The sequence below is a fragment of the Bacteroidia bacterium genome (assembly GCA_023228875.1).
Taxonomy (GTDB): domain Bacteria; phylum Bacteroidota; class Bacteroidia; order NS11-12g; family UBA955; genus JALOAG01.
In genome coordinates, this window is the sequence record JALOAG010000001.1 from 173,014 (window position 1) to 288,356 (window position 115,343).

Annotated in this window: 100 protein-coding genes and 1 tRNA gene (1 of these 101 running past the window's edge); 64 read left to right on the plus strand and 37 right to left on the minus strand. The window is 36.2% G+C overall.

The window, feature by feature from the left end; all coding sequences use genetic code 11:
* The first annotated feature begins 63 nt into the window (after positions 1-63).
* A complete protein-coding gene (locus M0R38_00800; GenBank protein ID MCK9480282.1) occupies positions 64-1,761 on the plus strand; it encodes a SulP family inorganic anion transporter in 1,698 nt (565 codons plus the stop codon).
* Between the two features lie 141 nt (positions 1,762-1,902).
* On the plus strand, positions 1,903-2,553 hold the full coding sequence (locus M0R38_00805; GenBank protein ID MCK9480283.1) for a carbonic anhydrase: 651 nt from the start codon (positions 1,903-1,905) through the stop codon (positions 2,551-2,553).
* 70 nt (positions 2,554-2,623) lie between these two features.
* On the opposite strand, the gene M0R38_00810 is transcribed toward M0R38_00805, so the two are convergent.
* A complete protein-coding gene (locus tag M0R38_00810; GenBank protein ID MCK9480284.1) occupies positions 2,624-4,033 on the minus strand; it encodes a glycosyltransferase family 39 protein in 1,410 nt (469 codons plus the stop codon).
* Between the two features lie 132 nt (positions 4,034-4,165).
* Here M0R38_00810 and M0R38_00815 point away from each other — a divergent pair, with 132 nt between their 5' ends.
* The 11 genes from M0R38_00815 (at position 4,166) to M0R38_00865 (ending at position 14,533) form a co-directional block, all read left to right on the plus strand.
* Complete coding sequence (locus M0R38_00815) at positions 4,166-6,415, plus strand: T9SS type A sorting domain-containing protein (protein ID MCK9480285.1); 2,250 nt, start codon at positions 4,166-4,168, stop codon at positions 6,413-6,415.
* Position 6,416: 1 nt separating this feature from the next.
* Positions 6,417-6,743: a multidrug efflux SMR transporter gene (locus tag M0R38_00820; GenBank protein MCK9480286.1), complete on the plus strand. Its 327-nt coding sequence runs from the start codon at positions 6,417-6,419 to the stop codon at positions 6,741-6,743.
* Positions 6,744-6,774: 31 nt separating this feature from the next.
* Positions 6,775-7,524 (plus strand): 23S rRNA (guanosine(2251)-2'-O)-methyltransferase RlmB, encoded by a 750-nt coding sequence (gene rlmB, locus M0R38_00825; GenBank protein MCK9480287.1) that lies wholly within the window; start codon positions 6,775-6,777, stop codon positions 7,522-7,524.
* The gene (locus M0R38_00830) at positions 7,525-8,484 is read left to right on the plus strand and encodes a glycosyltransferase (protein MCK9480288.1); all 960 of its coding nucleotides are present in this window, start codon (positions 7,525-7,527) and stop codon (positions 8,482-8,484) included.
* A gap of 107 nt (positions 8,485-8,591) precedes the next feature.
* Positions 8,592-9,380, plus strand: a complete 789-nt coding sequence (locus M0R38_00835) for a hypothetical protein (GenBank protein ID MCK9480289.1) — start codon at positions 8,592-8,594, stop codon at positions 9,378-9,380.
* Between the two features lies 1 nt (position 9,381).
* Positions 9,382-10,596 (plus strand): 3-deoxy-D-manno-octulosonic acid transferase, encoded by a 1,215-nt coding sequence (locus M0R38_00840; GenBank protein ID MCK9480290.1) that lies wholly within the window; start codon positions 9,382-9,384, stop codon positions 10,594-10,596.
* 85 nt (positions 10,597-10,681) lie between these two features.
* The gene (locus M0R38_00845) at positions 10,682-11,095 is read left to right on the plus strand and encodes a DUF3127 domain-containing protein (GenBank protein ID MCK9480291.1); all 414 of its coding nucleotides are present in this window, start codon (positions 10,682-10,684) and stop codon (positions 11,093-11,095) included.
* 163 nt (positions 11,096-11,258) lie between these two features.
* Positions 11,259-11,687: a lipocalin family protein gene (locus M0R38_00850; GenBank protein ID MCK9480292.1), complete on the plus strand. Its 429-nt coding sequence runs from the start codon at positions 11,259-11,261 to the stop codon at positions 11,685-11,687.
* A gap of 62 nt (positions 11,688-11,749) precedes the next feature.
* Positions 11,750-12,265, plus strand: coding sequence for a DUF488 domain-containing protein (locus M0R38_00855; protein MCK9480293.1), 516 nt, complete (start codon positions 11,750-11,752; stop codon positions 12,263-12,265).
* Between the two features lie 55 nt (positions 12,266-12,320).
* Positions 12,321-13,232 (plus strand): ATP-binding cassette domain-containing protein, encoded by a 912-nt coding sequence (locus M0R38_00860; protein MCK9480294.1) that lies wholly within the window; start codon positions 12,321-12,323, stop codon positions 13,230-13,232.
* Positions 13,229-14,533 (plus strand): ABC transporter permease, encoded by a 1,305-nt coding sequence (locus M0R38_00865; protein ID MCK9480295.1) that lies wholly within the window; start codon positions 13,229-13,231, stop codon positions 14,531-14,533. Before M0R38_00860 ends, M0R38_00865 begins: the two co-directional genes overlap by 4 nt.
* A gap of 22 nt (positions 14,534-14,555) precedes the next feature.
* Here M0R38_00865 and meaB read toward each other — a convergent pair whose 3' ends face one another.
* Entirely contained in the window at positions 14,556-15,473 is a 918-nt protein-coding gene (meaB, locus tag M0R38_00870) for a methylmalonyl Co-A mutase-associated GTPase MeaB (protein ID MCK9480296.1), read from the minus strand.
* A gap of 123 nt (positions 15,474-15,596) precedes the next feature.
* Between meaB and M0R38_00875 the strand changes: the two genes are divergently transcribed.
* On the plus strand, positions 15,597-18,851 hold the full coding sequence (locus M0R38_00875; protein MCK9480297.1) for a DUF2723 domain-containing protein: 3,255 nt from the start codon (positions 15,597-15,599) through the stop codon (positions 18,849-18,851).
* A 64-nt stretch (positions 18,852-18,915) separates the two neighbouring features.
* On the opposite strand, the gene radC is transcribed toward M0R38_00875, so the two are convergent.
* Positions 18,916-19,596, minus strand: a complete 681-nt coding sequence (radC, locus tag M0R38_00880; protein ID MCK9480298.1) for a DNA repair protein RadC — start codon at positions 19,594-19,596, stop codon at positions 18,916-18,918.
* 114 nt (positions 19,597-19,710) lie between these two features.
* Between radC and M0R38_00885 the strand changes: the two genes are divergently transcribed.
* Positions 19,711-20,316 (plus strand): superoxide dismutase, encoded by a 606-nt coding sequence (locus M0R38_00885; GenBank protein ID MCK9480299.1) that lies wholly within the window; start codon positions 19,711-19,713, stop codon positions 20,314-20,316.
* A 223-nt stretch (positions 20,317-20,539) separates the two neighbouring features.
* On the opposite strand, the gene M0R38_00890 is transcribed toward M0R38_00885, so the two are convergent.
* Positions 20,540-20,758, minus strand: a complete 219-nt coding sequence (locus M0R38_00890) for a hypothetical protein (protein ID MCK9480300.1) — start codon at positions 20,756-20,758, stop codon at positions 20,540-20,542.
* A 499-nt stretch (positions 20,759-21,257) separates the two neighbouring features.
* On the opposite strand from M0R38_00890, the gene M0R38_00895 reads away from it, so the two are divergent.
* The 24 genes from M0R38_00895 to M0R38_01010 all read left to right on the plus strand — a co-directional run bounded on the left by M0R38_00895 (position 21,258) and on the right by M0R38_01010 (position 50,689).
* Positions 21,258-21,536 (plus strand): hypothetical protein, encoded by a 279-nt coding sequence (locus tag M0R38_00895; protein MCK9480301.1) that lies wholly within the window; start codon positions 21,258-21,260, stop codon positions 21,534-21,536.
* A complete protein-coding gene (locus tag M0R38_00900; protein ID MCK9480302.1) occupies positions 21,533-22,021 on the plus strand; it encodes a hypothetical protein in 489 nt (162 codons plus the stop codon). The genes M0R38_00895 and M0R38_00900 overlap by 4 nt, the downstream gene beginning before the upstream one ends.
* Before the next feature lie 29 nt (positions 22,022-22,050).
* Positions 22,051-22,233 carry a DDE-type integrase/transposase/recombinase gene (locus tag M0R38_00905; protein MCK9480303.1) on the plus strand — a complete coding sequence of 61 codons (183 nt, stop codon included), beginning with the start codon at positions 22,051-22,053 and terminating at the stop codon, positions 22,231-22,233.
* A gap of 497 nt (positions 22,234-22,730) precedes the next feature.
* Positions 22,731-22,940 carry a helix-turn-helix transcriptional regulator gene (locus M0R38_00910; protein MCK9480304.1) on the plus strand — a complete coding sequence of 70 codons (210 nt, stop codon included), beginning with the start codon at positions 22,731-22,733 and terminating at the stop codon, positions 22,938-22,940.
* A gap of 6 nt (positions 22,941-22,946) precedes the next feature.
* Positions 22,947-24,218: a site-specific DNA-methyltransferase gene (locus tag M0R38_00915; GenBank protein ID MCK9480305.1), complete on the plus strand. Its 1,272-nt coding sequence runs from the start codon at positions 22,947-22,949 to the stop codon at positions 24,216-24,218.
* Position 24,219: 1 nt separating this feature from the next.
* Positions 24,220-26,691 (plus strand): ATP-binding protein, encoded by a 2,472-nt coding sequence (locus M0R38_00920; protein MCK9480306.1) that lies wholly within the window; start codon positions 24,220-24,222, stop codon positions 26,689-26,691.
* An 8-nt stretch (positions 26,692-26,699) separates the two neighbouring features.
* Entirely contained in the window at positions 26,700-28,283 is a 1,584-nt protein-coding gene (locus M0R38_00925; protein ID MCK9480307.1) for a site-specific DNA-methyltransferase, read from the plus strand.
* 3 nt (positions 28,284-28,286) lie between these two features.
* The gene (locus M0R38_00930; GenBank protein ID MCK9480308.1) at positions 28,287-29,069 is read left to right on the plus strand and encodes a Fic family protein; all 783 of its coding nucleotides are present in this window, start codon (positions 28,287-28,289) and stop codon (positions 29,067-29,069) included.
* 3 nt (positions 29,070-29,072) lie between these two features.
* Positions 29,073-31,688 (plus strand): DEAD/DEAH box helicase family protein, encoded by a 2,616-nt coding sequence (locus M0R38_00935; GenBank protein ID MCK9480309.1) that lies wholly within the window; start codon positions 29,073-29,075, stop codon positions 31,686-31,688.
* A 1,178-nt stretch (positions 31,689-32,866) separates the two neighbouring features.
* Positions 32,867-34,129 (plus strand): OprO/OprP family phosphate-selective porin, encoded by a 1,263-nt coding sequence (locus tag M0R38_00940; GenBank protein ID MCK9480310.1) that lies wholly within the window; start codon positions 32,867-32,869, stop codon positions 34,127-34,129.
* Between the two features lie 82 nt (positions 34,130-34,211).
* Positions 34,212-35,069: a PstS family phosphate ABC transporter substrate-binding protein gene (locus M0R38_00945; protein MCK9480311.1), complete on the plus strand. Its 858-nt coding sequence runs from the start codon at positions 34,212-34,214 to the stop codon at positions 35,067-35,069.
* A gap of 16 nt (positions 35,070-35,085) precedes the next feature.
* Positions 35,086-36,297, plus strand: coding sequence for a phosphate ABC transporter permease subunit PstC (gene pstC, locus M0R38_00950; protein ID MCK9480312.1), 1,212 nt, complete (start codon positions 35,086-35,088; stop codon positions 36,295-36,297).
* Positions 36,298-36,300: 3 nt separating this feature from the next.
* A complete protein-coding gene (gene pstA, locus M0R38_00955; protein MCK9480313.1) occupies positions 36,301-37,155 on the plus strand; it encodes a phosphate ABC transporter permease PstA in 855 nt (284 codons plus the stop codon).
* A 5-nt stretch (positions 37,156-37,160) separates the two neighbouring features.
* Positions 37,161-37,907 carry a phosphate ABC transporter ATP-binding protein PstB gene (gene pstB, locus M0R38_00960; GenBank protein MCK9480314.1) on the plus strand — a complete coding sequence of 249 codons (747 nt, stop codon included), beginning with the start codon at positions 37,161-37,163 and terminating at the stop codon, positions 37,905-37,907.
* Positions 37,908-37,937: 30 nt separating this feature from the next.
* Positions 37,938-38,411 carry a methylglyoxal synthase gene (locus tag M0R38_00965; protein MCK9480315.1) on the plus strand — a complete coding sequence of 158 codons (474 nt, stop codon included), beginning with the start codon at positions 37,938-37,940 and terminating at the stop codon, positions 38,409-38,411.
* Positions 38,408-39,076, plus strand: coding sequence for a phosphate signaling complex protein PhoU (gene phoU / locus M0R38_00970; GenBank protein ID MCK9480316.1), 669 nt, complete (start codon positions 38,408-38,410; stop codon positions 39,074-39,076). The genes M0R38_00965 and phoU overlap by 4 nt, the downstream gene beginning before the upstream one ends.
* A 42-nt stretch (positions 39,077-39,118) precedes the next feature.
* Entirely contained in the window at positions 39,119-39,808 is a 690-nt protein-coding gene (locus tag M0R38_00975; protein ID MCK9480317.1) for a response regulator transcription factor, read from the plus strand.
* On the plus strand, positions 39,805-41,511 hold the full coding sequence (locus M0R38_00980; protein MCK9480318.1) for an ATP-binding protein: 1,707 nt from the start codon (positions 39,805-39,807) through the stop codon (positions 41,509-41,511). Before M0R38_00975 ends, M0R38_00980 begins: the two co-directional genes overlap by 4 nt.
* 422 nt (positions 41,512-41,933) lie before the next feature.
* Positions 41,934-43,484, plus strand: coding sequence for a SulP family inorganic anion transporter (locus tag M0R38_00985; GenBank protein ID MCK9480319.1), 1,551 nt, complete (start codon positions 41,934-41,936; stop codon positions 43,482-43,484).
* A 505-nt stretch (positions 43,485-43,989) separates the two neighbouring features.
* Positions 43,990-44,421: a T9SS type A sorting domain-containing protein gene (locus M0R38_00990; protein MCK9480320.1), complete on the plus strand. Its 432-nt coding sequence runs from the start codon at positions 43,990-43,992 to the stop codon at positions 44,419-44,421.
* A gap of 949 nt (positions 44,422-45,370) precedes the next feature.
* The gene (locus M0R38_00995) at positions 45,371-46,819 is read left to right on the plus strand and encodes a GDSL-type esterase/lipase family protein (protein MCK9480321.1); all 1,449 of its coding nucleotides are present in this window, start codon (positions 45,371-45,373) and stop codon (positions 46,817-46,819) included.
* Complete coding sequence (locus M0R38_01000; GenBank protein MCK9480322.1) at positions 46,812-48,074, plus strand: GDSL-type esterase/lipase family protein; 1,263 nt, start codon at positions 46,812-46,814, stop codon at positions 48,072-48,074. The genes M0R38_00995 and M0R38_01000 overlap by 8 nt, the downstream gene beginning before the upstream one ends.
* Positions 48,067-49,737, plus strand: coding sequence for an MBOAT family protein (locus M0R38_01005; protein MCK9480323.1), 1,671 nt, complete (start codon positions 48,067-48,069; stop codon positions 49,735-49,737). Before M0R38_01000 ends, M0R38_01005 begins: the two co-directional genes overlap by 8 nt.
* Positions 49,738-49,822: 85 nt before the next feature.
* Positions 49,823-50,689: a class I SAM-dependent methyltransferase gene (locus tag M0R38_01010; protein ID MCK9480324.1), complete on the plus strand. Its 867-nt coding sequence runs from the start codon at positions 49,823-49,825 to the stop codon at positions 50,687-50,689.
* 6 nt (positions 50,690-50,695) lie between these two features.
* On the opposite strand, the gene M0R38_01015 is transcribed toward M0R38_01010, so the two are convergent.
* Positions 50,696-51,274: a thioredoxin family protein gene (locus tag M0R38_01015; protein ID MCK9480325.1), complete on the minus strand. Its 579-nt coding sequence runs from the start codon at positions 51,272-51,274 to the stop codon at positions 50,696-50,698.
* A 91-nt stretch (positions 51,275-51,365) separates the two neighbouring features.
* Positions 51,366-52,412: a hypothetical protein gene (locus M0R38_01020; GenBank protein ID MCK9480326.1), complete on the minus strand. Its 1,047-nt coding sequence runs from the start codon at positions 52,410-52,412 to the stop codon at positions 51,366-51,368.
* Between the two features lie 86 nt (positions 52,413-52,498).
* On the opposite strand from M0R38_01020, the gene M0R38_01025 reads away from it, so the two are divergent.
* Positions 52,499-52,834, plus strand: coding sequence for an MmcQ/YjbR family DNA-binding protein (locus tag M0R38_01025; GenBank protein ID MCK9480327.1), 336 nt, complete (start codon positions 52,499-52,501; stop codon positions 52,832-52,834).
* An 80-nt stretch (positions 52,835-52,914) separates the two neighbouring features.
* Here the strand turns inward: M0R38_01025 and M0R38_01030 are convergent, their stop codons facing one another.
* The 7 genes from M0R38_01030 to M0R38_01060 form a co-directional block, all read right to left on the minus strand.
* Positions 52,915-53,682: an ABC transporter permease subunit gene (locus M0R38_01030; protein ID MCK9480328.1), complete on the minus strand. Its 768-nt coding sequence runs from the start codon at positions 53,680-53,682 to the stop codon at positions 52,915-52,917.
* A gap of 2 nt (positions 53,683-53,684) precedes the next feature.
* Entirely contained in the window at positions 53,685-54,401 is a 717-nt protein-coding gene (locus M0R38_01035; protein MCK9480329.1) for an ABC transporter ATP-binding protein, read from the minus strand.
* A 7-nt stretch (positions 54,402-54,408) separates the two neighbouring features.
* Entirely contained in the window at positions 54,409-55,650 is a 1,242-nt protein-coding gene (gene nosD / locus M0R38_01040) for a nitrous oxide reductase family maturation protein NosD (protein ID MCK9480330.1), read from the minus strand.
* Positions 55,623-56,060 carry a nitrous oxide reductase accessory protein NosL gene (locus tag M0R38_01045; protein MCK9480331.1) on the minus strand — a complete coding sequence of 146 codons (438 nt, stop codon included), beginning with the start codon at positions 56,058-56,060 and terminating at the stop codon, positions 55,623-55,625. The genes nosD and M0R38_01045 overlap by 28 nt, the downstream gene beginning before the upstream one ends.
* Positions 56,061-56,073: 13 nt before the next feature.
* Entirely contained in the window at positions 56,074-56,658 is a 585-nt protein-coding gene (locus tag M0R38_01050) for a hypothetical protein (GenBank protein MCK9480332.1), read from the minus strand.
* Positions 56,659-56,739: 81 nt separating this feature from the next.
* Positions 56,740-58,725 carry a Sec-dependent nitrous-oxide reductase gene (nosZ, locus tag M0R38_01055; protein MCK9480333.1) on the minus strand — a complete coding sequence of 662 codons (1,986 nt, stop codon included), beginning with the start codon at positions 58,723-58,725 and terminating at the stop codon, positions 56,740-56,742.
* Positions 58,726-58,775: 50 nt separating this feature from the next.
* The gene (locus tag M0R38_01060) at positions 58,776-59,252 is read right to left on the minus strand and encodes a cytochrome c (GenBank protein MCK9480334.1); all 477 of its coding nucleotides are present in this window, start codon (positions 59,250-59,252) and stop codon (positions 58,776-58,778) included.
* 128 nt (positions 59,253-59,380) lie between these two features.
* Here M0R38_01060 and M0R38_01065 point away from each other — a divergent pair, with 128 nt between their 5' ends.
* From M0R38_01065 to M0R38_01095, 7 genes are all read left to right on the plus strand, one after another.
* Positions 59,381-60,616: a hypothetical protein gene (locus tag M0R38_01065; GenBank protein ID MCK9480335.1), complete on the plus strand. Its 1,236-nt coding sequence runs from the start codon at positions 59,381-59,383 to the stop codon at positions 60,614-60,616.
* A gap of 225 nt (positions 60,617-60,841) precedes the next feature.
* A complete protein-coding gene (locus tag M0R38_01070) occupies positions 60,842-61,990 on the plus strand; it encodes a hypothetical protein (protein ID MCK9480336.1) in 1,149 nt (382 codons plus the stop codon).
* Positions 61,991-62,061: 71 nt separating this feature from the next.
* Positions 62,062-63,039 (plus strand): GDP-mannose 4,6-dehydratase, encoded by a 978-nt coding sequence (locus M0R38_01075; GenBank protein MCK9480337.1) that lies wholly within the window; start codon positions 62,062-62,064, stop codon positions 63,037-63,039.
* A complete protein-coding gene (locus M0R38_01080) occupies positions 63,036-63,758 on the plus strand; it encodes a glycosyltransferase (protein MCK9480338.1) in 723 nt (240 codons plus the stop codon). The genes M0R38_01075 and M0R38_01080 overlap by 4 nt, the downstream gene beginning before the upstream one ends.
* A gap of 52 nt (positions 63,759-63,810) precedes the next feature.
* A complete protein-coding gene (locus tag M0R38_01085) occupies positions 63,811-64,302 on the plus strand; it encodes a DUF255 domain-containing protein (protein ID MCK9480339.1) in 492 nt (163 codons plus the stop codon).
* A gap of 98 nt (positions 64,303-64,400) precedes the next feature.
* Positions 64,401-65,420 carry a DUF4340 domain-containing protein gene (locus M0R38_01090; GenBank protein MCK9480340.1) on the plus strand — a complete coding sequence of 340 codons (1,020 nt, stop codon included), beginning with the start codon at positions 64,401-64,403 and terminating at the stop codon, positions 65,418-65,420.
* A 25-nt stretch (positions 65,421-65,445) separates the two neighbouring features.
* Positions 65,446-66,384, plus strand: coding sequence for a DMT family transporter (locus M0R38_01095; GenBank protein ID MCK9480341.1), 939 nt, complete (start codon positions 65,446-65,448; stop codon positions 66,382-66,384).
* A 5-nt stretch (positions 66,385-66,389) separates the two neighbouring features.
* Here M0R38_01095 and M0R38_01100 read toward each other — a convergent pair whose 3' ends face one another.
* From M0R38_01100 to M0R38_01115, 4 genes are all read right to left on the minus strand, one after another.
* Positions 66,390-67,106 carry a LytTR family DNA-binding domain-containing protein gene (locus M0R38_01100; protein MCK9480342.1) on the minus strand — a complete coding sequence of 239 codons (717 nt, stop codon included), beginning with the start codon at positions 67,104-67,106 and terminating at the stop codon, positions 66,390-66,392.
* Complete coding sequence (locus tag M0R38_01105; GenBank protein ID MCK9480343.1) at positions 67,103-67,999, minus strand: histidine kinase; 897 nt, start codon at positions 67,997-67,999, stop codon at positions 67,103-67,105. The genes M0R38_01100 and M0R38_01105 overlap by 4 nt, the downstream gene beginning before the upstream one ends.
* 82 nt (positions 68,000-68,081) lie before the next feature.
* Positions 68,082-68,813, minus strand: a complete 732-nt coding sequence (locus tag M0R38_01110) for a hypothetical protein (protein ID MCK9480344.1) — start codon at positions 68,811-68,813, stop codon at positions 68,082-68,084.
* Between the two features lie 99 nt (positions 68,814-68,912).
* Positions 68,913-69,821, minus strand: coding sequence for a PfkB family carbohydrate kinase (locus M0R38_01115; protein MCK9480345.1), 909 nt, complete (start codon positions 69,819-69,821; stop codon positions 68,913-68,915).
* A gap of 117 nt (positions 69,822-69,938) precedes the next feature.
* Between M0R38_01115 and M0R38_01120 the strand changes: the two genes are divergently transcribed.
* Positions 69,939-70,012: transfer RNA gene (locus M0R38_01120), tRNA-Asn, on the plus strand.
* 146 nt (positions 70,013-70,158) lie between these two features.
* On the opposite strand, the gene M0R38_01125 is transcribed toward M0R38_01120, so the two are convergent.
* Positions 70,159-71,838 carry a DUF6029 family protein gene (locus tag M0R38_01125; protein MCK9480346.1) on the minus strand — a complete coding sequence of 560 codons (1,680 nt, stop codon included), beginning with the start codon at positions 71,836-71,838 and terminating at the stop codon, positions 70,159-70,161.
* A gap of 63 nt (positions 71,839-71,901) precedes the next feature.
* Here M0R38_01125 and pyrF point away from each other — a divergent pair, with 63 nt between their 5' ends.
* Complete coding sequence (pyrF, locus tag M0R38_01130) at positions 71,902-72,717, plus strand: orotidine-5'-phosphate decarboxylase (protein ID MCK9480347.1); 816 nt, start codon at positions 71,902-71,904, stop codon at positions 72,715-72,717.
* Between the two features lie 3 nt (positions 72,718-72,720).
* Here the strand turns inward: pyrF and M0R38_01135 are convergent, their stop codons facing one another.
* The 3 genes from M0R38_01135 to M0R38_01145 all read right to left on the minus strand — a co-directional run bounded on the left by M0R38_01135 (position 72,721) and on the right by M0R38_01145 (position 79,325).
* A complete protein-coding gene (locus M0R38_01135) occupies positions 72,721-74,784 on the minus strand; it encodes a glycosyltransferase family 39 protein (GenBank protein MCK9480348.1) in 2,064 nt (687 codons plus the stop codon).
* 93 nt (positions 74,785-74,877) lie between these two features.
* Entirely contained in the window at positions 74,878-76,851 is a 1,974-nt protein-coding gene (locus M0R38_01140; GenBank protein ID MCK9480349.1) for a ComEC family competence protein, read from the minus strand.
* Between the two features lie 68 nt (positions 76,852-76,919).
* Complete coding sequence (locus M0R38_01145) at positions 76,920-79,325, minus strand: thiamine pyrophosphate-dependent enzyme (GenBank protein MCK9480350.1); 2,406 nt, start codon at positions 79,323-79,325, stop codon at positions 76,920-76,922.
* A 214-nt stretch (positions 79,326-79,539) separates the two neighbouring features.
* Here M0R38_01145 and M0R38_01150 point away from each other — a divergent pair, with 214 nt between their 5' ends.
* Positions 79,540-80,424, plus strand: coding sequence for a YicC family protein (locus tag M0R38_01150; protein MCK9480351.1), 885 nt, complete (start codon positions 79,540-79,542; stop codon positions 80,422-80,424).
* Here M0R38_01150 and rsfS read toward each other — a convergent pair.
* Positions 80,421-80,795: a ribosome silencing factor gene (gene rsfS / locus M0R38_01155; protein ID MCK9480352.1), complete on the minus strand. Its 375-nt coding sequence runs from the start codon at positions 80,793-80,795 to the stop codon at positions 80,421-80,423. The two genes, M0R38_01150 and rsfS, sit on opposite strands and share 4 nt — an antisense overlap.
* Before the next feature lie 40 nt (positions 80,796-80,835).
* Here rsfS and M0R38_01160 point away from each other — a divergent pair, with 40 nt between their 5' ends.
* From M0R38_01160 to M0R38_01185, 6 genes are all read left to right on the plus strand, one after another.
* Positions 80,836-81,615, plus strand: a complete 780-nt coding sequence (locus M0R38_01160; protein MCK9480353.1) for a biotin--[acetyl-CoA-carboxylase] ligase — start codon at positions 80,836-80,838, stop codon at positions 81,613-81,615.
* Positions 81,603-82,319: a type III pantothenate kinase gene (locus M0R38_01165; protein MCK9480354.1), complete on the plus strand. Its 717-nt coding sequence runs from the start codon at positions 81,603-81,605 to the stop codon at positions 82,317-82,319. The genes M0R38_01160 and M0R38_01165 overlap by 13 nt, the downstream gene beginning before the upstream one ends.
* Positions 82,306-83,700: an outer membrane protein transport protein gene (locus tag M0R38_01170; GenBank protein MCK9480355.1), complete on the plus strand. Its 1,395-nt coding sequence runs from the start codon at positions 82,306-82,308 to the stop codon at positions 83,698-83,700. Before M0R38_01165 ends, M0R38_01170 begins: the two co-directional genes overlap by 14 nt.
* 5 nt (positions 83,701-83,705) lie before the next feature.
* Positions 83,706-85,127 carry a hypothetical protein gene (locus M0R38_01175; GenBank protein MCK9480356.1) on the plus strand — a complete coding sequence of 474 codons (1,422 nt, stop codon included), beginning with the start codon at positions 83,706-83,708 and terminating at the stop codon, positions 85,125-85,127.
* A gap of 207 nt (positions 85,128-85,334) precedes the next feature.
* Positions 85,335-86,048 carry a hypothetical protein gene (locus M0R38_01180; GenBank protein MCK9480357.1) on the plus strand — a complete coding sequence of 238 codons (714 nt, stop codon included), beginning with the start codon at positions 85,335-85,337 and terminating at the stop codon, positions 86,046-86,048.
* 10 nt (positions 86,049-86,058) lie between these two features.
* Entirely contained in the window at positions 86,059-86,949 is an 891-nt protein-coding gene (locus tag M0R38_01185) for a metallophosphoesterase (GenBank protein ID MCK9480358.1), read from the plus strand.
* A 10-nt stretch (positions 86,950-86,959) separates the two neighbouring features.
* On the opposite strand, the gene M0R38_01190 is transcribed toward M0R38_01185, so the two are convergent.
* The 5 genes from M0R38_01190 to guaA all read right to left on the minus strand — a co-directional run bounded on the left by M0R38_01190 (position 86,960) and on the right by guaA (position 92,431).
* Positions 86,960-87,145, minus strand: a complete 186-nt coding sequence (locus tag M0R38_01190) for a hypothetical protein (protein MCK9480359.1) — start codon at positions 87,143-87,145, stop codon at positions 86,960-86,962.
* 19 nt (positions 87,146-87,164) lie between these two features.
* Positions 87,165-88,391 (minus strand): diaminopimelate decarboxylase, encoded by a 1,227-nt coding sequence (lysA, locus tag M0R38_01195; protein ID MCK9480360.1) that lies wholly within the window; start codon positions 88,389-88,391, stop codon positions 87,165-87,167.
* Positions 88,392-88,497: 106 nt separating this feature from the next.
* Positions 88,498-89,649: a hypothetical protein gene (locus M0R38_01200; protein ID MCK9480361.1), complete on the minus strand. Its 1,152-nt coding sequence runs from the start codon at positions 89,647-89,649 to the stop codon at positions 88,498-88,500.
* A gap of 3 nt (positions 89,650-89,652) precedes the next feature.
* Positions 89,653-90,948 carry an ABC transporter substrate-binding protein gene (locus M0R38_01205; GenBank protein MCK9480362.1) on the minus strand — a complete coding sequence of 432 codons (1,296 nt, stop codon included), beginning with the start codon at positions 90,946-90,948 and terminating at the stop codon, positions 89,653-89,655.
* Positions 90,905-92,431 (minus strand): glutamine-hydrolyzing GMP synthase, encoded by a 1,527-nt coding sequence (gene guaA, locus M0R38_01210; GenBank protein MCK9480363.1) that lies wholly within the window; start codon positions 92,429-92,431, stop codon positions 90,905-90,907. Before guaA ends, M0R38_01205 begins: the two co-directional genes overlap by 44 nt.
* A gap of 140 nt (positions 92,432-92,571) precedes the next feature.
* Between guaA and M0R38_01215 the strand changes: the two genes are divergently transcribed.
* Positions 92,572-93,243, plus strand: a complete 672-nt coding sequence (locus M0R38_01215) for an MgtC/SapB family protein (GenBank protein MCK9480364.1) — start codon at positions 92,572-92,574, stop codon at positions 93,241-93,243.
* Between the two features lie 5 nt (positions 93,244-93,248).
* On the opposite strand, the gene M0R38_01220 is transcribed toward M0R38_01215, so the two are convergent.
* From M0R38_01220 to M0R38_01230, 3 genes are all read right to left on the minus strand, one after another.
* Positions 93,249-94,943 carry a sodium:solute symporter gene (locus M0R38_01220; GenBank protein MCK9480365.1) on the minus strand — a complete coding sequence of 565 codons (1,695 nt, stop codon included), beginning with the start codon at positions 94,941-94,943 and terminating at the stop codon, positions 93,249-93,251.
* 202 nt (positions 94,944-95,145) lie between these two features.
* A complete protein-coding gene (gene tyrS / locus M0R38_01225) occupies positions 95,146-96,441 on the minus strand; it encodes a tyrosine--tRNA ligase (protein MCK9480366.1) in 1,296 nt (431 codons plus the stop codon).
* A 6-nt stretch (positions 96,442-96,447) separates the two neighbouring features.
* Positions 96,448-97,491, minus strand: coding sequence for a quinone-dependent dihydroorotate dehydrogenase (locus M0R38_01230; protein MCK9480367.1), 1,044 nt, complete (start codon positions 97,489-97,491; stop codon positions 96,448-96,450).
* A 163-nt stretch (positions 97,492-97,654) separates the two neighbouring features.
* Between M0R38_01230 and M0R38_01235 the strand changes: the two genes are divergently transcribed.
* The 7 genes from M0R38_01235 (at position 97,655) to lptC (ending at position 107,250) form a co-directional block, all read left to right on the plus strand.
* Entirely contained in the window at positions 97,655-98,437 is a 783-nt protein-coding gene (locus M0R38_01235) for a succinate dehydrogenase cytochrome b subunit (GenBank protein ID MCK9480368.1), read from the plus strand.
* Between the two features lie 21 nt (positions 98,438-98,458).
* Positions 98,459-100,468, plus strand: a complete 2,010-nt coding sequence (locus M0R38_01240) for a fumarate reductase/succinate dehydrogenase flavoprotein subunit (protein MCK9480369.1) — start codon at positions 98,459-98,461, stop codon at positions 100,466-100,468.
* 6 nt (positions 100,469-100,474) lie between these two features.
* On the plus strand, positions 100,475-101,224 hold the full coding sequence (locus M0R38_01245; GenBank protein MCK9480370.1) for a succinate dehydrogenase/fumarate reductase iron-sulfur subunit: 750 nt from the start codon (positions 100,475-100,477) through the stop codon (positions 101,222-101,224).
* 95 nt (positions 101,225-101,319) lie between these two features.
* Entirely contained in the window at positions 101,320-102,192 is an 873-nt protein-coding gene (locus tag M0R38_01250; protein MCK9480371.1) for a rhomboid family intramembrane serine protease, read from the plus strand.
* A gap of 117 nt (positions 102,193-102,309) precedes the next feature.
* A complete protein-coding gene (locus M0R38_01255; GenBank protein MCK9480372.1) occupies positions 102,310-105,384 on the plus strand; it encodes an OmpA family protein in 3,075 nt (1,024 codons plus the stop codon).
* Between the two features lie 88 nt (positions 105,385-105,472).
* Positions 105,473-106,633: a phosphoribosylformylglycinamidine cyclo-ligase gene (locus tag M0R38_01260; protein MCK9480373.1), complete on the plus strand. Its 1,161-nt coding sequence runs from the start codon at positions 105,473-105,475 to the stop codon at positions 106,631-106,633.
* A 41-nt stretch (positions 106,634-106,674) separates the two neighbouring features.
* Complete coding sequence (lptC, locus tag M0R38_01265) at positions 106,675-107,250, plus strand: LPS export ABC transporter periplasmic protein LptC (GenBank protein MCK9480374.1); 576 nt, start codon at positions 106,675-106,677, stop codon at positions 107,248-107,250.
* A gap of 216 nt (positions 107,251-107,466) precedes the next feature.
* Here lptC and M0R38_01270 read toward each other — a convergent pair whose 3' ends face one another.
* The 7 genes from M0R38_01270 to M0R38_01300 form a co-directional block, all read right to left on the minus strand.
* On the minus strand, positions 107,467-108,609 hold the full coding sequence (locus M0R38_01270) for a DegT/DnrJ/EryC1/StrS family aminotransferase (GenBank protein MCK9480375.1): 1,143 nt from the start codon (positions 108,607-108,609) through the stop codon (positions 107,467-107,469).
* Complete coding sequence (locus M0R38_01275; GenBank protein ID MCK9480376.1) at positions 108,609-109,973, minus strand: O-antigen ligase family protein; 1,365 nt, start codon at positions 109,971-109,973, stop codon at positions 108,609-108,611. The genes M0R38_01270 and M0R38_01275 overlap by 1 nt, the downstream gene beginning before the upstream one ends.
* 40 nt (positions 109,974-110,013) lie before the next feature.
* Entirely contained in the window at positions 110,014-112,545 is a 2,532-nt protein-coding gene (gene bamA, locus M0R38_01280; GenBank protein MCK9480377.1) for an outer membrane protein assembly factor BamA, read from the minus strand.
* The gene (locus M0R38_01285; protein MCK9480378.1) at positions 112,535-113,281 is read right to left on the minus strand and encodes an isoprenyl transferase; all 747 of its coding nucleotides are present in this window, start codon (positions 113,279-113,281) and stop codon (positions 112,535-112,537) included. Before M0R38_01285 ends, bamA begins: the two co-directional genes overlap by 11 nt.
* Positions 113,282-113,308: 27 nt before the next feature.
* Positions 113,309-114,151, minus strand: coding sequence for a DUF6089 family protein (locus M0R38_01290; protein ID MCK9480379.1), 843 nt, complete (start codon positions 114,149-114,151; stop codon positions 113,309-113,311).
* A complete protein-coding gene (locus M0R38_01295) occupies positions 114,148-115,077 on the minus strand; it encodes a DUF6089 family protein (GenBank protein ID MCK9480380.1) in 930 nt (309 codons plus the stop codon). Before M0R38_01295 ends, M0R38_01290 begins: the two co-directional genes overlap by 4 nt.
* A 114-nt stretch (positions 115,078-115,191) precedes the next feature.
* On the minus strand, positions 115,192-115,343 hold the 3' portion of the coding sequence (locus M0R38_01300) for a polyprenyl synthetase family protein (protein ID MCK9480381.1). Its footprint extends 823 nt past the window's final position; only the last 152 of its 975 coding nucleotides appear in the window; its start codon lies off the right edge, out of view; the stop codon is at positions 115,192-115,194.

Below are 115,343 nucleotides of genomic sequence, written 5' to 3' on the forward strand. Positions count from 1 at the left end.
TTTTATATTGAATGGCACTGCATGTCATTTCAGTACTTAGTCGAATGTTATTCAAATTAAATTATGCTTAAAAAAACAAATATATTAAAAAACTTAAAATATGATTTTGCTTCAGGGCTGGTAGTGTTCTTAGTTGCATTACCATTATGCCTTGGCATTGCAATGGCTTCGGGCGCGCCATTGTTTTCAGGAATTATAGCAGGGATAATTGGAGGAGTTGTTGTGGGATTTATTTCAAACTCCCATATAAGCGTTTCGGGTCCTGCTGCAGGACTTACAGCAATTGTGCTTTCTGCAATCATGTCGCTTGGTTCATTTCAGGTTTTCTTGACGGCATTGTTCCTTGCCGGACTCATTCAGTTAGCTTTGGGATTTATGAAAGCCGGAACTATCTCAAATTATTTTCCCAACAATGTGATTATGGGTATGTTAGCAGGGATAGGAATCATTATTTTTTTAAAACAAATTCCAATTGCATTGGGAGCCGATGTAGAGGTGGGCAGCGGATTTGCTATCTTTTCAGATATTGCTGCTTCTTTTACTCAAATAAAGCCGGGAGTGCTCATTATATCTTTAGTGTCATTAGCAATTATATTAGTATGGGACAATGTGTCATATCTAAACAAGTATAAACTAATGCCTAGTGCGTTAGTTGCTGTAGTGATAGGAACAATATTGAATGAGTTATTTATTGCTATGGGAAGTTCTTTAGCCATTACTTCACCAAATTATTTAGTTAACTTACCGGAGGTAAATAGTTTCAAAGATTTTAAGGAGATATTTATCTTTCCAGATTTCTTGGATCTTTCACATGGATTTAACTTTTCAAGTTTTACCAATAAAGAAGTTTGGACGATTGCGGTAACAATTGCTGTCATAGCCTCCATAGAAACTTTATTATGTATTGAGGCATCTGACCGTATGGATCCTCAAAAAAGACTTACTGATACTGATTTGGAATTAAAGGCACAAGGGATAGGAAATGTCATCAGTGCATTGTTGGGAGGTTTGCCGATGACCTCTGTCGTAGTTCGTTCAACTGCCAATGTGAATGCGGGTGCAAAATCTAAGATGTCAGCCATTATTCACGGTTTACTTCTACTCATCAGTGTCATTTCTATACCGTTTTTGTTAAATAAAATACCATTAGCAGTATTAGCATCTGTATTGTTAGTCATTGGATATAAGTTGGCAAAACCGGCTGTTTTTAAGCAGTTATTTAAAAGAGGGAAATATCAATTCAATCCCTTTGTTGTTACTGTTGTAGTTGTAGTGTTTGCCGATTTGCTCACCGGAGTTGCATTGGGTATGTTGCTAAGTATTTTTGCCATTCTAAGAGGAAATATGAAAAGAGCATATTACTTCCGCAAAGAAGAATACAAAGACGGGGATATTATTCATATTCACTTGGCTCAAGAGGTATCTTTTTTAAACAAAGCAGCCATCCTTTTTACTTTAGATGCAATTCCCAATAATTCAAAAGTTATTATCAATGCGTCCGATACAGTATATATTGCACATGATATTTTGGATAGTATCAGAGAGTATCAAGATATACGATCACCTCTCAAAAATGTTGATGTAACACTGATTGGATTTAAAGATGTTTATGATTTGAAAAATACGGAAACCAATGTGCGCAATGTGTCAATTGAACACGACTTAGTTATCAAGTATAGAGGTAAACACAAAACTTCCGGTCAGGTAGTAAAAGAGTTAAGATCCAATAACAATCGTAAACAAATAGGTAGTGTAAATTAAATCAATTTATTTTGAACAGCTCTTATGGCACCCTTTCAAAATTGTATGCAGTAGTTTAAAAAATAGAGGTATTTACTCCAACAAATAGATGTTTTGGAGCCAAGAAGAGTGTTCTGAAAAGAAATTCATTAGAAAAATATTATGACGAAATTATTAAATAAATTAAAAGAGAACAATAGGAAATGGGTGGAAAGTGCTCTTGCTGCAGATCCCGATTTTTTTGCTAAACTTAAAGATGCGCAATCGCCTGAAATTTTATGGATAGGATGTTCTGACAGTAGAGTACCGGCCAATGAAATAATAGGTGCCTTGCCGGGTGAGGTTTTTGTTCATAGAAACATCGCCAACATGGTTATACATTCTGATATGAATATGTTAAGCGTTTTGGATTATGCTGTCAATGTACTCAAAGTAAAACATGTAATTGTTTGTGGACATTATGGTTGCGGAGGGATTAAAGCAGCAATGGGATCTTCTCCTGTCGGACTAATTGATAATTGGATTCGCCATATCAAGGATAGTTATAGGTTCAATAAAGATGAAATTGAAGCGATTAAAGATGAGAAAGTTAAGTTTGATAAGTTTGTGGAACTAAACACGATTCAACAAGCCTTGAATTTAGCTGTAACCTCTATCGTACAACATGCTTGGAACAGAGGACAAGAAGTATCTGTTCATGGTTGGGTCTATGGGTTGGACTCCGGTCTTATTAAGGATTTAGGTGTTACTTTTAGTTCACAAAAAGATATTATGAAAAGTGAGATATATAAATTGAACTTTGGCAAGTTATGAGTTAGGGATTGGTTGTGAAATCTTTTATCCCGCTGTTATCCTGCATAGACTGTAGCTTTAAAGACTTCATTCATTTTTTATCAGTCTTAAAAATCAAAAAATCCGGGTTTTCAAAAACTTGATTTGATGACAATACAGAGCTTTTCAAGTTGGGTGCAACGTGTTTGTCTATTACAATAAATCTGCATCCTTGTGCTATAATAGTGTTGAGAAATACACTGTCGTATAACTGTTCGTTTGTGCAATTCCAGCCTTTTCTGTGTGCAAGATATATCAACTGAGGATTACCGTTACTGTTCATAACAATCAAGTCTTCTTTGGATGAAACCTTGTCCATAATTTGCTCTATACTCATCTTGTATTGCTCAGTTGGCTTCACAAATAAATCATGTTGTTGGTTAGCAATGCCTTCTACTACTCCTGCGGTCAACACTATGGAATAGAGCCATTTGGAGCGCAGAAGTGATATTCCATAGCCTGCAACTAACGCCATTACAGGAACAAACGGAATGATATAATAGCTGTGATGATAAAAAAAGAATCCTGATTTGAAGATATACAACAGAAAAATAAACAGCATCAAAGTAAAAATCACAATCAGTTTCTTTTCTTGTTTTACAAACATCATAACAAAGCCGGCCGCGAAAACTGCCAATGTGGTATAGCTTAGAAAGGAATTGATGAAAAAGTTCTCAAATACTTTGTCTAAATGTCCGGCAATTTCTAAAAACCCTGCGTGTATTGATTTTCCTGAGTTATACCAATTTCCATATTTACTTGAAAGCATATAATTCCACTTAAAATACCAGAGATATGTCAATACCAAAGTAGGGATGGTGGCTAAAGTAAGCATGATTCTCTGTTTTGAAGCAATCCGTTTATTGAGCATATATGGAATGAGCAAAATAAAATAAATGCCTGCTGGAATTTTGGATAGAACCGCCAATGCACACAAAACAGCAAAGAGCAACAGTTGATAAAAACGATTTATAGTCATGTATTTTAAACCATAAAACAGCCCGATAAACATGATGGAAATACAATAGGTGTCAGGCATCATTTTTCTGGAGTACATAAACCAAATAGAAGCACCGAGAAATAAAGTGGATGCAAAGGCTACTTTATCCTTAAAACCGGCAAGCAAGATTAGTTTATAAAAAAAGAGTAAACCTAATGAAGACACTACAAGGTTAATAAGTCTGCCGTACCAATGAGTATATCCAAATAATTTTGCTATACCAAAATAGAGATAGTTCATGGAAGGGAATTCCATGCCTATAATACCAGTTTTCCCTTGATTGTCATCAATGCGAGGATACAGAATGTTGTCATCCACCTCAACAAAGTTTCTTGATACCATCAAACCCGTAATCTGTCGCCAATTCTGCCCTATGTCTAAGGGCGGGTTTGTGATTCCGATTAGCCTGACAAGGAACAATACGAATATCCAAAACTCAATACGTTTAAAGACGTTGTTCATGAAAAGATACGTGCAATATAAGTTCATTTCTGCTGAACATACAATAGAATATTGCTTTAGGCTCACGCTTACATTTTCCTTGTTTTTATAAAATCTGGTTACATTTGTAGCACAGTATTGAAATTCCAAAGAATGAAAAAAGTTACACTGTTAATCTGTCTGTTTTTCTACATTTTCCGGGGATTAGGACAATCGCTCAGTTCTGTGAATGTTCTAGGAAATCGCTTTGTAGCAGACAATAGCACTCATTTATACAAGACACAAGACTCCAAATTCCTTGTCTTTGGTGCTTCTGCAAATTTGGGTGTAATTTATGCAGACTTTGTACAAGGTGCTACCAAGCAACTCTTCTTCCATTCTAATAATCCGGACTTGCCAATCAGTGAATTGCAAGGAGCAGGAGGTGTTGCAGAAGATGATACGACTTTTGTTGTGATAGGGCAATTTGAATATCCTGATGAAAATGCACAATTAGTGGTAGTAAAGGCTACCGAAAGCGGAACGGTGTTGTGGGCAAACAAACTGGCTTCTGCTACAAATGATTTTGCAGACAAGATAATCAAATGCCAAAATGGTGATTATTTAATTTCTCTGTTTGTGGACAGAAGAGCAGACAATTTTGGAAATCAAATTGCAGGCAGTGCTGTTTTAAGAATAGATAAAGATGGAAATCTGTTATGGTATGCGAATGTTGACCAAAGGGCAGAAGCGAACTCACAAGTATTGTCTTTACATGAATTAACAAGTGGCAATATTGTGGTTGTACAAAATTTCTCAGAGCAACTTGCACTTATCAAGTTCAACGCTGATGGAGATAGTCTAAACAGTGTGCTTTCTTCGGATTCACTTTTCCCAACAGCCGCTGCATTGATGCCTGATGGACAAGGTTTATTTGTTACCACTGCTACAACTGCTTTACTTTCTATTGATACATCCTTTAGTGTCAATGCTTTTGTTAAATACAATCATACCAATATCAACGAGTTCTCTTCTGTGCTGAGCGTCAACGACAGTACTTTAGCAATTGGAGGAAAATACCTCAATGAAGTCTGTATTTTGAATGTTAACAATACTTCTTTGTCAGTCAGGAATTTGTATCACCATAGTTTTTTCCCTTATGCAGGTGCAGACCTTCAGGGTATGTTTGTGCTTGAAGACACTTTTTACAGCTTGTTATCCAATGGTTTTGCACTGAGTCGTCATGATGCAGACTTGGGACATGATTGTTTTGATAAGGTTACAGGCAACTTGGTGAGTACTGTTCCTCAATCTCACCCCTCTTTTGGTTTGGGAACCCAATATGAAAGCTCTCATCCTACCTTTGGTCAGCTTTTGGGTATTTATACCAATATGAAACAAGATATACAACCCAGCGCAAACTGTTTGAACTATGATTTGAGCATTCGTACAGAGTATTTGCGATATGAAAATAGTTGTAGAAATATTTTACTCAAATACTATGTGTTCAATCACGGAATTGCACCTATTACAAGTTTTGATATCACTACTTATTTTTCTGATACGACAATCACTAAAAGCTATACACTTTCAAATCCAATTACAGGGAAAACCGGTGTGTATATTGATTATGGAGAATATTATATCGACCCCGGAGATTATAGGTTGAGCTATATAGTGTCTAAACCTAATGGGATGACCGATGAATATTCTTACAATGACTCTTTTTATACTGACTATAAAACCATCCCCAATGTAACCATTGGTATAAATGCTTATGACAGTATTTGTACTAATGCCCTCAATGTGTTTACAACCACTGGTCCCGAGGGTACTTTCTCTTTGCTTCGCAATAACAATATTATTTTGCAAGGTGTAACACATACTTATAGTACAACTGCGGGTGGAGGTTTGTATCAATTTATGTATGTAAATGCCAAAGGATGTCAATTCTATTCCGACAGTTTTTTTGTAAAAGAACTTGCATTGCCTCCTACACCTTCGTTGACAACGAGTCATGACACATTGTTCACAGATGGTGTTCCCTCGCTCTATTGGTATTTTAATAATAATCTGCTGGATTCATTCTCGGCATTTTTCCTTTATCGAGGCACAGGCAATTACAAAGTTGTATCAATCAATCAGTCGGGATGTGCAGCACAAAATGAGTTATTAGATTTAGTGTTGAACACTCAGTTTAACACAGTTCCTGCACCTTTTTATTTTGCAAATAACACATTGTTTTGGCAAAGCAAATCGGATGCAACCGTTGCCCTTTATAGCTTGGATGGCAGAAAATTAGAAGAGTTTAATATTTATGCACAAACACCGAGAGTTACCATACAAAAACCTGTTGGAGTATATTTTCTTGTAATACAATCGGAGAGAAGTTGGTTTACTACAAAGATTTTAGTACAAGAATAACATGAATTGGATACTTATCATCATAGCCGGTTTGTTTGAAGTCGGTTTTGCATCTTGCTTAGGAAAAGCAAAAGAAACTACCGGTATGGAGTCTTTTTGGTGGCACACCGGATTTGTTGTGTCACTTACTATCAGTATGGTGCTATTGGTCAAAGCTACTCAAACATTGCCTATCGGTACAGCGTATGCGGTATGGACAGGTATTGGTGCAGTAGGAACGGTATTGGTCGGGATTTTTGTATTTGATGAACCCACCGACTTTTGGCGATTGTTTTTCTTAGTAACCCTGATAGCTTCTTTAATTGGTTTGAAAATAGTCTCGCACTGAGTATCACAAAACCTCTACATTTGTTGCGCTGATGGCACATCAAAATAAAGACAACTTAGTAATTTATGGCATTCATCCTGTTGAGGAAGCATTAGAAAACCCGGACAATGTCGAGAAGGTTTTTGTGAAAGATGACATTTCCGGACAGGGAATCAAAGAGTTGATTAAAAAAAGTAGAGGATTAAAAATCCCGTGCTTTATTGTCCCTGCTCAAAAACTTGATAGAATAGCCGGAACTCGTAACCATCAAGGTGTGGTAGCCTATATTAGCCCTGTATCTTATGGAGATATAGAAAATTTAATTCCATCAATTATTGAGCAAGGTATTGCACCTAAGATTATGGTTTTGGATAGTGTAACAGATGTTAGAAATTTTGGCGCCATTGCCAGAACTGCCCTTTTCTTAGGGTTTCATGCTTTGGTTATTCCTGCAAGAGGTAATGCAAGATTCAATGACGAAGCGGTAAAAGCATCTGCCGGTGCGCTTTTAAAAATACCCGTTTGTAGAACTCATGTACTCAAACAAGCTGTGTTTTTTATGAAACATTCCGGTTTGAGAATAATTGGAGCCTCAGAAAAAGGAGATAAATTAGCATGGCAATCAGACTTGAGTGCTCCGGTCGCATTGGTAATGGGGGCAGAGGATGAGGGGATTTCTAGCTCCATTCTTAAACTTTGTGATGAACTTGTGCAAATACCAAGGTCGGGTGATTTGGACAGTTTAAATGTCTCTGTTGCTGCCGGAATTTTAGCATACGAAGTATTCAAACAATCTCAATAAATGCAGCAGTCTCCTTTAGTATCGGTGCTCATGCCTGTTTACAATGGGGAAAGGTTTGTTGCTGAAGCCATACAATCTGTGCTCAATCAAACATATCAGAATTTTGAGTTGATGGTTTGTAATGATGGCTCAAATGACGATACTGATAGAGTGATTCAGTCTTTCGTTGACAAGCGTATCCAAACCTTGAATCATTCTCAAAGATTAGGTATTCCTGCTACTCGCAATGAATTACTGAACAAAGCCAAAGGCGAATTTGTGGCTTGGCTTGATGCGGATGATTTTTCTTTGCCTCAACGGTTGCAAAAACAAGTTGAGTTTCTTTCTCACAATGCTGAATTTAGTGCGTGTTTCACGGATGTTAAAATTGTAGATAAGAAAAGCAGTAAGTATATTCAACTGCCCAATCAACCACTTTTGTTTAAGAACTTGTTGTTCTATAAACAGCCATTCTTTTTTAGCTCTTGTATGGCAAGAAGATACGCAGATATCGGCTTTGCCCCCAATTTAAAAAGAACTCAGGATTTTGGTTATATATGGGAACTTGCGCATAAAGGAAGTTTGGGAATTGTGCAACAAACATTAACCGTTCATAAATTGATTGACTCGGATGCCAAGCCTGATTTTGCTAATGGAGAAATTGAGAGTATAGATACCCAAGTAAAAAAGTTGGAAGATATAGGGGTGCAATTTGATAAGGTTCAAGTTGTGGCTCTGAATAAATTTTTAAGAGATATAAGAGCCTGTAATAAGAATGAAGCCAATCTTGCACTTGCTTTAATGCAAAAAGTATATCTGTCCAATGAACTTTTAAAACAAGGATTGAATAAGCAATACCTCAAAGCAATTTATGTATATTATGTGTTGAAGTCGGTGTATTTCCATTCAATAGGGCATCTCTTTAAGCTCAGGTTCGCACCCCTCCAATTAATCATAACATTGATAAGAATGAGGATGTAACAGACTCTTAAAAGGTTTTTTACGTTCACAATTCATATTAGTAAAATGCAACAGTCTCAATATATTTGCCACACTTAAAGATGCATAATTTCTTAAAATCACTTTGTTTGTTATTGTTGTTTTCTTTTGGGGTTCATTCTCTAATATATTCTCAAACACCCGGAGGAAAATCACGCGCACAACAAAAACGATTTACGCAAGAACCGCATTTGCCGGTAGTACAATTAGAGTTCAACTATGCCTACTTTCAACCGTTTGGATTATTAAATCAACGATATGGGTATTTCAGCGGATTTGGTGCAGGAGTAAGTTATCGTTGGGAAAATAAATGGATGGTGGGCTATAATTTTAGTGCAATTTGGGGTGGTGGTGTAAAAGAGAATACAGCTCTGGACTCTATTATAGGTCCTTCGGGAAGTTTGATTGACAACAATGGAAATCTTGCGATTGTCAGACTCTTTTCAAGAGGGTATCATACTGATGCTTATGTGGGCTATTTACTTACCACCAAGAAGAAGAACCCAAACTCAGGTTTCGTTTTTAAAGCAGGTTTTGGATACTTGGAGCATAAAATCAAATACCATCATACCATCAATATAATGCCTCAGTTACAAGATGGAATGTACAAGGGTTATGATAGACTTACCAGTGGGGTTATGCTCACGCAGTTTATAGGATACCAATACAGCTCTTATCTTAAACGGGTTCATTTTTGGGGAGGTTTTGAGTTGACGGAAGGGTTTACCAAGAATCGCAGAAAATTCAATTATGACACCCGGCAATTTGACACCAAACTTCGAATTGATAATATGATTGCATTTAGAATTGGTTTTATGATTCCAATGTTTCAATACGGAAAAGGAGAAAAAGAGGGGTCAGAGATATATTTTGATTAACATGTTTGGGATATTTTATAGAATCGGGATTGAACTGTATTTTTTGCTGGTACGTATCGTTTCGTTTTCTAACAAAAAAGCATCCTTGTTTATCAAAGGCAGGCAATCTATATTCTCTACACTTGCAACCTTAGAACCAAAAACATATCGCAGGATATGGTTTCACTGTGCTTCCTTAGGTGAATTTGAGCAAGCTAAACCGATAATAGAGCAACTCAAAACACAACAGCCTCATATTTTTATTGCAGTTTCTTTTTTCTCTCCGTCCGGTTTTGAACCCTCCAAAAATTATCAGCATGCAGATTGGGTTGGATACATCCCTAAGGATACATCCCGCAATGCCAATAGGATTATTAGCTTGCTGCAACCGGATTGTGTTGTTTTTGTGAAGTATGAAATCTGGTATTTTCTACTCAGAGAACTCCACAAACAAAAGATAGCAACCTATTTAGTTTCTGCAAAATTTAGAAAAGGAGGCTTGCTTAACCCATACATAAAATCCTTTTTCTTGCCTTTGCTCAAGGGTATTAAAAAAATCTATTTACAGGATGTCGGTTCGTACCAAATATTGAAAGATGAAGGATTGAAACAAATTGAAATTTCGGGAGATACCAGAGTGGATAGGGTGATAGCGTTGGCAGCGCAAGAGTTTGATACAACGCAATTTGAAAAATTTGTACAACACTCAAAGGTTTTGATTGGAGGAAGCACCTGGCAACAAGAAGAGGATTTGTTGTTTGAAGCTATGCAAACATTACCGGAGTTCATAAAATTAATTATTGCTCCGCATGATATAAAACGAAGTAAAGATATTGCACACAAGTTTGAAAAATTTGGCGTGGCTTTATTATCACAATGGCAGCCGGATGGTCAAGTCAGAGTAGTCATTGTGGACAGTATTGGGCAGTTGTCAAAGCTGTATAGAATAGCCAATATTGCATTTATAGGCGGGGGATTTAATAATAGCTTGCATAATATTTATGAACCTGCTGTGTATGGTATTCCTGTTTTGTATGGAAATAATACACCCAAATTCCCGGAAGCGGATTTGTTTTATAAGAATGGAATGGGGTTTCCTATAAGAACAGCCGGAGAACTTTACAAGCTCACCTTGTCATTAGATGATTTTTACAAAACAGTAAAAAGCAAGTCCGCTCAATTCTTTGAGAACAATAGGGGAGTCTGCACCACAATCTCTACGGAGTTGTTACAATAAGTATCAGTATAGAAAATATCTAACTATGGTAAAATCATCACATTTGCCTACTTTTGCAAGACGTTATAAATAGCACAAAACAAGTATGGAATTAACAGGTAAAATCATCAAAATACTTCCTATGCAGACAGGTACAGGAAAAAATGGCGAATGGAGAAAACAAGAGTTTGTCATTGAAATACCGGGCACTTATCCTAAAAAAGTTGCATTGTCAGCATGGAACGAGAAAGCACAAGATGTTCAGTCAATTGGATTAGGTCAAGAAATTAAAGCTCAAATAGATATAGAATCAAGAGAGTATAATGAAAGATGGTACACCGATATCAGGGCATGGAAAATTGACAGAGCAAGTGGACAGAATGTAGCTCCTGCTGCAACAAACACCACAACCAATTCCACACCGGCAAATACAAACTCTCCTTTTGATGCAACACCAAGCCAAAATGCAAATCCATTTGGTGATAGTGAACAAAGTCAGGAAGATGACCTGCCTTTCTAAGACATTTATTTAATCTTATTTTCAATAATAGGGAGCATTAAAGCTCCCTTTTTTGTTGTATTGGGAAATATAAAGAAATAGTTCTGTTGACACTGAAAATAAATTAGTTGTCCATAAAGTACCTTATGCTACAATTGCATTATAAATTAAAAAAATACATACTATGAAAAAATTTTATTTTACACAACTGTTTGCAGCAACTTTAATGTTTGTTGCAGTTAACTTTACTTCATGTAAAAAATATGAAGAAGGTCCTTCAATGAGTTTGCGTTCCAAAAAAGCGCGCTTAGCCGGTGAATGGAAATTGGATAAAGTCATTTATAATGGGAAAGATATTACCAGTGAATTTCTGCAATTGATGGGTACGGTTGAACTTAATATTGAGAAAGATGGAACTGCTGAAATGTTTTATGGCACTCAAAGAGATGAAAGTACTTGGGAGTTTAATTCAGGAAAAGACAAAGTAATTTTCACTGATACAAGAGACAAGGAAACAACAACATTGACTATCCTACGCTTGACTAATAGTGAGTTCTTTGCAGAGGAAGTTGACGATAGCGATAAATATCGTTGGGAGTTTAAATCCAAGTAGTATTTCCTTCAGTTGAACAATTCAATGGCGATCTTTCAGGTCGCCATTTTTATTTTTGTACTATGCGAACTATCTATACAGTGGGTCATTCTACACATAGCATAGATGAGTTATTTATTATGTTACAATCTGTTGGTATTGAAACTTTAGTTGATATTAGAAGTCTTCCCGGCTCTAGGAAATTTCCATGGTTTGACAAGGAAAATTTGGAAGTTGTATTACCTCAACATGGTATTGCATATTTGCATTTGTCCGCATTAGGTGGACGAAGAAAAGTCAAAAAGGACTCGCATAATACCCGTTGGCATCATAAAGCTTTTAGAGGTTATGCTGACTATATGGAAACTCCGGAGTTTGTCAATGGAATTCAGGAACTAGAAGAGATTGCCTCTAAGTCAAAAGTGGCTATCATGTGTGCTGAGGCAGTTTGGTGGCGTTGCCACCGCTCAATGGTGTCTGATTATTTAAAAGCAAAAGGATGGGAAGTACTGCATATTATGAATAAAAACAAAGTGCAACAACATACTTTTACCCAACCTGCAAGAGTGGAGGGAAACTCCGTGTTCTATTGTGATTAAGTAGTATCTAAGCGCATCCTAATCTTTATTAATATTGCAATTCTAAATTTTCAATATGGCGAATGAGTTTGTTTTGGATGCAAGAGGCATTACGAAGAGATATGGTAATTTTACTGCACTCAACAAGGTTGACATTCAAGTTCCTGCGGGTACAATTTTTGGATTAATGGGTCCGAATGGAGCAGGCAAAAGCACTTTTATCAGAATTGTAAATAGAATTTTGATGCCGGATGAAGGGCAGATTTTTATTCATAATCAGCCTCTTGCAGAGAAGCATGTGCTCAACATAGGGTATTTGCCTGAAGAGCGTGGTTTATATAAAAAAATGAAAGTGGGGGAGCAGTTACTGTATTTTGCACAATTGCGAGGTTTGCGACCGGAAGAAGCCAAACGTAAGGCTAAAGAAAAACTCAAAGATTTTGAAGCAAAAGACTGGTGGGATAAAAAAGTGGAAGATCTTTCAAAGGGCATGCAACAAAAGGTGCAATTTGTGTCCACCATACTCCATGAGCCGGATTTAATTATTCTGGATGAACCTTTTTCAGGTTTTGACCCGCTTAATGCTGATTTAATTAAGAATGAAATAATAAAATTGAAAAACAAAGGAGCGTCTGTAATCCTTTCTACACACAGAATGGAGTCAGTCGAGGAACTCTGTGAACACATTGTACTCATCAATCAATCAAAAGTTGTTTTGCAGGGAAAAACTATCGAAATCAAACAGCAGTATAGAGAGCATGTATTTACGGTTAATTTTCGTGGAGAATTACAAGCAAACAACAGTTTTGAAATGCTGGATTTGCAACAGGATGAAAGTGTAAATATTGCTACAATCAAAGCCCAATCCGGTGTGAGTAACAAAGAGTTAATTCAACAATTGGTGGCACAAGTAGAGTTAATGGAGTTTAAAGAGCAAATTCCAAGTATGAATCAAATATTCATTCGTTCAGTAAAAGAAACAATATGAGACAAGTATTTATCATTTTAAAAAAAGAATTTATTAGCAGGGTAAAGAAGAAGTCTTTCATTGTTTCAACGTTGTTATTACCTTTTATCATGCCTGCATTTTTATTGCTAATTGGCTATTTAAATTCGAAAGAAAAGAAAGATTCGCAACCTAAGCAGGTATTGGTATTAGACAAAAGCGAACACTTTGTTTTTACTAATTCTGAGGGATATAATTTCGAAAAGACTTATGAAGAGTTTGGAGCAGCCAAAGCTCATTTTGCTGCTTCCGATTATTTTGCCTTTCTCTATATCCCTCAAGAGGGTGCAGAATCCAAAACAGGAGTTACGCTGTTTTCAAAAACAAATTTGAGCCTAGTTGAATCCTCTGCTATCAAGGCTATTATTGAAGGTCAAGTTCGGGAGGGAAAAATTAAACAGTATCAAATTGATAGTGCTGTTTTAGCATTGCTTCAACCAAATGTCAAACTCAATGAAATCAAACTGACAGAAAAGGGTGATGAAAAATTATCTAGTTCTACGCTCTCTTTTGGGATTGGATATGCGCTTAGCATGTTGATTTATATGTTTGTATTGATTTATGGCTCACAAGTGATGCAGTCTGTAATTGAAGAGAAGGCTAGTAAAGTGATCGAAATTATTGTGTCTATTGTCAAACCTATACAATTGATGATGGGGAAGGTTTTTGGCATTGCTTCGGTTGGTCTTTTTCAGTTTATTCTTTGGGTGTTGTTATTTGTGGTCTTTTCAATGGCATTTATGTCCTATTTACCCCAAATAATGGATGCGCAGAATTTGGGGCAAGAACAATCATTGCAACAAGTGGACGTGTCCGGAATGGCGAATTCAACAGATTGGATGCAAGTGTTGTTTGAAGTGCCGTACATGAAAATTATGCTTTTGTTTCTGTTTTATTTTCTTTTTGGTTTTTTGCTTTATGGGGCAATGTTTGCTACTGTAGGTTCGGCAGTGGATACACCGCAAGAAGCACAACAATTTGTTCTGCCAATTACCATTCCCATGCTGATTTCAATCATTGGTTCTATGGGATTCATTCTTCAGAACCCAACCGGAGCGGTGAGTTTTTGGCTGTCTATCATACCTTTTACATCACCTATTTCGATGATGACACGCATTGCATTTGATGTTTCTTGGTGGGAATTGCTGTTGTCTATGGTTTTATTGGTACTGACGACCTTTTTTATGCTTTGGGCTGCCGGTAGAGTATTTAAAGTAGGCATTCTTTCACAGGGGGCTAAGGTGGGATATAAAACCTTGCTAAAGTGGTTTTTAAAAGGTTAATTACAGATTGTTTGCAAAGCGGTTAATACTTCTTTAACAGTGCATACAGGTTAAAATCGCCTTTTTGTAGTTGCGAAGTAATTTCATTTTCTAATCCGGCTCTGGAAACATCTTTCATTCTTTTCTCCGCGATTAATTTCCAAGCCCTTTCGGCAAGCAAGGTTGCCTGTTTTTCTTTTGTTTTTTGTGAAACAATATGTTTGTCAATGGCTATGGATAGTTGTTCTATACCAATGTTTTGTGTAGAAATGGTTTCGATGATAGGAGGATTCCAATCTGATGTTTTTCTGTGATTAAGAGAATTTTGAAGGAACACATGAAACTTGGCAGCACCTTCTCTATCAGCTTTATTCACTACAAAAATATCTGCAATTTCCATGATACCGGATTTAATGGCTTGAATATCATCACCGGCTTCGGGAACTAAGACAAGAACAGTTGTATCGGCTAAGCCCGCAATTTCTATTTCACTTTGCCCGACTCCCACTGTTTCTATAATAATCCTGTCAATATTGGCATTGCGCATTAAATCTGTGGCTTCGACAATCCGACTTGCCAATCCTCCCAATGCACCCCGCGATGCAAAAGAGCGGATAAAGATATTTTTGTTAGTAAATAAACCACTCATGCGCAACCTGTCTCCCAACAATGCGCCTAAATTGAAGGGTGATGAGGGGTCTATTGCCAAGATAGCGACTTTTAAATTCAATGTTTTAGCCCAGTATTCTGCTAAGCAGTTGATTAAAGAGCTTTTTCCGGCACCGGGTGGACCTGTAATTCCAATGACAGGAATGTGAGCATTGGGTTTTAGTTTTTCCAAAACCGTCTCAATTCCCTGATGTTCGTTTTCAATCGCAGTAAGAAGTTTGGCAAGCGCACGAATATTGCCGTTCTGCATGGATTGAAACAGGTTGTCAAAGTCTTGATTGTCCTTGCTCATTGCGTGGCAAAAATAGTCATAAAAGGAGCGGTTTGAAAGATAATGTAGGTGGCAATCTGAAATAATCCTTTAACATTATAAAAAATCTTTATTTTCGCTGCCTTTACTGAGTGAAAATAGATTATGCGAGGCTACAAATTTTATAATAACTTGTTTGGCGCAATTGCCGGACTTATTGCACTGATTACTTATCAGCTTACTATTGAACAGTCAGTTAGTTTGTGGGATTGCGGAGAGTTTATTGCTGCTTCATACAAACTGATGGTAGTTCACCCACCCGGAGCTCCTTTCTTCTTAATGTTAGGAAGGATATTCTCCATGTTTGCACCAAGTCCTGCCGATGTTGGTTATTGGGTTAACACCATGAGCACTATTGCATCAGCCATTGCGGTTTTATTTACTTTTTGGATTGTTACCTATTATGCAAAGAAACTCCTAACCCAAGATGGCTCTGAGTTGACAACAGAGAAGTTAGTCTTGATTTTTGGTGCCGGATTTGTTGGTTCACTCGCCATGACTTTCATGGATTCTTTTTGGTTCTCTGCGGTTGAAGCCGAAGTGTACGCTTTGTCATCTTGCTTTACTATGGTTACATTTTGGGCGGCACTCAAATGGGAAAGCAGTACCAGCAAACATGCTGATAAATGGTTGGTTTTGATTGGATTACTTATCGGATTGTCTATAGGTACCCACTTACTTAGCTTACTTGTTATTCCTGCTGTTGCCTTTATTTATTACTTCAAAAAGACAGAAAACCCTACATGGAAAGGCGGTATTATTGCTTTTGTTATCGGATTTTTGATTTTGACTTTTATCCAAAATTTGATGATTCCGGGTATCCCCAAATTAATGTCTTTGTTTGATTTATTATTTGTAAATACCTTAGGCTTTGGATTTCAAACCGGTAGTGTGGTTGCGATTTTACTCATTGTAGCTGTAGTAATTGCCGGTATTATTATCTCTGCTAAAAAAGGCAAAAGACATTGGAATTTTGCTTTTGTAACTATTGCTTACATCTTGCTTGGATATTCCAGCTATGCTATGGTAGTCATTCGTTCAAGCCAGAATCCTCCTATTGATATGAACAATCCGGCAGATCCTTTTAACTTATTGAGTTATATTAATCGTGAGCAATACGGAGACAGACCACTGTTGTATGGTCCTTATTTTAATGCGGATGTAATTGATGTGGAACAAGGTGCTGCTATTTGGGCAAAGGGAGATAAGAACTATATCAAGGTGGGAAATAAGCAAGATTACAAGTATGAAAAAAACATGCAGACTTTCTTCCCAAGGATGGGCGATATGCAAAAAGATGGTAGCGCGCAAGGATATAGACTTTGGGGTGGAATGGCAGATGTGCAAAACAGAATTGACCAATTAACACAACAACTCAATTCGACCCAAGACCCTAAACAAGCTGAGCAGTTAAGAAATGACTTGGCTCAATATGAAAAGTTGAAACCCTCTTTTTCTAATGACTTATCTTTCTTTATGAACTATCAGCTTGGTTATATGTATTTCAGATACTTTATGTGGAATTTTGTTGGAAGACAGAATGACCAGCAAGGACATTATTTCAATAAAGAATTAGATGGAAACTGGATTAGCGGTATTTCATTCATTGACAATATGAGATTAGGTCCTCAAAGCAATATGCCGGAGGCGATGCAATCAAATTTTGCCAAAAACAAATTCTTCTTCTTGCCTTTGATATTAGGTATTCTCGGAGCTGTTTTTCAATACAAAAACAGCAAAAATGATTTTATTGTTAACCTGATTTTCTTCCTATATACAGGCATATTGATTATTGTATTTTTAAATATGCCTCCTTATGAGCCACGAGAAAGAGATTATGCGGTTGTTGGTTCCTTCCAGGTATTTTGTATTTGGATTGGTTTGGGTGTACTAATGTTATATCAATTGCTTAAAAAGTATATCAGTAACGGCAGAATGGCTGCTATAACCGCTTCAAGCGTTTCAATATTGGCTGCACCGGTATTAATGGGTGCACAAGGTTGGAATGACCATGACCGTTCAGGAAGAAGGTTGGGTATTGATTTCGCAATTGATTATTTAGAGTCTTGTGCCCCCAATGCGATTCTGTTTACTAATGGAGATAACGATACTTATCCTTTGTGGTATGCTCAAAATGTGGAAGGTGTAAGAACTGATATCCGTATTATCAACATGAGTTTACTGCCAACCGACTGGTATTCCTCAATCTTGCTTGATAAAGTGTATCAGTCTGATTCATTGCCTTTGACTTTCTCAAGAGAAGATTTGAGAGCCGGAAATAATGAGTTTGTGAGATACTATCCGGGAAATTATGACCAAGAAAAGTTCTATCCTTTGAGTGATGTAATGCGTTTCATCCGCGACCCTGAACAAAGAGTAACCGATCAAAAAGGTAATAATATCAACTATTTGCCGGTTCAAAATTTCTCTATTAAGGTAGATAAACAAGCTGTGATAGAAAGCAATGTCGTACCTATGGAAGATACAGGAAATATTGTCGAAGAACTTCGCTTTTCGTTTAACAGACAATATATGCACAAAGGGGATATGGTTTTCTTTGATTTGATTTCAAACAATGCCAAAACTGGATGGAAACGCCCGATATACTTCACTACCACAACAGGCAGAGGAGCATATTATGGATTAGAAAAATATTTCCAATTGGAAGGATTGGCATACAGACTTGTGCCTATAGAAAACCGTCCTCAAAGTGGAACTCCTACAAGACTCGCAGAAGAAATTTTATATAAGAACCTGATGGAGAAATTCAAATGGTTTAATATGAAAGAAAAGAAGAACTTCTTTATGGATGAGAAGTCCATTTTGGTTCCTCAAAATCTTCAAAATGTGTTTGTTCAGTTTGCAAGTGATTTGGAACAAAAGAACAGAAATTACAGAACTGAGTTGGGAATGCTTGAAAACCCGGTTGAAGGAATGCCTGCAATTCCTGAAGGAAGACAAGAATGGCTGACAACCAGAGTGAATCGCAATAAAGAGTGGGCGGCTAAGTTATTGGATAAGGTGTTTGATGTAATCCCTGAATCAGTATTGCAAATGCGCAGTCAAACAAAGTACTATGCTGCTCTTACCTATTATGATATAGATGAAAAAGAAAAAGGAGTGCACCACATGACCGAGTTATATAATCGTAACCTGAGCATGGTTAAGTACCTCCATCAATTTGAAGGAAGAACACAGTTTACGCCTTATGCCATGAGTATTTATGCTGAGGCTATTCAGTTTATTGACCTTGCAAAGCAAGCATTTGAGAAATGGGGTATGGAGGATATGAAGAATAAGATTGATGCAGAAAGTGCTCAATATCGTGAGTTGGCAAAACGACTCGGTCTTACTAATTAAAGCGAATTTTTTTGATACAAAGCAGGCTGTCTTCAAAGACAGCCTGCTTTATTTGATAAAGAATCTAAAGCGCTCCCTCATCAGCAAAGCTGTAATAATGCTTGTGACCAATAATAATGTGGTCTAATAAAGTAATTTCTAAGAATATACATGCTTGTTTAATTTTCTGTGTTAAAGCAATGTCTTGTTGGCTGGGAGTAAGATTTCCCGAAGGGTGATTATGACATAGTATTAAACCGGACGCATTGTCTTCCAACGCTTTCCTTAATATCTTTTTAGGGTCAGCAACTGTGGCTGAAAATCCTCCCTCTCCAATGCGAATTTCGCTGATTACTTTGTTTGCTCGATTGAGGGTGATAATCCAGAATTCTTCATAACTTAAATCCTCAACTTTGTTTTTTAGATATGTATAAATGTCTTTGCTGCATGTGATTTTTGCTTTTTGTTTTACCTCTGCAGCTTCGCGCCTGCCGCCCAATTCGAGTGCAGACAAGATGGTTATAGCTTTGACAAAACCTATTCCTTCGGTCTTTTGTAAATCTTTGATAGACAACTTTGCCAATGCATTCAAATCGTCATTCACAAGACTGAGTACTTTGCGTCCGATCTCCACTGCATTTTTTTTCCGAGAGCCTGTCCTGATAAGTATCGCAATCAATTCAGCATTACTCAGAGTGTTCTTTCCGCTGCGCTCAAATTTTTCTCTGGGTTTGTCATCATCTGCCCAGTGTTTGATTGTTGTCATTTTTCAAAAATAATCAATATGTCGAATCTAAAAAGTGATTGATAAAGATAATCTGACATGATATGAAAGTAAGTTGTAAGTTTGTGGAGTTTAAAAAATTAAAAATCAATTATTATGGCATTCGAATTAACAAAACTACCTTACGCGTTTAACGCACTAGAACCACATATTGATGCACGTACAATGGAAATTCACCATGACAAACATCATGCTGCTTATGTAAACAACCTCAATGCTGCCATTGCAGGCACTGATGCAGAATCAAAAACAATTGAACAAATTTTGGCAAATGTGAGCAAATACAGTGCTGCTGTTAGAAACAATGGCGGTGGACACTATAACCATGATTTATTCTGGAAAATTATGACCCCCAATGGAGGCGGGCAACCAACAGGAAAACTGGCTGAGGCTATAAACAATGATCTTGGCGGTTTTGATGCTTTCAAAGAAGCATTTAGCAAAGCTGCTGCAACACGCTTTGGCTCCGGTTGGGCCTGGCTTTGTGTGTCCGGTGGCAAATTAGCAGTTTGCTCTACTCCTAATCAAGATAACCCATTGATGGATATCGCTGAATGTAAAGGAACTCCAATTTTGGGTCTTGATGTTTGGGAACATGCATATTATCTTAACTACCAAAACCGCAGACCTGATTATGTAAGTGCATTTTTTAATGTTATTAATTGGGCAGAAGTAAGCAAACGATACGAAGCTGCACTTTAAATAATGTGTGTTTTTGTTTATAATACAAAAAGCCTCTCGGAAAGTTCCAAGAGGCTTTTTTGTTGTGTGTAACATCAATCAACACTTAAAATATGCCCTTAGAATGAAGCCATGATGTGGGACTTCATCTAAAATCAATTGAGACAGATAATAAATTGTATAAATGTAATTCGTTTCTTTTGTAATGAAAGGAAAATAGGCATTTGCCTTTGATATCTGAGGGTTATTTTTTTTCAGGATTGTCTTTTCCGCAAGTTTCGCCTGGTGCACTGCCACAGAAACTGCAAGTTCCTTCTCCATCATTGAGCAATGGATTGGCAGAAGAACAACTTTTACGCACTTCACCACCCTTTATTAAAATGGCTCTAATGCCGATTCCTGCTGCCGCAAGAATAGAAATTGCAATAGCAAGTATGAGCGTTATCATTAAAGTGTTTGACATAGTGCATACAAAATTACATCATTTTGCATTACATCTGAGCTCAATACACAATCACCGGTAGATTCAAGATAAACAGAAACCAATAAAGAAAAGCCGGCTTGAATAGTTTGCCATTAGAGGAAGGAAAGGTATAGAGTATAGTTAGGTTTATAAAAAAATCAGTGGGCTTAACAAGGCATCAAATTAGCTTCGGTAGCTGCAAAACAACTGATATTTACACCCATGTAAACCTAAAAATCCTTTTAAAACATCAAAAATCCGTTTAATTGTCTAGTCCTAAAATAGGTTTACACCAAAACGTGTAAAAATGGACAAAAAAAGTAAAGTCATTTCAGGACTAAAAACTGGAAAAAGCATCATTCAAAAGCCGAACAAGTATTTTAGTGATTCGGAGAAACATCACATTCTACGAGAATTACTTGAATCGGGTTGTACTAAACGAGAGATTTGGGAAAAATATACCGGACAGGAATAAGAACACGGTCAGCTACTTCGTTGGATGCGAGAATTAGGTTACGATAGTTCTGTTAAAACCAGAAGGCCTAATTTTACAGCCAATAATACTGATATGGTTATGGCTAAAAAAGTAAAAGTGGAAGATAAAGTAATCGAAGCCTTTGAAACGCTTCAGTTGAAAAAAAGAATAGCGGAGTTAGAAAACCGGCTCAAAGATGCTGAGATGAAAGCTATTGCATTTTCTACAATGGTTGATATTGCAGAAAAAGAATTTAATATTCCTATCCGAAAAAAGTACAATACCAAACCATTGAAGAAATGAAAAACAACTTTCAGAATATAGGATTTGCCAAGCTATGTTCTTGGTTTGGTATCACTCGACAGGCATATTATCAAAACTCGTGGAAAGCCATAGATACTACTATTGAAGAAGAATTAATACTGCAACAAGTAAGACAAATAAGGGCAAATCATCCAAGATTAGGAACGAGAAAGCTCTATGACAAACTTCAACCATTTATGCTTGAAAATGGGATTAAAATAGGTAGAGATGCCTTGTTTAATCTACTTGCAGCCAATTATTTATTGATAAGAAAACGAAAGCGTAGAATAACAACCACCAACTCCTATCACTGGCTTAGGAAATATCCTAACCTGATAAAAGGCTTTGTCCCGACAGCACCCAATCAACTTTGGGTAAGCGATATTACTTATTGGAAAATTAATCCTCAAGAACACTTGTATATCAGTTTTATTACTGATGCGTATTCTCATAAAACAGTCGGTTATCAAGTAGCTGAAACATAGAAGCCATTGAGAGTATCCAAGCCCTGCAAATGGCTCTCTCTGCCTTTAGAGGGGCAGAGAGCCATTTGCCACTCACGCATCACAGCGACAGAGGCATACAATATTGCAGCAAAGAGTATGTAAAGCTATTGCAGGATTACAACATACAAATCAGTATGACTGAAAACGGAGATCCTTTAGAATTAAGCGAAGCGAATCACGAATACCATTGAAAAAACAATAAAAACAAAATGAGTAAAATGCCATTGCAGAAAGAGTAAACGGAATCATCAAAGAAGAATATTTAGATGCTTATGAAGTCAATAATATCAAGGAAGCCAGAGAATTATTGGATAGCGTAATAAACCTTTATAATGACGACAGACCTCATATGAGCATCAGTAACCATACACCCAATCAAGTACATCATTCACAAAGCCCACTAAAAACAGAGAAATTATGGAAGAATTATTATCTGAAAAAAACTATATTCGTAAACCAATGTCAGGACTAAAAAACAACTGTAAACTAATAATAGGATTTAACCTGTAACCTGTAAACTTTTTTTAGGACGAGACAGCCCGCATTGGCACATTTGGGGTTTGCTCTACCGCACAACCCGACCCACTGCAAACCCCAAAAGAGCCAATTTTTCCGACCCGCAATAAAGTGGTCTTAATAGATTATTTACCGGCAAAAGTTGATATATTTGCACCAAATGCCGATTGATATGAGCAAAAAAGCAATCAACAGATTAAAAGCAGTTTTAGCAGAGCAGGGTAAGACAAACAAATGGCTTGCTGAAAAGCTCGACAAAAACGAAACGACCATTTCCCGGTGGTGTACCAATGAAACACAACCTTCAATGGATACTTTTATCGAAATAGCCAAACAGCTGAATATAGATGTGAAAGAACTTATTAACTCGACAAAAAAATAAGCAGGTATGCAGAATCAAAAACAAAATATAACTTTTGACAAAATACCTGTTAACCCGGACTGGTGTTTCAAAAATGTTCGCTCTGTTGAACAATGGACACATGGCTACCACAGGTATCCGGCTAAGTTTCTTCCAAACTTAGTTAAAAAGCTAATTGAAGAATATACACAAGAAAACGACTTGGTAGCGGATTTGTTTGCCGGGTGCGGAACTACACTTGTGGAAGCCAAGGTTCACGGAAGAAAATCTATTGGGGTAGATATTAACCCGGTTGCCGAACTCATTACCAAAGCGAAAACAAATCCGATTGAGCCAAATAAATTGGAAAGACGATTCAACTTAATCGTTGAGAGCTTTGATACATTCAGGCTAAAGGATTATACAGACATAGCCGTACACGAACGTATTGATTACTGGTTTAGCAAAGAACACAAAGCAAAAATTGCTTTTTTGTATGACAAAATATTGACAACACGAGACAGAACAGTAAAAGACTTTTTGCTTGTGTCATTGTCGCATATTTTAAAAAATTGTTCAAAGTGGCTGCAATCAAGCACCAAGCCACAGGTTGACCCAAAGAAAAACCCAACCGACCCTTTTACAGCATTTCAGGTTCACACCAGGCAAATGATAAAAAAGAATGCGGAGTTTTATAAACAGCTTTCTGAAAATAAATATTTAAAAACCAAGTGTGAGATAAGACTGGAAGATGCAAGAAAGACATCTATCCGGGCAAACTCGGTAGGAGCTATCATTACCTCACCGCCTTATGTAACCTCTTATGAGTATGCCGACATACATCAACTTACCGCATATTGGTACGAATACATTACCGACCTTTCAGGATTTAGAAAAAATTTCATCGGTACATTTTATTCTTTGAACCAAGAAACCCAAAGTGATTCGGAACTTGCACAAAAAATTATTAACGACCTTCTAAAGAAAGACAAGCGTACCGCTAAAGAAGTTGCCAACTATTTTAAAGATATGCAGGCAGTAGCAAAAGAGATGCACCGTGTTTTAAAGAAGAACGGACACGTTTGTTTAGTGATTGGCAACACCACTTTCAAAAATGTAAAAGTAAAATCAGCAGAAGTTTTTGCAGAAACACTTACTTCCTTGGGGTTTGAAATGGTTGAAATAATTAAGAGAAGTATCCCCTATAAGCTTATCCCTACAATCCGGGATAAAAAATCAGGCAGATTTTCCAAACTCAAAAATAAAGACAGCAAATTGGTGTATCCTGAAGAATACATTTTAATCGCTAAAAAGAAATAACATGACATCTTTAGATAACGTAGGAACAGTAATTGACAGCATACCTGTTGAAATAAGCTATAAAATTATTGAGCTTTTTTCTGCCGGTCTTTATTCAAGCCCGAACAAGGCTTTTGAAGAATTGGTAAGTAATTCTTATGACGCGGGAGCAACAAAGGTATCTGTATATGTTCCGCTTGACAAAACTTTATCTGATTCCATTTTATGGGTGGCCGACAATGGGACTTCGATGGATAAAGATGGGCTAAAACAATTTTGGAAAATTGGTTCGTCAAACAAGAGAGATGCCGAAAATCTGGAACGGCTACCTATTGGAAAATTCGGAATTGGAAAGCTTGCTACATACATTCTCACCAATAAACTAACATTGATTTGTAAAGCTATTGATGGAAAATATTATGCAGTAACAATGAATTATTCTACCATCAATAAGGATTCAACGGAAACCATATCCCTTGATGAAAAAGAGCTAACATTAGATGAGGTTAAAACTATATTGTCCCCATTGATTAAGAAAGGCAGTCAGGATTTATTGACTTTCAAACTATGGGATGATAATTGCGAAAAGACATGGACTTTTGCAATACTATCCGATTTAAAAGCAAAGGCATCTGAAATTAAAGATGGAAGATTAAAGTGGATATTAAGTACGGCATTGCCTTTAAATCCAAACTTCAATCTAAGCTTTAATGGTTCACTTATTCAATCAAGCAAAGAAAATATTACACCGTGGAAAACGTGGGTATTTGGTGAAGATGATGACGTGGCAAAAAATCCGAAATACAATTATGAAGTAGGAGAATATAAGGAGAACCCATGTGTTCACTTACCCAATCTTAGAAATGTAGTTGGAAAAATAGACCTGTATAGAGATTCACTTCTTACCGGAAAATCAGAAGAATTAGGTAGGAGTAACGGTATTTTTCTGACAGTAAGAGATAGGTTGATAAACATAGATGACCCTCTAATTGGAATGGAAGCCCTTTCTCACGGGGTATTTAATCGTGTGCGAATTTCTGTTAATGCCGATGAATTAGACGACTACATTACTTCTACAAGAGAATCAATTAAATCATCATCTGCTCTTGAAGACTTACGGGAGTATATAAAAAGAAAGTTTAGCCAAACTAAGGATTGGTATTTTGCTACCATAGAAGCAGAAGAAAAGCAAAACAGAGCTTCACATAAAATCGCTTATGCTTCTGCAAGCTTGTCAAGAAGACCGTTAATAGTGGTAGCTAAAAAATTTCTTGAGGGAGAATTAACCGATTTAGTGCTGACAGACATACCCAATAACCTTTCAGCACAGGAAAAAACAGATTTAATAACCCGGCTTGAAAATGATTTAACCACCGATAAAGGTATTATCCAGAAAGTTGAATGGGTTACTTTAAATCCGGAAGACCCAATTGCAAAATTTGAGATGATGACAGGTTTTGCAAAGATTAATTTAATGCATCCATTCTTTGCCAATTTTTTAGACGAAGTAAAATCACTTTTGCCATTTCAGCTTATTGCTTTGACAGAAATTCTAACAGAATGTTTTTTGCTTGACAGTGGCATTAGTCAGGATGAAGTAAAAGACATAATGTTTAAGCGTGATGCAATATTGCGTGAACTTACTTTCAGCGATAAGCCTAATGCTCCTTTTGTTGCTTCTTTATTAAATGCATCACTCGGAGATTCTTCCGGTTTAGAAAAATCAGTAGCACAGGCTTTTAATTCTTTAGGCTATGAATGTACGCCAATAGGTGGAAAAGGTACTCCTGATGGTAAAGCAGTTGCATATCTTGGTCCTATAAATTCACCGGAAAACTATTCTATTACATATGATGCCAAGAGCACTGCAAAAGATAAGATAAAAGCAACTACGGCACATATTTCGGGAGTTGACAGACATCGAGATGATTATAAAGCAAACTATGCTTGTGTTGTCGCAATTGATTATGAAGGTGCAAGCGACCCAAATTCAGCAGTAAACAAAGAAGCTAAAAAGCATAAAATAAATCTTATCAAAGCAAGCGACTTAATGGTATTGGTTTTGTTATCCAGTCCGAAACAGGTTGGATTAAAAGAGTTGAAAGATTTTTTTGAAAACTGCCATACCGTTATAGAGACTACGGCATGGATTGAAGCCCTAAAATCAAAACAAGTAACCAGAGGCCCGATAAAAGAGTTACTTGAAGAAGCATTTAGCTATATCAAATCAGATACAGAACAACCAAATCTTTATGCTTTGAGAGAAAGAAATCAAGAATTGAAAAAGCACAGCGTTGACAGTTTAAAAACATTGGTTCAAAGCATTGAAAGACTTGTCCCGAATTATATCAGTATATCACATGACAATATAGTGAATCTAAATGTGCCACCTGATAAAATACTTAATGCAATTAATCAGGCTTTTGCTACTGATGTTCCTGTCGAGTTTCGGGATATATATGTAAATGCTTTTTCATCGAATAAACAGGATTAGACTAACACATGCCAACATTACACTGGATAGGAAAAGATAAGGTAATCAATCATCACATGGATGTTCCTTTTAAAGTATTGGAGCATTCCTACGGCTTTGACAATGGCAAACAAACCACCGAAGAAACCAAAAGCGGAAACAAAATCATACATGGCGACAACTTGGAAGCCTTAAAAGCTCTTCTTCCTGAATACGAAGGAAAGATAAAATGTATTTACATAGACCCGCCTTACAATACAGGAAACGAAAGTTGGGTATATAATGACAATGTGAACGACCCAAAAATTAAAAAGTGGCTTGGGCAAGTTGTTGGCAAAGAAAGTGAAGATTTGAGCCGACATGATAAATGGCTTTGCATGATGTACCCACGTTTAAAATTGCTTCATAAGTTATTGGCGGATGATGGAGCAATTTTTATTTCAATAGACGACAATGAACAAGCTAATCTGAAATTGGTTTGTGATGAAATTTTTGGCGGTGCAAACATAGTTTCAAATATGATTTGGCAGAAGCGGAAAGGTGGCGGGAATGACTCATTTTATGTAGCTGTTGACCATGAATATTTATTATGCTATGTAAAAGATAAATCATTTCAAAAGGAAAAATGGAGAGTTGCTTATGAAGGTGATTATTTGAAAAGATACAAGGAAAGTGATAATGACGGCAGATTTTATTGGGACACATTGTCAAGACCTGGCTTAAATAACCCCATAATTTATGATGTGGTTTGTCCAGATGGTTCAGTCATAAAAGATGGAACTTGGCAAGTTTCAAAAGCTACTTTTGATAGTGAATTAGAAAATGGAAATGTAAGTTTTATCCAAAATAAAAGTGGCGGATATACTGTAGTAAGAAAAGTAAGAATGCCTGAAGGGAAAGTATTTCGTTCAATTATTAATGATACAACAAATAAAGATGCAGCCGATGAAATGGAAATTTTATTAGATAGCAAAAAGGGATTTTCGACTCCAAAACCTACTAAACTTATTGACCATGTGCTACAACTTGTGACAAATGAAAACTCAATCATTCTTGACAGTTTTGCAGGTAGTGGAACAACGGCTCATTCAGTACTACAACTCAATTCAAAAGACAACGGTAATAGAAAATTTATACTCATTCAGGTAGACGAAACTGATAAGAAAGGGCAACCTATTGATATAGCCGAAACAATCACTGCCGAAAGAGTTAAAAGAGTTATCAAAGGTTGTGGAACAATAGAAGGCACAGGCGGTAGTTTTGACTTTTACGAATTAGGGCAACCCATGTTTTTAGAAGATGGTAATTTAAACGAATTGGTAGGCATTGATAAAATACGCAAATATGTGTATTACACCGAAACCAAAACGCCATTAACTGAAACAAAGCACAAAGACAATAAACATTTCTTGGGCAAACATAATGATACAGCGTATTACTTCAACTACGAGCAAGACGAAGTAACCACCTTAGACCACGCTTTTTTAGCCACCATGAAAACCAAAGCAGAGCAATATGTGATTTATGCTGATAATTGTTTGCTTACTAAATCATTCATGACGAAGCATCACATTATTTTCAAAAAAATACCAAGAGACATAACAAGATTTTAAACGATGGAAAAATTAATAAAACCGGAATATTTCAAAACGTGGAAATCTATGTTGGACATAGATATTCAAAAGGAATTTTCCGCTATTGAACAAATAGCCTTAGAGCCTCATAGCTTTACATTCTATACTTCTGTTTCGGTAATGTCTTCTTCAAAAATTGAAGGCGAACAAATGGAAGTGGATAGCTATGTAAAGCACAAAATGCTGAATGTAGAATATTTACCGGAATTGACCGAAAAGCCGAACGATTTGTACAACGCTTATCTGTATGCAAAAGAAAACAAGCTGAATCAAAACAATTTCTTGCAGGCACACGAACTAATTGCTGCCCACCTGTTGCCCGAAAACCAAAGAGGAGCTATCCGAAAAACGGAAATGCTGGTAATGGAACATAAAACAGGAAGAATACAATATGAAGCAGCGCCATTAAGCATGGTAAAAGACAGTTATTCCGCATTGTGGAGCGAAATTGAAGTTCTGCTAAAACAAGAACTGACCATTGAAGAAGTTTTTTATTATGCCTCGTTCATTCATTTGGCATTTGTAAATATTCATCCGTTTGGAGATGGCAACGGAAGAATTTCCCGGTTGCTCGAAAAATGGTTTTTAGTAGAAAAATTAGGCGAAAGAGCATGGTACATACAATCGGAAAAATACTATTACAAAAACGTAAACGATTATTATAAAAACTTGGCAAGATTGGGCTTGTTTTATGAAGCATTGGATTATGAAAAATCAGTACCGTTCTTACTTATGCTTCCTCAATCATTAATTTTTGAAAAATAAACAATGGAATTAAAACCATATCAGCAGCAGGTAATCAATGACCTTTCTTTGTTTTTGGAACACATACAGGAAACCAAAGACACGAAAGATGCATTTTATAATTTTTGGGCAAAGCACCCAAGAACACCTCTTTTCCCTTTTTCAGGAACTGCTATTGAACCATACAAAAACAATGTTCCCCGTGTTCCACACATTTGCGTAAAAGTTCCTACGGCAGGCGGAAAGACATTTATTGCCTGCAATGCCATTAAAACCATTTTTGACGCATTTGATTATGACCGACCTAAAGCGGTGGTTTGGTTAGTTCCTTCCATTACTATTTTAGACCAAACCATCAAAAATCTAAAAGACCCTTCGCATCCTTACCGACAAAAAATCAATTCACATTTCGGCAACAAGGTAGAAGTATTTGACAAAGCTGCCTTATTGCAGGGAAGCGGGTTTAATGCCACTTCGGTAAAAGAGCAGTTAAACATTATGGTGTTTAGCTTCGACAGTTTGAGAGCCAAAAATAAAGAGGACAGAAAAGTATTTCAGGAAAACGGTAATCTGCAATCCTTTGAAAATCTGTTAGGAAAAGACACTGAAATTACGTTGGGGTCGGTAATTAAATACTTAAATCCATTGGTTGTGGTGGACGAAAGCCATAATGCAGAAAGTGATTTGAGTGTGGACATGCTCAAAGAAATAAACCCTTGTTTCATTCTTGACCTTACCGCAACTCCAAGAAACAACAGCAACATTATCAGCTTTATTGATGCCCTGGAATTGAAAAAGGAAAATATGGTAAAGCTTCCTGTCATTGTGTACAACCATCAGGATAAAACAGAAGTAATCAATTCCAGTTTACAACTTCAAAAGCGTTTGGAGCTACAAGCCATTGAAGAAGAAAAGAAAGGCGGTAAATACATTCGTCCAATCGTTTTATTTCAGGCACAGCCCAAAAACGGTAAAGACTTTACAAACGAAGAAGAAGAAAAAACGAATGTTCAGAAACTCAAAGAAAAACTCATTGAGTTAAAAATTCCTGCCGGACAAATAAAAATCAAAACGGCAAACATCAATGAAATAAAGGGTATTGACTTGATGAGCAAAGATTGTGAAGTGCGTTACATCATTACTATAAACGCACTAAAAGAAGGTTGGGACTGTCCGTTTGCTTACATCTTAGCATCATTGGCAGACAAAAGTTCGGCAGTGGATGTTGAACAAATTTTGGGCAGGGTTTTACGCCAACCTTATGTAATGAAACACAACTTTCCACTACTGAATTTGAGTTATGTTTTAACAGCATCTTCAAAATTCCTTGACACATTAGACAACATCGTAAAAGGTTTGAACAAAGCCGGTTTCAGTGAAAAGGATTATAAACTGGCAGACCCTGACATGTTAGAAGAAGCAAAGAAACAAGACCCATTGCAACAATTGACCGCTTTCGCCACAAGTGAAGAAGCTACGGAAGATATTACTTCTGATATTGACACAACAAGAATTTCTGTTCCTTCTGAAACAGCTACGCCAAACACAACAGTTTCAGAAATTGAACAAACAGCGATACAACAAAATGAGGCATTTGAAAAAACGGTTTCAGAAATGGAAGCAACCAACACAACGGCTTTACCAAACGAAATACAACAGCTTGTGAAAACATACAGCATAAAAGATATTTTCAGGAAACAGGCGGAAGAAATAAACTTACCACAGTTTTATCTGAAAGTTCCTGCCAACGATTTATTCGGGCAAAAGGAAGAAGAGTTGCCTTTGGAAAAAGAAAACTTATTAGAAGGGTTTGCATTAAGTAAGGCAGATACAAACATTGCTTTTGACAGCATTACTTCTGAACTCTACAAAGTTGACTTGGACGAAACCAAAAAAGAACATACGCCAACTTTCGTAAGACTTGACGGTGATGTTAAAGAAAATATTATTGCCTACATTTTAGACCCCTCACGAAAAGAAAGCCGGGTAAAGAACTTTACAAAACGTATCATGGATATTATCGGGAATATGTATCCAATTCCCGACAAGGAAATTGAAAAATACATCAACCGGATTTTAGAAGATTTCAAAGACGAACAATTTAACGATTTTGCTAATAACGAATACACCTACACCGACAAGATAAAGCAGAAAATCAAATCGCTTTCAGAAGCATTTGCGGAAAAGAAGTTTAAAGACTTTTTGGATACGGACAAAGTATTTATCAAATCCTCTTTTACCTTACCTGTAAATATTGCACCCGGAGAAGTTGCCAAAGACATGCCTAAAACTCTTTATGAGAAAGAAGGCAAAATGAATGGATTTGAAGAAAGGATAATTAATGAAATTGCGAACTTGAATAACATTGCTTTCTGGACAAGAAACATTGAAAAGAAAGGCTTTAGGATTAACGGATTTGTAAACCATTATCCTGATTTCATCATTCAGACAAAAAGCGGAAAGACTATTTTATTGGAAACAAAAGGCGACCATTTGGACGCAGAACAAAAAATAAGACTTGGCGGACTTTGGGCAAGTAAAGCAGGTAATAATTACCGTTACTTCATGGTTTACGAAAGGCGTACAGTTGACGGAGCATATAAACTGGATGACTTTTTGAATATTATAAAGGACATTTAGCCCATGCACAGGTGTAAGCACATTTGCAAACCGCTACAAGCCAACCCGCAGACCAAAGTTTGCAAAAGAGCTTCCACCTTTACCGCCCAAGAAAAATTATTTTTTAAAATCTCCTTCCCTTCTAAAAATTTTAAAACCGCCACCGCACAGCCGCCACAGACAGACCAAAATACAAACCTGACAATGACAGCGAACAACACGGCAGACAAGGACTTGACAACACGGTGGATAAAACGCCAGCACCTAACAAGGGTAGCTGTTTCACAACTCTCTAAAAAAAGAAAAAAACATCAAAAACGGCTTCATTAGAAGCGTTTTAAGCACACTTGTTTTTTCAACTATGCTTTTTAAGTTGGTTTTTTGGGTGGTTTATATAGGAGTTGTGAGCGTTGTGATGTAGTCAATAAAAAAACGAAAGGTGTTTTGCGCAGTTGCCTCTATTTTTTGCATGGCTCGCGCTATGCTGTATCAAGGGTTTGTGATAATAAGCGATAAAAAATGTCAGTTGGTACCAAGCTGTCAATGCTTACTTGATACAACATTTTTGGTTGAATATCCTTACGTCCCTGCATGCATCAAAGATAAGAAAAGAAATTTTTAAGGCAAAATATACGACACTGACAATCAATTAATTATGCACACTTATTGCACTTTTGTTAATACATGCATAATTGATTTATATTTGCCTAATGAAGTTATGGGTGTGGTTGTGCAACAGGCACACGGGTTGGCGAAATGGCGGGTGATGTGGTTAATTGAACTTTTGTGTTTTCTACTTACATTTGTGCTTGCCGACAGGTTAGTGCTTCTAATGCCCCGCCTGACAGCAAGCCGCGAACCGTTATATGCTATGGGAGAACAACCCAACATCAACAGACAAACCAATAGTCCGACTCAGTAAAAATAAAAAAAGTCCACCGCACAAGAAAGGAAAAATTTTAGTCAATGGTATTGGCACATTTTGATTTGCCCCAACACACAAGCCGACCCTTCGACAAAACAAAAAGAGCCAATCCAGATCAATCAATCTCCCATTATTTAGATATTAGAAGAATAAATGAATAACTAATAGAAATTGAGTGCCGTGAATTAATTTATGTAACCAAATCTTAATTTCTACTCAATAAGCCTGTAATAAGTACTATCTTCTTTTGCATTGAATTTAAAAACAAAATTTAATGAAAAAAAGAATGATTCTATTAGGTTGTGTACTGACATTGACCACAACTATTTACGCACAACAGCAGGAAACTGATTCAATTCAACAATTAAATCAAAGAATGCAATCCTTAGAAAAGGAAATTAAGATCATGAAACAAGTCAAATTTTCAGGCTACATTCAGACACAGTTTCAGTGGGGAGAAAAATTAGCATCATTGAAAGTTGGAAATAGCAATATAGATACCGACCATAATTTCAATCGCATTGGAATCAGACGTGGACGAGTTAAAATGGAATACGAAAAAGGAATAATCTCAGGTATTTTCCAAATAGATTTGACTGAAAAAGGCTTAGGATTGAAAGATGCATATGTATCTATAAAAGACCCTTGGCTTGGAAGTAATTCGTTTAAAGCAGGGATATTCAATCGCCCTTTCGGCTATGAAGTTTCTTATTCATCTTCAAGAAGAGAATCTCCCGAACGAGCAACTGTGATTACAACTCTATTTCCAGAGGAACGAGATTTAGGAGTAATGATAACCTTGCAAGCTCCAAAAGAATCCTCTGTAAATTTCCTGAAATTAGAAACTGCACTAATAGCGGGAAATGGAATCAAATTAGATATGGACAATCGAAAGGATTTTATCGCACATTTATCAGCCAACAAAATCTTTAAAGAAAAAATTAAGTTTGGAGGAGGCATTTCCTACTATTTAGGCAGTACTTACCAAGGCTCTACAAGTATTTTCAAAATGAGCGGTAAGGAATTTATTGAATATAATGATTCTTCTAATTTCGGAGCTTTTGCCAAACGAGAATATTTTGGGCTTGATTTGCAGTTTGAAGCAACTACAAAATTAGGAAAAACAAAATTATTCGGAGAGTATCTTTTCGGAACACAGCCAGGAAATAATAGTAGTTCTAAAAGCCCCAATTACTCGACCTTGCCAACGAGCGACACCTACATCAGAAACTTCAATGGATACTATTTCACATTCGTACAAGACCTAGGAAGTATCCCTTTATCAGTCGTTGCAAAATATGATTTTTATGACCCAAACACCAAAGTCGCTAAAAATGAAATTGGAATGAATAGAACAGGTAAAGGAGATATTGCTTATACAACAATCGGAGGCGGTTTATTGTGGCAGGTAAATGACAACCTGCGATTAACCGCTTACTTTGATTGGATTAATAACGAAAGGTCTTCTAACCTGAATGGTTTTGAAAAAGATATAACCGATAATGTTTTCACTTTGCGATTACAGTATAAATTCTAAATCGTAACCAAATTGTAATCTTAACGCAAATAAATCGTGACAATCTCTACCGATTTTTGCATCAAATTAAATAAAGAAAAAAATGAAAAAATTAATTATTTTAACACTAAGTAGTTTCGTTTTGTGGAGTTGTAATTCCAATTCTGAAACGCAAAAAATGGAGAATACAAAAGAAAATACAACCTCCATCAATATTAAAGGTTCTGAAACAGTTCTTCCAATTTCTGAGAAAGCTGCACAAGTTTTCTCAAAAGAAAATACATCTAATTTAGTATCTGTCACAGGAGGAGGAAGTGGCGTTGGTTTATCTGCATTAACATCAGGGAATACAGATATTGCTCAATCATCTCGGAAAATAAAATTCTCAGAACAACAAAAATTCCAGCAAGACGGAGAAGAAATTAAAGAAGTAATTGTTGCTTATGATGCATTGGCTGTTATTGTACATCCTCAAAACAAGGTTAAAAAACTCACTCGTGAACAATTAGAAGGCATCTTCACAGGAAAGATTACCAATTGGAATGAAGTCGGAGGAGAAAACCTAAAAATCATTCCTTACTCAAGAGAAACCTCATCAGGAACGTATGAGTTTTTCAAAGAACATGTTCTGCAAAATAAAAATTTTATGTCCGGTATTATGAGTATGCCAGCGAATGGTGCCATTATGCAATCAGTAAGTCAAACAAAAGGTGCTATTGCTTATGTAGGAATGGCTTATCTAAATCAAACGGTACAACCGATATCCGTTTCGTTTGAGGATGGAATTTATAGCGAACCAACTGTAGAAAATGCTAAAAATCAAACCTACCCTATTGTGCGACCTTTGTACTATTATTATTTAGAGAAATCCGAAAACAAGGTTAAGAAATTTATTAATTTTATTTTATCTCCTTCAGGACAAAAGTTGGTAGAAGAAGTTGGATTCATTACTCTAAAATAAAGATTATTCATTTGAAATGATAAGGAAAAAATCAAAACATATTTTCGAGAAGATTATTGAAAAAATATTAACATTAAGTGGAGCCATAACAACTATTACTATTCTTTTCATCACTATTTTCTTATTTAAGGAAGGTGCAGGTCTTTTCACTCATCAAAACATAGAAGAAGGATACGGGCTATATGTAAATGCAGAAAACGGAATTGATCAATTAACTCCGCTGGAGACAAAGAAGATATTTGATGGAGAAATAACCAATTGGAAGGATTTTAACGGAAAAGATGAAGAAATAAAAATAGTTAGAATTGACGACATCTTTCAGATTTATCCTGAAAGTGAAATGGGGGAAAATTACGAATTACTTCCCGAGAAACTAACTGCATTTATCAGTAATGAAGAAAATATCATCGCCTTTTTACCAAAGCAATATGCTCCAAACGGTCAAAATGTAAAGGAGTTGATTTCAGACAATGTAACTTTATCGGATTACCTAACAGGCAATGAATGGATTCCTACGGCAACACCATCTCCCTTGTTCGGTGTAATGCCGTTAGTTTTAGGGACACTTTTGGTGAGTTTTATGGCTCTGCTAATTGCAGTTCCGCTCGGATTGGGAGTTGCCATTTATTTATCTGAATTAGCAGGTATAAAACAGAAGGATATTATGAAACCTGTTATTGAATTACTCGCAGGAATCCCTTCCGTAGTTTATGGATTTTTTGGATTAGTAGTACTAGCACCATTGGTACAAAAAACATTTCACTTGCCTGTCGGTGAAACTGCATTAACAGGAAGTATAATTTTAGCTATCATGGCATTACCAACGATTATTTCAGTTGCAGAGGATGCGATGAGAAATACACCAAGAGCAATGCGAGAGGCAAGTTTAGCATTGGGTGCAACCCATTGGCAAACCATTTACAAAGTGGTCATTCCTTATGCAAAATCAGGTATTTCGGCAGCTATAGTTTTAGGAATTGGACGAGCCATTGGAGAAACGATGGCGGTTCTAATGGTTACAGGAAATGCAGCAGTCATTCCTCATTCGGCTTTTGAATCGGTGCGAACTATTCCTGCAACCATCGCAGCAGAACTTGGAGAAGCACCAGTTGGTGGAGCACATTATCAGGCATTGTTTTTACTTGGATGTATCTTATTTGTTTTCACAACCATAATTTCTATTTCATCGGAGTTAGTTTCAAACAATAAATATTCTAAAGCAAAATAAGAAATGAGTAAAAAAATAAGTCAACAAATAGCCTTTTTTATATTTAGGGGTTTCGGATTATTAGTAATAGGAATTTTATTCAGCATCCTAGGTTTCATCATTTTTAATGGCGTGAAAGTAATTAATTGGGAATTTCTAACAAGCTTTCCAGAAGACGGAATGACTTCCGGAGGTATTTTACCGGCTATTATTGGAACATTCTGTTTGATAATAGGGAGTTTAGTTTTCGCCTTTCCTTTGGGTGTGATGTCCGCTATTTATGCGAATGAATATGTAGGTAAAGGATGGATTGTTCGCTTTATTCGAATGATGACAAACAATTTGGCGAGTATTCCTTCCATTGTGTTCGGTTTGTTTGGAATGGCGTTGTTCGTCAATAAATTAAAATTTGGAGATTCTCTTATTGCTGGTTCATTAACGCTTGGTCTTTTGATTTTACCGTTAATTATCCGTACAACAGAAGAGGCATTGAAAGCAGTTCCAGATAGTTATCGTCAAGGAAGCCTTGCTTTGGGAGCAACGAAATTGCAGACCATTTGGAAAGTTGTTTTACCAACTGCATTGCCCAATATCATTACCGGGCTAATTTTATCAGTCGGGCGTGTTTCAGGGGAAACAGCTCCCATTCTTTTTACGGTAGCTGCTTATTTTTTACCTAAACTACCGACAAGTATCTTCGATCAAGCAATGGCGTTACCCTATCATCTCTATGTTTTAGCAACCAGCGGAACAGATCTTGAAGCATCAAGACCAATGGCTTATGGAACAGCATTAGTACTAATTACAATCGTCCTGATTATGAATCTCCTAGCGAGTTTAATAAGACGAAGATTAGGGAAAAATAGTTTAAAACAATAATTAAAATGATAGAAGCGAAAAATATAAATTTTTATTATGGCAGTTTTCATGCTCTAAAAAATATAAATATGAAAATGGAGGCCAACACAGTTACTGCATTTATAGGCCCGTCGGGTTGCGGTAAATCAACATTTTTAAGGTTATTTAATCGCATGAATGATTTGATTGATAATACTAAATTAGAAGGGAAATGTTTGATTGATAATAATGACATTTATGGTAAATCAGTTGATGTTGATGAATTGCGAAAAAAGGTAGGAATGGTATTTCAAAAACCGAATCCTTTTCCAAAATCAATTTTTGAGAATGTTGCCTATGGATTGCGTGTCAATAATTTGGGAAGTAAATCTTTTATTAATCAACGAGTAGAAGAATCGCTTAGAGGTGCTGCTTTGTGGGATGAGGTGAAAGACAAACTTCATAAATCCGCTTTTGAGCTGTCCGGAGGACAACAACAACGTCTTTGTATTGCAAGAGCCTTGGCAGTCTCTCCATCCATTATTTTAATGGATGAGCCAGCTTCTGCATTAGATCCAATTTCTACTTCAAAAATCGAAGAATTAATTCACGAACTCAAAAAAAAATATACTGTTGTAATAGTTACTCATAACATGCAACAAGCGGCAAGAATAAGTGACAATACAGGTTTCTTTATGTTAGGTGAATTGATAGAATATACGGATACTAAGAAAATGTTTTTAAATCCTGAAAAGGAAGTTACACAAAATTATATTACTGGAAGATTTGGGTAATGAATTATAATTATGAACAAAAACTAAAATATGAAAAAAGTTAAAAAAATTGCTCTTGTTGCACACGACAATTGTAAAAAGGAATTAATGGAATGGGTGGACGACCATTGGAGAGAACTCGTTAAATATGAGATGGTTTGTACCGGAACAACGGGGAACTTAGTGGAACAACATCTATTGAGCTGTATGGCAGAAAATAAGTCAAATTTTCACATTAAAATGACTAAATTAAAATCTGGTCCACTTGGTGGAGATTTACAATTAGGTGCGGCAATAAGTAAAAACGAAATAGATATACTTATTTTCTTTTGGGATGCTATGGAACCACAGCCACACGATGTGGATATAAAAGCGTTGTTAAGAATTGCAACTTTGTACAATATAGTTTATGCCTGTTCAAGGTCAACAGCCGATTTTATTATTTCGTCACCATTATTTGAGAAGGGTTATGAAAAAGAAGAAAACGAACAAATTGAAGGATATAAAAACAGAATATTAAAATGAAACAAAACGAACAAGAGTTAGAACAATTGAAAAATGAAATAAACCAAATGTGGCAATTGGTGATTTCTCAATTGGAAAAGTCGAAAGAGGCTTTTTTGCATAACAACACAGAGTTAGCATTGGAAATTACAAGTGCTGAGAAGCGGGTAAACGCTTTCGAATTAAAGGTTGAAAGCAGTTGTGAAAATTATATAGCTCTCTTTAATCCGGTTGCTATTGATTTAAGATTAGTACTTTCAATCATGAAAATTAGTATTACTTTGGAACGAATTGGAGATTATGCCGATAGTATAGCGAGGCATATTATTGAAGATAGTTGTAATCGTTTTAATGAAGATATAATCAATCAATTAGAACTGGAGAAAATGTTAGATATTCTTATTAGCATGATGACAGATAGTTATGTGATTTTAAACTCCGAAAACTCCCAATCATTTGGAAGAATATTAGCAAAAGATAAAGGAATAAACGAAATTTATCGTTCATCCATCTATAGAATAGAAGAAATTTTAAAACAAGAAAGTAGTACTATTCATTGTGGATTGAAATTAATGTTAGTGCTTAGAAATATGGAAAGAATTGGAGATCACTGCAAAAACATAGTAGAAGAAATTGTTTTTTACACAGATGCAAAAGTATTGAAACATAAAGGAAAGATAGAGTAGTTATTCACTAATTTTGCTGTCCTAACAGGTAAACAAACGAAAATGAAGGAAAAAGAAAGAATATTATTAGTAGATGATGACAAAAGCATTTCTGAAATTCTGGATTTCAATTTAAGAAATGAAGGATTCAAAGTTACTACCGCATATTCTGCCGAAGAGGCTCTAAGTTTAGATTTAAAACAATTTAACCTCCTTTTATTAGACGTAATGATGGGCGGCATTTCAGGCTACAAATTGGCAGAAAAATTAAGAACCGATGAAATTTCTATTCCCATTATTTTTTTAACAGCCAAGGATACAGAAAATGATATGTTAACAGGTTTTTCTGTTGGTGGTGACGATTACATTTCTAAACCTTTTTCCATCAAAGAAGTTATTGCAAGAATAAAAGCTGTTTTGAAAAGAAGTAATTCAACATTTCCATCTCAATCCAATTCTATAGAAATCGGAGCGTTTTTGATAGATTTGGAGTTAAAAAAAATACATCTAAATAATGTTGAAATTCCATTAACTAAAACAGAATTAGAACTGTTAATGTTATTAGCTCAAAACCCAGATTCTCTTTTCTCTAGAGAAAGAATTATTAACAAAATATGGAAAGAAGCCCCCTATATTACCGAACGAACCGTTGACGTACACGTTGCCAGATTAAGAAAAAAATTGGGTGATTATAAAGATATAATTGCTAACCGAGCGGGATATGGTTATTATTTTAACTCTGATATCTTATGAAACTAAATTTTCGTTATCGCCTTTTTCTATACATTGCAACACTCTTTACGGTCTTCGCTATTGGAATTGGAGTTTTTGAGCATTATAGAGAAAAAATCATTAAAACAGAAGGGCTGGAAGAAAAATTAGATGTTTATGCTCAACTTATTCAATCTTCACTTTCTGACAACTCGAATAATTACAAACAAGTTGTGCAGAAGTTAGAATCAACTTTTCCTCCCGACTTAAGAATAACCATCATTGATCCACAAGGAAATATTTTGTATGATAATGCGCTTGGAAATTTTTCAAGAATGGAAAATCATGCCAATAGAAATGAAATAAAAGCTGCTGATTTGAGAGGTAATGGTTCGGATATTCGTAAATCTGAATCGACTAATCAACCTTATCTGTATTATGCCAAAAAATTTAACAATCACTATATCCGAGTAGCTCTTCCCTATGACATCCAATTGCAGAGGTTTCTGAAAACAGACAATCTCTTTTTATATTTCTTGTTGGGATTATTTATTCTAACACTTATCGTTATTCACAGAATTACAAGACAATTTGGTGATTCTATTAAGCAATTGCGCGATTTTGCAATAAACTCAGACCATAATGATTTATCTTTTGGAGACGATGAATTAGGTGAAATTAGTCGAAAAATTTCTGAAAACTATCATCTCCTAGAATTGAACGAGAAAAAGATTTCTCTGGAAAAGCAAAAGCTCTTACAACATATCCAAATCTCAGAGGAAGGTATCTGTTTTATTTCACCCGAAAGAAAAATTGAACTCTATAATGGTTTGTTTATTCAATACCTTAATCAATTAGTTGATGAATCAAAGAGCAATCCAAAGACTATTTTGACAGACCCATTTTTTTCCTCTATCCATCAATTTATAGAACAAACAGAAATAAAATATTTTGAAACAGAAATAAAAAAGCAAGGGAAAATATTTTCACTTCGTGCCAATCTTTTTGACGATGGTAGTTCGGAAGTAATTATAACAGATGTTACCCAACAAGAAAAGACAAAGCAGTTAAAACAAGAAATGACAGGAAATATTGCACATGAGTTAAGAACGCCAATAACAAGTATCCGAGCCTATTTAGAAACGATTATAGATCAATCATTACCAGAGGAAAAACAAAAACATTTCATTAAACAAGCGTTCTATCAAACACTTACCTTATCTGACATGATAAAAGATATGAGCATCATAGCAAAGTTAGAAGAAGCTCCAGATTCATTTACATTAGAAAATATCGATTTGACCAAATTATTAAATGAAATAAAAGAAGAACATAAAAGTGTTTTAGAACGAAGTCAAATTCAAATGCAATATCAATTTCCTCAAAATTTAACTATAAATGGAAATTTAAGTTTGCTAACTTCCATTTTTAGAAATTTGATAGAAAACAGTATTCGTTATGCTGGTGAGCAAATTCAGATTAATATCTCACTACTGAATGAAGACGATGAGTTTTACTACTTTTCCTATTATGATACTGGAATTGGGATAAGGAATGAAGAACATCTCAATCGAATATTCGAACGCTTTTACCGAGTTCAAGAAGGTAGAACGAGAGATACAGGAGGAAGCGGATTAGGGCTTTCTATTGTAAAAAATGCGGTTCTTTTTCATAAGGGAAACATTTCCGTAAAGAATCGTAAAGGCGGTGGATTAGAATTTATGTTTAGCTTAAAAAAGCATTAAACATTGTAAATATAGATTATTATAGAAACTTTGATAATACTAATAAAATAGCCGACACACAGACAAGCACATTACGCATTTTGGCAACCGCACGAAGCCGACAAAAAATGCGTAAAGAGCTTGCTTTCCCCAACCTAATAAAATTTGTCTTCCCCTTCTCTTTTTTTTTATTTTTTGCCGACACTCAAACCAATGACGAATGACTACGAATGAATGCCCACAGCATATAACAAGCGGTTTGAACGCAAGGCGGGTAAAGTGCTTCGATTAAACATTTTCGGTAAGAAAAAAGCATTATCTTCGTATCAACATTTGTCGGTAAATCCGCCCTGCGTCAAGCCGCGAACCGTTAGTGGCAACCTTGACTAACGACAGTGTAACTTTGAAACATTTACCTTTGACCAGACAATTTTTAAAACTAAGTGAAACGGACAATAAAATATTATAGAATTATATGGCTTAAACATGACTTACCTGCCGGACTTTCTGTTTTTCTTGTTGCATTACCCCTTTGTTTGGGCATTGCTTTAGCTTCGGACGCACCGCTTTACGCAGGACTTTTATCGGGCATCATAGGCGGACTTGTAGTTTCTTTAATAAGCGGCTCACAGCTTGCAGTTTCAGGACCTGCTGCGGGTCTGACAACCATAATTGCCGCTTCAATCGTTTCACTTGGCGATTACAAAGTTTTTTTGCTTGCCGTTATGGTTGCAGGGTTGTTTCAGCTTATTCTCGGACTGTTGAAACTCGGAGTAATCGCAAATTATTTTCCTTCTTCGGTTATAAAAGGGATGTTGGCTGCAATCGGCATTATTCTCATTTCAAAACAAATTCCTTTGGCTATTGGTTACGACCAACCCGACTTTTGGACAAGCGGTTTTCTTCACCTTTTTTCTCCCGACAATTTGTTGGGTAATTTTGATCATTTTAACCGAAACATCACACGAGGTGCAATACTAATAACGATTGTTTCTCTTATTGTTTTGGTTGTGCTTCAACAACCGTTTGCGAAAAAGCTAAAAGTAATTCCTGCACCACTTTTAGTTGTGGTTTTCGGTATTGTTGCAAACATTATTTTTACAAATGCTTCTTCTTCCTTCTCTCTTAAAGAAACTCAATTGGTAAATATTCCGTCTAATGTTTTCTCAAATATTTCTTTTCCCGACTTCACAAAACTCTTTTCTACATCGGAAATTTGGGAATACGGTGTAGTTATCGGTTTACTTGCGACTTTAGAAACATTACTTTGTATTGAAGCCGTTGACAAATTGGACAGGCAAAACAGAATTACGCCTATCAATCGTGAATTAGTTGCACAGGGAATTGGAAACATGACCTGCGGACTTTTAGGGGCTATTCCGATGACAGCTGTTGTGGTAAGAGGCGCAGCCAACATTGATGCAGGTGGAAGAACAAAACTTTCAGCATTTACACACGGTGTTTTTCTTTTGCTTGCAGTATTATTTGTTCCTTTTTTACTCAACAAAATTCCTTATGCTTCACTTTCGGCAATTCTTCTTATTACGGGCTACAATCTGACAAAGCCTAAACTTTACCAAAGCATGTGGAACTTAGGATGGAAACAATTTCTGCCGTTTTTAATTACTGTTGTGGTTATTCTTTCAACCGACTTGCTTATTGGTGTCAGCATCGGGCTTTTGATTTCCGTTTATTTTATTATTCAAAACAATTTCAGAGCGGAGTATAAGATTACCAAAACACAGCAGCAGGGAATTGAAACCTACTATATCAAACTAAACAGCAATGTGACATTTTTAAACAAAGTGGAACTAAGAAAGACATTAGACGAAGTGCCTGAATACAGTGTGCTGACTATTGACGGCAGCGAATGTAATTTTATTGACCACGACATTTTAGAAATTATCAGCGAATACGGAAACAAAGCCCGCAACAAACATATTGAATTGCACTTGAAAGGAATTGAAAAGGTAAATATTACGGCAGTGCATTGACAGAAAAGAAAGGCAGCCACTAACATCGGTAGCTGTTGCACAACTCTCTAAAAAAAGAAAAAAACATCAAAAACGGCTTCATAAGAAGCGTTTTAAGCACAATTGGTTTTTTTTCTATGTTTTTTAAGTTGGTTTTTTGGGTGGTTTATATAGGAGTTGTGAGCGTTGTGATGTAGTCAATAAAAAAACGAAAGGTGTTTTGCGGAGTTACCTCTATTTTTTGCATGGCTTGCACTGATTTAAGCCGTTTTACAGCATTTTATTTTTCACTTTAGGGAAATCTACCTTTGAAAAAGGCTTCTTTAAAGTTGCCTAAATTTGAACTAAATGCGTAGTTTAGCAGCGGAATTATCGGAGAAAGGAAGTTATTAGACAGTCTGCCGTTATACACATTAATGATCTACGAAACATAAAATAATAATATATTTGCAAAACTTAATTTTTAATAACTAAAAAAACAAGAAAAACGAAAAAAACAGTACTTTCAGCAGTTTTTACAGCAATAATGGCTGTAACAGTAAACGCACAATGGCAAACAGTGGGCACAGCAGGCTTTTCGGCAGGAGATGCAAATTACACATCACTTGCCTTCAGCAACAGCAACGAACCTTATGTGGCTTATGCGGATGGTGCAAATTCAGGCAAAGCTACTGTAATGAAGTTTGTAAATACTCCAACAGGTATTAACGAACTTAACGAAGTAAACAACACCATAGCTGTTTATCCCAACCCGGCATCTACCATTACAACAATAGCTGGCTTAGCTGTTGGTCAATCACTACAAGTAATGGATGTAACAGGTAAGCTTGTTTATCAAACTGTGGTAAAATCTTCAACTTTAGAATTAGAACTAACGAATTTCGAAAACGGAGTGTATATCATCCAAGTAGAACAAAACGGAGCAGTAGCACAAAAGACGCTTATAGTGAACAAATAGTAATTTTTTTCATAGATAACACAAACCTTGTCTTTTAATTTAGGCAGGGTTTTGTGTTTATATGGATTAACAGATGGTGGTTTTTCCGACTGGTATCTTCCCACTATTAACGAGCTTTCTATTTTATTGCATAACCGTTTTCATGTAAATAAAGCGTTAAATGCTGGGGGTTTTACATTATTGTCAAATACTGCCAACTACTGGAGTAGTACGGAGTACAGTGCACCATACGCATTCTGCTTCACCTTCAGCAACGGCAGCGCAGGCGGCAACGTTAAGACGAATCATTATAGTGTGCGTGCCGTTCGGACTTTTTAACTATTTTCCCCATGAAATATGTTTTACTTTGAGTATGCCCTTAAGAGTGAGAAAGATAGTAATATTTGAAAAGTTCTTGGAGTAAACTCTATATAAAAGTAGCAATGAAAATGATCTTATGGGGTGACTCTATTTAGTACAGCGAAACGCTAGAATTTATACATAATATCGAACTATCGGAAGAATTATTTGTAAATAAAAATACCTACGAGTTTATACTGTTGATTTTGGAAAACAACAACGAGTCTTTTAGGTAGTATAAATACCCATTGTGGCGATATTACAACAATAGTGAACTGTAATGTACAATATAATATAGTTTTAAAAACTCATATATTTGGAGGAGTACTTGTCTATATTGGAGTGGAGGAGTAGTGAGATTCAAGAAAGAAGTAATGCTTGTTAATAAAGACCACCGAACCGTTAACATAGGTGCCCATTCCACAACTCCCCCAAACACCGGTCAAACCAATTTTTAGTTAGAAAATGACTTTAATAGTTGGCAATGGAGTGGGCAGAGTTTTTCAAAAATGCCAGGGAAATAAAATGGTGTTAGATAACCATGTTCATTTCTATCCCTGTTTATTTCTTTATTATATAGTTTGACGGTTTGGTATATTTTCGCACCCGCATGATAACACCGCCTAAAGTACTTGCATTTGTACTGGCTTCATTCTTGTCCATAGCAACCATGTCGCTGTTGTTTGAAAAATTGCTTGGCAATCAGGAATATATTAAATATTTCACACTCCAAGATATTGTTGGGTATGAAAGTTTTAAGAAAGATAGGTTGGCTGGCAACGAAAAAATAAAAGCAGAAAAAGAGAAGGTAGATTTTGAAGAAAAGTTGTTGGCAACTATGCATACTTTGTCAGACTCGATTAATGTTGCACAACAAATCGCAGACCTTGATTCAACACGTTTTTGGCTGCCAAACAATGACCGTAATTTCTGGAATGAATTGTTTGCTCAGTGGGAAAAACTGAAAGATAACAAGACCCTTTTTAGGATTTTACATTATGGTGATTCACAAATAGAAATGGACAGAATCACTGCTTACATTCGAGAAAATCTGCAAAAACAATTTGGCGGAGGCGGTCCGGGGTTGTTGCCGGCATTGCAATTAGTGCCATCTTATTCGATACAACAAAGCAGCTCTGAAAACTGGAAACGCTATGTCTCTTTTGGTGTTAATAATGACCGAGTGGAGCACAATCATTACGGAATCAGTGGGACTTTATGCAGGTTTGATTCATTATATGCCAATGTGAGCATCAGTCCACGCAATAGGAAGAAGTCTGTTCATTTACAGAAATTTGAATCAGCCAAAGTAATTGTAGGCAGGCTCAGCTCTCCTCTGACAGTGAAGATATCTTATCCGCGTGGCAGCAATACCCAAACACTGAAGCCCAATCATTCAGAACAAATGATTCGTTGGAATTTTGACACTGCTCAATCCTATTTCAACTTCGGGTTTACAGGAGATAGTACTGCTGATATCTTAGGCATTGCCATTGACCCCCAATGGGGAATCGTGATGGATAATATTCCTTGGAGAGGCTCATCCGGATTAACTTTTACTTCAATCAGCAAATCTTCGCTTAAGAAAACGTATCATTTTTTGAGTGTCAAAATGGTCATTCTGCAATTTGGTGGCAATAGTGTCCCACATCTTAAGGATGAAAAAATGATTGAAAACTTTGTGCAACGTTTTGCGAGACAAATTGACCATATCAGAGCCATTGATTCCACTATTAAAGTATTGGTAATCGGACCTTCGGACATGTCGGTAAATGAGATGGGGGAAATGAAAACATATCCGCTTCTTGAAAAACTCATAACCAGAATGAGAGAAGTAAGTAATCAAAAGGGAGCTGCATATTGGAGTTTGTATCATGCAATGGGTGGTTACAACAGTATGGCAAATTGGGTAAAAGCACAACCGGCATTAGGAGCACCTGATTATATTCATTTCACACAATTGGGTGCACAAGAAATAGCCTTTATCCTTAAAAAAGCAATCTGGCGTGAATATGACATTTACCAAAAGAAAAAAAGATTAGAAAATCATAGTGAATAGGCTGCTTGTATTGATATTGTCTTGTGTGCTACTCGAAAACGCTTTGGGGCAAGATTTTATTCAATATGAAAATAAATATTCCTTTATTCAATATGACAACAACCGAATAGAATTACCGGGAGACAGTCTGGACTTTATGATGTTCATGAAAAAGTTTGATCATCTTGTGGGTACAGGACAAGGCAAACTTAATATTGTTCACTTTGGTGGTTCACACGTACAAGCGGATATGTGGACCAGAACCATTAGACAGCATTTTGACAGGTTTCTCAACCAACGCTTTGCAAGCAGAGGAACTATCTTTCCCTACAAAGCTGTGAGAACAAATGGTTCATCTCAATATGATGTAGAATACAATAAACCATGGAATGGACTTCGCAATGTTATGCTCAACGGAAGTGGAGAAAGAATGGGTTTGATGGGTTGGAGGGCTACTGCTAAGGATAGCGGTCAATACATTAAAATTACATTGAAAAATGATGAGAGCAGTTTATTCTATTTTGATGAATTAAGGGTGTTTTATGACACAGGGGTCATGTATTTTCCTTTCAGTATCGAAGTAGATTCAATGGCTTACATGTCTGACTTTGACACTTCATGCAGTTGTGCTAAGTTTTTATTTAATGAGATTGCCAACAGCTTTACTTTGACTGTGCATAAATTGGATTCCTTACAAACTGCATTTAATCTTTATGGCATTCAAACCGACTTACACAATACAGGTTTAATATATCATTCGGTTGGCGTCAATGGCGCATCCATCCCGTCATACCTTAGTTGTCCGGATTTAGAACAACAGCTCGCTTTGTTACATCCCGATCTTATTATTTTTTCCATTGGAATTAATGATGCTTTTGGAATTAACTTTTCAAGAGAGGGTTTTGAGTACAACTATACAGAACTAATCAGGCGAATCAGAAAGACCTGTCCGGATGTAGCCATCTTATTTACAACCAATACCGACAGTTATAAGACAATTAGAAGAAGGGTGTATAAAAATTATAGCGGCAATGAAGTTAGAACCGCCATGTATAATCTGGCAAAAAAGAACGGTGCTGCAGTTTGGGACTTGTATTCTGTGATGGGGGGCTTGGGGTCTATTGCTTCATGGAAAAAACATGGATTGGCGCAAAGAGATTTGGTGCATTTGAACAATGCCGGATATACATATTTGGGAAATCTCTTCTTTGATGCATTTCTAACAAAATACGAAGATTTTATCTTGTCTCCTTTTGCCACTTTATCGTATGAATGAATTTATTAAAGAATACATAATACAACTGCTGACTTACTCGCCCAAGAACCCACTCATTTTTACGGGAGTGTATTTTTGGGGCTTTTTCGCTGTTGTTTTTGCTGTTTTTTCTGTCATTCATAAAAGGATTACACTGCGCAATCTTTTCTTATTTGTTGCCAGTATTTTCTTTTATTATAAAACCAGCGGCTTATATTTTACACTGCTTCTTGCAACCATTATTTATGATTATTTTATAGGGTTGAGCATGTATAAGACCCAACATCCGTTCCTGCGCAAATGCTGGATTGTGTTGAGTGTAACCCTGAATCTTTTTATCTTAGCATACTTTAAGTACGCTTATTTCTTTACAGATTCTTACAATGCAATTTTCAATACTGACTACAAGGTGTTGAATTACTTTGCTGTGTTCCAACATACATTGACAGGAAGTGGCTCTATCGTTGATAAAATCATCCTTCCCATTGGTATATCATTCTATACCTTTCAGTCAATTAGTTATACGGTTGAGATATATAGAGGGAAATTAAAGCCACTAACCAACATCTTTGATTACGGTTTTTTTGTTGCATTTTTCCCGCCACTGGTTTCAGGTCCAATTGTGCGTGCATCGGAGTTTATTCCTCAAATGCTTTCCAAATATCACATTACCGGCTATCAATTTGGTTTTGCTGTTTTTATGATTCTGCAAGGATTGCTCAAGAAAATGGTTTTTGGAGATTATATGGCAATACACTTCATAGACAAAATCTATGCAGCACCGGAAACCTATCCGGGGTTTGCCAGTCTGATGGCTGCACTCTGTTATTCTCTGCAAGTATATTTGGATTTTTCAGGCTATACCGATATTTCTATAGGGGTTGCTTTGCTCATGGGTTATCGTTTTATGACAAATTTTAACTCTCCATACAAGGCACTCAATGTGGCTGATTTTTGGAGACGTTGGCATATCAGTCTTTCAACCTGGCTCAGAGATTATTTATACATTCCTTTAGGTGGAAATCGAAAAGGCTCTTGGGCTTCTTATATTATCATTGCGCTTGTTGCCTCTATTTTAGTTTTGCTAATTGGAGATTATAATTACTTTTTGATTTTTGGAGGAATTGCACTTGTCTTTATCATTTTGAGTAAGCTATTCCCTGCATTTAAGAAGCAAGTGGATTTAAACATAAACCTTATGATTACCATGCTTCTTGGCGGATTGTGGCATGGTTCTACTTGGAATTTTATTATTTGGGGAGGTATCAACGGATTGGGTCTTGTTGTCTATAAACTTTGGAAGAAAATAAGCCCTTATGAAAAACTAAAAGGTTGGTATATCAGGGCATTTAAAATTGCCCTTACATTCTTGTTTGTGAGTTATACCCGAATTTGGTTTAGAGCACCCAACAAAGAAGTGGCAGACACTGTAAGATTCAAAATCTTTCAAGATATGGACTGGTCTCTGGCTGATAAAGTGATTGAAGGATATTGGAAAGTATTTGCACTTTTTGTTGTTGGGATGATTGTACATTGGCTGCCGCGCTCTTTAAAACTCAAGTATCGGTTTGCATTTATTAAAGCTCCTATTCCGATTAAACTGTTGGCTGTTGTGGTTACGGTTTTCTTGATTTGGCAAACTGTTACAGCCGGCTTTGTTCCTTTTATTTACTTTCAATTCTAATCTTCATTTGTCTCATTCATTCCGGGTGTATAAAATGAATACTTTTGCTTTGTCAAGAACGACCATCTAACCAAACTCATTCATAATGATTAAAGAGAAATTGAAAAACTTATACCGATTCTTTTCTGCAAAATACCAGACCATACATTTAGATTATGCAGTTCATCCTAAACCCAGATTTGGACATGGAAAGCCGGCAAATTCTCTTTTAAACAATATCATGAACCATAACAGGAATATCTATGAAGAGCATCTCAACACTTTTCTTAGCTATAAGGGCAATATTCACAATATAAAAGAAAGCCGTATTGAAACAAACATCAATGAACCGGCTTGGAACAATGGATACCTGCCCGGTTTGGACATTATAGGTGTCTATGGAATGATTGCCCACTACAAACCTGCTCAGTACATAGAAATTGGATCAGGCAATTCCACTAAAATTGCCCGTAAGGTCATTAAAGATAAGCAACTCAATACTAAAATCACTTCAATCGACCCCTATCCGCGTGCGCATATTGACCATTTAGCCGATAACGTCATCAGGAAACCATTTGAAGATTTATCCGACTATCGTTTCATTGTAGATACCTTGACTGAAAATGATATTTTGTTTATTGACAACTCACACAGAGTTTTTCCAAATTCTGATGCCATGGTATGCTTTATGGAAATCCTGCCTCAACTCAAAAAAGGAGTTATTGTACATTTTCATGATATCTACCTTCCCTATGACTATCCTCAGTTTATGTGTGATAGGTTCTACAATGAGCAATATACTTTAGGTGCATTTATAATATCTGACGCACAAAAATACAAACCAATTCTGCCCAACTATTTTATCAGTCAAGACGCAGCATTGGCTGCTATTATTTCGCCAATATGGAATCACCCCAATTTGCAGAATATCGAAAGACATGGGGATTCACTTTGGTTACAAATAAGTAAGTAATGAAAATTATTTACTTGAACTCGCGCTGTTGATTGTGCTCAGAAGCTGAACTAATTCAAGTTGCAAAGCCTTGCCTTTGTCTTGGTTATACCACTGTTGTAAAGCTGCTTTTGCTTCATTAGGGTCTGTGTTTTTAGCTTTCAAATCCAAGAAGAAATCTTGAGCGGACTTAGGTCTGGGTCCCCATCTGAAAATGTCTTTGTGGTTTTCATCTTGTACAACCAAAATAGGAATTGATTTACCGCCATTTGTTAAATAATCATTGATTCTAAAAGGAGCAGAATCTCTTAATTCATATTCTACATGAATCAATGGGTTGAGAGAGGCAATCATATGAAAAAACGGAACAATATGGGCTGCGTCTCCACACCAAGGTTCGGTAATTACAAGCCAATTTAAGGGTTTATTTATTGCACTTACAGTTTCTTTCAGTTCAGGAGTAATCTCACCGGCTTTCAGCCATCTGTTTAAACGAGACCAATTCAGTTTTGTGTATTCCACAAAAGCAGGGTCGTCATAGGGAGCAGCAGGATTTGGGTTTTCTAAAATTTGAGTAAATTGATTAAGATAAGTTTGGAAGTTCATACACGATAAAAATTAAATAAATGATGGGGCAAAATTAAGCCTTTAAACTTGAAGTGAAATTGAACTTCTATTATTTGACTTTGAAATTCGTTTATTTTTTACCTTTTCTCTTTTTCATTCCATACCAATATTCATCTACAATCTCACCTTTATCATCAAATGTAATGGTAGCGAGCCATTTTCCTTTAAAGTCGTAGAGTTTCCAGTCTCCTACCTTTACACCCATCTTGTATGTGCCTTCAGAACCTCCAACCAATGTTACAAGGTTTTGTTGCCAGAAACCATCTTTCACACCGTGAATGTAATTACCCTTATTCTCTACACGCCCTTCCATCAATTGTACATACTCTCCATGCAAGGTGTCATTGTTATAATGTGCAATTAATGTAGTGTCTCCTTCCAACCCAAACACCATCCAAACACCTTCTTTTTTACCTGATTTATAATTTTCAATCTTGAGTGGCGTATTGATTAAAATTTCATAAGTTTCAAATTTGCCATCCTTTAGTCCGTCTTTATAATTCCCAACATTTGACAATGTGCCATCAGCATACCATTCTTTATTGCTGCCATCTAAGACACCGTTTTTATAATAAATCTCTTTCATCATCTTGCCGTCAGGATACCAAGATCTAAAAGCGCCTTGAATTCTGCTATTCTTCAACACTACTTGTTGTTCCATTTGACCATTCTCAAAAAACATCGTGTTGGTATCACTCTGAACCCCTTTGTCATAATAAAAAGAAAATTTAATTTGACCTGATTCATAATAGCCAAAATTCCAACCGTTTATTGTGTCATTTAGATAGTTGCCACGTTCTTTTACTTTTCCATTATGATAATAATTGACGTACTCTCCATGTCTTTTACCCATACTAAAGTTCATTGTTTGCTTGAGTACTTCGTCTTTGTACCAAGTTATTTTTTGTCCATCCATAAGACCGTCTTTCCATTGAATTTGAATCATTTTTTTCTTAGTAGAATCATGTCTTACCAGCGATAATCCTGTGAATGGCTTGCCGTTGTAATAGTAAACATCATCAATGTTTTGCAGTTTGTCAAAATAAACATTCTTCTGTGCAGAAGCGGAATACACTGTCAAAAGCAGTGAAATGATTAAAAAAACATAGTTTCGCATTGTTGCAAAATAGATTATAATAAAGTGATTTCAATAAGGTTTTTTATAAACAATTTGACCTTCTCATCCAAAAAGCAAGCCATACGATGGACATAGAAACATTTAGAGAATATTGTTTGACTAAAGACCTGGTTACAGAAGAATTGCCATTTGGTCCGGATACATTGGTATTTAAGGTGGGAGGAAAAATATTTAGTTTATGTGATATCAACACCTTTGAAAGTATTAATTTAAAATGTAACCCTGAATATGCAGTAACTCTGAGAGAGAAATATCCTGACACCATTCTGCCGGGGTATCACATGAATAAGAATCATTGGAATACAGTATTAACGCATCTGCCGGATCAGTTACTACTTGAGTTGATAGATCATTCTTACTGTCTGGTTAAAGAGTCGCTCCCTAAAAAATACTTTTCCTAAAATCTGTAAAAGTTACATTCAAAGTTTGCAATCCTTCAATTAGCAAACAACTCAAAGTACCATAAGGTGTTTGAATGAGTTTATAAATCCTTCTTGGCGAATTTTCTCAAAGAAAGTACTAAGGGGATTGCTATCCATAACACCAAAACAGAGAATGAGATAATGGAGCCAATGCTTCCGGTAAAACTTTGCTTAAATACCGCACTTGTCACTCCCATCAATGCAGAAATATCCATTTTAATCAAGACCACAATCCTCACCAAATCTATGGGGTTCAATATGCTAAGCCCAACAATTACTCCTTCAAGAGGATATTCTAATAATTGAAAGAGGATAAACATAACCAGACCATCAAACAAAAGGGCAAAATACAGCCATAGCAATAATGCTGCGCCAATTCCTTTAGTCTTATCTTGAATATATACAGAGGTTAACAACGAGATTGATATAAAAATCACCGTTAGAAAAACACCTGTGATGATCATCGAAATCCCTACTCCTGTGGGAGAGAAAAGCAGTATCGGGAGTCCGCACCCAATGAGAAACGCAATCGTTAGGGCAGTAGTCAATCCCAAAAATACACTCATCCACAATCGCTTTCTTTTAATTGGCTGTGCTGCCAGTAACTCAATGAATTCAGAGGAATTGTAGATATAAATTGTAGAGAACATGGTGCTTACCAAGGGAACTAAGATGAGGTTTAATGTAAGTAAACTCATCAAACTTTTTTCCGGCACATCTTCTAACATAAATAAACCCAAGGAGAAAAGCAGTAAAAAGAGGGTATAAGCAATTACAATCTTATTTCTCAGAATATCTGAAACAACATATTTAACAATCTTTTTCATACTCAGTTTTTGTTTTTTATACTCATAATGTGTGCAATTGCCTCAGTCAATTTATACTTGCCGGTTTCTTCTTTCACCATTTCAATTGGTTTGTTAAAAATGATGTTCCCTTCTTCCATATAGACAATCTGGTTAATAATCTCATCAAGTTCGCTCAAAATATGTGAGGTAACTATGATTAGCTTGCCATTTTGTTTTTCTTTTTGAATCTTATCTTTCAAAATGATAGAAGCAACAGGGTCAAGTCCGGCAGTCGGTTCATCTAACACTAATACTTGTGGATTAAACAAAAAAGCAAGATATGCGCTCACTTTCTGTCTTGTACCTCCTGACAAAGCCCCCATTCTCTTTTGTAAGATACTGCCTAACTTGAAAGCTTCATATAATTCTTTATCTAAACTTATATTTGTCTTATCTCTCAAGTCTTCAATCATTTCAAGCACTTGCCCCACTTTCATATTCTCGGGATAACGTGCGATTTGGGGCATATAACCGATTTGTGTTCTATAATCCCACTGTCCTTTAATCGATTTTCCGTTAAACATGATATCCCCTGAATTAGGAATAACCATCCCAAGTAAACATTTTATCAATGTGGTCTTACCGCAAGCGTTAGGTCCAATGAGTGCAACAATATTGCCCTTTTCAAATTGAAGATTCACTCCTTTTAGAACCTTAAATTTATCAAATTGCTTGCGTATGTCTTTAAACTCAATCATGCTCATATTATTTAATTTTCTTTATGGATGGGCTGTTATCCTTCAAATTTTCAGGAACTAAGCTTGGAAGTACACTTTCTGCTTTGTCCATCATGCTGACAAAAAAACTCCTAAAAAGCATTAATGCTCCAGGGTTTCTTTCTATAATAATTGAATAAAAAGTAATGGGTCTGTATGGAACATCTCCCACACCGTCTCTATTCAAATCATATCCTTCGTATTTATCCCAATAATTTCCATCAAGAGACTTGACAATCAGCTTGCCATTGGTAGCCAAATCAAATGTGTTAGAAATAAAATTATTGCTATTGATGACAAACTCACTGCAGCTTGCATTGATTTTCAAAGCCCAACCGTTTTTTGAAAATCTATTTTGTTTCATTTCTATTCTGTTTGCTCCATCAGCAAATATTGCAATGGTATTTGTATTAAAGTCATTATCTACAATTTTGCTGTCATTAATCTCTTTAAGTAGCAAGCCATACGCGGCTCCACCCCAGTTGTCGGCAAAGATATTGTTGTACATCTCAACTCTCTTGCTATACATCACTGCTACTCCGGCTCCATTTCCTTTAAAAGTATTTTGTCTAAATACGTTGTCATGTGAGAACATGAAGTGCATGCCATAACGACTATTTCTTTCACTAAGATTGTGTTGGATAAATGAATTAGTAACAAATTCAAAATAAATTCCATCCCTATGTCCTTGAATGGTATTATTCTTAATGGTTAGATGATTGCATTTCCAACAGTGGATGCCATTGGCAGAAGGTTTGCCTTTGACTTTGCCTGATACTAAAGAGTTATTTAAAAATGATAGATAAGCAGAATTCATGGCGAGGATAGCAAAGAAATTGTTCTCAAAACGACAATTTTCAACCAAGATATTTTTTGATGAATTGATTTTTAGAGCAGCCACATCATTAAATCCTGAGCTACCCGAATTTGTAAACAAGACTCCTTTGATTACAACATTGTCATGTTCTACGAAAAGGTTTTCATATTGATTCTCACCATCAATTTCGGGAAAATTTTCACCAATGATTACCAATCCCTTTTTTAACAGAAGAGCACCTTCCTGATAAAGTCCCGATTTTATCAGAACTGTATCGCCATCATTTGCGATTTCGAATATATGTGTAAGTACTTTTTTGTTGTTATCAGGATTTGCAATGTGTGTAACTGCAACAGCATTATCAGCAACAAGGCAACCGAAGATTGTTAGTGCGATGAGATAAAATCTTCCCATTTGAGTTTATTGCCTTTATACTTTGAGAAATATACATCCAGACTGTCTTGTATTGCAAACGCAGCAGTATTAGAGCCCATTGGGCTTTGCAGTTGTTCATTATGTAATAAGAATGACTGTTCTAATTGTGTGAGTGTTTCGGGTACAGAAAAATCGATAACCCACAAAGAATGAATATTATCCAAGGGAACAACCTGCTCGTCCATAAACCCTTTGAGACAATGCAAGTCGTCAAATTTGTATATTCTTCCTTTTTTTGTAACTAACTCAGCTCCATAACGGGTATCACTAATGGTCATCTTGCAGTGGTCGCAATCATCCGTTCCGAATACAATAGGCTTGGGGCTAATACTGCATGCACCCATACTAATCATGAAAGCAAACAACCCAATTACTTGAACAAAACGCATATTTGTTATTATTCTATTTTTTTCTAATTTCAATAAATCCACAAAACACAATCAGCACTCCCACTCCTGCCATAATCCAACCCCCAATATCGGGAATGGAATATGCTCCAAAATTAAGTAATTGTTTAAAACCTAACAATGGTGGCTGGTATGTCATGCCGGGTACTTGGATAGGTGCAGTCGGGTCAAGATTGTGTCCATAATTATAAAGCCACATATAAAAGTCCACCATAGCAGCAATAGCAAAAGCAATAAAGGAGCCACCCCATATATAGAAGAACCATTTTCTATTAATAATTGCTGTCAATACTCCAAAAAATCCAAGAATTGCAAAGATGTATGGAAGAAACTGAAACTCTATAAAGTCGTTCTCGCTAAGATGTCTCATTCCAATATAATGGTTTAATCCATTGATGATATCTACTTGCCCTGCAAGTTTGTCAGCATGAATTTTGAGTTCTAACCCTTCCGGATACTGAGGAGCATCTAATTCGATTTTCCAGATAGGAACAAAAATTACTGCAAATAGTGCTAATCCGCCTAAGAATGAAAGTATTTTGGTAACACGGGATAAAGAATTTTTTTTTGAAGTTGTCATAAAGTTAAAATAAAAGTAGTTAGTTAAGATGGGTCGCCTCAGAGAGGCAACCCATACATAGATAAAACATAAAAAGAAAAATTATTCTGCTTTTGGCGCAGTATCGCCAGTGCCGTATCTCAAAGGAGTATTACTTCCTGCAGGAGACACACGAACATAGCCTTGCATTTCTTGGTGTAATGCACTACAGAAGTCAGTGCAATAGAAAGGAACGATTCCGGTCTTTTTCGGCATCCATTTCATGGTTTTTGTTTCACCCGGAAGTATTAACAACTCAGCAGCTGTTGAACCTAAGATTGTAAATCCGTGTGGCAAATCCCAGTCTTGTTCCAAATTAGTAACATGGAAATAAACCTCATCTCCAACTTTGATTCCTTCGATATTGTCAGGAGTAATGTGTGAACGAATTAATGTCATGTAAATATCAACTCTGTTACCATTTCTCACAATCTTAGTTTCGCCTTCGCCTTTAGCAACAAAAGGATGATTATTTTTTGTAATATCAAAAATTCTCACTTGGTTATCCTTGATTTTGCTAGCAGGAATCATTACTGCATAGTGTGGTTCGCCAATAGTAGGGAAGTCAAGTAATAACTGCATTTTGTCTCCGGTAATATCAAATAGTTGAGCACTTTGACATAACTCGGGACCTGTTGGTAAGTAACGGTCTTTAGTGATTTTGTTCCATGCAACCAAATATTTGCCATAAGGGGTTTTTGAATCACCTCCGGCTACGGTAAGGTGGCCAGTAGAGTAAAAAGTAGGTTGTCTATCAATTACTTCAAGAGTTTTAACGTTCCATTTAACCACTTCTGAAGATACGAAGAATGAAGTATAAGCATTGCCATGGGCATCAAACTCGGTATGTAAAGGTCCTAATCCCGGTTTTTTAACTTCTCCGTGAAGCACTGCGTCATATTTCAATACTGGCACACCATCAAATGTGCCTTCATAGTTCTTTTCTTCAATTGCTTTCATCATTTTTTGGAAAGAGAAAACAGGAATTAATGAAGCTAATTTACCACTTCCAACGATATATTCACCGGTTGGGTCAACATCTGCTCCGTGTGGAGATTTTGGGCAAGGAATGTAATAGCAAATTCCGTCTAAGTCTTTAATATCCAATACTAACACCTCATCTTTGATTGTTGATTGAACAGTAAATGAATGTTCGTCCATAATATTATGAGCATAGTTTGCTTTTACTTTTCTTGCTTTACCTGCTTTTACATATTCTTCAGCTTTTTTCCAGTTAACAGCCAAAATAAAGTCTTTATCTCTTTGAGATGAGTTCACTTCTAACAGTGTATATGCTTTTTCAGTATTATAAGTTGAGAAGAAGAACCAACCACTGCTTGGACCCTTACCGGTGTGGCTTAAATCATAATTTACAGGAGGTGTTTTTAATTGAAAAGCAACATCCATTCTGCCGCTTTCAGGATTTACACTGATAAAACTGATTGCACCACTAAATTTGTCTGCATAAGAACTAATCGGAATATCCTTTTCATCTTCATCAAAAGGTACACTAAATCTGGTTCCTGCAACTACATATTCTGAGTTGTCAGTAATGAATGGTGAAGAGTGATTACCTGCAGAATTAGGAATTTCAATAATTTCGGTAGTATGAAAGGTTTTCAAATCAATTCTTGCAACACGCGGAGTGTTGTTTTCATTTGCAAATAACCATCTGCCATCATATTCTCCGTTAGTTTGAGAAAAAGACAAGTGATGTTCGTCTCCCCATGGAATATATCCGTGAGAGGTCATCAACATGTTTCTTGATTCCTCGCTGTATCCATATCCGGATTCAGGGTCGGCTGAGAATACAGGTAGTACTTTGAATAACCTGCCGGATGGAATTCCATATACAGAAACTTGTCCGCTAAATCCACCGGAAACAAAGGCATAGAATTCATCATGTTGACCAGGTGCAACATACACTTTCTGTGCAGCATCTCCACTTACAGCCGTTGCTGCAGTTTTGGGTTTGCAACTTTGTAAGCCAACTAACGTTGAGAGGATGGCAACTGCCACAAATCTCGATTTGAATTTCTTGTGAAACATAATTATTGAATATTAAATTTATATAAGTTTTCTATTTGTTATAGAGTGTTTTATTTCACTCCATCATTCTTACGCATGAACTCAACCAATGCATAAGCTTCTTCGTCTGCTACATTTTGGTTGGGCATTCTTACCAAACAAATTTCCAACTGTGCTTGCAATTCAGGGTCTTTGTCTAACATTGCATCCGGGTTTGTGATAAAGTTTAGCAACCAAGCAGGAGTTCTTCTTTGGGTTACACCATGCCATCCGGGACCAACTAATCTCTCGTCTGTTAGTTTATGGCAACTTTGACATTTCATGTCGTAAATTGCTTTACCTTTCTCTGCTTTCGCTAAATCAAGTGCGCCCAGCTCAACGTCTTTGAACTTGCCCTCGCCTCTATGTGGGTCGTACTCGCTCACATCTTTAGTAGTAGTTGTTTGTTCAGTAGTTGTTCCTGCATTTTCTGCTTCATTATTTGAAGTTTGAGGACCTCCGCATGCATATATTAATGCTGCAAATCCGATTAAAATTATTTTTTTCATGTCTTTAATATATTTTATCTGGGGCAAAGTTAAGTCCATAATACTCAATAGAAAATGACATTAGTCATAATTTAGAAATAAATATTTTGCTTGCTTTGTAAGCTGAAAATTCAACAGAATCAACAATCGTGAAAATTTACAAATTACCAACCGCTTGGGGCACAATCTGTCTATTTAATCTTTTTATCGGTTCTATTTTGGGTGTTATCATGCGGTATAAAATCAATTTTCCGCTTCCGGAAATTACACAAGCAAATATGCTGCATGCTCATTCTCATTTTGTTTTTCATGGATGGGCTTCATTAACTTTAATGACAGCCTTCATCAGTCTGATTTTGCCTGAAAAAATTAAGAGAACTTTTCGCTATTTTACGATTTTCTGGCTCTATCTCTTTTTCTCTTGGGGTATGCTCATTAGTTATTCATTGCAAGGCTATTCTCATATCTCAATTGCTTTTACAACAGCAGTCCAAGCTGTTTTCTATTGGTTTGCAATTCAATTTATTTGGGATTTAAGAAAGATTGAAGCGCATAAGGTTGTGAAATACTTTGCTATTGTTTCTATCATCTCTTATATTGTCGCATCGGTGGGTGAATATTTTTCTGCAAGTTTTTCCATTTTTGGACCCTCTACTCCATTAATTACAAGGGGTGCAATGTATTTTCAACTTCATTTTATCTATAATGGTTGGTTCTCATTTGCAATTATTACGCTCTTCTTTCAATGGCTCACTACCAACAAAATTAAATATAGACACGAAAACCTTTTAAAAGTATTCATATTATTGACAGTGGGTTTGATTCCGGGTTATGCCCTCTCTCTAATCGGTTATGTAAATGATGCATGGGTGTATGTTTGTTCATATTTTGCTATTATTACGCAGGTTCTCGCTTTGATTTACTTGCTTAAAATAATCTGGAGGGCACGTAAATACATTGCTAAATCTCTTACCCCCTTTTCAAAATTACTTTGGGGAATTGCGTTGTTATCTTTGATTGCAAAAACAGGAATGCAAATAGGTTCGTTGAACCCAAGCTTGGCAATTGTAGCTTTTAGTTTGCGCCCATTAGTTATAGGTTATCTGCATTTGATTTTTATTTGTTTTGTCAGCTTTTTCTTGTTTGGATATATGATTGAGAAAGAGAAATTGAGTTTTAAGACTTCTTCACCTGCAAGGAATGGGATTATTGCATTCTTCGTTTTTTCGATTATCAGCGAATTATTACTGTTTGTGCAGGCTGCCGGAAATTATTTCTACTTCCCCGTACCCCATGTTTCTATGATTATTTATTTTATCACATTACTGATGTCTGCCTCCCTGCTGCTCTTTGTTGTTGGGCAGCTTAAAAGGTACTTGAAGTAGAACGTTACTTGCTGCTGAATTCTTTACCCTGTTACTTACTTTTTCATTTTATTTAAAATCATTCAAAATAAGCGTTTATTTTGCGCTCTGATTTTAGTCGGATATTAGCTTTAAGCAAGCTCTCCAATTCTTTTGATGGGTTAAATAATGAAAATAACTATTCCGAAAAACTGGGCAATCATTTGTCTTATAAACTTTGTTGTTGCTTCATTGTTAGGACTAACAATGCGGTACATTCTCAACTTCCCGATTCCATTTCTAAACTTTGAATTTCTATTACACTCTCATTCTCATTTTGTTTTTTATGCATGGGCGACAATGGCGCTTTCAACCGCTATGGTAGTATATCTTTTGCCGGAAGAGAAAAGAAAAAAAACTTCCTACGGTTTGATCTTTTGGATTTTGTATTTCAGTTCCTATGGCATGCTTATTACTTTTATTTTACAAGGATATAAAGTGCCTTCTATTGTTTTTTCCTCCATTGCGACCTTTGTTTTCTACTGGTTTGCAGTCATTTTTATTAAAGATATTCGCAAATCCTCAAACCATAAATTGGTTAAATATTTCTCCTACATTGCGGTTGTTTCATTTGTCATTTCTTCATTAGGACCGTATTTCCTAGCATATTTTTCAGCAACCGGAAGAACAGACTCGTTGTATATTAATGGTGCACTATACTTCTATCTGCATTTTCAATATGACGGCTGGTTTCCATTTGCTGCCTTTGCCCTTTTTATACATTGGTTGAATAGTCATAAAATTGAGTTTGACACTGCGTTGCTATTCCAGTTCTTTGTACTCCTTGCCTTTAGCATATTTCCGGGGTATGCTTTGTCAATTATAGGATTGACGGATGCTTACCCTATCGTTTTCAGTGCTCAAATTTCTGTCTTAGCACAGCTAATAGCTGGCGTGCTTTTGATAATCTTTTATTTCAAAACTTATAAAACCATAGCTGCTCACTTGAGTTCCTTTACAAAACTATTGTGGTGGATTGCTTTGCTTTCTTTTACCGGCAAAACTGTGATGCAAGCATTTTCAATTGAGCCTGAGATTACAGTATTTGCATTTAACTACAGACCGGTTGTAATTGGTTTCTTGCATTTAATCTTTCTCTGTGTAATCAGTTTCTTTATTCTAGGATTATTTATAGAAAAAGGACTTTATCAATTTGCTGAAAACACAATGGCAAAAATCGGGGCATGCACTTTCGTAATTGCTACAATTTTAACAGAACTCTTGTTGTTTACCGAGTCATTCGGAGTTTTCTTTGCTATTGCAATGCCCGGTTTTAACCTTGCATTGTTTTATGTTACGTTAATATTAGCAGTAGCTCTAATTCTATTTTTGGCAGGTCAAAAAAAGCTTAAATAAACCATTTGCAAACCCCATAATTGCAGTGAATTAACTGCTAAAAAAATCCTATTTTGTTTATGTTTGCACTGATGAAAATTGCGATTACGGGTGTGGCAGGATTTGTAGGTTCTAACCTTGCCAAAAGATTACTTTCAGAAGGACATGAGGTGATAGGCATTGACAATTATTCTTTTGGAAACAGCAGAAATATTGAGCCAATTTCAACAAACAATCATTTTACTTTCTATCAAAGAGATGCACGTGATTATAGATCATTTGCCGATATCAAAGCAGATGTATGGGTGCATTTAGCATCTCAAAAAATCCCAAGATATAGCAGCTCTTTTTATACTCTGAATGACAACCATCAGATGACCGACAATCTGATTCAAAAATGCTTGGAAGACAAGGTAAAGTTAGTGTTCGCTTCAACAAGCGATGTCTATGGCAAAAACACAGACTTGCCCTTTAACGAAGAATCAAATTTAGTGATGGGTCCAACCAATGTAAAAAGGTGGGCATATTCTGTGTCCAAAATGTACAGCGAGCACAAGATTATTGCCAACCATGACGAACTTGGCTTGCAATATACAATTATGCGCTTTTTCGGCTCTTATGGTCCTAATCAGAATACAACCTGGTGGGGAGGACCTCAAGCCGTTTTTATCCAAAATATTCTCGAAGGGAAAAGTATTGAAATTCATGGGAATGGCTTGCAAACGCGCACCTTTACATATATTGAAGACACTGTTCAAGGAATTGAGAAGTGTATCTTTCACTCTGAATCTTTAAATGATGTTTTTAATATTGCAAATGAACCTGATGAGGAAATAACAATCAAAGAATTAGGGTTGTTAATTTGGGAACTGATGAAAGGCGATCGCAACAACCCTGATATGAAACTCATTCCTTATGAGACGTTCGGCAAATATGAAGATGTGATGCGCAGAGTGCCGGATATTAATAAGATTAAGAATAAACTTGGCTTTGTTCCACAATGGAAAATGGCAGATGGCTTACGCAAAACCATTGAATGGCAAACTCTATTATTTAAACAACAAGCATGATTTTTATTCTGATTCCTATTTATAACGAAACAGAAAACCTGTCGGAACTTGCCAAAACACTTGGTGTAGCTTTGACAAACAAAGACAAGACTTTTGTGTTTGTTGATGATGGTTCTTCGGATGGCTCACCCGAAAAAGTACTAGAATTATTTCAGGGGAACAATTTACACCTGCTTCAAAACCCCGGTAATCAAGGTCCGGGATATTCTTTTAATGCGGGATTTAATTTTATTTTGGATGAATTACGGGCAAAACCTGAGGATATTGTGATTACATTGGAAGGTGATAACACATCAGACATCTCTATTCTGCCTATCATGATGGATTTACATCATCATGGCTTTAGCTTAGTTTTAGCCTCTCCATACGCACAAGGTGGAGGATTTGATGAAACAACTTTTGTGCGAAAATTGACCTCTTTTACAGCAAATTTATTGCTCAGGCTCTGGTTTGATGTCAAAGTCTTGACTCTCAGCTCTTTTTACAGGATTTATTCTGTTCAATTATTGCATGATATTAGAAATAAATATGGCGTTTTGATTAAGGAAAAAGGATTTATAAGTAAAGTTGAAATCTTGGTTAAAGCCATCCGACTTAAAGCATCCATCATAGAAGTGCCTATGATTCTACATTCAAAGAAACGCAAAGGCAAATCAAAAATGAAGGTGTTAAAGACCATGTTGAGTTATTTGAGATTTTTCCTCAAACCCGGCTTTTAATAAAAAATGGCACACTATTTTCTAAAGGTTTATCGTTAAATTTGCATTCCTTATGACAAAAAAAGTTTCAATCATTATTAGTTTATTGCTCGTTACCGCGTTTCTATTTGTTAGTTCATTCAGAGTTGCTAATCAAAATGCCTCTGAAGGAGAAAAAATTGAATGGTTAGATTTCCAAGTTGGATATGACAAAGCAGTCAAAGAAAAGAAAATGATTTTGATTGATTCCTATACAGATTGGTGTGGATGGTGTAAACGTATGGATAAAAACACCTATTCCGACAAAAAAATTATTGAAAAGGTCAATGCCAACTTTGTTGCCATAAAATTAAATCCTGAGTTAGATGCTCGTTATATGGTAGGCGAAAAAGTGATGAGCGGTTATGAACTCTTGCTTTGGTTAGGCAAAGGCAGAAATTATGGTTATCCAACTACTTTCTTTTGGGTTGCGCCTCACAAAGACGAAAATGTAGAAATGGCAGTAGGCTATAAGGCATCCAAAGAGTTTGAAGAAATGTTGGATTACTATATCAGCAAGAAATAACAAATATCCGCTGATATTAAAGAATGTATCCGTTAGTCAAATATTAATCTCAAAGTAGATTAACCTTTGCTACATTCGCACACTCTTTATTTTACGGCATGATTTCTCGAAAGACATTAATATCACTTTTAATCCTTGCGCTGGTCATAGGTACATATTTCTTTTTTAAACGCAATACCAATACTACTCTAGCAATTGATGAGACAAATTTTGCCATAGAGAAAACTCAAAATATTGACAAGATTTTTCTCCGTTCAAGATTTCAAAACACAAGCGCAACCTTAACAAAAAACGATAAAGGGGTTTGGATGATTAATGACAAATATGAAGCGGATGGCGCCAAAGTCGATGTGCTATTGAATGCAGTTAAAAACATGAAGGTTAAGACTCCGGTGAGCAAAGATTATTGGGATATGGTAATAAAAAACCTTTCTTCTAAGGGAGTCAAAGTGGAGATTTATTCCCAAAACAACAAACTAAAGACCTATTATGTCGGAGGTCCTACACCGGATCAAATGGGTACTTTTATGTGGATGGAAGATGCTTCTCAACCTTATGTTGTTTACATCGAAGGTTTTCAAGGGTTTCTTTCGCCAAGATTCTTTGTCAATGAAAGAGACTGGCGCAGTAAAATCATTTTTGCTTATGAACCTCAAGATATTGAATGGGTTAAGGTTGATTGGACAGATGATGTTGCTCAATCTTTCACAATCACAAATGAAAATAATACCCCCTCAATTCAATCTCAAGCATTTGGGAAAGGCAAAATCAACGAAAATAAATTACGCTCTTATCTCAATTACTTTGATCGTTTGGCGTATGAAGGTTTCCCAATTGATATGCGCGAACACGATATTGACTCTGTCTATAACAAAACACGAGCATTTTTTGTGTTGACACTGAAACCTAAAGGTAAGCCGGAACAAACCATACAAATCCATTATAAGGGCTTAAAAAAGAACAGTAAAATGCAATTGGATAGAGAAGGTGTTCAAATGCCTTATGACATAGACAGTTACTATGCATTCTTTAATAGCAATTCCAAGGAACTCCTTATGGTTCAAGACTATGTTTTTGGCAAAGTAATGAAAAAAGCCTCCGACTTCTTACTAGAATAGGAAGATAAAACCTGTCTGAGTGCACATGTCCAAAATCAAAGTTCATCTTATTTTATTCTTGGTAATGCTGTTCTATGCAGTTACATTTAGCATAGCCAAAGATGTAATGCCTCGCTTTATTAATGGAGAAGTGTTTACATTTTATAGGATTGGTGGAGCACTGCTACTTTTTTGGTTAATATCACCTTGGGAAACTAAATTATTACCCTCAAATAAACTTCGCCACGTTGAGCCAAAAGACTTCATTCCCCTTTTTATTGCCAGCGTATTTGGTGTTGCTTATAATATGTACATGTTTTTCAAAGGACTTGAATATACTGTTCCTATAAACGGTGCAGTCCTGATGCTCAACACCCCTGTTTTTGTTTTGATATTTGCATTGATTTTAGGCGAAGAAAAACTCTCCATCAAAAAAGTGATTGGAATTTCCATGGCTGCAAGTGGCGCAATTATGTTAATGTATGGCAAACAATTCAGTTTTACGGGCTCAACGCTCAAGGGAGATATGTTGGTTACAGTGAACGCAATTTTTTATGCATTCTATCTAGTATATGTCAGGAAATTATTAGCAAAGTACACCGTAGTAACGGTTTCCAAATGGACTTTTCTTTTTGGGTTTTTTCTTGTATTGCCATTGATCGGTAAGGATGTGTTGCGAGTTAACCATTTTTCATTTCCGACTTATATCATGTGGGAAATAGGATTTGTTGTCTTTTGTACAACCTTTCTTGCTTATTTGTTCAATACATGGGCAATTGAGAAAGCGGGTTCTGTGTTGGTAGGAACATATATTTACTTACAACCCATATTAGCAGGATTTATTGCAATATTATGGGGTACAGACAATTTTACTTGGATGAAAGTTATCGCAGGGCTGATAGTTCTTACGGGAGTATTCCTTACTTCTGACAAGCAACAAGAATTATTGCGAAAGCAAATAACACAGCGAAGGGCAAAGATGTAATGTTCTTATCTGATTCTACGAGTAGCAATGAATTCCGTGAATGATTCTTTGTATGAGTCTGAGATTGGAATCTTTGCTCCCTTAATCCAAACATGGGCTTTATCGGAATGTTTAATTTTATCAACCGGAATAATATATGACCTATGTACTCTGATAAACTTATCTTTTGGCAGGGTGTCATACATTGACTTCATGGTCATTAATGTAAGAATCGGGCTTGGATTATTGTCTGTATAAATTTTGATATAGTCCTTAAATCCTTGCAAATAGCTTATGTCAGAAATCTTGATTTGTACATTGTTGTACCCTGATTTGATAAACAGCATTTGTTCAGATTTAGGACTTTTCTTTAATTCAATTAAATCAAACCATTCTTTTGCTTTCAAAACTGCATTCAAAAAATCATTATAATTAAAAGGCTTTAAGAGATAATCAAGGGCGTTTGATTTATAACTGTCCAATGCATATTTATCAAATGCGGTTGTGAAAACAATCCGAGTATCTGCTTTTACATTTTTTGAAAAATCCAATCCATATATATCAGGCATTTGAATGTCTAAGAAAAGTAAATCAATATTGTCAGAGTCTAATACCTTAAGCGCATCCAAAGGATTCCCATAAGTCCCTACTAATTCCAGAAAAGGAGTTTTTTTAATATAACTTTCAATTAATTGTAGCGCCAATGGCTCATCATCAATAGCAATGCATTTGATTATTTTCATAGTTCAATTTTTAAAGTACTTGTATAATATTTGTCTGTTCTATTTTGGATAAATGAATGTGTTTTAGGATACATCAATCTCAATCTTGACATCAAGTTTTCGATGCCGACACCCGAACCGCTTCGATCACTATCTCCTTTTGGAAAATATGTATTCTGAACAATAAAGAGTAAGGTGTTATTCTCAATCCTCATATCTATCAATATTTCACTGGGTGCATTAGAAGAAATACCATGTTTAAATGCATTTTCAACCAGAGGTATCATTAAAAATGGCTCCACTTTGACACCATATGCATTTGATGGAAATTCAGCAGTTATCTTGACATTGTCGTTTGTTCTCAGTTTCATTAGTTTAATGAAGTTTTTCAAAAAATTAATTTCAGTTTCTAAGTCAATATAATCTGTTGAGGTTTGATAAAGCAAATAACGCATAAGTTTACCTAAAACATATACCATTTCTTTCGCTTTTTCGGGTGATATGTCGATAAGTGAGTATATATTGTTGAGTGAGTTAAAGAAAAAATGAGGCTGAATTTGGTAGCGGAGTAGGGTTAGCTCTGTTTTGTAGTATTGATTTTCTTTTTCTTGTTTTTCTATCTCAGAAATGATAAAATATTGCGTTACTCGTATGGCTAAACTAAAGCCAAGAGAAATCAATAAAAGAAAGGCGAACTCACTGGTTATAATAGAGTCTGTGCTATATCCAATAAGCGCAAATCCACAAAACAATATGACATTTGAAAAAATAAAAGCCCCAAACTTTTTCTTGACCAGCAGAAATCGAATGAGAAATACATAGTTAATGAGAAAATATACATAACAAATTAGGGTGTCAATGAGGTCAAAATCTCCAATCTGGGTAGTGATTAAAATCAAAAGCAGTACCCACATTATTGCGTAGAGTACTGCTTTAGTTCGTTTCTTTTTAATCTTCGAAGGAATGGGAGTCATACGAAACAAAAGTATGACTTTTTTAATCTTGGGTTGGTTCTTCTTCTGTTTTATTTATTTGGTTTCTGCGCTCACGAACCTTCGCAATCTTTTCTTTTCTCATTTTTTTGTATTGCTCATATTTCTCCGGACTTGCCATTACTTTTTCAATTCGTGTTTCAAAATTTTTCATAGTAGCCTTAAATCCGGCTTTATCAGCCTCATTTTTATTAGGATTTTGTTTGAATTGAGCACGTGCAATATTTCTTTCTGAAAAGATATTTCTTAACGAGTCTTGTTGAACAGAAGTTAAACTGATAGTTTCAGAGATTTTCTTTACTTGCTTTGTTGCTAGTTCAGAAGCATTCTCCGGTGATACAAAAGCACCTTTTTTGCCTTTTTTATCTCCTCTTTTATTTCTTCTTTCGGCTTTCTTTTCTGAAATTATTTTCTGGTACTTTTCATACTTTTTGTCATCATTCAAAATTGATTTAACCCTTTCATCCCTCTGTCTTTTTGCTTCAATCATGACTTTGTGATCTTCCTGTGTGACAGAGTCTTTCTCTTGAATAGCATGAACCATTGTAAAGAAATCCATAAATACAACCCTTAGTTCCTCCTTTTGCGACTCTGTTACCTCGATTGAGTCTGCAATTAGATTGACAGTCCTGGATGCTCTTGCCTCAGGATTCATTGTTTTTTTTGAGGGCTTTTGTTGGGCATTGCTTAAAGTTGTAAAAGCAAGTGCCATAAGTACAAGCATTATTTTTTTCATGGCTATAAAAATTAATTACAAAATAATCATTTCCAATTATTGTGCCATGAGTTATAAGCGACAATGCAGAGTAGCACTCAATATAATAAGCGAACAGAGTTAAAACTCTACCATCACTCTAAACTGTTGGAATCGAGCATCTATCATTTCTTGATTTAATTCAAGCAAGTTCTCGGTTCCAAATTTTTCAACACAAAAACTTGCCATTGCACTACCATACACCAACGCCTTTTTTAAAGTTTCAAAATCTGTTTTTCCTTGTCCGGCAATGTATCCAATAAAGCCTCCTGCAAATGTATCACCTGCACCGGTGGGGTCAAATACTTGGTCTAACAGCAAGGCAGGAACATAAAAACTTTTATCTTCATGAAAGAGAATTGCTCCGTGTTCACCCTTTTTAATGATGAGATATCTGAGCCCAAGTTGCATAATTTTTTGGGCTGCTTTTTTTAATTGATATTCACCGCTAAGCTGTCGTGCTTCTTCATCATTGATAGAGAGTACATCCACTTTGGAAATAATTTTCAGAAGAGAATCCATTGCAATATCCATCCAAAAATTCATTGTGTCTAGTACCACAAGTTTTGGTCTGTGAGTTAGTCTTTCCAATACTTTGAGTTGAATATCGGGACTTAAATTGCCCAACATCAAATACTCACAATCTTGATAAGAATCAGGAATGATTGGGTCAAAATCACCCAATACATTTAACTCTGTTATTAAAGTGTCTCTGGAATTCAAATCATAATTATACTTACCTGACCAAAAGAATGATTTTTCTTCTTTTTTTATTTGCAATCCAGTTATATCAACTCCCTTAGATTGAATACTATTTATGTACTCTTGAGGAAAATCTCCTCCCACTACTGCAACAAGGTTAACAGGTTTAACAAAATATGAAGCGGACAGTGAAATGTAAGAAGCCGCGCCACCGATTATTTTATCGGTTTTGCCAAACGGAGTTTCAATAGCATCAAAGGCTACAGAACCAATAACAAGTAAACTCATAAGGACATTTTAATTGTCGGCAAATATGCCACAAAAATTCGCATCATAATTTTCAAATTTTGATTTGTTGATTTGATTAATAAAATTTAATATTGCAGCCCCGTTCACGGAAAATATTCCTCAGTAGCTCAGCTGGTTAGAGCACATGACTGTTAATCATGGGGTCGCTGGTTCAAGCCCAGCCTGGGGAGCATTGATAGAAAAGCCTTTGCAGAAATGTGAAGGCTTTTTTGTTTCTAATTCGGACAAAAGTCGGACAACAATATTGGTAAAGTTGGAACAAAAACTATTGTTCAGGGTGAGAATATCACCAAAAAATAAAAGGTAAGATTTGATTCTAAAATGAAGTTACAAGGGTAAATCTGACACCACTAAATGCAGGTTCTACGCGGCATATTCCTCCTGTACAATTTACTCCTTCTACTTGTTTGATATATGCTAAAGTGAACTGCGTTGCTCCCATAGTATAGGCAGCAAAGGCTGTGTAGTAGTGTATTATTTCATTGGATACTGATGACCCGGGCTGTCTATGTGGTTTCACATTCACCATGTCGCCCGCTGCAAAAGACCACTTGGAGGAAAGATTCCATTCTAATATTGCATTCACAAAACTTCCTAAGTCTTGTTTGGTGTCAAGGTATTGACATTCTAAACGCAATGATTTGGTGCGAGTGTACTTCCATGTAAGTTCACCAAATGGTGTCAAAGCATGTACATTTGGATATCCGGGTTTAACTTCATAACGATTTTGGTTGTAAAAAATGCTTTGAATTCCTCCCTTAAACATCCATTGCCTTCCACTGGCAGATACTTTAAACTTGTGTTGTAATTCTATGTAAATTTCTTCAAACAGCTTTTCAGGTTTTCCATTAAGCCCATTCGCTGCCAAACTCTCCACATGTGAAACGTTTAGCAAGATAGAAGTACCTCTCTTGGGAGTAAAAATAAAATCTGCTTGGTATGCCTGTTCTCCGAGTTGTTGTGTTACAGCATTGTATCGCGCCAAGAGTCTGTATGCATTCTGTCTTGTAATAGAAGGCAGATATGAAATTTGACCATTTAACAATGTTTCAAAAGGTGAGGTGCGCATACTAAAATTTTCTATCTTTTTATATTGTGCATTGACACCAAACGACATCTGTTTTTTCTTTCCGAATCTCCCTTTTGAATAAGATGCAGAAGTAAAAATAATATTTCCGGGTGCTGAAAATAACTTGCTTCCGTCCTCGTTTGCAATCGGCTCTTGTGTTTTATAATTGTACTCTCCATACAATGACAAACCTTTCCAGCTAAATGTGCCATAACCATTAAACCCGAAAACATTATAAAATGCATTAAAACGCTGACTGTCCGGATATGATAATATTTCGGATTTTACCCTTTCAAAAGTGTTGTTGTCCAACACTCTATTAATTACAGAAGCACCCAAATCAAGTGTCATTGATTCTTTGAGCGGAATTCTGTATTCCATATTATAGCCACTGATAATTTGAGGTGCAACACCAAATCTGTCACTTGTGAAAATATTACCTTTTTGTTGCCCCGAAAACCCAGTCAATCTTAGATTTTTAATGGGATTTGCTCTCACTCTTACACCTTGAATAGCATAATCAATCCCAATATTTCTGTCTTCATAAGCTCTAAAAAGCATACCACTAGCAAATTGTTCGTAAAAATATCCCGCAGTAATGTTAAGCCAATTGATGTCTTTAGATACTTGCCAAAATCCAAGTCCTTGTTTGCTGTATGTAGATTGAGGATTAAATAATGGGGAATTGTGAAAGCCGTCAAAACGAGCAGAAAAATTAAACCCTTTGTACTCATAATTCAGATACAACCAAGCATCAATGCTCGAAAGTTGGTTTTTATAAACTTCCGTATTGGCACCTATTTTATCGTCTTTCTGATAGAAATTAACATTGGTCTGAAAATTTCCTGAAAAATTCCCGCTTTCTTGCGCCAATGTGAATAGGGGTGCGGATAAAATTATACTAAGTATAAATATTCTTCCTCTCATTTTGATTTCTTTTGCAATGCCTTTTCTAAACAGAGGCAAAAGTAATTTAAAAACTAACGAAAATTGACCAGACAAGAACTCTTCAACGAAATTTGCACAAAGAAGTCATTCCTGTGTACAGGCATAGACCCTGAAATCGACAAGCTCCCTCTTCACTTACCCAGAACAACAGACTCAATTTTAGAGTTCAATCAAGAAATCATTAAATACACGCAGCAATATTCTGTTGCATACAAACTAAACACCGCTTTTTTTGAGCAGTATGGCAAACAAGGATGGGAGGTTTTAGAAGAAACAAGGAAAGTTATTCCAAAACGTATTTTTACCATTGCCGATGCTAAAAGAGGCGATATTGGCAACACTTCCGCTATGTATGCAAAAGCTTTTTTTGAAACACTTAACTTTGATGCTATTACTGTGTCACCTTATATGGGAGAAGACAGTCTTAGACCTTTTTTAGAGTTTAAAAACAAATGGGTAATTGTTCTTGCGCTTACCTCTAATTCTGGAGCAAAAGATTTTCAATATTTTGCAAATAATGGTTTGCGATTATTTGAGAAAGTTCTTGATACTGTGAGCAAATGGGGTAATGAAGACAACCTTATGTTTGTTACCGGGGCAACCAAAACGGAGGAATTTGAACAAATCAGAAAAATTGTGCCTGAGAACTTTCTTTTAGTACCGGGCATAGGTGCTCAAGGTGGTAGCCTAAGTCAAGTGGCTCAAAAGGGTATTAATCAACAGTTGGGCTTGCTTGTAAACTCTTCAAGGGGAATTATATATGCCGGAAACGAGGAAGATTATGCAGAAAAGGCAGAAAGAGCTGCAAAATTTTTGCAAAACCAAATGGAGCCTTGGGTGGATGCTGTCTGTGATTGACGGTTATCTCATTCTCACATTGTAGATTACAAATCCGGGTCTGATATCTTGTGGTGCAGCTTGCGGATTATAGTAGAACTTCGCTGTATTTGTGCCATTTTTAAGATTTTGTGCAGGAATTTCTACCATTGTATATTCTTTGCCCCAGCCTCTGCTATTTTCCGGTTTAGGAATAGGAAACATTTGCCCGCCATTTATCTGTACAACCGCTTCACCTGAAACATCAATCCCTTCTTCATCAAAAATAAAACTGACTTTATCTTGACCCATAAGGTTTATGTTAAAACTTAAATCATCCGATTCGGTCCTACCCAAGATTTTTCCCAACTCAACCAGTATCGGAGTTTCTTCTGTTTTAGGTTTGGAATTATCCCAGCTAAATACTTGTACACTCCCATCCATACTTGCACCAAAATGATAATCAAGATGTTCAATAGCATATTGTCTAGCACGTGGATCGGTCATTACATTGTAAAAATAGTAATCAGCCAACAGCCATCCGCGCGGATTGTTTTTAATGGTGGCAATAAATTCGTCTGTTGTATATCCGCTCACCTTTTTGCCATCCGGTTGATTTTGAACATACTTCTTTTGTATGCCATCATATATCATTTGCCTAAACCATCCTAATTTTGCTGTATCAATCCCCATATAAAGTCTTATAGAATTGGGAACTGTAGATAACACAACATCACCGGGTGCCATATTCTGTTTAACGTATGCAATTGGGTCTTTCCAATTTGTGTAATACCATTCAGATATTTGCCTATCTACAATTTGACCGTGATTTGTGTTGTTTAAAAACGCTTTGATATTTTTGGGATTTAATAGAAATATGCCTAAAGCCAGCACTGCCATAAATGCAAAAGAAGTTTGAGGAAAATTAGGTTTCTTTAGTAAGCTAATAAATACTTTGTCAATGATCCACCATATACCGTAAGCAGCCGCAATAAAATAAAAAGGTATTATGAAATACAAATATCGGCTCACCGCAGGCTCTCTGAAAACAAAGGAGAATAAAATGAATAGGAATACAAAATGTGCTGTTAGGTATAGCGCAGAACGTTTGTTCTTAATGAACGCAACTACAAAACCGATGCTAGCCAATATATAGAGATAATTTCCATCTGTCTTTAACACATTCATATATAAGTCGTAAGACAAATAAGGGTCTGACTTCCATAATGACAAAATTCTAGTTAAATCAGGAACAACCCCATTGACGATATTGGGTGGCAGTAGCACTCCAAGAAACTTCTTTGCCATAGCATTGCCAGCTCCGGTAAATAAAAAGCCAAAGGACAAGAAAAGTGGAACAAAAACTAAATACTTGTTCAATATTTTTTTATCTCCCGTAAAGAGATTTCCTATCCACACAACGGCCCCATAAAATGACCATCCAAAAACAATAAATACAGTAAGTTGATGATTGAGCAGAGAGCATACGAATGATATAAGTAATAATAACAAGGTTTTTATGTCCAATTGAATACCTGATACAATCTTGAAATCATTTTTTATAGAAATATTTCCTTCAAAAATCTTCAATAAAAGCCAATGCATCCAAAGATAAAAAGGCAAGAAAGTAGCATAGTTTCTCACAGTTCTGCCCCAATAAATGGCATATAGGGAAACTGCAAACAAGAAAATTGCAGTGAAAGCAATCCTACTGTCAAACAGTTTCTTAGCTACAAAATACATTGGTATCAATGAAGAAGCAGCAAACAATGCCATTGCAACACGGGCACTTGTTTCATTCACCCCAAAAATGCCCATTGCTACAACTTCAACTAATGTGGTGAAAATGCCATTGAAACCGTCAATATTATGCAATCCTTTTCCTCTCAAAAAATCAGCAGCAGGCAAAACATGTAAATATTCATCAAACCAAAATGAGACCCTGCCTGCACCCCATACCCTGAGTATGAGAGCCAAGAGAGTGAATGTGCCTAAAAACCACCAAGTACGAGTTTCTACGCTTGCCCAAAAAGATATTGTTTTTTTTGGCGGAACTGGAGTGAATTTCTTGTCCTGAACTTTATGTTTAATGGGGTGTTGTTTTGCCATATTGCATCATTACAGTGTGGTTTCAAATATGAGGAAATTTAATGAAACACTAACAGCACAATTAATGAGATGCAATTGTTGATTTGAATAATGTTATTCAAACCTTAGCCAATGGGTTACTTCCTTTATTTCAAGTTCCCGTTGTGCCAAATAGCGCAATCTCTTCAAATTCCAGTGCTCAAAAATAAGAGCTGTATATTTCTCAGAAGAGAATTGATGGTGAAACAGCCAATCTTTTTTGTGTATCAAAATATGTTTTTGCAAATACAATGCATTGTCTGTAAGTCTGAAATTGCTTGCGCTAACACTGTCATTCCATGTATGAAAATAGATTTTTCGTAATCCGTTTTCTGCAATATATGGGCGAAGGTAAAAACGCTGACTATACTCATCATTTAAGAATTCTGCATCCGCAATAAAATGCACTTCACGCCCTTTTACAACACTCATTACCCTATGTTTGTTGATAGAATGTAATACAGCAAAATCTTGATGATTTATTTTATAAATCCTAAAGACAGCGGTGGACATAAAGAGCAACAACACACACATTGTTACATACAAATATGACTTCCGTGCTGAATACAACCACATTGTTAATCCTAAAATAAATAAGTAAATCAGAACTAATTGAAGTGGGGTGATATACAAATGCTCAAAACTCGAATAAGGCAACGCTTGCATTGTTCTTACAGTCCACAATATAAATTCTATGCTCAAAGAAGTAACCCAAACAATCACACTGCCAAGTATAGGTATCCAGAAGAAAGACACGCTAGTAATCAACGCCAGCATGACGATAAAAATAACCGGAATTACCACTAAGTTAGAAAGCAGGAAATACAATGGAAATTGATAGAAATAGAAAATACCTAAGGGAAAAGTTGCAATTTGGGCAGCAAGCGAAACTGCAATCAATTCCCATATATATTTTGTAACTTTAGTCTTGGGTAAATACCAATGTCTGATTTTGGGTTGAAAATATACGATTCCTAATACCGCAGTATATGAAAGTTGAAAACTTACACTTACTATCAACAAAGGATTTACCAATAATATAAGAAATGCAGATGCAAAAATGCTGTTGTAAATATTTGGCTTTCGCTTAAAAATCACACTAAGTTGCACTACTGAAAACATAATCGCAGCACGTTGCACTGAAGGCGACATACCGGTTACAAATGCGTAAGCCCAGATTCCTACAATAACCAACATGCTTTTCAATATTGATTCATATCGGAAATTGCTAAAAACCTTTCCCAAATTGCTAAGAATCAAAAAAATAATTCCCACATGCAAACCTGACACTGCCAATACATGTAAAGTGCCCGTTTTAGAAAAAGAATCTACTATTTCTGTATTCAAATTGTTTCTATATCCAACCAAAAGAGCTTCTGCAAATCCTTTGTGCTCCGTCTTTGGAAAGAGTTCTCCAATAGTCGCTATAATCGACTGACGCACTCCGGATGCAACTCGTGTTACCGAGTTTTGAAATGAACCCGTAGTTTTCCAATCTGTTTCATTCAAAAAGACTTGGTAGTAAATATTCTGATAACTCAAGAATCTCTTGTAGTCAAACTCACCAGGGTTTCGTGGCGTTGGTACTTCTTGGATATTCTCAGCATGAATAATTATTTCATCGCCTATTCTAAGATTTTGTTCTACAGGCTTTCTAAAATAAGCAAGTACACTACCGGCACTTTTAACAATTTGTCCGACAGAGTCAATAGTGCCTTTGACTTTCAGCTTGACCCTTACAAAATTTTCTCTATCATAAGGTTCTTCATTTACTTGAGTCAATAAAAACGCTGAATTATCATTTTTTGTAAAATGATTTGGTGAGTTGAGTTCATTATAATTCAATTGCCTAAAACTTCCCAATGCAAATAATAGTGTAAACAATGCGATGCCATACAAGACATCGAGACTATATTTCTGAGGCTTTTTTCGAGTGAAAAAATAAACCGGTACTAATATGAATGCCGGAATAAAGAGAAGTAACCCTTGATTCGCATCATCTACGAGATAAAGAGCTGTGAAGACACCAAATATATAGGGAATAATCATCCTTATATAATGTATGTTGTGCCAATTGAACATAGCTCATGGCGATTAAAGGTTTAAAAGGATTATGATTACACTCCAAAAGCCGGATATTTTTCCGGATTATAGTTGTGCATCATTGTATAAATGGTGTTGAATACATCTTCTGCATTGCACTTAGAGAAATAATCTCCGTCAGAGCCATAGGCAGGTCTGTGTTCTTTCGCTGTGATAGTAACGGGTTCAGCATCAAGGTACTGAAAGGCTTGTTGAACTTCCAACACTTGTTGCATCATAAATGAAGTAGTTCCACCGGGTACATCTTCGTCCATAAACACAACTTTGTTGGTTTTCTTTACAGATGCTGCAATGCTGTGATGAATATCAAAAGGAAGCAGGGTTTGTACATCAATCAACTCAACAGATATTCCAAATTCTGCCAATTGTTTTATGCCTTCTTGAGCAATTCTCAAACTAGAGCCATAACATACAATAGTTACGTCAGTTCCTTCATGTAAAATCTCTGGAACTCCAAATGGCACTGTAAATTCACCAATATTATCCGGTAGTTTTTCTTTTAGTCTGTATCCATTCAAACATTCAACAACTAAAGCAGGCTCGTCAGATTTAAAGAGTAAGTTATACATTCCGGCAGCCTGCACCATATTTCTTGGCACACACACATGCATTCCCCTTACGAGATGTATAATACCTGCCATATAGGAGCCTGAATGCCAAATTCCTTCTAATCTGTGTCCACGTGTACGAACAATAACAGGTGCTTTTTGTCTGCCTACGGTTCTATATTGTACTGTTGCAATATCATCACTCATAATTTCCAGAGCATAAAGCAAATAATCTAAATATTGAATCTCTGCAATGGGTCTTAAACCTCGCATTGCTGCCCCAAGCCCTTGACCTACTATACTCAATTCGCGAATTCCTACATCTGATACTCTTAATTCGCCATATTTATCTTGCAACCCTGCAAAACCTTGGTTGACATCTCCAATTTTACCAACGTCTTCACCAAATGCAATAAACTCAGGATACTTTTCAAGATTTTTGTCAAAACAAGCATTGACGATTTCGCGTCCGTCTAACAAAGGAGAGTTATCACTGTATTCTGCAGGAATTATTTCTTGATTAAAAACATTGCTGTCAGACTGACTATACAAGTTTGAGCTATATCTCTCTTTGTTTTGTGCAATAATTTTATGATAGAAATCAAGTAAAGATTGCCTTGCATTTGTTTGCACTTTTTGTAGATGTGTACCTCGAAGTGCTTGATGAACAGCAGTCAATGTTTCCTTACGAATTGCGTTTTTATCAGCTTTTAATTCATTGGCTAAATCTGCAGCTGGCGCATAATCAGAAGCCAAGTTTTGCAATAGCTCAATTGCTGTGTTTTTATCTTGATTCATGGAATCCATGAATTCTTTCCATGCTTCATCCTTCTGGTTTTTAACAAACTCCAATGCGTCATCTTCCACCTTGAGCACTTCTTCTTCCGTTGCAATTCCATTTGAAATCATCCATTTGCGCATTTGAAGATTACAATCATATTCAGCTTCCCAAGCTAATCTTTCTTTGGACTTGTATCTTTCATGAGAACCTGATGTAGAGTGCCCTTGAGGTTGGGTTAATTCTGTTACATGCACAACGACCGGAGTATGTTCAGAACGGCAAACTGCAGCTGCTTCTTCATAAACTTTGCAAAGCGCGGCATAATCCCAACCTTTGACAGTAAAAAGCCTGATGCCCTTTTTGTCGCCATCAGTAACAAACCCGCTCAAAAGTGCAGACAAATCTTCCTTGGTTGTTTGGTATTTTGCAGGTACAGAAATTCCATATTGGTCGTCCCAAATGGACATCAACATTGGTACTTGCATAACTCCGGCAGCATTCATTACCTCCCAGAACCCTCCTTCAGAAGTACTCGCATTGCCGATTGTGCCAAACGCAATCTCATTGCCATTAATAGAGAAATCTGTTCTGTCTTTCAACTTTGGATTTTGTCTGTATATTTTAGATGCATACGCTAACCCAAGCAAACGCGGCATTTGCCCTCCGGTTGGTGAAATGTCGGCAGATACATTATATTTATCAGTTTGAGACAGCCATTGCCCATTTTCATCCAGAAACTGAGATGCAAAGTGCCCGTTCATAGACCTTCCGCCAGAATTTGGATCTGCCTCAATATCAGGGTGTGCATACAATTGAGCAAAAAACTGTTTTACAGTATTTATGCCTTTGGCAAACATAAAAGTCTGATCTCTGTAGTAGCCGGAACGGAAATCACCTTTGTTAAAAACCTTAGCCATTGCAATTTGAGGCACTTCTTTGCCATCTCCAAAAATTCCGAATTTGGCTTTTCCTGTAAGCACTTCTTTGCGGCCTATCAAACTTGCATGACGGCTCTTAACTGCCCATTTGTAATCTTCCAACACTTCTTTTTTGAACTCTTCAAAAGATAGAGTTGAATCTGTAGCTTGCATCTTAGTCATAACTGATGTTTTATACCTTAACCTTATTTAAGGTCGTGCAAAAATAAACAAATATTGCTAAGGATTCGAACTTGGATTCTCGAGGCTAAACGCCCATAATATTTACATACATTTCTATACTTCACAAGATTAGAATGTTAGATTTTGCCATAGAAAGGGAAAATTCAACAGTAACATTTATCGCACATCATATACTTTTGCCCCCATGTCCACACTACGCTCAATGACAGGATTTGGATTTGCCGAAGGCTCAAATGGGAATCTGAATATTAAAGTTGAAATACGTTCTCTCAATGGAAAGTTTTTTGAATGTAACATCCGTACTCCTAAAATATTCCGTGATAAAGAAACCGAGATAAGACAATGGGCAACCGAAAAAATTGGTCGAGGCAGTATTCAAATCAATATCACTGCTGAGTTTTTGAATCAAGAAAACCTTTCTAGCCAACTTTCTATTAATCATGCAATTGCGCTGCAATACAAGAAACAGATTGATGAATTTTTAACTCAATTACAAATACCACAACCCGACATTTTTCAATATATAATGCAATTGCCAGAAGTTATAAAAATTGAAGAGAATAAGACAGAAAGCGAAGATTGGAAACTGGTAATGCAAGTGTTGGAAAATGCCTTTGAACAATTTGATGATTTTAGATTAAAAGAAGGAGTTGCTTTGGCTACAAATCTTTCAGAACATGCCCAAGCTATCAATAAACACTTGCAATCCATCATTGCTTTAGATCCTGAGAGAAAAACCAATATACAATCTAAGCTTCAAAAGTCAATCGAGGAGATTGGCGATAAAGCCAAAGCAGACCCCACTCGCTTTGAATACGAATTGTTGTACTATTTAGAAAAGTTAGATATTGGAGAAGAAGTGAGCCGATTGGGTCATCATATCCAATATTTTTTAGACACAATAAAAGGAGAAGCATCCGGTAAAAAATTAGGTTTTATCAGCCAAGAAATGGGAAGAGAAATTAATACTCTTGGCTCTAAGGCTAACTATTTCTCAATGCAAAAACATGTTGTAGAGATGAAAGATGTTTTAGAAAAAATCAAAGAACAGACACTCAATGCACTCTAAAGGACATCGTCAAATTCTGTAATTTCAGCATCCCCCCATAATTCTTCTATTGCATAAAAATTTCTTTTGGGCTCAACAAAAATATGTGCAACTACATTTATGTAATCTATCAATACCCACTCATTTCGTTCAGTTCCCTCAATATGCCAAGGTTTTTCTTTGAGTTTCTTTCTAACTGTTTCTTCAACACTGTCTGCAATAGACTCTACATGTCTGTCAGAAGTGCCATGGCAAATAACAAAGCAATCCGTGAAGCCTGATTTGAGTTTTCTAAGGTCAAGAATTTTAATACTCTTTGCTTTCTTTTCTTGCATTTCTGCAACTATCCCCATGACCAAAAGGTCGGTTTCATCAGATTTCTTTTTATTCATATAAAGATATTAATTTTGCGCCCATAAATTTTAATTGATTTTGAAAGGGACAAATTTATACAAGGAAGAGATAATTGCAGGTTATCGTTGCAAGTTTTTTGATTCAGTAGGTTCTACCAATGATTTCGCAAAAGAAATTTTAGAGGAAATAACAGCCTACCTACCTGCTACCATTATTGCCGATCATCAAACTGACGGCAAGGGACAAATGGGCAATCACTGGGAATCTGAAGAAGGCAAAAATTTATTGCTAACCGTAGTTATGAAGCCAAACTTCAGCCTGTCGGAAGCTCTTTTTAGAATCAATTATATATTGACCTATAGCATGATTTGCACACTACGTAGTGCATTTAACATGCCTGCACAGCTAAAATGGCCTAATGATATTTTTCTTGAAGATAAAAAGATTGCAGGGATTTTGGCTGAGACCACCATTGCCGGAGAGAAAATTAACACCATAATTGGTGGTATTGGTTTGAATGTAAATCAGACTTTCAAAGACACACAATCCAAATTCCCTGCAATTAGTATGAAAGACTATGCAGGCAAAGAGTTTGATATATCGCTTGTTATTGAAGAATTTCTAAAAAATTTGCGTGAAGTTACTGACAAGACCTCTTTTTCTTCTTTAAATTTTTTAGAAGAAAAAATAAGTCAACTGCTTTGGAATAGAAACTTGCAACAGGAGTTTGTTGAACGAGACACAAATAAAAAGATTTATGCATTTCCTGACAAGTTTTGTTCTGACCACCGTTTGCTTGTAAAACATAACGGAATTTTCAAAAAACTTACTCGTGAAAACTATCAATGGTTGCCTTGATTTGTGTTGACATTGGCAACCAGAACTTAAAATTTGCCAAGTTCAGCGCAAATGGAGATATGATTGAAGTGCAATCAACTCCAAAAACAAATTCACTTTCAATACTGGACACACTGTCAAACCAAGTTCCAATCATCCTCTCTGATGTGAGTGGAATTACAGACTCAATGGAGTTAAAAAATACAATCACACGTGTGCATGCGGAGTTAAAATTGCCTTTCAGCATAGGATATAATTCAACAACAACATTGGGCACAGACCGATTGTGCAGTATTGCCGGTGCGTCATATTTAAAACCCCAAAGTAATTGTTTGGTATTTAATTTAGGTACATGTCTTACCATTGATTTTATTGATGATGCAGGTAATTATAAAGGTGGAAATATTTCACCGGGTTTGACGTTACGATATAAATCTTTGCATGAATTTACTGCAAAATTACCCATGATTGCCCCCACCGATTCAACAGAGTTAATTGGTAAAAATACCTCTAGCGCCATTTCAAATGGGGTTCAAAACGGATTATTGGCTGAATTAGAATTCTATATTAATAGGTTTGCAAGTACCGCTCCTCAGCTTAATATATTTTTGACCGGAGGGGATGCAGTTTATTTTGAGAAGCAACTAAAAACAAAGATATTCGCAGCGCCCTATTTAACCCTGTACGGACTATTCAATATTGCAAAATTTAATGGCATCATATAAACAAACACTTCTTGCTGTCTTTTCAACTCTTACAATCGGGTTGCTGCATGCTCAAAATAACACCAACTCTCCTTATGCATATTCGGGTATTGGCGAAACAGAATATGGCTATATGATTCATAACAAAGCATTAGGTGGTGTTGCATCTTCAGTCTTTTCAAATAATCGTTACAATTTGGTAAACCCTGCGACTTTGGGTTTTATTGACAAAACAATCATAGATTTTGGTTTCAAAATTGAAAAAGGAACCCTGTCAACAGGTAGTGCTCACCGCGATTTCAACAATGGAAATTTTAATTATTTTAGTTTGGCTTTTAGAACATTGAACTTTAAAACCAGGCATAAAACAGACACATTATTCAATGCTGATCAATCAATTAAAAAAATCAGAAAATCAGAAAATCTTTTTAGTTGGGTTGCCGGTGTTTCTATTTCTCCTTATAGCAATATAGGAGGGGATTTTCAACAAAAACATGACACTTCTTTTGCATCATCCTTGATACTGCACAATGCATCCGGAGATTTGACTAGTGTTGGATTTAATAATGGTTTTAAAATTGGTGAATATGCAAGTTTGGGATATACGCTCTCTTTTATTTGGGGGCAAGTAAACAAAAACAAATTGGTTACATTTCCTGACTCACAAAACATTACTACAATTCAAGATTTGAAATTCACTGAATACAATGGTTTTGAACATAAGTTTGGATTAGGATTTAACATTCCTATTCAAAACAAATCAATTGTCAGTGCAGGAATGAGCTATAGACTTTCTCATTATTTAAATACAACGCAAACGCGGGTTGTCAGAAGTTCTGATTATAACATACAAGGTGTTTTGGTTCCATTAGACACAATTTTATTTACCGAAGGCAACAGAAGTAGTTCGCAGATACCGTCTTTTATGAGTGTTGGCTTAACCTATACACTTAAAGAAAAATTTAGTATTGGTGGAGAATATTCGTTCCAAGATTGGTCAAGTGTCATTGGCAAAGGCTGGACGGATGAGTTTGCTAAATACTCGAGAATCAGCATCGGACTAACCATTAATCCTGAGTCCAAACCAACATTGAGCATGCATAATCCCGAAATATATGTTGGTTTTACATCTGCTAAGCTGAGCGCAGTGTATCATAATGCAGCGGGCAAAATTGAACCAATCAAAGAGACTGGCATATCTTTTGGAATAGGTTTGCCTATCGTAAGAGATGTATTTACAATGGATGGTAAAAGAGAAAAATACAAGTCTATGCTCTATCTTTCTGGTGAATACCTTAAAAGAGGAGAAATAACAGACGGAAGAATTAGAGAAGACTTATTTAGAATCTCTGTAGGACTATCACTTACAGATTTATGGTTTATTAAGAGAAAATACAGATAAGTAACATGAAAAAGACCCACAGCATATTCATTAAAATGAACAAAGTTATTGTTTTAACATTGGTTCCACTATGGGCGTGTGCAGGCAACAAGACAGTTGCAACACCCAACAACACAAACCAACATAGTACCGACACGCAAATCACTGAGAATCCTCCTCCGGCTAATAGACCGGTTGAATGCTTACATCCTTTTGGAGAAAATCCTGAAGATTCGTTAGAAATGCGTAGAATCTTTTCTCTATATCAAGAAGGATATAGAAACAAACAGTACATGAGTGTTTATCCGCTTTGGCAACAAATTATGGCTAAAGCACCTTGTGCAAGATTGGGACCTTATGTTGAGGCAGAAACATTTTTTCCTCTGTTTCTAGCTGACAGCACATTAAAAGACAGACATGCAATTCTATTAGACTCATTCTTGGGTGTATTTCCTCAACGTATTAAATTTCACGGAGATGAAGGAGTTGTAAAAGGAAGATGGGCATATTATTTAAGCTTTTACCGTCCCAAAGAATACCAAAAAGTTATTGAACTCAGTGAACGTGCCATTGCATTAGAACAAAACAAACTTGAATATATTGTTCCTTCTACCTACATGAGTGCGATATTTAGTGCGTTTATTGATAAAAAAGCTACCAAAGAAGATATACTGAACGCGTATGATAAGATAGGGAACATCATGGATTTTAATGTAAACGCAAACGGTCCTTATGTACCTTATTGGAAGCAAACACAAGACTATATAGAAAACAACCTAAAAGGCTTTATTCAGAGTGAAGACATCGATCAAATTTTTCTTCCGCGTCTGAAAGCCAATCCAAATGACACAAATCTGCAAGAAAAAATAGTCAAGTTATACAGAGGAGCACAAGCATATAACAACCCAAATTATATTTCAGTGCTTAAAACAATATTTGAGAGGAATCCTGATGCTAAAACTGCTGAAGAGCTTGCCAAATACTTTGATAACAACAATGATTTAAAAGCTGCAAATCTTTATTACGAAAAAGCGGCTGACCTTTCTGACGATCCAAAGAAAAAAGAAGCATTGTATATCAGAATTTCATCTAATATGTTGAAAGCAAATAACTATGCACAAGCTCAAACCTATGCAAACAAAGTATTGTCTATTAATGGTCAAAATGGCTATGCGCTTATAATAATTGCAATGGCAAAATACAACGAAGCTGTTACCAATTGCACTGACCCGTTTGACAAAAAGGCTGCTGCTTGGGTGGTAATTGATTTATTGCAAAAAGCAATTAGCGTTGACCCCTCTGTGAAAGATGATGCACAAAGTCGCATTAATACTTATCAAAAACATGCACCTGACAAGGAGCTTGCTTTCTTTAAAGGCATTACAGAAGGACAGGCATACACCGTAGGTTGTATGAATGCTACTACTACGGTTAGGTTCTACGAATAAAACGTTAAAACTTTTTATTCGATTTAATTTTCCCTTGTTCCAACATTAAGAATACATTTTTGTATTTTGACAACAAACACTTTTGCATAATAGCAATGTAAGCAATGCAGATATGCTGCTCATTTCAATACAAGTCAAAGAAATAAAATTGCTGCAAGTAGCCTTTTTATCGAAAGTTGAACGCTATATTTGCTTGTATCTTATACTATGAGAGTTCGTATTGTCCTATTCTTGTGCTTTGCACTTTTGACTTCTTTCCAAGCATTGTCATACGGAGATGTTTCTATGCTTACCGGTAGAAACCATGCATCAATAGGGCAATTTGGCAAAATGAATGTCCTTGCAGGTCAGAAATATCGGGATTGGAATATTGAGGGAGGATTAGGCTTGGTATATAGCCGCACAATGCAAAATAGCCTCGAAGCAATGAGGTTTAAATTATCAAGACAAGTTGAAGTTAAGGATATAAACTTTAACACTTCTTTGTTTTATCAGTGGATGCCATATTCTGAGAATTTTTATGTCAATCAGTTTGGGATGCTTCTACAACATCAACATAAAAAATGGGATTATATCTTAGGGGTTAATTCAATGTTTATACAATTGCGAAAGCAGAATCAAACAGCAAATTCATTCCGCAAAACCCTCTGGGAGCCATTCAATGTTTTGTATAGCCTTACATACAAACAAGCTATTCATAAGAAAGTTGACGTCAAAGCTACCATTACCAATTTTGACTATTTTTTGATTTATCAAGAAACAAATCCGTTTATCCTTTTAGGTGGTTCTTATAACATCAATCCTAAACAAATTGTATTTCTTGATGTTGCATACCAAGAAGCAGGCTTGTTAAACATACGGGTTCAATCATTTGGGTATTATATTAGGCTTGGTTTTAGATACGGTATTACAAATAAGTAAGAGAAAGGACATGGTGTTTTTCAAACTACATTCAGAGTCAACTTTACACCATAAGAAAGCCTTCGTATTGTTGCCTGTATTGTGTGTTTTATTAAGTTCTTGTATTAAAGAAGCAGACTTTTCCGGATTTATTCGCTCTACAGACAGGGTGGAAGAAAGATTTCAGCAATCAATGGCATGGAATCAAAGTCATTCATACAAAAATATTGTTTTTCCTTCTGATGACTACAAACTTCTCATCACGGCTGATGTGCATATAGGAGGACCCAAAACACATCAAAATTTATTGAGTTTTGTGAATCGTGCTAAGTTACCCGACATTGCAGCTGCTGTTTATGTTGGTGATTTAGCAACAGGAAGAGAATCAGATATTACACTTTTTCAGTCCTTGTTGCCTTCCGACTCTATTACACCAAACTTCGTTATGGTAGGTAACCACGAACTGTATTTTGATGGGTGGAAAGCATTCTACAATCTGTTTGGCAGTTCTACCTACTACTTTACTATTACTACACCAAACAAAAAGGATTTGTTCATTTGCTTAGATTCAGGAGGCGGTACACATGGAGAAAGTCAATTGGCTTGGCTAAAAGAAATGCTCGATAAGTTGCGCTCTCAATATGACCGCTGTATTGTTTACTCCCATAGTAATTTGTTTCGCAAACACCATACAGCATCAACAAGCCCTACAATGGATGAGTTGTTTGTATTGCTGGATATTTTTGAAACGTACAAGGTTGATATGGTCATTACAGGGCATGACCATAAACGCGACATAAAACAACTGGGGAATATACAATACATTGTCTTAGACGCATTACGAGATGATGCAAAAAATGCTTCTTATATGCTTTTGCACAAGAATCATACGGGATTATACTTTCAGTTTATCAAACCTTGAGTACCTGACTTTATTGATTTTCAGGTAGCATAAAATCACTGCTATCCAAACTCATACTGTCTTGTTCTTGAACAGGATACTTGCCTTTAATAATAGAGTAATCTTTGTCAAAAGTGTTACTTAGCCAAATACCAATACCCACCAATAGACAGATAAAGAGAACAAAAATGATAAGTTTAGAAGTTTTATTTTTCATGTGGTTTTATCCAAGAGTATTACAGATTTTCCATTGTGTTCAACAAATCCTGCAAAGTCTCTCTTCTTCTAATCAATTTAGCTTTGCCATTCTTAATCATCACCTCTGCAGGTCTATAACGAGAGTTGTAATTCGATGCCATTGAAAATGCATAAGCACCCGCATTAAGGAAACACAAAATATCTCCTTCATGTACCTCACTCATTTTCCTGTCCATACCGAAAGTATCCGTTTCACAGATATATCCGACAACAGAATATATACGTTGTTTTCCTTCAGGATTGCTAACATTGACAATATGATGATAAGCATCATACAATTTGGGACGTATTAAATGGTTAAATCCTGAGTCAACACCTGCAAACACTGTAGAAGTTGTTTGTTTGACAACATTCGTTTTTACAAGAAAATATCCGGCTTCACTTACTAAAAACTTGCCCGGCTCAAACCATAGTTCAAGTTCTCTTCCATATTCTTTACAAAACTTTTTGAACCTATCGGCTATTTTATTTCCAATTTCTTCAATCTCTGTAATGACCTCATCCGGTTTGTATGCAATTTTAAAACCACTACCAAAATCCATGTACTGTAAATCAGTGAATTCAGCAGCGGCATCAAACAAGAGTTCTGCGCCATATAAGAATACGTCTGCATCCAAAATATCGGAACCTGTGTGCATGTGTAGTCCTTCTACCTTGATGTTGTAGCTTTTGACGATTCTGCTTATGTGTCGAACTTGATGAATGGAAATACCAAATTTTGAATCAATATGACCTACTGAGATATGTGCATTTCCACCCGCCATGATGTGTGGATTTAGTCGAACGCAAACAGGAATTTTATTGCCGTATTTATTGCCAAATTGCTCTAAAACCGAAAGGTTGTCAATATTGATTCTTACCCCTTCTTTTACTGCCATGTCGATTTCTTCCATTGAAACACAATTTGGAGTATAAAGAATTCTTTCCGGAGCAAATCCGGCTTTAAGTCCAAGCCATACTTCTTGAATAGAAACTGCATCTAATCCTGAACCCATTTTGTTAAACTCTTTTAACACGGCAATATTTGTCAATGCTTTACAAGCATAATTTAAACGTACCTTTATACCTGGAAATGCTTTGTATAATCTCTTATATTGACGCTCAAAGATAGCTGCATCATAAACATAAAGCGGGGTGTCAAACTCTTTTACTAAGTCATTCACTGCTACACCTCCAATACAATATTTTCCTTCTATCAATTCCATAAGGGGGGCAAAGGTATGATTTTAAGAAAAAACAGTTCTGCAATCAATATACTTTTTTCAAGGCTCTATTTAAGGTCTAGGGAAGATTGTGCAAGAGTTGCTTGCCTTATTCATTCTTTATTAAAGTTGCATGAAACAAAATATCTCCTCCTTGTTGTATGGTGTTGTAATATTTATGCTCTTGAACTGTCAATCCCATTGCATTGAAATAATCAAACTGCCCTTCATTTTCTGCTTCAAATACAGAGCAAGTGATATAATGTAACACACAACCCTTTTTCAGAAAAGGAAGTGCATGCTTCACAATACTTCGTTGCAATCCGGCATAATGTTCGACCTTGTTACACTTAAATCCAAGTATATTTTCAGGATTTCTACGCCATACTCCACTGCCGGAACATGGCACATCTGCAACGATTGTGTCAAAGTATGGATTTGAAACAGTTATTTGCTTTGTTTTATTTTGAAATGTAATGTCTTGAAGGTGTTCTGCAACATTGACTTCAGCAGCTAAAAATTCATCTATACCTTGATTCGCGGCTCTTTCTTGCAAATTTTCAAGTATAGAGCGTCTCACATCTGAAACATAGAATTGACAAGCAGAGTTACGTTCTTGCAGGTGTAAAACTTTGCCTCCTGCTCCTGCACATACGTCCCAACATTTACCACTAATTTCTATGTGCTTACAAATTTCTTGGGATGATAAATCCTGTACTTGAATCAATCCCATATTTATCAATTGTTCTAAGGGAGTTGCAGTGCCAACTGAAAATGTATTATCTGCAACTTCTTTTGCATTGCTTAAAACTGATAAATCAATCGTCTCTGCCATGCCTTTTTTTGTTTTTCTAAAGAACACCAATCCCGGCTGTATCACACTTTTGGCATACTCAATAACATCAAGCTCTTTGCTGAAATACATCCTGCATGGGAAAAAGTCGTTAAATCCATGCTCAGAATGTAAGATAGCTTGTTCTATATTCTCAAAATGTTCATCTTTTATAGGTATATCAGTGCTTTGAATCAGTCCTTTGCTGCGAAATGCAAGTCTGATTTTTTCTTCAATTCCCAATTTCGGCAACGTATTTCCAAATCTAAAATAACAGTAACACGCTTCGCGAATATTTTTACGGTCACGACTTCCAATCTTTTTATTCTTCTTAAAAAATTTAGATAAAAATAAATGAAAGGGTAGGCTAAAGTCATACGCAGCAATAAGTTCCACTGCTGTACTGATATGCTTGTCAATGATTGCCACGCATTAATTAATTTTTTCCAATTCAAAATCAGCATTAAGCCTTAGTAGATTCACAAACTTATTCGCGTATGAATCATTGCTCATATGGGTAAATTGAAATGAAGTATGTTTTAAAGGAAAAATATTGTCCTGAATATATGCGCCAAAATTACTTCCAAACGCAGACAGTGCTTCTACAAAGAAAAGTGCTTGGTCATATCCTATATAGGATAATTTCCCAGGCATCCCGCCATATTTATAAGAGTAATTTTCATTAAACAATAATATCTCAGAATCTTGTTGATTAACCGTGTTGTTATTATAAAACATCAAGTTGCATTTAGCCCAAGTAGCAAAAGGAATAATAGGGAAATCAAACCAATCGTCTAATCCCACAACCTGTACATGCTTCTTGCCTGCGACCAAGTTCAATAAATGATGAACTGAGACATCCGATTTTACAGGTGCGATTACAATAATGTCTTTTCCATCTGCAATCGTAGATTTTAATGCATCAAGTGTTACAGTAGGAAGTGTTTTTTTCATTTCAGTAAAAGCACGTACAAACGCTCTTCTGGCGGGGAAACCCTCAGCAGTATTGTCATTATATAAAACAAATTTATGCGAACCATAATATCGAATTAATTGTAAAGCAGCAAAATAATGGCGGTTGCTGTCATCGGATACAGGATTGAAAACCGGAACTGAAGTTCTGTTCTTTTTTGCATAAAACCTAAGGGGGCTGACAAGTGGAATTCCATATACGCTACAGTGTCGTTCTACTAATCTTAATTCATGGTCATACACTGGACCTATGATGAGGTGTATTTTTTTTAAATAGTCTTGTTTTAAAAGGTTTGCAACAACATTGGAGTCATTTTGGGAGTCAAAAACTTCTGTATGCACATTAACACCTTTATTTCTCAATTCTTCTAATGCCAATTCCACTCCTTCGAAGTACTCCATAGATACACTTCTGAGTTGTTCACTCAGCTTGCCGTCTTTGTTAAAACAAAATGGCAGTATCACTGCGATTTTATATTCGTCCACATTGGAAGCAGGAACTTGAAATGTTTGTCCCATAAAAACAACGGTATTGTTTTTATTATGCTTCTGATTTTTTTTGTTGTCGGTAACTACCACCACACCATTGGATTGCGTGTTGTGATTGGTTTGAATATCTTCAACCGGTTGTAATACAACCTCGCTCTTTCTTGTAGCACTTAGCGTACCGCAAGAAACAATCAGCAGAATACAAGAAATATATAAGAGGGATTTATTCCCACTCAATTGTTGCAGGTGGTTTAGAACTGATATCATATACTACTCTATTTATACCTTTCACATTATTAATAATTTTGTTGGAAATAGCAGCCAGAAGTTCATAAGGAATATGCACCCAATCTGCTGTCATTCCATCTGTAGAAGTTACTGCACGCAAACATACCGCATTTTCATAGGTCCTTTCGTCTCCCATCACACCAACACTTTGTACAGGTAGGAAAATAGCACCTGCTTGCCATATTTTATCATACCATCCTGAAGCCTTCAGTTCATTGATATAAATGCTGTCTGCTTCTTGCAGTGTTTTGATCTTTTCTTTTGTAATAGTTCCCAAAATTCTGATAGCTAATCCGGGTCCGGGGAAAGGATGTCTGCCAATGATTGTATGAGATAATCCCATCTCAGTACCAACTTTACGTACCTCATCTTTGAACAGATTGCGTAGAGGTTCCAGAATTTTTAAATTCATTTTTTCAGGCAAGCCACCAACATTGTGGTGAGATTTAATGGTAGCAGAAGGTCCGTTCACTGAAACAGACTCAATAACATCAGGATAAATAGTTCCTTGTGCTAACCACCGTGCTCCTTCTACTTGCATAGCTTCTTTATCAAACATTTCTACAAACACCCTGCCAATGATTTTGCGTTTTTGTTCAGGGTCGCTCACTCCTTCAAGCTGTGAATAAAAAGCCTCTGATGCATCCACGCCCTTTACATTCAAATTGAGGCTTTGATACGCTTGCAATACTTCTTCAAACTCACCTTTCCTTAATAGTCCGTGATTAATAAAGATACAATGTAAGTTTACTCCAATTGCTTTTGAAATTAAGACCGCTGCTACGCTTGAATCCACACCTCCCGACAATCCAAGAATCACCTTGTCATTGCCTACCGTTTGTTTTATTTGCTCAACGGTTTCTTGAACAAAGTTTGCAGGAGTCCAATCACCATTGCACCCACAAATATGATACACAAAGTTTTGCAAGATTGATTTACCTTCAATGCTATGTGTAACTTCGGGGTGAAACTGGATTCCAAATACATTCTTACCTTTGATTTGGAATCCTGCTATTGGAATAGAATCTGTGTTGGAAATTATTTCAAAATTGTCCGGTAACACAGTAATTGTATCTCCGTGTGACATCCACACTTGAGAAGACTGTGCAATACCGGCAAACAAGGCACAAGAAGTATTTGCTTCTAAAATTGCTCGTCCATATTCTTTGTTGGATGTTTTGCTGACCACGCCTCCTAAATTGTGTGCAATCAGTTGTGCGCCATAACAAATCCCTAATACAGGAAATCTGCTGCTCAAACTTTCTATATCTATCTGTGGTGCTGCAATATCATGAACGGAAGCCGGACTTCCGGAGAGTATTATCCCTTTTGTATTTTCATCCAACTGAGGAATTTTGTTATAAGGTACAATTTCACAATAAACATTAAGTTCTCTGAGTCGTCTTGCAATAAGTTGAGTAAGTTGAGAACCAAAGTCTAATACTAATATTTTCTGGTGCATAAGGGACTTTTGATAAGCGTACAAAAGTAAGCACTCAGGCTTATTATTTAAGATAAATTTAACAGGTTTTTAAATCATTGTAAAAAAGCGCCTTTCAATATTCTTTATCTTTGCTGACCTGAAAAAGTTTTGATATAAACATGCTTCCTTGGACAGAAATATTATTACGACTTTGTTTAGCATCTTTATTTGGCGCACTGGTTGGGTTAGAACGAGAACGCAAAAATTGGTCAGCAGGATTGCGTACTCACACAATGGTTGCATTAGGTGCTTGTTTGATAATGATAGTGTCAGCATTTGGATTTAGTGATGTGTTAGGAACTCCCCATGTAGAGTTAGACCCTTCGCGTGTGGCAGCACAAGTAGTCAGTGGTATTGGCTTTATTGGTGCAGGTACAATTTTATTTTTAAAACAAGGTGTCATTAGAGGATTGACAACAGCTGCAGGATTGTGGACTGTGGCAGCAATTGGATTAGCTACCGGTGGAGGGATGTACTTTGCAGCAGGTATGACTACGCTTATTTCTTTGATTGTTCTTTGGGGTATGCAAAGATTTGAACAGGTTTATTTCAAAAAATCAAAAAGAGTCAATCTCAGTATTATTACCACTCCTGATGCAAAAGATACAGATATGCTCAAAAGTCTATTCAACTCTGAACATATTATTATTCATGCCTTTTCGTTTGAAAAAAGCGATTCTGCGTTTACGTATCTGATTGAATTAGAAAACAATGACATCAGTAAGATTGAAAATCTTGTATCTGAATTGAAAAATAACAGCAGTATTAAAGAGATTAATTGGGCAAAATAATCAGGCTAATTCTTCTTTAGCTTTGGCATAAACAAATTAACTAATAGTCCAAGAAGTACTACCAGCGCACAACCTATCATATTCAACCAAAGGAAAGCAACAACATCCGCTTGATGCAAAGCAATAACAATCACTTCTGAGAGTACGGCAGCTATTAATACTGATTTTGGTTGTAAATGTTTTGCTATAAATGCTGCCACAAACACACCCAATATTGTTCCATAGAATAACGAACCCAATAGGTTTACAGCTTCAATCAAACTGTTTAAATGCGTTGCTAAGAACGCAAATAACACCGCTATCACCCCCCAAATCGCTGTGGCAATTTTTGATACAATAACATAGTGTTTGTCGCTGGCATTAGGTTTGAAAAGTCGTTTATAAAAATCCACCACCACAATACCGGACAGTGCATTCAGCTCAGAAGAAGTTGAACTCCAAGAAGCGGAGAAAATAACAGCAATCAGTAACCCTATCAACCCAATCGGGAGGTTATGCAATACGAAATACAAAAAGATATAATTTGTGTCATTGACATCAGCTGTAGGAATTGCTTTGCTTATCAATTGTTTTGCATCGATACGCGCTAAATGTTTTTTATGCTCGATTTCCTTGAGTTGCGCAGCCACAATAGTTGCTTCGGCTTTACTTCCCTGTTGTTCTAATTCTAAATATTGTCTGGCAATTTGTCGATGTTCATCGCCTAATTTATCAAAGTGAGCATTTAACTCTTGGTAGTCTTGTGCATAAGGAGTCTGTTGAACCTTTTCAATCAAGGTGTTATTAAAAACAAGCGGTTGCGGGCTAAAAATATAAAATACATATAACGCCACCCCAATAAACAGAATTCCAAACTGCATCGGCACTTTTACAATGGCATTCATCAACAATCCTTGAGTGCTCACTTTGACTGATTTGCCCGCAAGATATCGTCCCACTTGAGATTGGTCTGTTCCAAAATAACTTAATGCCAAAAAGAAACCACCTAACAAACCACTCCACAGATTGTATTTATCATTCAAATCAAAAGTAGTTACCAGCGCATTTAACTTTCCTGTTTTCCCTGAAATATGCAGAGTCTCCATAAAGCCAATATCATCAGGCATTAACTTAAAGATCATATACCCGGCAAATAACATCCCGGCAAGGATTACTATCATTTGGTGAAGTTGAGTCTGTGCAACTGCCTTAGCGCCTCCGCTAAGGGTGTAAATCACAACTAACAATCCCGTCAGAGCACATGTTAGATATATGTTCCAACCCAATAAGGAAGACATTACCAGTGCCGGTGCATAAATCGTTAAACCGGTTGCAAGCCCCCTTTGCAGTAAAAACAAAAAGGCAGTAAACACCCGCACTTTGACATCAAACCGTTGTTCTAAAAATTCATAAGCGGTTATTACCTTGAGTTTGTGATATGCCGGAACTAAAACAGCAGACACCACAATCATTGCTAAGGGTAATCCAAAATAGTATTGAACGAATCGCATTCCGTCAGTAAAAGCTTGTCCGGGAGCCGACAGAAATGTAATCGCGCTTGCTTGGGTTGCCATAACAGAAAACATAATGGTGTACCAAGGCAATGAATTATCGCCTAAGAAATAGCCTTTTAAATCCTTTTGACCTCGGCTCTTATATATTCCGTAAACGGTAATGAAAGTGAGTGTAGATAATAATACGGCCCAATCAATCCAAGACATAGTTTACGAAAATGAATAGGTGAACAACCCGAATATTAAAATAAGAAAGACCAGCCATAAGAAGACAAATAAAAACCAGCGATTAGCTCCCTTAAAAGGTTCTTGGTATTTCATAAAGTGCAACAAATAAAGGGCTTATAATTGAATACAACAATACAATCGGATAGACGCTTGGTTTCTTCTGTGCTAATGCAACAGTGTGCTATTTCACAACGACTAAAAAGTAGTTTTTCTTGCCTTTTTGAATCAACAAGAATTTATCAAAAATCAAATTGTTATTATTGATAGAAGCATCAGTATCAGTATGTTTGACTTTGTTCAAACTTAATGCACCTGCTTGAATCATTTTTCTTGCCTCACTTTTTGAAGGAAAGATTTGTGTTTCTACTGCCAATAAATCAAGTACGTTGATTCCGGCAGCCATGATTGAACTTGAAGTCTCAAAAGTTGGCACACCTTCCATCGCACTCCTAAACGTCTTTTCTCCCAAAGACAAAACATCTTTTGGGTCAGAATTTCCAAAAAGAATTTGAGATGTTTTTACTGCTGTGTCATATTCATTGGATGAATGTACTAAGGTTGTTAATTCCTGAGCCAGTGTTTTTTGAAGAAGTCGCAAATGCGGCTCTTGTTCGTGTTGAGCAATGAGAGCCATTGTCTTTTCTTTGTCAAAATCTGTGAATACTTTAATGAGTTTCACTGCGTCTTCATCACTGACATTTAACCAAAATTGGTAAAAAGTAAAGGGACTGGTTTTTTCGGGGTCAAGCCACACATTACCGCCCTCAGACTTGCCGAATTTAGTACCATCGGACTTGGTGAGCAAAGGAGCTGTGAGAGCAAAAGCTTCTCCTCCTCCCATTCTGCGAATCAATTCAGTACCGGTGGTAATATTTCCCCATTGGTCACTACCACCCATTTGAAGTTTGACACCAAAATTTGAATAAAGGTGGTAAAAATCATATCCTTGAATCAGTTGGTAAGAGAACTCTGTAAATGAGATTCCTGTCTCCAAGCGGGTTTTCACCGAGTCTTTAGCCATCATATAACTGATGGAAATGTGTTTACCTACTTTTCTAATAAATTCGAGAAAGCTAAAGTCTTTAAACCAATCATAATTGTTGACCATTTGAGCGGGATTTTCGCTTGACTGAAAATCAAGAAACTTTTCTAATTGTTTCTTGATGGCAGCTTGGTTGCGCAACAGTACATCCTGATCAAGGAGATTTCTTTCAGCCGATTTTCCAGAAGGGTCTCCAATCATTCCGGTGGCACCACCCACAAGAGCATAGGGTTTATGTCCAGCTTTTTGTAGTCTTCTAAGTAAAAATATTGCAACTAAATTTCCCACATGTAGGCTGTCCGCAGTAGGGTCAAACCCTATATATCCGCTCACTTTTTCGGTTTGTAACAATTTTTCAGTTTCAGGAAAAGTATCGTGAACCAACCCACGCCAGCGCAATTCCTCAACAAGATTATATTTTGGTGTAAATGCCATTGTAAATTATCTGTTTTGTAACTCTTTTAATATATCTCCAATTAGTGCCGGACCTTGATACACAAATCCTGTATAAATCTGTATAAGTTCTGCTCCGGCATTCAATTTTGCTAAAGCATCTTTTCCTGAGAAAATACCTCCGACACCGATGATTATTTTTTCTTCATTGAGCATTTGACGAGCTTGGGCTAAAAGTTTGGTTGATTTTTCAAAAAGCGGTTTGCCGCTCAAACCGCCTACACCTATTGTCTCCAATTCTTCTTTAGATGTTTTTAAATCGGTTCTGCCTATAGTAGTATTTGTCAAAACAACACCTTCTAGAGAAGTTTGGTTGACAAAATGAATCACATCAGCAAGTTGCTCATCAGTCAAGTCAGGAGCAAATTTTACGAACACAGGTACATGTAGCTTGCCTTGTTTTTTGAGCAATTCACGTGTATGTAATAAAGGAGTAACTATATGTCCCAACTCATTGGTGCTTTGCAAATCTCTTAGTCCCGGTGTGTTAGGAGAGCTTACATTGATAACAAAATAGTCCACGTAGTCATACAAAGCATCAAAACAGAGTTGATAGTCATTGACAGCAAATTGATTTTCAGTAATTTTGTTTTTGCCGATATTTCCCCCAACAACTAAACCTTTAGGTCTTTTCTTAAGCCTTTCTTTGATAACATTCAGTCCGCTGTTATTAAACCCCATTCGGTTAATAATTGCTGCATCTTTAACTAATCTAAATAATCTTGGCTTTGGATTACCGTCTTGTGGTTTTGGTGTAACAGTTCCAACTTCAACAAAACCAAACCCCAATGCTTGCCATACATTGAGATATTTGGCATCTTTATCAAAACCAGCTGCTAATCCAACAATGTTTGGAAATTCAATGCCTGCAATCAGTTTTGGCTGTTTACCCGTACTCCAATTACCCAATGATTTCTTAACTATGGAGAGCCCGAATGGAACTTTAGTTAAAAATGCCAATAACGACATTGTAAAATGGTGTGCCCGTTCGGCTTGCATTTTAAACAAGATATTTCTGACAAGGTTAAACATTCTTGTTGAGTTAAAAGGGTTGCAAAAATAATGAAAGAAGTGGTTTGCGGTAAATAGGTTTTAAAATAAGCATTCTACATAGAATGATTTTAAATTAGAAAAAAGAATTTGCCATTAGACTATAATTATAATTTTGCACGTGTCAAAAACATAACCATACAAAATGAGTGCAAATTCAAATTTTTTCAGTTCATCTGTTGGGAAAAAGGTTCTGATGGCTCTCACCGGACTTTTTCTCATTCTTTTTCTACTTATCCATTTAATAGGCAATTTACAATTACTAAAAAATGATGCCGGCTTAGCTTTTAATAGTTATGCAGCATTTATGACCAGCAATCCGCTAATCAAAATTGTGTCATGGGGTACTTATATAATCATTCTCATTCACGCAATAAGAGGAATAACAATAGAAAGAGCCAATCGTGCAAAACGTTCAACAAAATATGTAGTAGCAAACTATAAAAGAAGTACCCATTGGACTGCGCGTAAAATGGGGCTATTAGGCGTAATTGTTCTATTATTCATCATTATGCACATGAGTGATTTTTGGTGGAAATATAAATTTGGAGAAACACCTTGGTCAAAATATACAATAGAGCTTGCAACCGGTGAACTTAAAAACACTGAAGACGCTACAAACTTAGGTGTTATTCATTTCACTAAAGTTGTTGACCCAATTTCTGCAACTGAGATTGTTATAGCAAAAGATTTATATAAGAAAGTAGTTGAGACTTTCTCAAACATCTTCTTTGTGTTGTTCTATGTAATCTCAATGTTGGCAATTGCTTTTCACCTATGGCATGGATTTGCAAGCGCGTTTCAATCACTTGGATTGAATCACAAAAAATACAACCCACTTATTCATGGAGTAGGCAAGGCATTTGCTATAATAGTTCCAATACTTTTTGCCCTGATTCCTATTATTATGTTTTTTTATCATCAATAATCAAATAAGAAAAGTCTAATCATGAGCGATAATAAATTAAATTCAAAAGTTCCAGAAGGTCCATTAGCAGACAAGTGGACTAATTATAAAGATCATATCCGTTTAGTAAACCCTACAAATAAGCGTTTAATTGACGTAATAGTTGTGGGTACCGGATTAGCAGGTGCATCTGCTGCAGCCTCTTTGGCAGAAATGGGATACAAAGTCAAAACATTTTGTTTCCAAGATTCTCCCAGAAGAGCTCACTCTATTGCAGCTCAAGGAGGTATCAATGCTGCTAAGAATTACCAAAATGACGGAGATTCCACTTATAGATTATTTTATGACACGATTAAAGGAGGAGACTACCGTTCACGCGAGGCAAATACCTACCGATTGGCAGAAGTCTCTGCTAATATTATAGACCAATGTGTTGCACAAGGTGTTCCATTTGCTCGTGAATATGGTGGATTACTTGACAACCGTTCTTTTGGAGGTGTGCAAGTATCCCGAACTTTTTATGCAAAAGGTCAAACAGGGCAGCAATTACTCTTAGGAGCTTATTCTGCACTCAATAGACAAATCAGTAAAGGCAATGTAACTTCATATACACGACATGAAATGCTTGACTTAGTGGTTGTTGATGGAAAAGCACGTGGAATTATAGCAAGAAATCTCATTACAGGTGAAATTGAAAAACATGCTGCACACGCTGTTGTACTATGTACCGGAGGTTATGGTAATGTTTTCTTCTTATCTACAAATGCAATGGGTTCCAATGTAACTGCTGCTTGGAAAGCACATAAAAAAGGTGCTTATATGGCTAATCCTTGTTATACGCAAATACATCCAACATGTATTCCGGTTTCAGGGCATTACCAGTCAAAGCTTACACTCATGTCAGAGTCATTGAGAAATGATGGAAGGATTTGGGTGCCAAAGAAAAAAGAGGATGTCGAAGCTATTAGAAACGGATCAAAGAAACCAAAAGATATTCCTGCAGAAGACAGAGACTATTACTTAGAAAGACGTTATCCTGCATTCGGAAACTTGGTTCCCCGAGATGTTGCATCAAGAGCGGCAAAAGAAAGATGTGATGCAGGTTTTGGAGTGAACAAAACCGGAGAAGCAGTATTTCTTGATTTTGCAAGTTCGTTCGAACGATATGGACAAATTGAAGCCCATGTACAAGGACTTCACAATGCAAGCAAAGAAGAAATCATTGCATTAGGTAAAAAAATTGTAGAAAAAAAGTACGGAAATCTTTTCCAGATGTATGAGAAAATCACTGCGGAAAATCCTTATGAAACACCTATGAAAATTTATCCGGCAGTTCACTACACTATGGGTGGACTATGGGTTGACTATAATTTAATGAGTACCGTGCCCGGCTTATATGTATGCGGAGAAGCTAATTTTTCAGATCACGGAGCCAATAGATTAGGTGCATCTGCTCTAATGCAAGGGTTGGCTGATGGATATTTTGTTTTGCCTTATACAATTGGCGACTACTTAGCTGATGACATCAGAACCGGCAAAATATCTACCGATTTGCCCGAATTTGTTGAAGCAGAACAAAAGGTTAAGGACACTATTGAGAAATTGTTCAGCATCAAAGGCACCGAGTCCGTTGATAGTTTCCACAAACGTTTAGGCAAAATTATGTGGGACAAATGTGGAATGGCAAGGAATGCAAAAGGATTACAAGAAGCGATTGAAGAAATCCGTGCATTGAGAGAAGAGTTTTGGAAAAATGTACGTGTAACCGGACAGCCCAATGAATTGAACAATGAGTTAGATAAGGCAATGCGCGTTGCAGACTTTCTAGAACTTGGAGAGTTGATGTGTATGGATGCGCTCAACAGAAATGAATCGTGTGGAGGACACTTCCGCGAAGAGTATCAAACACCTGATGGTGAAGCACTGAGAGATGATGAAAACTTCACCCATGTTGCTGCTTGGGAATTCAAAGGTGAGCCAAGCCAATCACTGCTACACAAAGAAGAGTTAAAATTTGAAAACATAAAATTAGTCCAAAGGAGTTATAAATAATATATCATGAAACTTACATTAAAAATCTGGAGACAGAGAAATAAAAACGCTCATGGCGAAATGAAATCTTATCAAGTGGATAACATCTCTGATGATATGTCTTTTCTTGAGATGATAGATGTATTAAATGAAGACTTGGTGGAAAAGAATGATGATCCGGTTGCATTTGACCACGATTGCCGCGAAGGAATTTGTGGAATGTGTTCGATGGTAATCAATGGTCAACCTCATGGACCCGGCAAAGGAATAACAACTTGTCAATTACACATGCGTGAATTTAAAGACGGAGATACAATTTATATTGAGCCTTTCCGTGCAGATTCATTTCCAATTGTAAAAGATTTAGTTGTGGATCGTTCTGCTTTTGATAGAATTCAACAAGCCGGAGGTTATATCTCAGTTAACACCAGCGGTAATACAATCGATGCGAATACAATACCGGTTCCAAAAGAAAATGCTGACACAGCCTTTGATTCTGCTACTTGCATAGGGTGTGGAGCATGTGTTGCAGCATGTAAGAACTCTTCTGCAATCTTATTTGTCAGTGCTAAAGTTTCTCAATTTGCATTACTGCCCCAAGGTGAGACTGAAAGAAAAGAAAGAGTGCTGAAAATGGTTGAACAGATGGACCAAGAAGGCTTTGGTTCGTGTACCAACATAGGTGATTGCGCTGCAGAATGTCCTAAGGAAATCAGCCTAGAAAACATTGCACGACTAAACCGAGAGTACCTCGCTGCTTCGTTGAAAAGTAAATAAATTTTATCAGAACTACCTTACTTTAAAACAACTCACATAATTTCTGATTCAATTATTGAGTTGGTAGAATAGGTTTTATCTTTGCAAGGTCAAAGATGAGAAGTCTTATTGAAGATATAAAAGCCGGATTTAATAAAGGAAATAATGCCTTACGCAAACTAATTATCATCAATGCTGTTGTATTTATTATCACAGCCATTTTAGGGAAGTTTCCTTCATCATGGATAAAGACTTTGTTAGAAAGCATTTCGCTGCCACATAGATTTCAAGACTTTATTTTGCAACCATGGTCAATTTTGACCTATATATTCTTACATGCTGGTTTCTGGCATATATTATCCAATATGTTATGGTTGTATTTTATTGGAGAAATATTCCGAAGTTTTGTTGGCAACAAACACATCTACCGAACTTTCCTTTGGGGTGGAATTACAGGCGGCATACTATTCTTACTCGTACTTAATCTTTTGCCTCATTATGCAGATATGACTTCGTCAATCCACTTAGTAGGTGCATCGGGTGGAGTAACTGCAATCATTGTTGCTGCTGCTGTTTTTACACCAGAGTTTGAGATTAGACCATTTGGATTATTCAACATTAAACTCAAATGGATTGCAATTGCATTTATAGTTTATAACTTGCTATCTTTAGGAACCGGAGACAATGATGGTGGTATTCTTGCACATCTTGGAGGTGCAATTTTTGGCTATTTATATGTGAAATGGATGCGTGGACAACTTCCTTTACCCGATTTCACAGGGATTTTTAATTTCAAAAAAAGAGGTACAAAACCCAACCGTAATTTTAAAGTACATATTAATCCCAATAGACAGCCTCAAACAAATAGTAGCATTGAAACATCTCAAAAGGAGATTGATATTATTCTTGACAAAATCTCTAAATCGGGGTATGACTCTTTATCTAAAAAAGAGAAAGAATTACTTTTCAAGGCAAGTAAGGAGTTATAACACACTGCCCGCAATATTTTTGATTAATTTTGAGGGCAAAGCATTGTATATTAAATACTGATTATATATTTGCTTCTTTAAAATTTGTACCTAAATAAACAGCTATTATATCTGATAATGAAAAGACAATTTACCCTACTGTTAAGTATCTTTATGTTGGTTGGCACTCTTGTTATTCAACAAGGTTGCAGCAAAGTGTCAATGGAGAAAGCAAATGAGTTGAGAGAAACACGTCAATACGCCCAGGCTGCCGACATGTACACAAAACTATCTTCGAGCAAGAAGCTCTCTAAAGACTTAAAACAAGAAGCAACCTACAAAGCCGCTGAATGTTATAGAAAAGCAAATGAATTTGGAAAAGCAAAACGTGCTTACGAAAAAATCTTGCGCAAAGAACCAAAAAATAGTGAAGCACTTTATCAATTGGGCGTTCTTACTATGAAAGAGGCAGCAGAACAAACCAATTTGGACATTTACAAACGTGCAAAAGAATATTTTCAAAAATATCTGGCAGAAGTTCCCGGTGATGCAAATGTGAATCGCAAAATTGCAAGTTGTGATTCGGCAGAAAGTTGGCTTACCCAAGAATCCAGATTTGTTGTAACAAACTTTAGAGAGGTCAATACAAAATACAGTGATTATTCACCCATGATTTCAGATAAAAAAGACAATGCTATGTTCTTTGTTTCTGATAGAGAAGGCGGTTACAATAAGAAAAAAATCTATGGTGGTACCGGTAGATTTTACTCTGATGTTTGGATAATGGAAAAAGAAAAACTAAAGAGAGGAAAAGAAAAATGGGGCAAACCCAGACTAGTTACCGGTGAAATCAACGCCAAGTTTAATGATGGCGTTCAAGACTTTGACAGAAGATATTCTACACTTTATTTCACAAGATGTAATGGCACAGATGGTAAAACACCTTTTTGTAAAATATATGAAGCCAAAAAACGCGGTAATGACTGGGTTGAGGTAACAGTGCTCCCATTCTGTGATGTGGACAGTGCCAATTATGCACATCCTGCGCTTTCACCCGATGGAAACAAATTGTATTTCACTTCTGATAGAGAAGGGGGATATGGAGGATACGATTTGTATGTGGTTAATTATGTAAAAAGAGGACACACTTGGAGCGACCCAATTAATTTAGGCACAACAATCAATACAGAGAAAGATGAAATGTTCCCATATTACAACAGCCATGACAATAGCCTCTATTTCTCATCAAACGGACATATTGGAATGGGTGGATTGGATATATTTAAAAGTGAAGGAACAGGTAACGATTGGTCAGAACCCGAAAATTTAAGGTTTCCTTTGAATACCGGTGCAGATGACTTTGGAATCACGTTTGACAACAATGACCAATTTCACGGATTTTTCTCATCAAACAGACCGGGCGGAAGAGGTGCAGAAGATATTTATGAGTTTAAAATATTGCCTTTGTACTTTAAATTGGTTGGAACAGTAACTGATTGTAAAACAGGAAAGCCATTAGCTAACTCTTTAGTTGAAATCACAAACGATTTAGATACAGTTAAAATATCTTTAAGAACAAATGAGGATGGTGATTATGACACCGTAGTATTAGCAGAAAAAGCAACTTACAAAATCTCTGTAACTAACAGAGAAGCTTATTACTTTGATGCAGAAGACAATCCAAGAGTGATTACCACTGTAGGATTAAAGAAATCACACACGTTTATAGAAGATTTTTGTTTGAACCCTCAGTTAGATTTTGCAAAGGTGCTTCCTATTTTCTATGACTTAGACAAGGCGAATATCAAACCTGCTGCTGCTAAAGTACTTTCAGACTCATTATTACCTTTATTATTAAAATATCCAAAAATCAGAATTGAGTTGGGCTCTCATACAGACTGTCGTTCATCTTATGCGTATAATATTTCACTTTCTCAGCGAAGAGCAGATTCAGCGGTATCATACTTAATCAGCAGAGGAATTGACCCTCGCAGAATTATTGCAAAAGGATATGGCGAATCTCAATTAATAAATGATTGTGCATGCGAAGGAAGAGACATTGTAGCAAACACAAAATATGACTTGGGTCTTAGTCCAATTAATAATCTGCCAATAGTTGCAAAGAAGAAAATTGAGAGTGGTGATCAATATACTTATAAAGATTATGCACCCAATGAGATTAAGGTTGTAAACAATGTAAAATTTGTACCTTGTGATGAGTTTCAACACTCTCAAAACAGAAGAACAACATTTAGAATTTTGGACGTGAACTTTGATTCAAGTGTTCAAGTATTAAACTCTGACGACCCTAACAATAAAAATGCTCAAATTGTAATTGTGAAACTGGAGAAAGCAGGTGAAATCTATAAAGGACAAGTGTCTGCAAATAATGCACCTCCTGCAGGTCCTTCCATGTTTATAGAATCTAATAAGTTAGAGATATCGTTAACAGAACTTAAAAACTTGATTGAACGCAAAGCTATTACACCAGAAGCATTACAAGGTGTTTCTCCACAACAAATCCTGAGTGGCAAAGTGCCTCCGGGTGCTTCTGTAAAAGTAACTTCGTTATTAATCGGAACTAAAGAATCAGGCAAAACCTACGATAATGTTGAATTACAAATAAGCACTTTCCCTGCTTCTTTTAGACTTGGTTTCAAAGCATTAGATTCGTTGTTTGGAGCTACTTTTGACAAAGAAGAAAGTGAGCTAGCTTTAACACACATAAACAAACAAGCACTGCTTGAAGGTCCTATAAATTCAAAATTGACCACGAAAGAAGAACCAAAAGTTGACTGGAATGCAATACCCGGAGTGATAAAGCTAAAAATAGTTGAAGAAAGCGGTGTGAAGTACATCTCTGTTATGTTAAATGATAAAGAACCCATGTTGTTTAGTTTTGACTTTATGGGAAGAAACACATGGATTGATGTTCCTTCCGCAGTAAAATTATATCAATCAAAAACTATTACTAAGAAGGATTTTGCTGATGGAGATAAGTTTAAAGCTGAAGGCGTTAAGTTCCCAAGCAATCAATTTGAATTTGAAAAAATGCAATTAGGCGAAGCTGTAGTTACCGGTGTGAAATTTAAAATTTCGGATAAAGCGGATTATCCTGCATTAGGAAAAGCATTCTTTAGAAACTTTAAAGACTGGCATGAAGAAGGAGGGTATATTTATCTTGTACCAAAACCTGAACGCGGAAAAAAATAATTAAAAATCATTTTAAATCATTCGATAATAACAAAAGGGGCATTGCCCCTTTTGTTATTATTAGCCTATAATCTTCTACATTTGCAGCATGAGCGATAGATATGAAAAGCGCGGGGTTTCTTCTCAAAAAGAAGATGTTCATAAAGCCATAAAAAACATTGACAAAGGTCTTTATAACAACACCTTTTGCAAAATTATACCTGATGTATTAGGTGGGAACAAAGAGTATTGCAATATTATACATGCAGACGGTGCAGGTACCAAATCATCATTAGCATATATCTATTGGAAAGAAACCGGAGACTTAAATGTATGGAAAGGTGTAGCACAAGACGCTATAGTGATGAACCTTGATGATATGTTATGTGTAGGGGCAACTGATAATTTCCTGCTCTCTAGTACTATAGGTAGAAACAAATCCCGTATTCCCGGTGAAGTTATTGGTGCTATCATCAATGGAACACAAGAGTTTATTGATTCTCTCAGCCGATACGGTGTCAATATTATTTCAGGTGGAGGTGAAACCGCTGATATTGGAGATTTGGTTAAAACATTGGTCATTGATTCCACAATGACTGCCAGACTGCCTCGCAAGAATGTAGTTGAAATAAAAATCAAACCGGGCGATGTAATTGTGGGCTTTGCTTCATTTGGACAAGCTACTTATGAGAGTTTCTATAATGCGGGAATGGGTAGCAATGGACTTACCTCTGCCCGACATGATGTGTTTCATTCTTTATATAGATCCAAATATCCTGAGAGCTTTGATGAACAAATTCCAGTTGAATTAGCCTATACAGGATCGCTTAAGTTGACCGACAAAATTGAAGGCTACCCGTATGATGCTGGGAAAATGGTGCTTTCGCCTACACGAACCTATTCACCTCTGCTTAAACAAATAATTCAGGAACACAGCAATAAAATTAGTGGTATCATACATTGCACAGGTGGTGCGCAAACAAAGGTGTTACATTTTATTGATAAATTGAAAATCATAAAAGATAATTTGTTTGAAACACCAATTCTTTTCAAAACAATCCAGCAAGAATCCGGTACTGCTTGGAAGGAAATGTATAAAGTATTTAATATGGGACATAGACTTGAAATTTATACTGATGTCAATACTGCCAATACATTGATTGATATTGCGGGTTCTTTTAATATTGAAGGTAAAATAATTGGGAGGGTCGAAGAGTCAAATAAAAAAGAGCTACACATTCACTCTCCTGAAGGCGTTATTACATATTAAAGGTAATTCAAGTATAAATTGAATATGACTAAGCACTTTGAATGAAAATTCTGCAAGGTAAAATATGGGTTGAATCTAAATTGGCATCCTACTTTTTGTTGCTGTGCATGATGTTAATTCACTCTTGTTCATCAAATAAAAAGGAAAAAATCAACCAAATGGATAAGTTGCAAGAAATGCTTACAACAGAGACAGCGGATGATATTGAAATTGAATACACAGATTCAGGATTTCTCAAAGCTGTTCTTACCTCTCCGAAAGCAATTTCAAGACGTGGGAATGAAAATTCCTACACAGAAATGCCAACAGGTTTATTAGCCAAATTTTACAACCAAAAAAAAGAAATTGAAAGTACTGTTTCTGCGGAGTATGGGATAAAATATGAGCAAGAACATAAGATAATCCTACGAAAGAATGTTGACGTAGTAAATGTTAAGAATGAAAGGCTCAACACCGAAGAGTTAATTTGGGACCAAAATACTAAGAAAATTTATACCGATAAATTTGTAAAAATAACCACACCAACAGAGATTCTTACAGGCTATGGACTTGTAGCTGATGAGGATTTTAGTAATTGGGTAATAAAAAAAGCAAGTGGTGAGTTTAATTTAGAGTAATTTGCGCAAGTATGACAGCCAATTGGTTCTTATTGATATTATGGATGTTTGTAGCGGCAATTGCGGTTGTAGAGCTAACAGCTTCTTATTTGGATAATGGAATTGCGAGTTTCAAGACTATACTTCTATTTCTCTTATTGCTTTGTGCTTTATTTTTTATTGTACGGCTGCGAAAGCTCCGCAATAATGAAAAAATCAAAAAAAAGTAATTCTTACTTAACGTTCTGAAGCGGACTTTACTTGTTGTACAAACAACTTGACGCACTCAACTATATAATTCAATTGTTCTTCATCCATTTCAGTGCTAATGGGAAGAGACACAACACAATTAGCTAAGTGTTCAGACACCGGCAGTATGTCTTTCGTTTGATATGCATTCTGTTGATGAATGGGAATTGGATAATAGACCATGGTTGGAATATGATGTGTTGCCAAAAACGTTTTGAAATCCTCTCTGTTTATTCCATTCAACACCAATGTATATTGATGAAATACATGGTCAGAGTATGGGGCTCGTTGTGGAATTTCTATAAAAGGAGCTAAATGTTTAAAAGCAGTATCATAAAATGCAGCAACTTGATTCCTTGCAAGATTATATTCAACAAGATGAGGTAGCTTAGCTCTCAAAATCACTGCTTGAATTGTATCCAATCTTGAATTTACACCGACTAAATCATGGATATACTTCACTCTTTGACCATGATTTGCTATACTCTTAATCTTTTTGCCCAATTCTGCATCTTGCGTGAAGATAGCACCGCCATCACCATAACAACCTAAGTTTTTTGAAGGGAAAAAAGATGTAGTACCAATTGTACCCATAGTGCCTGCTTTTATTTTGGTACCATCAGAAAACGTATATTCAGCGCCAATGGCTTGGGCATTATCTTCTATTATAAAAAGATTATGCTCTTTTGCGATTTGCAGTAATTCTTCCATGGGTGCACATTGCCCAAAAAGATGTACGGGAGCTATAACCTTCGTTTTACTTGTTAATTTATCTCTTACAGATTGAGGGTCAAGTGTGTAATACGTTGGATGAACATCTGCATAAACAGGTTTTAGTTTTAGCAGTTTGACCACCTCTGCCAACGCAACATAATTAAAAGATGGGATTATAATTTCGTCATCTTGTTCTAAGTCCAGAGCCATCAATGCAATTTGCAAAGCATCGGTTCCATTAGCACAAGGTATCACGTGTTGCACTTGCATGAAAGATGCGAGTTCTGTCGAAAATTCCAGTACATCGTTGCCGTTAATGAATGCTGTTGATTCGATTACAGACTCGATACCGTTTAAAATCTCTTTTTTAATTTTTTGATATTGACCATGTAGGTCAACCATTGCAATAGGACGCATTATGTGGATTGAATTTGGGGTGGCAAAGATATATTTGATATCGGTATTTTTCTTTTCTTAATAAACTTCTTTGGTGTTAAGGCAGCAATTGTAAATCCAAACCATAGTTGCCAGGTATAAGGATTTAAAGATGCTACCATATAACTTTCAAAAATGCCGATAACAAGTGCACCAAAGAACAAAGGAGCAATAGTGTGAGATTTATGTTGCGAACGATATACCAATATAATTACTCCCGATAAAAAAGCAATCAGCCCCAACAAGCCGGTATTCAACCAAATTGTGAGGTAAGAATTATGAATATTCCCGTAATTATGAATAAGCATGGGGATTTCTGCATACCATTTTTTATCCCAATGAGAATATTCTGCATAAGTAAACCCATAGCCAAGCCAGTAATTTCCTTGAATTTCTCTCCAACATGCATCCCAGACATAAATCCTGCCTGATGCATAAGAAATGGTTTCTAACCTAAACTCAGATTGTAAACCGAAATCTATTATCAGTGTTTCAATCCATGCTGTAAGAACCCCATACGCAGATGCAATCGCTAATGTTAATACCAAACCGGAAAAGAATTTTACCCTAATGGTTCTAAACAACATGAAAACCCCTAATGCCATCAAAGCACTTCGAGATGCGCTAAGTAAAATTGTAAATAGAAAAATGCCTATAAAAATCCAATACATCCTAGGCGAGAACAATCTTGGAAATTTATCCTTTATAAGTGCAATATTCATTATAAATAACGCAGAGAATATCCCTACACCATTGGGATTCCTATGAATTCCATTGAATCTGCCAAAGTGAGCAAAGCCTTCAGGATTTATACGCGACATGATTATACTAATGGCATATAAACTTACAAAAACAAAAAGCCATTTTCTGAGGAAAGTTATTCCACCCGGTCGGTTAAATATGTGTGTTAGCGCTGCCGGAACTATGATAATCATGAGTCCATAGGAAATGAGTTTTTGCAACCCGATAAATTCGAAGTTCACTAAAAACAATCCAATCAAAGCCACTAATAAATATGCCCAGAAGTAGTTAATAAAAGAGTGCTGAATAGGATTCTTAGTCTTAAATAGAATGTAGAGAAACATCAAGATAGCAACTAATTCTTTTGCATTACCGGCATTTTCAAACATAGGCATTACGCTGTCTGAGAACAACAGAATCACAAGAAAGAGAATGAGTGCGTCTCCCAATCGCTGTTTGCTAAGATTCCAACCAATCACACCCAACACAACTATTGAAGCAACAATGGAACCTCCAAAAGATGAAAGAAGAATCAGTAGCAGTTGGATAAAAATACTCTTGCTAAGTAAGAATAATCCCTTTGTTTCTTTGAGAAGTTGCTTCACCGCTGCGAAGTTATAAAACTAATTGAAGCTTATTATAGACTTAGAATTGTTGTCCTAAGTAGAAATGAAAGTGCCCGGGCTTACCACTTGGATTCACTTTTTGCCAATCAAATCCATAACCATAATCAACTCCAATTAAACCGAACATGGGAAGGAAGAATCTAACACCAACTCCACCTGCTCTGCGCAAATCAAAAGGATTAAAGTTGTTAAATTTAGTCCAAGTATTGCCGGCTTCAAGGAATGAAAGTACATAAATAGTTGCACTTGGGTTGTCTGTAATCGGGAAGCGTAGTTCCAATGTGTGTTTCGTAAAAATTGTTCCGCCAATATTTGGATATCCAGAAACAGAAGTGGAAATTTCACCTTCATCATATCCTCTTTGAGAAACAATCTCGGTACCATAAAAAGTAAATCCTGATAAACCACTTCCTCCTACAATGAACCGCTCAAATGGGGATACCCCAATATCTTTATTGTATCCTCCCATTACTCCAAAACGAGTGCGTGCCATAAACACAAACTTGGTCTTATTAAATGGTTTTAGGTACCATTCTGCATCAAATTTCCATTTGTGATATTCTACCCATTTATATTTTTCATCATTCGGAACTGTTTTCCAATCTTTGTTAGAAAACATTGAGAAGGGGGGGGTAAACGCTAATGAAAGCGAAATACTACTCCCACCGGTTGGGAAAATAAATCCGCCTTCTAAAGCATTCCTCGACAAAGCAGTCTGAAACTCCAGTGTTCTTGACTTCCCGTTATCTATTAATTCAAAAAAGCTCTTACCATTTTGAATTTTATATCGCTGGAAGGTAGCAGAATACATAATGGAAAAATTATCATCCGGCCATCTCAATCTTTTAGCTAAAGAAACACTTGCTCCCGTGGTCAACATTGACTGCCTGTTAGGATCAGATTTGGGTCGTCCATTAAAATTATAGATTGAATGGAATAAGCTGGTAGTAAAAGAATTTGGTTTGCGACCACCTAACCAAGGCTCAGTAAATGACAAGTTATAAGCCTGAAAGAACCCGCTGCTTTGTCCCCGGAGTGAAAGTTTCTGACCATCACCAACTGGAATAGGATTCCAAAGTTTTGGGTTGAGCATTTTACGCGAAGAAAAGTTATTTAGAACCAAGCCCAATGTGCCAACAAACTGGGCACTCTGACCTCCATATCCTGGACCCACACCGCCTGATAATTCAATCTGATCTGATGCTTTTTCTACAACTGTATATTCAATATCAACAGAGCCATCAGCGGGATTGGGTTTGGGTACAACATTGATTTGTTGAGGATCAAACAATCCTAAAGATGCCAGTTCTCGTACAGTTCGTTGAATGTCAGAACGAGAGAATTTTTGTCCAGGTCTTGTTCGCAGCTCTCTAATAATAACATGATCGCTGGTTTTATAGTTTCCGCGAACAATCATATTACGTAAGGTCGCTTGCTCTCCTTCAATTATTTTTATTTCAACATCAATCGAATCTCCTTCTACATTTAATTCTAAAGGAATGGCTTGGAAAAACAGATAACCGTCATCCATATATAATCCGGTAATATCATATCCGTCAGGGCTTGCAAATAATTTTTCGTCAAACTTTGATTGATTATAAATATCTCCTTTTTCGATTCCTAATACTTTATGAAGAATCTCATCCGGGAATACTGTATTTCCCGAAAAAGTAATATTCCTAAAATAATATTGAACACCTTCTTGAATTTTAATCTTTACTACTACTCTGTCCTCGCTGATTAGTACTACAGAATCGGACACAATATGCATATCCCTAAAACCTTTTGAATAGTACAGCCCCACCAAATTTAGCTTGTCTAATTCATAATTATCTTCAATAAACTTGGCTGATTTAAAGATATTTATCTTGTTTTTCTTTCTCTTAGAATCTTTAAAACTCTTCCTCAATTCCCTGTCAGTCAGTACCACATTACCGGTAAATTCAAAGTCATAAAGTTTGACTTTCTTCCCTTTATCAATATAAATCTTGAAAATATTAGCATTACTCTTATCCTTATCTGGTATAGACTCAATCCTCACTTTCGTATTAAAGTATCCTTTCTCATAATAATACTTCTTGATTTGAGCAGTAGTACTGTTAATCAGATTCTCATTTATTATCATGTTCCCTTCTAAAGAAACTTCATCTTTAAGATTACGAGCTTCCGAGCGTTTAAGTCCGGGAAAGGTGAATTTGGACAGACGGGGACGTTCTTTTACCCAGATAATAATATTTGCAGTATCTGTGCGTAGCTCTTGAATATATACCTTGACATCTGAAAATAAATCCTGCTTCCAAAGATTGCTAATGATTTCACTTACTTTCGTTCCGGGAATCTTAATTTTTTGACCAATTGATAAATTAGAATACACCACAATCAAAGGTGTTTCAACAAATACATTTCCTTCTACAATTATATTGTTGATGATTATCTCCTTTTGAGCAGAGAACTCAAGAGGATATATGCTTGCACTATCCTTCTGAGCATATATATTGCCTACAAACAGGAGTGTAGTCAATAATAGCAGATATGTTAATTTATTTCTCATTCAGAATTTGTTCGCTTATTTTTCCAAACCTCCGCTCCCTACTTTGATAGTCCTTAATTGCATCGATAAAATGTTGTTTCTTAAATTCGGGCCAATATATCGGGGTAAAGTAAAATTCAGAGTATGCTGCTTCCCAAAGCAAAAAATTACTAATACGCTGTTCGCCACCTGTTCTGATAATTAGTTCAGGTTCAGGAAGCTGTGCAGTACAAAGTGTTTTGGTAATCAGTTCTTCATTAATTTCATTTTCTTTGATTTTTCCGGCCTTAAATCTCTCTGCAATTACCTTGACTGTTCTGGCAATATCCCATTTTGCACTATAGTTAAGTGCTAACACAACCGTAATTCCTGAATGGTGTTTTGTCGTTTCAATAGCTTCATTTAACTCCTTGCGAACATCTGACGATAGTCCTGATATGTCGCCAATTGTCAGTAATTTAATTTCTTTCTTAGCCAGCGTTTTAATCTCTTTTCTAATTGTTCTGACCAACAAGTTCATCAACCCACTCACTTCAAACACAGGTCTATTCCAATTCTCTTTTGAAAAAGTATAGAGTGTGAGGTATTTTATTCCGATTTGACCTGCAGCTTCAATTACTTCTCTAACAGAGCCAACACCGGTTTCATGACCCATTAATCTTGATAATCCTTGTTTTTTAGCCCAACGACCGTTCCCGTCCATGATGATTGCTACATGTTGAGGGACTCTGGTAATATCAATATCTTTATTTTCCAAGGCTCTAAAAAGTCGGGCGAATTTATATTAAAATGATTTATCGTTTGCACATGGAACCTTGCCGAACTTAAAGCCAATTCGAAAGTTCATAAAAAAGAACCAATCCTTTAGGTGAGGATCTCCTCTCATAAATTTATCCGGTACAGCAATATTTGCATCTTTATTTTCCATATATCTGTGTGAAAGCATTGCGGGTAAATCTCCTTTCTCGGATTTCATGCGGGCAAAAGAGGTATATTCTCCCTGAACATCATCTAAGTAATCCGTCCATGTTTTTCTAAATCCTACTTCAAACCCTACAACCAAGCTCTGACTTTGCTTCCATTTTAGTCCAAACCCTAATGGAACTGCGGGTTGAATAAGGCTGTAATACTTCTTGCCATCCATCCCTTGACCTTCAGTGCCCATATCTCTAAGCATTATTACTTCGTTGTTATATTTTGTTTTGGGATTAAAATGAAAGATGGTAAATCCGGTGAAAACATAAGGAGAGAATGACGACATATTAGGATTGAGTCCAAATGGGTTAAAATTAAACTCTCCAATAACTCCTCCTTCAAGAATATGAGAGTAAAAACTTAGGTTGCGTTGAGAGTAAGCTGCAAAATTTCTGTCAGAACCTGAGATTTTAGCATAAGCAGCTTGGTATCTTAGTGAAAACCATTCATTAAAGTTCTGTTGATAATAAGCTCCCAACATAGGATGGGTCTCAGAAAAAATGATTTCCTTTGCTAAATCTCCATGATAGTTAGAACCTCCAAACAATAACCCAAATTCCATCTTTCCTGCAAAAAATCTTTGACCTTCAGATTGTAACCCGGAAGACAGAAAGATTGCAAGGATGAGATATTTTGAAACTTGTTTTATCATTCAAAATTAAAGCAGGGAACCTTGCCTCCGAGAATTCGGTAGGTGATATGCACTCCTGCAAACATATACCAGTCTTTAGTTTTCTTATTTCCTCTGGCATCTTCCTCCATAAAAGGTTTTTCGCCTACTTCATAAGATCTGTCCCTTACAGCATTAGCCATATATCCACCTGCGCCACCAACTATAATGGGGTCCCAGTATTTTGTAGAAATATCGTCCAAATAGTCAGTAAATGTTTTTCTCGCTCCAAACTCAATACCTGCAGTCCAATTGTCGCTTAATTGAAACTTATAACCTACTCCAAAAGGAATACACACTTGTGTTAGCGCATATCTTTTTTGTTCGTTATTTTTTGTTGTTTCTTGTGCTTCTGTTGAAAGAGGTTGTAATTCAATCCAATTTCCGTTTTGTGACGCCAAGCTTGGGTCTTGATTAGGTAATCCGGCATAATAAAAGAATTGGGTGGTTGGGTTAAATCTATATACCCCAACAGACCCAAACAAATAAGGGCTTGATGCCAATCTGGTTCGAGATTGATACCATCCAAGCAAATTCCATTCAAAACCACCAGAAAACTCAAATATATCTGAACGGAAATTCAGGTTTCTTCTTCTTCTAAAAGCATCGCTATCAAAGTTCTTGTCATCCCCGCTAATACGCATGTACATGGCTGTTGCTCGAAGGCTGATACTCTGACTTAAATTATAACGAATGATCAATCCTCCAGCAAGATGTGTTTCTTTGAAAACAGGCAGGATTGATTTAGTTAATTCTCCCATATAATTAGAACCGCCAATTAAAATACCGAAATCTAATGCTGTTTCTCTCTTTGAAGGCAAAGGGTTTTGGGCAGAACTCAAGTCAAATAATAAAAGTGAAAAACTAAGCGTAAAGACTTTGAGTGCTAAAGTGGAATGTTTTTTCATGTGTTTGCTCTATCTTATCAAGATTTGACCCGCGAATTTATACTCTTAACGCAATATAAAATAAATTATTTTGGCTGATATTCCTTGTGTTTAAGCTATTGATTCAAACTGACACTACTTTTTGCGTTCTATAATGTAGTTTAGAACAGTAATGAGATTGGTTTTATGTCTATTCTCGGGTAATATTTCCAAGCATTTCAATGCCTTATTTTTAAATTCATTCATTTTATTTCTTGCATAATCTGCACCACCTGAATTCAAAATAA

Bases quoted from the DNA above. Each gene is read 5' to 3' on its own strand.
- M0R38_00840 (MCK9480290.1), top strand. From the start codon at position 9,382: ATGTTTGGGATATTTTATAGAATCGGGATTGAACTGTATTTTTTGCTG.
- M0R38_01245 (MCK9480370.1), top strand. From the start codon at position 100,475: ATGAAACTTACATTAAAAATCTGGAGACAGAGAAATAAAAACGCTCAT.
- tyrS (MCK9480366.1), bottom strand. From the start codon at position 96,441: ATGGCATTTACACCAAAATATAATCTTGTTGAGGAATTGCGCTGGCGT.
- M0R38_00910 (MCK9480304.1), top strand. From the start codon at position 22,731: ATGAGCAAAAAAGCAATCAACAGATTAAAAGCAGTTTTAGCAGAGCAG.
- M0R38_00905 (MCK9480303.1), top strand. From the start codon at position 22,051: ATGGCTCTCTCTGCCTTTAGAGGGGCAGAGAGCCATTTGCCACTCACG.
- nosD (MCK9480330.1), bottom strand. From the start codon at position 55,650: ATGGGAAGATTTTATCTCATCGCACTAACAATCTTCGGTTGCCTTGTT.
- M0R38_00925 (MCK9480307.1), top strand. From the start codon at position 26,700: ATGCCAACATTACACTGGATAGGAAAAGATAAGGTAATCAATCATCAC.
- phoU (MCK9480316.1), top strand. From the start codon at position 38,408: ATGAAACAAAACGAACAAGAGTTAGAACAATTGAAAAATGAAATAAAC.
- M0R38_00805 (MCK9480283.1), top strand. From the start codon at position 1,903: ATGACGAAATTATTAAATAAATTAAAAGAGAACAATAGGAAATGGGTG.
- M0R38_01035 (MCK9480329.1), bottom strand. From the start codon at position 54,401: ATGATTGAGTTTAAAGACATACGCAAGCAATTTGATAAATTTAAGGTT.
- M0R38_00915 (MCK9480305.1), top strand. From the start codon at position 22,947: ATGCAGAATCAAAAACAAAATATAACTTTTGACAAAATACCTGTTAAC.
- M0R38_01255 (MCK9480372.1), top strand. From the start codon at position 102,310: ATGAAAAGACAATTTACCCTACTGTTAAGTATCTTTATGTTGGTTGGC.
- M0R38_01030 (MCK9480328.1), bottom strand. From the start codon at position 53,682: ATGAAAAAGATTGTTAAATATGTTGTTTCAGATATTCTGAGAAATAAG.
- M0R38_00940 (MCK9480310.1), top strand. From the start codon at position 32,867: ATGAAAAAAAGAATGATTCTATTAGGTTGTGTACTGACATTGACCACA.
- M0R38_01075 (MCK9480337.1), top strand. From the start codon at position 62,062: ATGAAAATTGCGATTACGGGTGTGGCAGGATTTGTAGGTTCTAACCTT.
- M0R38_01080 (MCK9480338.1), top strand. From the start codon at position 63,036: ATGATTTTTATTCTGATTCCTATTTATAACGAAACAGAAAACCTGTCG.
- M0R38_01295 (MCK9480380.1), bottom strand. From the start codon at position 115,077: ATGAAAAAACATTCCACTTTAGCACTCAAAGTCTTTACGCTTAGTTTT.
- M0R38_00855 (MCK9480293.1), top strand. From the start codon at position 11,750: ATGCGAACTATCTATACAGTGGGTCATTCTACACATAGCATAGATGAG.
- M0R38_00995 (MCK9480321.1), top strand. From the start codon at position 45,371: ATGATAACACCGCCTAAAGTACTTGCATTTGTACTGGCTTCATTCTTG.
- M0R38_01005 (MCK9480323.1), top strand. From the start codon at position 48,067: ATGAATGAATTTATTAAAGAATACATAATACAACTGCTGACTTACTCG.
- M0R38_00980 (MCK9480318.1), top strand. From the start codon at position 39,805: ATGAAACTAAATTTTCGTTATCGCCTTTTTCTATACATTGCAACACTC.
- M0R38_01050 (MCK9480332.1), bottom strand. From the start codon at position 56,658: ATGACAACTTCAAAAAAAAATTCTTTATCCCGTGTTACCAAAATACTT.
- M0R38_01220 (MCK9480365.1), bottom strand. From the start codon at position 94,943: ATGTCTTGGATTGATTGGGCCGTATTATTATCTACACTCACTTTCATT.
- M0R38_01125 (MCK9480346.1), bottom strand. From the start codon at position 71,838: ATGAGAGGAAGAATATTTATACTTAGTATAATTTTATCCGCACCCCTA.
- M0R38_01235 (MCK9480368.1), top strand. From the start codon at position 97,655: ATGAGTGCAAATTCAAATTTTTTCAGTTCATCTGTTGGGAAAAAGGTT.
- M0R38_01185 (MCK9480358.1), top strand. From the start codon at position 86,059: ATGGTGTTTTTCAAACTACATTCAGAGTCAACTTTACACCATAAGAAA.
- M0R38_00875 (MCK9480297.1), top strand. From the start codon at position 15,597: ATGCGAGGCTACAAATTTTATAATAACTTGTTTGGCGCAATTGCCGGA.
- rsfS (MCK9480352.1), bottom strand. From the start codon at position 80,795: ATGAATAAAAAGAAATCTGATGAAACCGACCTTTTGGTCATGGGGATA.
- M0R38_01145 (MCK9480350.1), bottom strand. From the start codon at position 79,325: ATGCAAGCTACAGATTCAACTCTATCTTTTGAAGAGTTCAAAAAAGAA.
- M0R38_01100 (MCK9480342.1), bottom strand. From the start codon at position 67,106: ATGAAAATAATCAAATGCATTGCTATTGATGATGAGCCATTGGCGCTA.
- M0R38_01250 (MCK9480371.1), top strand. From the start codon at position 101,320: ATGAGAAGTCTTATTGAAGATATAAAAGCCGGATTTAATAAAGGAAAT.
- M0R38_01135 (MCK9480348.1), bottom strand. From the start codon at position 74,784: ATGGCAAAACAACACCCCATTAAACATAAAGTTCAGGACAAGAAATTC.
- M0R38_00815 (MCK9480285.1), top strand. From the start codon at position 4,166: ATGAAAAAAGTTACACTGTTAATCTGTCTGTTTTTCTACATTTTCCGG.
- M0R38_01115 (MCK9480345.1), bottom strand. From the start codon at position 69,821: ATGAGTTTACTTGTTATTGGTTCTGTAGCCTTTGATGCTATTGAAACT.
- lysA (MCK9480360.1), bottom strand. From the start codon at position 88,391: ATGGAATTGATAGAAGGAAAATATTGTATTGGAGGTGTAGCAGTGAAT.
- nosZ (MCK9480333.1), bottom strand. From the start codon at position 58,725: ATGTTTCACAAGAAATTCAAATCGAGATTTGTGGCAGTTGCCATCCTC.
- M0R38_01090 (MCK9480340.1), top strand. From the start codon at position 64,401: ATGATTTCTCGAAAGACATTAATATCACTTTTAATCCTTGCGCTGGTC.
- M0R38_00865 (MCK9480295.1), top strand. From the start codon at position 13,229: ATGAGACAAGTATTTATCATTTTAAAAAAAGAATTTATTAGCAGGGTA.
- M0R38_01170 (MCK9480355.1), top strand. From the start codon at position 82,306: ATGGCATCATATAAACAAACACTTCTTGCTGTCTTTTCAACTCTTACA.
- meaB (MCK9480296.1), bottom strand. From the start codon at position 15,473: ATGAGCAAGGACAATCAAGACTTTGACAACCTGTTTCAATCCATGCAG.
- M0R38_00930 (MCK9480308.1), top strand. From the start codon at position 28,287: ATGGAAAAATTAATAAAACCGGAATATTTCAAAACGTGGAAATCTATG.
- pstA (MCK9480313.1), top strand. From the start codon at position 36,301: ATGAGTAAAAAAATAAGTCAACAAATAGCCTTTTTTATATTTAGGGGT.
- M0R38_01270 (MCK9480375.1), bottom strand. From the start codon at position 108,609: ATGCGTCCTATTGCAATGGTTGACCTACATGGTCAATATCAAAAAATT.
- radC (MCK9480298.1), bottom strand. From the start codon at position 19,596: ATGACAACAATCAAACACTGGGCAGATGATGACAAACCCAGAGAAAAA.
- M0R38_00945 (MCK9480311.1), top strand. From the start codon at position 34,212: ATGAAAAAATTAATTATTTTAACACTAAGTAGTTTCGTTTTGTGGAGT.
- M0R38_01140 (MCK9480349.1), bottom strand. From the start codon at position 76,851: ATGATTATTCCCTATATATTTGGTGTCTTCACAGCTCTTTATCTCGTA.
- M0R38_00800 (MCK9480282.1), top strand. From the start codon at position 64: ATGCTTAAAAAAACAAATATATTAAAAAACTTAAAATATGATTTTGCT.
- M0R38_00920 (MCK9480306.1), top strand. From the start codon at position 24,220: ATGACATCTTTAGATAACGTAGGAACAGTAATTGACAGCATACCTGTT.
- guaA (MCK9480363.1), bottom strand. From the start codon at position 92,431: ATGCACCAGAAAATATTAGTATTAGACTTTGGTTCTCAACTTACTCAA.
- M0R38_01105 (MCK9480343.1), bottom strand. From the start codon at position 67,999: ATGTGGGTACTGCTTTTGATTTTAATCACTACCCAGATTGGAGATTTT.
- M0R38_00810 (MCK9480284.1), bottom strand. From the start codon at position 4,033: ATGAACAACGTCTTTAAACGTATTGAGTTTTGGATATTCGTATTGTTC.
- M0R38_01165 (MCK9480354.1), top strand. From the start codon at position 81,603: ATGGTTGCCTTGATTTGTGTTGACATTGGCAACCAGAACTTAAAATTT.
- M0R38_01180 (MCK9480357.1), top strand. From the start codon at position 85,335: ATGAGAGTTCGTATTGTCCTATTCTTGTGCTTTGCACTTTTGACTTCT.
- M0R38_01175 (MCK9480356.1), top strand. From the start codon at position 83,706: ATGAAAAAGACCCACAGCATATTCATTAAAATGAACAAAGTTATTGTT.
- M0R38_01110 (MCK9480344.1), bottom strand. From the start codon at position 68,813: ATGAAAAAAATAATGCTTGTACTTATGGCACTTGCTTTTACAACTTTA.
- M0R38_00885 (MCK9480299.1), top strand. From the start codon at position 19,711: ATGGCATTCGAATTAACAAAACTACCTTACGCGTTTAACGCACTAGAA.
- M0R38_01190 (MCK9480359.1), bottom strand. From the start codon at position 87,145: ATGAAAAATAAAACTTCTAAACTTATCATTTTTGTTCTCTTTATCTGT.
- M0R38_00830 (MCK9480288.1), top strand. From the start codon at position 7,525: ATGCAGCAGTCTCCTTTAGTATCGGTGCTCATGCCTGTTTACAATGGG.
- M0R38_00820 (MCK9480286.1), top strand. From the start codon at position 6,417: ATGAATTGGATACTTATCATCATAGCCGGTTTGTTTGAAGTCGGTTTT.
- M0R38_00990 (MCK9480320.1), top strand. From the start codon at position 43,990: ATGGCTGTAACAGTAAACGCACAATGGCAAACAGTGGGCACAGCAGGC.
- M0R38_01260 (MCK9480373.1), top strand. From the start codon at position 105,473: ATGAGCGATAGATATGAAAAGCGCGGGGTTTCTTCTCAAAAAGAAGAT.
- M0R38_01150 (MCK9480351.1), top strand. From the start codon at position 79,540: ATGTCCACACTACGCTCAATGACAGGATTTGGATTTGCCGAAGGCTCA.
- M0R38_01070 (MCK9480336.1), top strand. From the start codon at position 60,842: ATGCGGTACATTCTCAACTTCCCGATTCCATTTCTAAACTTTGAATTT.
- M0R38_01015 (MCK9480325.1), bottom strand. From the start codon at position 51,274: ATGAACTTCCAAACTTATCTTAATCAATTTACTCAAATTTTAGAAAAC.
- lptC (MCK9480374.1), top strand. From the start codon at position 106,675: ATGAAAATTCTGCAAGGTAAAATATGGGTTGAATCTAAATTGGCATCC.
- M0R38_00965 (MCK9480315.1), top strand. From the start codon at position 37,938: ATGAAAAAAGTTAAAAAAATTGCTCTTGTTGCACACGACAATTGTAAA.
- M0R38_00935 (MCK9480309.1), top strand. From the start codon at position 29,073: ATGGAATTAAAACCATATCAGCAGCAGGTAATCAATGACCTTTCTTTG.
- M0R38_01290 (MCK9480379.1), bottom strand. From the start codon at position 114,151: ATGATAAAACAAGTTTCAAAATATCTCATCCTTGCAATCTTTCTGTCT.
- M0R38_01020 (MCK9480326.1), bottom strand. From the start codon at position 52,412: ATGCGAAACTATGTTTTTTTAATCATTTCACTGCTTTTGACAGTGTAT.
- M0R38_01215 (MCK9480364.1), top strand. From the start codon at position 92,572: ATGCTTCCTTGGACAGAAATATTATTACGACTTTGTTTAGCATCTTTA.
- M0R38_00850 (MCK9480292.1), top strand. From the start codon at position 11,259: ATGAAAAAATTTTATTTTACACAACTGTTTGCAGCAACTTTAATGTTT.
- M0R38_01010 (MCK9480324.1), top strand. From the start codon at position 49,823: ATGATTAAAGAGAAATTGAAAAACTTATACCGATTCTTTTCTGCAAAA.
- rlmB (MCK9480287.1), top strand. From the start codon at position 6,775: ATGGCACATCAAAATAAAGACAACTTAGTAATTTATGGCATTCATCCT.
- M0R38_01060 (MCK9480334.1), bottom strand. From the start codon at position 59,252: ATGAAAAAAATAATTTTAATCGGATTTGCAGCATTAATATATGCATGC.
- M0R38_01085 (MCK9480339.1), top strand. From the start codon at position 63,811: ATGACAAAAAAAGTTTCAATCATTATTAGTTTATTGCTCGTTACCGCG.
- M0R38_00975 (MCK9480317.1), top strand. From the start codon at position 39,119: ATGAAGGAAAAAGAAAGAATATTATTAGTAGATGATGACAAAAGCATT.
- M0R38_00900 (MCK9480302.1), top strand. From the start codon at position 21,533: ATGAAAAACAACTTTCAGAATATAGGATTTGCCAAGCTATGTTCTTGG.
- pstB (MCK9480314.1), top strand. From the start codon at position 37,161: ATGATAGAAGCGAAAAATATAAATTTTTATTATGGCAGTTTTCATGCT.
- pstC (MCK9480312.1), top strand. From the start codon at position 35,086: ATGATAAGGAAAAAATCAAAACATATTTTCGAGAAGATTATTGAAAAA.
- M0R38_00895 (MCK9480301.1), top strand. From the start codon at position 21,258: ATGCGAGAATTAGGTTACGATAGTTCTGTTAAAACCAGAAGGCCTAAT.
- M0R38_01230 (MCK9480367.1), bottom strand. From the start codon at position 97,491: ATGTTTAACCTTGTCAGAAATATCTTGTTTAAAATGCAAGCCGAACGG.
- M0R38_01095 (MCK9480341.1), top strand. From the start codon at position 65,446: ATGTCCAAAATCAAAGTTCATCTTATTTTATTCTTGGTAATGCTGTTC.
- M0R38_01025 (MCK9480327.1), top strand. From the start codon at position 52,499: ATGGACATAGAAACATTTAGAGAATATTGTTTGACTAAAGACCTGGTT.
- M0R38_01205 (MCK9480362.1), bottom strand. From the start codon at position 90,948: ATGATATCAGTTCTAAACCACCTGCAACAATTGAGTGGGAATAAATCC.
- M0R38_00845 (MCK9480291.1), top strand. From the start codon at position 10,682: ATGGAATTAACAGGTAAAATCATCAAAATACTTCCTATGCAGACAGGT.
- bamA (MCK9480377.1), bottom strand. From the start codon at position 112,545: ATGAGAAATAAATTAACATATCTGCTATTATTGACTACACTCCTGTTT.
- M0R38_00860 (MCK9480294.1), top strand. From the start codon at position 12,321: ATGGCGAATGAGTTTGTTTTGGATGCAAGAGGCATTACGAAGAGATAT.
- M0R38_01045 (MCK9480331.1), bottom strand. From the start codon at position 56,060: ATGCGTTTTGTTCAAGTAATTGGGTTGTTTGCTTTCATGATTAGTATG.
- M0R38_01240 (MCK9480369.1), top strand. From the start codon at position 98,459: ATGAGCGATAATAAATTAAATTCAAAAGTTCCAGAAGGTCCATTAGCA.
- M0R38_00890 (MCK9480300.1), bottom strand. From the start codon at position 20,758: ATGTCAAACACTTTAATGATAACGCTCATACTTGCTATTGCAATTTCT.